General features: G+C 36.8%; 78 protein-coding genes and 3 pseudogenes. 47 read left to right on the top strand and 34 right to left on the bottom strand.

Features of this window, described 5'->3' with window-relative positions; translation table 11 throughout:
• Window positions 1–247: 247 nt before the first annotated feature.
• Window positions 248–496, bottom strand: a complete 249-nt coding sequence (locus tag F6K06_RS16470; protein WP_287287271.1) for a hypothetical protein — start codon at window positions 494–496, stop codon at window positions 248–250.
• A gap of 454 nt (window positions 497–950) precedes the next feature.
• Entirely contained in the window at window positions 951–1,082 is a 132-nt protein-coding gene (locus tag F6K06_RS16465) for a hypothetical protein (RefSeq protein ID WP_275670368.1), read from the bottom strand.
• A 1,120-nt stretch (window positions 1,083–2,202) separates the two neighbouring features.
• Between F6K06_RS16465 and F6K06_RS16460 the strand changes: the two genes are divergently transcribed.
• From F6K06_RS16460 to F6K06_RS33985, 5 genes are all read left to right on the top strand, one after another.
• A complete protein-coding gene (locus F6K06_RS16460; RefSeq protein ID WP_124144884.1) occupies window positions 2,203–2,406 on the top strand; it encodes a hypothetical protein in 204 nt (67 codons plus the stop codon).
• Between the two features lie 931 nt (window positions 2,407–3,337).
• Window positions 3,338–4,198, top strand: coding sequence for a Tab2/Atab2 family RNA-binding protein (locus F6K06_RS16455; RefSeq protein WP_124155560.1), 861 nt, complete (start codon window positions 3,338–3,340; stop codon window positions 4,196–4,198).
• Window positions 4,199–4,278: 80 nt separating this feature from the next.
• Window positions 4,279–5,574, top strand: coding sequence for a TldD/PmbA family protein (locus tag F6K06_RS16450; RefSeq protein ID WP_287244103.1), 1,296 nt, complete (start codon window positions 4,279–4,281; stop codon window positions 5,572–5,574).
• Window positions 5,575–6,183: 609 nt separating this feature from the next.
• Entirely contained in the window at window positions 6,184–6,381 is a 198-nt protein-coding gene (locus tag F6K06_RS33990; RefSeq protein WP_161564513.1) for a hypothetical protein, read from the top strand.
• Between the two features lie 47 nt (window positions 6,382–6,428).
• Window positions 6,429–6,581: a hypothetical protein gene (locus tag F6K06_RS33985; RefSeq protein ID WP_161564511.1), complete on the top strand. Its 153-nt coding sequence runs from the start codon at window positions 6,429–6,431 to the stop codon at window positions 6,579–6,581.
• A gap of 1,148 nt (window positions 6,582–7,729) precedes the next feature.
• On the opposite strand, the gene F6K06_RS16440 is transcribed toward F6K06_RS33985, so the two are convergent.
• Window positions 7,730–9,091, bottom strand: a complete 1,362-nt coding sequence (locus F6K06_RS16440; protein ID WP_287244111.1) for a CCA tRNA nucleotidyltransferase — start codon at window positions 9,089–9,091, stop codon at window positions 7,730–7,732.
• Between the two features lie 436 nt (window positions 9,092–9,527).
• On the opposite strand from F6K06_RS16440, the gene F6K06_RS16435 reads away from it, so the two are divergent.
• From F6K06_RS16435 to tsaB, 3 genes are all read left to right on the top strand, one after another.
• A complete protein-coding gene (locus tag F6K06_RS16435; protein ID WP_124144887.1) occupies window positions 9,528–9,776 on the top strand; it encodes a Ycf34 family protein in 249 nt (82 codons plus the stop codon).
• 690 nt (window positions 9,777–10,466) lie between these two features.
• Window positions 10,467–12,215 (top strand): serine/threonine-protein kinase, encoded by a 1,749-nt coding sequence (locus tag F6K06_RS16430; protein WP_287244098.1) that lies wholly within the window; start codon window positions 10,467–10,469, stop codon window positions 12,213–12,215.
• A gap of 516 nt (window positions 12,216–12,731) precedes the next feature.
• Complete coding sequence (gene tsaB / locus F6K06_RS16425) at window positions 12,732–13,427, top strand: tRNA (adenosine(37)-N6)-threonylcarbamoyltransferase complex dimerization subunit type 1 TsaB (RefSeq protein ID WP_287244096.1); 696 nt, start codon at window positions 12,732–12,734, stop codon at window positions 13,425–13,427.
• Between the two features lie 1,198 nt (window positions 13,428–14,625).
• Here tsaB and F6K06_RS16420 read toward each other — a convergent pair.
• Both F6K06_RS16420 and F6K06_RS16415 read right to left on the bottom strand, forming a co-directional pair.
• On the bottom strand, window positions 14,626–14,802 hold the full coding sequence (locus F6K06_RS16420; protein WP_161564512.1) for a hypothetical protein: 177 nt from the start codon (window positions 14,800–14,802) through the stop codon (window positions 14,626–14,628).
• Window positions 14,803–14,877: 75 nt separating this feature from the next.
• The gene (locus F6K06_RS16415; RefSeq protein ID WP_124144894.1) at window positions 14,878–15,291 is read right to left on the bottom strand and encodes an MAPEG family protein; all 414 of its coding nucleotides are present in this window, start codon (window positions 15,289–15,291) and stop codon (window positions 14,878–14,880) included.
• Between the two features lie 459 nt (window positions 15,292–15,750).
• Between F6K06_RS16415 and F6K06_RS34560 the strand changes: the two genes are divergently transcribed.
• From F6K06_RS34560 to F6K06_RS16375, 9 genes and pseudogenes are all read left to right on the top strand, one after another.
• Window positions 15,751–16,131 (top strand): hypothetical protein, encoded by a 381-nt coding sequence (locus F6K06_RS34560; RefSeq protein ID WP_375339413.1) that lies wholly within the window; start codon window positions 15,751–15,753, stop codon window positions 16,129–16,131.
• A 228-nt stretch (window positions 16,132–16,359) separates the two neighbouring features.
• A complete protein-coding gene (locus F6K06_RS33980) occupies window positions 16,360–16,548 on the top strand; it encodes a transposase (protein WP_353734858.1) in 189 nt (62 codons plus the stop codon).
• A 654-nt stretch (window positions 16,549–17,202) separates the two neighbouring features.
• Window positions 17,203–17,583, top strand: a pseudogene (locus tag F6K06_RS16405) (reverse transcriptase domain-containing protein); the annotation flags it as partial.
• Window positions 17,560–17,964: a group II intron maturase-specific domain-containing protein gene (locus tag F6K06_RS16400; protein WP_282433667.1), complete on the top strand. Its 405-nt coding sequence runs from the start codon at window positions 17,560–17,562 to the stop codon at window positions 17,962–17,964. The pseudogene F6K06_RS16405 and the gene F6K06_RS16400, both read left to right, overlap by 24 nt.
• A gap of 692 nt (window positions 17,965–18,656) precedes the next feature.
• On the top strand, window positions 18,657–18,944 hold the full coding sequence (locus tag F6K06_RS16395) for an HU family DNA-binding protein (protein WP_094671573.1): 288 nt from the start codon (window positions 18,657–18,659) through the stop codon (window positions 18,942–18,944).
• 12 nt (window positions 18,945–18,956) lie between these two features.
• On the top strand, window positions 18,957–20,018 hold the full coding sequence (gene cobD / locus F6K06_RS16390) for a threonine-phosphate decarboxylase CobD (RefSeq protein ID WP_124144891.1): 1,062 nt from the start codon (window positions 18,957–18,959) through the stop codon (window positions 20,016–20,018).
• 886 nt (window positions 20,019–20,904) lie between these two features.
• Complete coding sequence (locus tag F6K06_RS16385) at window positions 20,905–22,347, top strand: NAD(P)/FAD-dependent oxidoreductase (RefSeq protein WP_124144892.1); 1,443 nt, start codon at window positions 20,905–20,907, stop codon at window positions 22,345–22,347.
• 969 nt (window positions 22,348–23,316) lie between these two features.
• Window positions 23,317–23,754: a DoxX family protein gene (locus F6K06_RS16380; RefSeq protein WP_124143926.1), complete on the top strand. Its 438-nt coding sequence runs from the start codon at window positions 23,317–23,319 to the stop codon at window positions 23,752–23,754.
• Window positions 23,755–24,706: 952 nt separating this feature from the next.
• A complete protein-coding gene (locus F6K06_RS16375) occupies window positions 24,707–25,537 on the top strand; it encodes a metallophosphoesterase (protein WP_124143927.1) in 831 nt (276 codons plus the stop codon).
• Between the two features lie 349 nt (window positions 25,538–25,886).
• Here F6K06_RS16375 and F6K06_RS16370 read toward each other — a convergent pair whose 3' ends face one another.
• The 4 genes from F6K06_RS16370 to msrP all read right to left on the bottom strand — a co-directional run bounded on the left by F6K06_RS16370 (window position 25,887) and on the right by msrP (window position 28,777).
• Window positions 25,887–26,048 (bottom strand): hypothetical protein, encoded by a 162-nt coding sequence (locus F6K06_RS16370; protein ID WP_161564391.1) that lies wholly within the window; start codon window positions 26,046–26,048, stop codon window positions 25,887–25,889.
• Window positions 26,049–26,585: 537 nt separating this feature from the next.
• Window positions 26,586–27,044, bottom strand: coding sequence for a hypothetical protein (locus tag F6K06_RS16365; RefSeq protein ID WP_124143928.1), 459 nt, complete (start codon window positions 27,042–27,044; stop codon window positions 26,586–26,588).
• A gap of 129 nt (window positions 27,045–27,173) precedes the next feature.
• Complete coding sequence (locus F6K06_RS16360) at window positions 27,174–27,368, bottom strand: heavy-metal-associated domain-containing protein (RefSeq protein ID WP_124143929.1); 195 nt, start codon at window positions 27,366–27,368, stop codon at window positions 27,174–27,176.
• Between the two features lie 422 nt (window positions 27,369–27,790).
• Entirely contained in the window at window positions 27,791–28,777 is a 987-nt protein-coding gene (gene msrP / locus F6K06_RS16355; protein WP_124143930.1) for a protein-methionine-sulfoxide reductase catalytic subunit MsrP, read from the bottom strand.
• A 1,076-nt stretch (window positions 28,778–29,853) separates the two neighbouring features.
• On the opposite strand from msrP, the gene F6K06_RS16350 reads away from it, so the two are divergent.
• The 5 genes from F6K06_RS16350 to F6K06_RS16330 all read left to right on the top strand — a co-directional run bounded on the left by F6K06_RS16350 (window position 29,854) and on the right by F6K06_RS16330 (window position 34,023).
• Window positions 29,854–30,396, top strand: coding sequence for a transposase (locus F6K06_RS16350; RefSeq protein ID WP_240041657.1), 543 nt, complete (start codon window positions 29,854–29,856; stop codon window positions 30,394–30,396).
• 165 nt (window positions 30,397–30,561) lie between these two features.
• On the top strand, window positions 30,562–31,110 hold the full coding sequence (locus F6K06_RS16345) for a transposase (RefSeq protein ID WP_353734943.1): 549 nt from the start codon (window positions 30,562–30,564) through the stop codon (window positions 31,108–31,110).
• 88 nt (window positions 31,111–31,198) lie between these two features.
• The gene (locus F6K06_RS16340) at window positions 31,199–33,268 is read left to right on the top strand and encodes a serine/threonine-protein kinase (protein WP_124143931.1); all 2,070 of its coding nucleotides are present in this window, start codon (window positions 31,199–31,201) and stop codon (window positions 33,266–33,268) included.
• Window positions 33,269–33,297: 29 nt separating this feature from the next.
• A complete protein-coding gene (locus F6K06_RS16335; RefSeq protein ID WP_275670309.1) occupies window positions 33,298–33,426 on the top strand; it encodes a hypothetical protein in 129 nt (42 codons plus the stop codon).
• Between the two features lie 399 nt (window positions 33,427–33,825).
• A complete protein-coding gene (locus F6K06_RS16330; RefSeq protein ID WP_124143932.1) occupies window positions 33,826–34,023 on the top strand; it encodes a hypothetical protein in 198 nt (65 codons plus the stop codon).
• A gap of 90 nt (window positions 34,024–34,113) precedes the next feature.
• Here the strand turns inward: F6K06_RS16330 and F6K06_RS16325 are convergent, their stop codons facing one another.
• The 9 genes from F6K06_RS16325 to F6K06_RS16285 form a co-directional block, all read right to left on the bottom strand.
• A complete protein-coding gene (locus F6K06_RS16325) occupies window positions 34,114–34,242 on the bottom strand; it encodes a hypothetical protein (protein WP_275670310.1) in 129 nt (42 codons plus the stop codon).
• A gap of 419 nt (window positions 34,243–34,661) precedes the next feature.
• The gene (locus tag F6K06_RS16320; RefSeq protein WP_205127283.1) at window positions 34,662–35,420 is read right to left on the bottom strand and encodes a hypothetical protein; all 759 of its coding nucleotides are present in this window, start codon (window positions 35,418–35,420) and stop codon (window positions 34,662–34,664) included.
• Window positions 35,421–35,827: 407 nt separating this feature from the next.
• Window positions 35,828–36,865: an ATP-binding protein gene (locus tag F6K06_RS16315; RefSeq protein WP_124143933.1), complete on the bottom strand. Its 1,038-nt coding sequence runs from the start codon at window positions 36,863–36,865 to the stop codon at window positions 35,828–35,830.
• A gap of 6 nt (window positions 36,866–36,871) precedes the next feature.
• On the bottom strand, window positions 36,872–37,129 hold the full coding sequence (locus F6K06_RS16310) for a hypothetical protein (RefSeq protein WP_124143934.1): 258 nt from the start codon (window positions 37,127–37,129) through the stop codon (window positions 36,872–36,874).
• 45 nt (window positions 37,130–37,174) lie between these two features.
• The gene (locus F6K06_RS16305) at window positions 37,175–37,459 is read right to left on the bottom strand and encodes a hypothetical protein (RefSeq protein WP_124143935.1); all 285 of its coding nucleotides are present in this window, start codon (window positions 37,457–37,459) and stop codon (window positions 37,175–37,177) included.
• 332 nt (window positions 37,460–37,791) lie between these two features.
• Window positions 37,792–38,073: a hypothetical protein gene (locus tag F6K06_RS16300; protein ID WP_124143936.1), complete on the bottom strand. Its 282-nt coding sequence runs from the start codon at window positions 38,071–38,073 to the stop codon at window positions 37,792–37,794.
• Window positions 38,074–38,140: 67 nt separating this feature from the next.
• Window positions 38,141–38,263 carry a hypothetical protein gene (locus tag F6K06_RS16295; protein ID WP_275670311.1) on the bottom strand — a complete coding sequence of 41 codons (123 nt, stop codon included), beginning with the start codon at window positions 38,261–38,263 and terminating at the stop codon, window positions 38,141–38,143.
• A gap of 85 nt (window positions 38,264–38,348) precedes the next feature.
• A complete protein-coding gene (locus tag F6K06_RS16290) occupies window positions 38,349–39,107 on the bottom strand; it encodes a DUF4336 domain-containing protein (RefSeq protein ID WP_124143937.1) in 759 nt (252 codons plus the stop codon).
• A gap of 304 nt (window positions 39,108–39,411) precedes the next feature.
• Window positions 39,412–40,212: a phycobilisome protein gene (locus tag F6K06_RS16285; protein WP_240038838.1), complete on the bottom strand. Its 801-nt coding sequence runs from the start codon at window positions 40,210–40,212 to the stop codon at window positions 39,412–39,414.
• A gap of 110 nt (window positions 40,213–40,322) precedes the next feature.
• On the opposite strand from F6K06_RS16285, the gene F6K06_RS16280 reads away from it, so the two are divergent.
• The 4 genes from F6K06_RS16280 to F6K06_RS16265 all read left to right on the top strand — a co-directional run bounded on the left by F6K06_RS16280 (window position 40,323) and on the right by F6K06_RS16265 (window position 42,891).
• Entirely contained in the window at window positions 40,323–40,982 is a 660-nt protein-coding gene (locus F6K06_RS16280) for a HEAT repeat domain-containing protein (RefSeq protein WP_124143938.1), read from the top strand.
• 347 nt (window positions 40,983–41,329) lie between these two features.
• Window positions 41,330–41,971, top strand: a complete 642-nt coding sequence (locus F6K06_RS16275) for a Uma2 family endonuclease (RefSeq protein ID WP_124143939.1) — start codon at window positions 41,330–41,332, stop codon at window positions 41,969–41,971.
• Between the two features lie 142 nt (window positions 41,972–42,113).
• Window positions 42,114–42,389 (top strand): hypothetical protein, encoded by a 276-nt coding sequence (locus F6K06_RS16270; protein ID WP_205127284.1) that lies wholly within the window; start codon window positions 42,114–42,116, stop codon window positions 42,387–42,389.
• 196 nt (window positions 42,390–42,585) lie between these two features.
• A complete protein-coding gene (locus tag F6K06_RS16265) occupies window positions 42,586–42,891 on the top strand; it encodes a hypothetical protein (RefSeq protein ID WP_124143940.1) in 306 nt (101 codons plus the stop codon).
• A 261-nt stretch (window positions 42,892–43,152) separates the two neighbouring features.
• On the opposite strand, the gene F6K06_RS16260 is transcribed toward F6K06_RS16265, so the two are convergent.
• From F6K06_RS16260 to F6K06_RS16235, 6 genes are all read right to left on the bottom strand, one after another.
• Window positions 43,153–43,290, bottom strand: coding sequence for a hypothetical protein (locus F6K06_RS16260; protein WP_161565194.1), 138 nt, complete (start codon window positions 43,288–43,290; stop codon window positions 43,153–43,155).
• Window positions 43,287–44,855 carry a lysine--tRNA ligase gene (gene lysS / locus F6K06_RS16255; RefSeq protein ID WP_124143941.1) on the bottom strand — a complete coding sequence of 523 codons (1,569 nt, stop codon included), beginning with the start codon at window positions 44,853–44,855 and terminating at the stop codon, window positions 43,287–43,289. The genes F6K06_RS16260 and lysS overlap by 4 nt, the downstream gene beginning before the upstream one ends.
• A gap of 1,105 nt (window positions 44,856–45,960) precedes the next feature.
• The gene (locus F6K06_RS16250) at window positions 45,961–46,869 is read right to left on the bottom strand and encodes an ABC transporter permease (protein ID WP_124143942.1); all 909 of its coding nucleotides are present in this window, start codon (window positions 46,867–46,869) and stop codon (window positions 45,961–45,963) included.
• On the bottom strand, window positions 46,866–47,006 hold the full coding sequence (locus F6K06_RS16245; protein WP_161564392.1) for a hypothetical protein: 141 nt from the start codon (window positions 47,004–47,006) through the stop codon (window positions 46,866–46,868). Before F6K06_RS16245 ends, F6K06_RS16250 begins: the two co-directional genes overlap by 4 nt.
• A gap of 250 nt (window positions 47,007–47,256) precedes the next feature.
• Window positions 47,257–48,276 (bottom strand): ABC transporter permease, encoded by a 1,020-nt coding sequence (locus tag F6K06_RS16240; protein WP_287308845.1) that lies wholly within the window; start codon window positions 48,274–48,276, stop codon window positions 47,257–47,259.
• A gap of 220 nt (window positions 48,277–48,496) precedes the next feature.
• The gene (locus tag F6K06_RS16235) at window positions 48,497–51,079 is read right to left on the bottom strand and encodes a GUN4 domain-containing protein (protein WP_287242932.1); all 2,583 of its coding nucleotides are present in this window, start codon (window positions 51,077–51,079) and stop codon (window positions 48,497–48,499) included.
• A gap of 37 nt (window positions 51,080–51,116) precedes the next feature.
• On the opposite strand from F6K06_RS16235, the gene F6K06_RS16230 reads away from it, so the two are divergent.
• The 9 genes and pseudogenes from F6K06_RS16230 (at window position 51,117) to F6K06_RS16190 (ending at window position 57,550) form a co-directional block, all read left to right on the top strand.
• Complete coding sequence (locus tag F6K06_RS16230; RefSeq protein WP_240039108.1) at window positions 51,117–51,311, top strand: nucleotidyltransferase family protein; 195 nt, start codon at window positions 51,117–51,119, stop codon at window positions 51,309–51,311.
• A gap of 24 nt (window positions 51,312–51,335) precedes the next feature.
• A complete protein-coding gene (locus F6K06_RS16225) occupies window positions 51,336–51,458 on the top strand; it encodes a hypothetical protein (protein WP_282433640.1) in 123 nt (40 codons plus the stop codon).
• Entirely contained in the window at window positions 51,448–51,600 is a 153-nt protein-coding gene (locus tag F6K06_RS16220) for a hypothetical protein (RefSeq protein WP_287242931.1), read from the top strand. The genes F6K06_RS16225 and F6K06_RS16220 overlap by 11 nt, the downstream gene beginning before the upstream one ends.
• A 45-nt stretch (window positions 51,601–51,645) precedes the next feature.
• Window positions 51,646–51,921 (top strand): annotated as a pseudogene (locus F6K06_RS33975) (DUF86 domain-containing protein).
• A gap of 92 nt (window positions 51,922–52,013) precedes the next feature.
• Window positions 52,014–52,673 carry an SDR family oxidoreductase gene (locus F6K06_RS16210; RefSeq protein WP_124146393.1) on the top strand — a complete coding sequence of 220 codons (660 nt, stop codon included), beginning with the start codon at window positions 52,014–52,016 and terminating at the stop codon, window positions 52,671–52,673.
• A gap of 61 nt (window positions 52,674–52,734) precedes the next feature.
• Window positions 52,735–52,857 carry a hypothetical protein gene (locus tag F6K06_RS16205; RefSeq protein ID WP_275670423.1) on the top strand — a complete coding sequence of 41 codons (123 nt, stop codon included), beginning with the start codon at window positions 52,735–52,737 and terminating at the stop codon, window positions 52,855–52,857.
• A 455-nt stretch (window positions 52,858–53,312) separates the two neighbouring features.
• On the top strand, window positions 53,313–53,972 hold the full coding sequence (locus tag F6K06_RS16200) for an S-layer homology domain-containing protein (RefSeq protein ID WP_124146391.1): 660 nt from the start codon (window positions 53,313–53,315) through the stop codon (window positions 53,970–53,972).
• Between the two features lie 356 nt (window positions 53,973–54,328).
• Window positions 54,329–54,709, top strand: a complete 381-nt coding sequence (locus tag F6K06_RS16195; RefSeq protein ID WP_124146389.1) for a response regulator — start codon at window positions 54,329–54,331, stop codon at window positions 54,707–54,709.
• A gap of 351 nt (window positions 54,710–55,060) precedes the next feature.
• Window positions 55,061–57,550, top strand: coding sequence for a hypothetical protein (locus F6K06_RS16190; protein ID WP_287242927.1), 2,490 nt, complete (start codon window positions 55,061–55,063; stop codon window positions 57,548–57,550).
• Here the strand turns inward: F6K06_RS16190 and F6K06_RS16185 are convergent.
• On the bottom strand, window positions 57,483–58,052 hold the full coding sequence (locus F6K06_RS16185; protein ID WP_287242925.1) for a transcriptional repressor: 570 nt from the start codon (window positions 58,050–58,052) through the stop codon (window positions 57,483–57,485). The two genes, F6K06_RS16190 and F6K06_RS16185, sit on opposite strands and share 68 nt — an antisense overlap.
• Window positions 58,053–59,524: 1,472 nt before the next feature.
• Between F6K06_RS16185 and F6K06_RS16180 the strand changes: the two genes are divergently transcribed.
• The 7 genes from F6K06_RS16180 (at window position 59,525) to F6K06_RS16150 (ending at window position 67,909) form a co-directional block, all read left to right on the top strand.
• Entirely contained in the window at window positions 59,525–59,812 is a 288-nt protein-coding gene (locus F6K06_RS16180; protein ID WP_124146386.1) for a DUF4212 domain-containing protein, read from the top strand.
• Entirely contained in the window at window positions 59,813–61,504 is a 1,692-nt protein-coding gene (locus F6K06_RS16175) for a sodium:solute symporter family protein (protein WP_124154936.1), read from the top strand.
• A 298-nt stretch (window positions 61,505–61,802) separates the two neighbouring features.
• Entirely contained in the window at window positions 61,803–62,894 is a 1,092-nt protein-coding gene (locus F6K06_RS16170; protein ID WP_124154935.1) for a class I SAM-dependent methyltransferase, read from the top strand.
• A gap of 17 nt (window positions 62,895–62,911) precedes the next feature.
• On the top strand, window positions 62,912–63,184 hold the full coding sequence (locus tag F6K06_RS16165; protein WP_240041606.1) for a hypothetical protein: 273 nt from the start codon (window positions 62,912–62,914) through the stop codon (window positions 63,182–63,184).
• A gap of 285 nt (window positions 63,185–63,469) precedes the next feature.
• Window positions 63,470–65,059, top strand: coding sequence for a flavin monoamine oxidase family protein (locus F6K06_RS16160; RefSeq protein WP_124154934.1), 1,590 nt, complete (start codon window positions 63,470–63,472; stop codon window positions 65,057–65,059).
• Window positions 65,060–65,080: 21 nt separating this feature from the next.
• The gene (locus F6K06_RS16155) at window positions 65,081–65,647 is read left to right on the top strand and encodes a RidA family protein (RefSeq protein WP_205127660.1); all 567 of its coding nucleotides are present in this window, start codon (window positions 65,081–65,083) and stop codon (window positions 65,645–65,647) included.
• A 570-nt stretch (window positions 65,648–66,217) separates the two neighbouring features.
• Window positions 66,218–67,909 carry a sodium:solute symporter family protein gene (locus tag F6K06_RS16150; RefSeq protein ID WP_124154933.1) on the top strand — a complete coding sequence of 564 codons (1,692 nt, stop codon included), beginning with the start codon at window positions 66,218–66,220 and terminating at the stop codon, window positions 67,907–67,909.
• 647 nt (window positions 67,910–68,556) lie between these two features.
• On the opposite strand, the pseudogene F6K06_RS16145 reads toward F6K06_RS16150, so the two are convergent.
• The 3 genes and pseudogenes from F6K06_RS16145 to F6K06_RS16135 all read right to left on the bottom strand — a co-directional run bounded on the left by F6K06_RS16145 (window position 68,557) and on the right by F6K06_RS16135 (window position 72,458).
• Window positions 68,557–69,482, bottom strand: a pseudogene (locus tag F6K06_RS16145) (IS1 family transposase).
• A 281-nt stretch (window positions 69,483–69,763) separates the two neighbouring features.
• Window positions 69,764–70,846, bottom strand: a complete 1,083-nt coding sequence (locus F6K06_RS16140; RefSeq protein ID WP_124144636.1) for a bifunctional heptose 7-phosphate kinase/heptose 1-phosphate adenyltransferase — start codon at window positions 70,844–70,846, stop codon at window positions 69,764–69,766.
• Window positions 70,847–71,918: 1,072 nt separating this feature from the next.
• A complete protein-coding gene (locus F6K06_RS16135; RefSeq protein WP_124144635.1) occupies window positions 71,919–72,458 on the bottom strand; it encodes a PleD family two-component system response regulator in 540 nt (179 codons plus the stop codon).
• A 139-nt stretch (window positions 72,459–72,597) separates the two neighbouring features.
• Here F6K06_RS16135 and lipA point away from each other — a divergent pair, with 139 nt between their 5' ends.
• Window positions 72,598–73,557: a lipoyl synthase gene (gene lipA, locus F6K06_RS16130; RefSeq protein ID WP_124144634.1), complete on the top strand. Its 960-nt coding sequence runs from the start codon at window positions 72,598–72,600 to the stop codon at window positions 73,555–73,557.
• 272 nt (window positions 73,558–73,829) lie between these two features.
• Complete coding sequence (psaX, locus tag F6K06_RS16125) at window positions 73,830–73,919, top strand: photosystem I protein PsaX (RefSeq protein ID WP_124144633.1); 90 nt, start codon at window positions 73,830–73,832, stop codon at window positions 73,917–73,919.
• 255 nt (window positions 73,920–74,174) lie between these two features.
• On the opposite strand, the gene F6K06_RS16120 is transcribed toward psaX, so the two are convergent.
• A complete protein-coding gene (locus F6K06_RS16120) occupies window positions 74,175–74,558 on the bottom strand; it encodes a hypothetical protein (RefSeq protein WP_124144632.1) in 384 nt (127 codons plus the stop codon).
• Between the two features lie 1,224 nt (window positions 74,559–75,782).
• Here F6K06_RS16120 and F6K06_RS16115 point away from each other — a divergent pair.
• The gene (locus tag F6K06_RS16115) at window positions 75,783–76,238 is read left to right on the top strand and encodes a hypothetical protein (protein WP_124144631.1); all 456 of its coding nucleotides are present in this window, start codon (window positions 75,783–75,785) and stop codon (window positions 76,236–76,238) included.
• 673 nt (window positions 76,239–76,911) lie between these two features.
• On the opposite strand, the gene F6K06_RS16110 is transcribed toward F6K06_RS16115, so the two are convergent.
• A complete protein-coding gene (locus tag F6K06_RS16110) occupies window positions 76,912–77,070 on the bottom strand; it encodes a hypothetical protein (RefSeq protein WP_161564929.1) in 159 nt (52 codons plus the stop codon).
• Between the two features lie 17 nt (window positions 77,071–77,087).
• On the opposite strand from F6K06_RS16110, the gene gloA reads away from it, so the two are divergent.
• Entirely contained in the window at window positions 77,088–77,516 is a 429-nt protein-coding gene (gene gloA, locus F6K06_RS16105) for a lactoylglutathione lyase (RefSeq protein ID WP_124144630.1), read from the top strand.
• Between the two features lie 534 nt (window positions 77,517–78,050).
• Entirely contained in the window at window positions 78,051–80,768 is a 2,718-nt protein-coding gene (gene clpB / locus F6K06_RS16100) for an ATP-dependent chaperone ClpB (RefSeq protein WP_287242920.1), read from the top strand.
• Window positions 80,769–81,236: 468 nt separating this feature from the next.
• Here clpB and F6K06_RS16095 read toward each other — a convergent pair whose 3' ends face one another.
• The 4 genes from F6K06_RS16095 to surE form a co-directional block, all read right to left on the bottom strand.
• Entirely contained in the window at window positions 81,237–82,157 is a 921-nt protein-coding gene (locus F6K06_RS16095) for a polysaccharide pyruvyl transferase family protein (RefSeq protein ID WP_124144628.1), read from the bottom strand.
• A complete protein-coding gene (locus F6K06_RS16090; RefSeq protein WP_240038916.1) occupies window positions 82,154–83,185 on the bottom strand; it encodes a hypothetical protein in 1,032 nt (343 codons plus the stop codon). The genes F6K06_RS16095 and F6K06_RS16090 overlap by 4 nt, the downstream gene beginning before the upstream one ends.
• 522 nt (window positions 83,186–83,707) lie before the next feature.
• Window positions 83,708–84,763 carry a hormogonium polysaccharide biosynthesis glycosyltransferase HpsE gene (gene hpsE / locus F6K06_RS16085; protein WP_124144626.1) on the bottom strand — a complete coding sequence of 352 codons (1,056 nt, stop codon included), beginning with the start codon at window positions 84,761–84,763 and terminating at the stop codon, window positions 83,708–83,710.
• Between the two features lie 324 nt (window positions 84,764–85,087).
• Complete coding sequence (surE, locus tag F6K06_RS16080) at window positions 85,088–88,822, bottom strand: 5'/3'-nucleotidase SurE (RefSeq protein WP_124144625.1); 3,735 nt, start codon at window positions 88,820–88,822, stop codon at window positions 85,088–85,090.
• Window positions 88,823–89,174: the final 352 nt, after the last annotated feature.

Raw genomic sequence — 89,174 nt, 5'->3', positions numbered from 1 at the left:
GCAATAAATATCAAAAATAGGGCGGTAGGGCATTCCGTCCTTAAAGCTCGTGGAGTCCGACGGGGTACCGGGACTGCGAAACGAGAAGCCCACACTATACCGCAAGGTTAGTGTGGGAGTATGTCACTTGACCTGTATTTCCGATTTGATTATTTATCATTTTCTTTGTGGGTTTAATACCCCACCGTCAACGGGGGTGTTCACGCATTACTTGGGGGAGCGTAGACGCGGAGCGGCAGGTCGTTGACTATCCCCATGTAATTTTCCTCCTGTCTCCTGTCTCCTGTCTCCTGTCTCCTTCTTCAAGAGATGATAAATTTACTCTTTTTCCTCTCTCAGTTAGATATTTTTGAAGATGCTCCTCTGATGTGACCCAAGCCTTTAAGTTTGCATCCCAAAAAAACTTTATTTTATTCCTAATTCTCAGAGTATGAATCCTCTGAAAAGATACTCCTAGAAGTCTAGCTACATTAGTTTGAGTCAATTTATCTTTCATAGTTGATAGGTTAGTTCATATTGCGATGTTTTTGAATAAATCTAAAAGTTACATCTATAAATAATGACCTATTCAGGTATTGTAGATGTTCTAATATCATCATAAATAGTAAAAACCTATGCTTCAACAGAAGTATTACTGAACTTTAATGATTTTTATGTGTATTCAAAAATTATATCTATCCTAGAGAATTTACTCAGATACTACACTAAAATACCCAGTTAAGATTTTTCTGATTTTCTAGTTACTCATGCTAGTATCGGGACTTTGATATTTTTTAGGTTAAAAATAGCTTCAAACTCAACGGTAGCAAGGAAAATACGTTGCTCTAGCTAAAAATGGCTCAAAACTAGATAGGGCTTACTGATTAAATCTAAAAGCATTGACAGATAAAGGTTTTAGCATTTTTTAGTTAGAAAAATTCCAAGCTTTTAGGTCGTAATGGTTCAAAAAATTAGCATTTTCGGCCAGAGTTGGGCAGAAAAATCAAGGGAAAATTCTTACTCCTACTTCCTCGCTCCCGACCCTTTTCTCCTGTCTCCTGTCTCCTGTCTCCTACCCTCACCCATAAGACTTTTGAGCGCAAACCCTAGATATATCAAGGAAGAGGCTATTTTGACGTTAAAGCATTATACAGCAAGGGTTTAAAACTATTTTTAAACCATTTTTTGCTAAAGTCCCGGTATTGAACTAATACCAATTCCTACTTATGAAAGAAAATTATAATTTTTTCCTGCTGTCTTAAAGTAAAAAATAGTATATTTTGCTGCTTGAAATCTTTAATCAGAATAGAAGCTAATCCATGGTTTCAAAGAGTAGATATAGCAGAAGGAAGAAGAAATAAGGAAGGCTTTAGTTATCTAGGAGAGAAAAGAAGGAAAAATTTTCGTTGTCTGAGCTTTAAGCTTTTGATATGTCCTAAGCTTTCCTGAGACTGCTATATTTCGGAAAAATACCTGTATTAAGTCGCAAACTACTGTCAGATGTCCAATAGTCTAATAATATTTGCTATACATCCTTCTTTCCTACTATCAATTAAGGTGTTCCTTTTATTCCATAGATATAAATCTAGATTTAGCATTCCTTGGTACGGTTGTGTAAAAATATCTGGCAAAAAGGGAATAGGCAGGGACTAGAGAAAAAGGCATAGGGAACTAGGGATAAGAGTTTCAGACTTTCGATATATTTTTGATTTTTTACAAACGATTTAGGATTGCTATTATAGTGTCAACTTTTGTGACATTTTTCTCTATCTTCACAAGTTCTTCATATTTATAGATTACCTTAATTGGCAAGGTTAGCAACTTGACCTAAAAGCTGAGATATAAATATCAAATTGGCATTTGGAGATAAGAGAAGTGCAATCAGTTTATATCATTCTATTAACTCTTTCTGCGAGTTCTGCATTAATTTATAAGCACACCTCTGAAGACATATCCATTGATTTTTCAGCTTTTAATAGTGCTTAGTTTATTTTGTTTTTACAAAGTTTACTCACTAGATAGCGAAGATATAAGTTAATTAAAAGAAGCTTATTTCAAGTTTTTTAACACAATTTTTATGATTTTTGTAGCTGAACCTATCTATATAGATACAAGGCTTCAATAATTTATTCATATTTAATTACCCTGATAAAATCATCAGTTATTTGTTAGGGGTTTGTTGTTAAATCTTGTCATATTTTTCAAATAAATTTGAGGTATATTATGCACACTTGTCCTTGTTGCTCTACAACATTACTACGCCATGCACGTCATAATACTATTTACTGGTATTGTCCACGATGTCGAGAAGAAATGCCTGACTTAGAATTAATGCTATTAACTCGTTCTCAAGTATTTCAGACTCGTGGAGACTGGTTAAGTTCTCGTAAACAAAACTCTAGAGTATTAATAAATGTCCCAGCATAGATTATTTCCATCCGCTGAAAAACCTTTTTTGTTTGTAAATACTATTAAGGAAAGGAGTCTTTTTGAGGCTTCTTATTTTTTTTAGTACGAAAATTGAAAATTGATATTTTAATTTTTAAAAAGAATATTATATGAATATAGATTAATACTTCCTACAGATGATTGATTAGGGAGATTGGGAGATTGGGAGATTGGGAGACTGGAAAATTGCATAATTACTTGTATTTCATGTAAAATTGTTGTTTAACTATCTCGTCTTGCTCAACTTTTATTTCAGCTTTTGTGAAATAACTGTAGAATTATTTTTGATGTTTCATATTACAAATAATCAGGCGTTGTATAATTGCGGGATGATAATCACATTTGCACCCATCTGAAAATGTTGATAGATTAAAACAAATTTTTTGACACATATCAAAATCATCCCATGATGATGCAACGCCAATAATCAAATTAAAGTAATATCAATTTGGATAGCGGGACTTTGATATTTTTGACAGTGAAAATGGCTTAAAACTCAACCCTAGCAAGGGGCTAAAAATGGCTCAAACTCTAGATATATCAAGAAATAGGCTATTTTGACGTTAAAGCATTACACAGCAAGGGTTTAAGGCTATTTTTAATTATTTTTTTGCTAAAGTCCCGATAGAACTCCGTTCCGCTGACGCGATGAACGACAAACTTTCTCCTCTTCTTCTGTTTACTCTTGACTTTACTTTGCCTGACCGACGGCAACCCTACCTGATGACTCCCTCGTGATTTACAACTATTCAACCGGAGATAATATAAGAACATATTCTCCTGACTGCTGAATGCTGACTACTGACTGATAGAGGTCCCCTAAGTATTTGTAACAAACATTTATCATGCCTGATATAATACCTTCCTGCCATAGCTTAGAATAACTGTACTATCAATTTAAGAGTAAGGCATGGGAACTATTTGGGAACTAGACTTTTACAGTCGTCCAATACTTGATGAAAGACAAAAAAAACTCTGGGAACTCTTAATATGCGAAAGTCCCCTAGATATTAATCATCCTACAGACTCTTTGTATCGTTACTCTGAGTTTACAAGTAACCAAGAGGTAAACTCAATTTGGCTACGGAGCGCCATTGAAAAAGCGATCGCTGATGCTCCAGAAGCACCTCAAAAAATTCGCTTCTTCCGCCGTCAAATGAACAACATGATTACCAAAGCTTGTGCAGAAATGGCCATACCTGCGGTTCTAAGTCGTCGCACCTACACACTCAACCAGTGGCTACAACAACGAATGGAAGAAGTTTATCCCACTTATTCTAGTTATCAAGCAGGAACAAATCCTTCAATTCAATACATGAGTCCCGCACCACAACCTCTACCAGATGCCTTAATTGGAGAAAAATGGGCATTTGTTAGTTTAGAAGCTGAGGCTTTTGCAGAAATGTCAGAGTGGGACATTGATTTTGAAGAAGCTTTTCCCCTGAGCATGATGGGTCTTGCACCCAATTTACAGATTCCAGGTTTAATTATTTATTCATCTAGGGCAAAACCTTTAGCCGCTTGGATGTCAGGATTAGAATTAGCTTTTGTCAAATTTAATTCAGGTCCCCCAGCTAGATTGCTTCTAGAAACTGGAGGTAATGATTGTTGGATTTTAGCTAATCTAGCTAATTCATCAACTATTGAGGAAGCTAAAAGATTTTCCGAAGCAAAGTCGAAAGTCAAACAAGTTCATTTTCTGGCTGTACAGTCAAATCCAGAATCTGAATCGTTTGCTGGTTTTTGGTTGCTGCAAGAAATTAATATCTAGTTAAGTTTTGGGTACTGGACGTTGGTAAAATCCTACTAACAACTCTATTGTCCAAAATCATAAATCCCAAACAGAATTTTATGACCCAATTAGCAGAACAACTGCTAGAAGTAGCTGCCAAAGCAGGAGCTGAGGCAGCAGAGGTATTTCAAGCCCGATCACACTCCCGGCCCGTATTTTTTGAAAGCAATCGACTCAAACAACTAGAAAGCACTCAGTCAGAGGGTATAGCGCTCCGACTTTGGCGAAATGGATGTCCAGGAATAGCTGTAGCTCATGGGCCAGTGGAACCTAAAGCTTTAGTAGAACTTGCCCTGTCTATAAGTAGTCTTAATCAACCAGAATATATTGAACTATCCTCGAAAGCGAAAAATCGATATTATCCTAACCAAGGAATATCTATATCAGTTGAACAACTTGTAACTTGGGGAAAAGAAGCGATCACATTAATTCGAGAAGTTTATCCAGATGTGATTTGTCATGGAGAATGGGACTGCGAAATTGAATCTACTCGTTTAGTTAATTCCCTAGGACTAGATTGTCATCATATAGATACCACCCTTAGTGGTTATGTAGAAACTGATTGGGTCAGAGGTGACGACTTATTAAATATATCTGATGGCCAAATTCAGCGTAATGGTCTTGACCCCAGGAAAGTAGCAAATAGAATCTTGCAACGATTAGATTGGGCACAAAAAAATGTTATACCTCCTAGAGGTAGAGTACCTATTCTATTTACGGCTAAAGCTGCAGATTTATTATGGGGTACTTTCTCTGCTGCTTTGAATGGCAAACAAGTTTTGGAAGGTGCTTCTCCTTGGAGCGATCGCTTAGGGGAAGTTGTGACTAACAAACATATTACTATTTCTCAAGAACCAGATGAAGGACCGTTTAGTTGTCCTTTTGATGATGAGGGTACTCCTGCTCGTTCTATAGTATTTATTCAAAACGGCATTTTACAATTGTTTTATACAGACCGAACTACTGGCAGATTATTGGGGAGTGGGACTACTGGTAATGGGTTCCGACCAGATTTAGGTAGCTACCCTACACCAGAATTATTTAATTTTATAGTTAAGCCAGGAGAGCGATCGCTAAAGGAATCAACTACTATGTTGGATGATGCAATTATAGTAGACCAAATTCTGGGTGGTGGTGCTGGTATTTCTGGTGACTTTTCGATTAATGTTGAACTTGGCTATCGTGTGAGAAAAGGTGAAGTAGTTGGTAGAGTTAAAAATACAATGGTTGCTGGTAATGTCTATACAGCATTAAAGCAATTAGTCACATTGGGAAATGACGGCGAATGGAACGGTTCTTGTTATACTCCCCATGTAATTGTAGAAGGATTATCTACTATTAGCAGAATAGATTGAGTTACTTACGCAATCATTAATAATTATTATTAGCTCTTAATTTGATTTTGATAGTAATATCATATCCGCTTAGTTAGCGATCAAAAATTTTATCCTGTCCTATACTTTCTGATACTTCTCGATCGAATAATTAAGGCTTAAATCCTGTTATTTTTTAGCATAAATAAATCAAAAAAATTATGTTCGCCAATCCTACCCGTTTTCAGAAGAGGTGATTATTAATTATTAATTGTTGAACTTCTTTCTCCCCTTAGTCACTTATAAGTGGAACTTTAACTTCTTCTCGGATTCGGTATTAATCCTTCTTTTGTTAAATAGAGGATAAATCAACAATTCCTGCATCCTATAATTTTTGTCTAGAAAACGATTTCCCCTTTTTGCCTCTAAAAAAATCTTTAACAAAAATCTTACATACTTTCTTTCCACAAAAGTTACAGAGGAAAGTTCTTTTTGATTATATGTGGGTTGAAAAATCTGATCTTGTATTAGAGCTTAATTATCCCAGATATTAATATATATTTACAAAGTAAAGATTTGATAAATTTTCTGCTTGACTCTTTAATTTTCTTCTAAATAGGCTTTACAATCCTGATCAAATAAAAAACATCTATATTATTCAAAAATGATGAAATAAATGGTTCAGATGAAAAAGAAACTCTTGAAGGTGGTGGCGGTAATGACACAATAGATGGCGGTCTTGGTGATGATGTCATTATTGGTAGCAAGGGAGATGACAAGATAAATGGAGGATGGATAGGTTCCGGTGATATTGGTAAAATTCAAAGACTTTGCTATCACTGTAGATGATTTAATCTCGCTTATTAACGAAGGCTAAATCTAAAACCAAGCAACCCATGAAAAAAGCAGCTAGCGGTAATGACACAATAGATGGCGGTCTTGGTGATGATGTCATTATTGGTGGCAAGGGAGATGACAAGATAAATGGAGGATGGATAGGTTCCGGTGACATTGGTAAAATTCAAAGACTTTGCTATCACTGTAGATGATTTAATCTCGCTTATTAACGAAGGCTAAATCTAAAACCAAGCAACCCATGAAAAAAGCAGTTAATCGAATGAGATTTCTAATTTTAAATCTCATAGATGAAATCCACCATAAAACAGCTTTATTCCTAGTTCAAAACTTTGAAGAGTAATACTAAATCCGGTTGTCAAAACCATTTTATCATCAAGGAAGATAACCTGGATAAATTGAATGGCCAAGAAAGCTTATCTAGCTCCGCATTTGAGTTCATTTGAACTCAGACAAAAGTACCTTAAAAGTCAAGATTCTGTAGAATCCAGAAGATGGCACTTATACCAATTTCATAAAATATTGCTACAGTGGTTTTCTCTGCTGGTCGGAATTTAGAGATTAATACTGTAACGACCTTTTTTGAATTTGGTATTACTTTGGGAACTCTCCTTAGGGTAGACTCTAAAAAATAGTGCGTTCGCGTTCGCGTTGCCGAGCAAATCGCTGTAGGAATCAATTATGATTATGCCAAAGAAATCCTGAAGAAATATAATAAGTTAGGAGAAGAAGGGATAAAAAATATCAAAAATCAGCATTTGAGACGGCGAGGGGGTAAGAAGTCATTGCGACCGGACATGAATTGCTACCGGACATGATATGACTACTGTCGTGATCGGTATAAAATCTTTTGAAGTAGGAGTCAGGAGTCAGGAGTTATATAAAATCTGGTAGCATTGGTGTAATTAGATTCATAGTGTGGGGAGGGTCGGGAGATCAAGAAAGATTTGGCAATGGTGCTCAGATGGAATATTTTTTTATACCGAATTAAGCAAATTTGATATCAGGAGGCGAGAGAATCACAAAGATTTAGTAGTTATGACGATTTGAGCATTTTCAGGACTTACGCAACAGCACTAATTATAGTGGATATATCTGGAATTATCACTGTATATAGCGGTACTGCGTAATATCATGTTCGGTTGAATACTTATAATATCTGTGGACTAAAGGCAGAAGGCAGAAGGGAAAGAGCAAGTTTAGAAGGCAGAAGGTTTATTATAACTGATTATCCGAACATGATATAAGTCCTGATTTTTTTGATGTCCAATCAAACGGATTTGAGATCATTTGTTTTTTTTTCAATATTTATCATTTTCTTTGTGGGTTTAATACCCCACCGTCAACGGGGGTGTTCAAAATTACTTGGGGGAGCGAATCCCCATGTAATTTTCCTCCTGTCTCCTGTCTCCTGTCTCCTGTCTCCTTCTTCAATCCCTCTTCCTTCTTCTTTCTTAATTTGAATTAATTTTTCTGCTAATTTAATTGCTTCAACTTTAGTGGAAATTTTTCCCTCAGCTCGTGCTATTTTAATTTCTGTTAATAGTTGACCAATTATCGGACTTTTGGGTAATTTTAAGACTGTAATTAAATCATTTCCGTTCAATAAAGGAGTGGGGTGAGCAACTTGGTCTTCTGGATTAATATAACGTTTAACTAAACAATCAATTTCTGTTATGGATATTCCTTTTCCTACTCCTACAACTGCTAAAGCAGGAAAATTTTTTCCTATTTCTTGAAATAAGAAAAATTGTTGCCTCACAGACATCTGAGAAATTTCTATTTCTGACAGTTTAGCTAAACCTTTAATAACTGCAATTGTACTCCTAATTTCTGCATTGCTATACTTCAACCCCATCAATTCAACTTCTGCTTTTTCTGGATCGGAATTAACTAATATTGCTAACTTAGCGATCGCCAACAAAGAGGTTTTTACTGTATCGCGTACCCCTCTTGCTAACTCATCTTTTAACTGAGACCAATTTTTTCCTAACTCCTCTGCTACTATGTCTATTTGTTTTGCTATTTCCCAATTTTCTCCCGCAGTAGAAAAATAACTAGAAAGTAAACAATCTTTCCAAGCTTTTTCTATCCAAAACATACCTTGGGGATGGCTCAATAAATAACCTAATTCTGTCTGCACTCTTTCTGCTGCAACATTAGTCAGCAAAGGTGCAAATTCTCGAATAGCTGTTTGAGTTTCTGGTGAAATAACAAAACCTAGCTGTGCTGCTTGACGATATGCGCGTAATAGTCGGAGAGGATCATCTCTGAGATTAGCAGATTTTACCATTCTGATAATACCATCTTGCAAATCCTTCAGAGCATTAAATAAATCTATCACCTCATCATTAAAAGGATTATAAGCGATCGCATTTATTGTAAAATCTCGTCGCCATAAGTCTTCCTCCAGACTATTACCTTCTATTTCAGCAAAATCAACTGTAGTCCCTTGAAATACCACCCTAGCAATTTTTCGTTCGGCATCCAATACCACAAACCCCGCTTGATACTGCTTCGCAATACTTTTGGCAATGTTAACTGCTTGGTCGAGGATAATAAAATCTAAATCCAGATAATCACTTTTGCGCTTCAGCAAAGCATCTCGCACAGATCCACCGACCAAATAAACAGGTTGGGGCAACATTTCTCGGTCAAATGGCCAATTATTGGGAGATAAAGCAGACAGGGAATTTATCAACATTGGTAAAAAAATCAAGTTAACTTCTCTGTAATTAAACTTTCTAAGTAGGAAATCAGCGCTACGCGCAAGTCATAAGTCATAAGTCATAAGTCATAAGTAATCTCTGATCTGAAATCCGGTGATACAGTTATCGCACTTTCTACTTCCATTCAATGCAGATATAAAATGCACCGAATATCTCCAGATAATTCCCACTCTCATCCTTCCTTTCTCCTGACTCCTGACTCGGTCCTCATGACTCCTGACTCCGAGAGCGATACGATAACTAATTACCCTGATTCTATATGACTGGGTTTGAGCATTTAGGAATGTCCTAAGCTTTGCTTCGACTGCTATAAAATTAATTTGGGCTAGAATATAAACTCATCAAATCATTAAAATAGGCAATTATTGCATCAATTAATATTAGAGTTAAGCATCAAAGAGGTACTGACAAATGTGTATTTGTGTTAACTGCCACTATGTAGATCGGTGTGTCACCTATCATGCTGTAGAAACTCAGCACGAACAACTTCATTTAACAGAAAATCCCGACTTTGACCCGGTTGAACCTACAATCAATGTTAATATTCGCCCTCAAAATAATGAAATTGAAATGGAGTGGGATGTTGTTGGTTGTGAAAGTTTTAAAGAAGAAATGGGCAAATGGGCAAAATTAAGACCAGGTGAACTTATCCCTACTTAAAGTAATTCTAATTCTTGATTTCCCCTTCTTTTTATAGATAGAGTGGGAGTAGGAAATAGTACAGAAAAGGAGATTTTATGTTAGCTCAAATTATCTACTATTTATGAATATAGCGAAACGGCTAGATCACAACTCATTTGGGGAATAAAAACCTAATAATATTAGACTTTTAGCTATTGGGTAGTTCCTGGAATTTTTCATCAATTGATAATGGATAATTACCTCTGGTTAAAACCGTTACGGAATTGAATATAAAGAAATCAGATTTATTCTCTTGGTCCATTGGATATGGCTCCGAGACCTCGCCATCCTATCCTACGGACTGCTTCGCAAACGACCGCTTTTTTCTCCTTAAAAGGAGAGGAAATAAAGCTGAATGGATTAATTATCAATTATCAATTATCAATTATCAATTATCAATTATCCATTGTAAATATACCAGCACACCCTGCTATAACTTTATCTCCCACTTCTTTAGGAAAAAGAAGAGTTATTAATTTGTTCTATTTTATAACTGAAAGAAAAATATAGCGTTTATTCCCTGTTTACCGAATTACTACTCTGTAGGGACGTTGCATGCAAAGTCCCTAGCTACTCCCTAAAAATTACGAATTTTGTACCTCATGCTTCTTGGGAATTAAAATATCATCAAATCAATAATAAAAATCTTTATTTATCTTTTCTATTCTCATGAGTTATTGCTACTTTCCCACCTGCAAAAATCCACAAAATCCTACTAAGGCTGAATTTTGTCAGAGTTGCAACTCTCCATTATTACTAATTCCTCCACTAAGTGATGAAAATGAAAAAATAGAAACAAAGAAAATTATTTCTTCGCCAGATAATAATCTCAAAATAGCTAACCAGTCTCGCTACCGTATTCTTAAATTAATTGGGCAAGGTGGTTTTGGTAGAACTTTTTTAGCAGTAGATGAAAAAGATTCTATTCGACAAGTTTGTGTAATTAAACAGTTTTTTCCTCAGAATACAAATTATTACCATTATGACCAAAATTCTCTTCAATCTTCAGAAACAATTTCTGGTAGTGAGTCTCTTCAAGTAAAGACAAAAACTAAAAAAGCTTCAGAATTATTTCAGCAAGAAGCACAACAGTTAAAAACTCTAGGTATTCATTCTCAGATACCCAAACTACTAACTTATTTTCAAAAGGATGGACAACAATATCTAGTTCAAGAATATATTGAAGGCAAAAATCTCGCCCAAGAATTGGCAGAAAAAGGTATCTTTACTGAAGCTAAAATTCGGGAATTTTTAAATAATTTATTGCCAGTATTACAGTTTGTGCATAAATCGAAAGTTATTCATCGAGATATTAAGCCAGAAAATATTATTCGTCGCACTACTGGTCAACTGGTTTTAGTAGATTTTGGTGCTGCTAAGTTAGTGGAGAAAAAAGGTTTACCTCAAACTGGAACTATTATTGGTAGTGCTGCTTATACCGCTCCCGAACAATTGATGGGTAAGGCTATTTTTGCTAGCGATCTTTATAGTTTGGGTGTTACTTGTATTCATCTTTTGACTCAAGTTTCACCTTTTGATTTGTTTGATAGTAGAAATAGTAAGTGGGTATGGCGAGATTATTTAAAAATGCCTGTTAGTAAAGAATTAGGTCTAATTTTAGACAAGATGTTGGAAGGTGCAACAAATCGGCGTTATCATTCTGCCACTGCTATTATTAGACATCTTAAACCTCGGTCTAATTATATGGAAAATGTTTATTTTTCTCCTTCTTCAGCAGTGCCGAAAAGGTTAACTGAGCAAGCAGAAATTAGACGGGAGTTACAGGAAGTTTTGGCTACTGAGTCGGTTAAAGTTCAGGTGAGTCGTGTTAAAAAAACTTTGACTGTTGTGATTAGTAGAAATTCAGGAAAAAAGGCTAATTATGCTCAAATTTTAAGGACTATTTCTGGGAAGTTAACCGATCTAAGATTGCAAAATATAGATAAAGTTAAATTACTAGGTAAGCTTCAGGGTAAAACTGTGCCGGAGTGGCAACAAGTATTGAGAATGGATCGTAAAGCTAGGTGGAAAAATCAAATTTTGAGATTACAAAAAAATGAGCATTTTATGAAGATTTTGCAGTTAGGAACTCAGAATTTTTGGTGGGCTAGATTTAAGGAAAAAGAATTTTGGTTAGATGCTTTGATGTTTGCTTTTGCTTGGTTTATTTTTGGCTATCGGATAATTATTTGGCATCCGATAATGGCTGTTATAATTGCATCAGTTTTTATTACAGTTAAACATCTGGTTATAAAACAGAATAAATTGGCAACTAATAATTTATTTACTACTGTGGCAACAGTATTTTTAATCTTGGGTTTGTTAGGGGGTAAATTATGGATTTCTGATATTTTTGGGTTGCTTTTAGGTTGCTTATTTGTGGCTTTACCAATATTTTATGCTAGAGAGGAAATATAATTAGGGTTTGCTGAAAAAGTCTTATGAGTAAAAGTAGGAGTCAGGAGTCAGGAGAAATGGGAATTATAGAGGAGGTAGTCGGATATATTTGTAAGAGTGATTTTTATGCCCAACTCTTGCCCAAAATGCTAAATTTTTGAGCTTTTTTGACCAAAAAGTTGCACTTTTTTCCCTCCAAAAAGGCTAAAGCTTTTATAGATAAAGCCTTTGAGGATTAATCAGCAAACCCTAATTATTTAGTAGTTTTATCGATATATCCATATAGTTATTTATTGTAGATGCAGGGAATAGGAAACCGAGCTAATTTTGCGAAGTCAAAAGTCAGAAGTTATTTTGATACGTCGCCCTACCAACGACTCTCCTACCTGACTCCTACCGACACCAGAAGTATTTGTAGAAAATATTTATCACGTCTGATATAAAAGTTGATTTTAGCCAAAAATAAAATTAATCTTCCTTCTTGCTTCTCCCTTCTTGCTTCTCCCTTCTTCTTTCTTCCTTCTTCCTTCAATAACAATGACAAATACAGAGAAAAAATACGGTTTAGGAATTCATACAAGTAGTCCAGAATTAGGTTTAGCTATTACTGATTTTGCTGAAGATATTCGCTGGCAAACTTGGAATTTAGGGCGAGATTTATCTACTCATTTACATCAGAAATTGCAGGAGTTTTTATTACCTCAAACTTGGCAGGATTTAAGCTTCATTGCTGTTGCTAAAGGCCCAGGAAGTTTTACTGGTACTCGTATAGGTATAGTAACTGCTAGAACTTTAGCTCAACAGTTAAATATTCCGCTATTTGCAATTTCAACCTTAGCAGCAGTAGCTTGGTCATATAAAAATCAAGACCGGGATTTATCTCTACAAATGCCAGCTCAAAGAAATCAGTTATTCACAGCTATTTATCAACTTGAAGAAATGGGTATCAATCCTCTTTTAGAAGAAACACTAATGACTCCAGAAGCATGGGAAGAAACTTTGAAAAATTGGCAAAACTCCTATGAATTAATTAAGGTTGAAAATGGTTTAGGAGAATCTGTTTTAAGTCTATTAGAATTAGCTCATTTAGAATGGCAAAAAGGAAAGCGATCGCATTGGTCTACAGCATTACCTTTTTATGGACAACATCCCATTATTGAGCGAGGGAGTATGGCAGCGGGTAGGGACGTTACATACAATGTCCTACAGAGAAGTAAACATCAGAATAATTAACAATAACTGGCGTACTAATTATCAAAAAACTTATTTACTTAGGGTGTTAATTACTTAATAGTTGAAGTGTCACTTAAGTTCAGCATTCTTTTTTTTCGCTTGGTATAAAATCAACTGTTTTAAATTTACTAATTCTGCTTTTTGATTCATCAATATATATACAAAAGTTTTCGAGTTGATAAGGTACGAAGTTTTATACTTTTAGGGAAGAGCGGTGCGACCCCGCGTCGGTGACAGACGCATCTGGTAGCGCACCAAGAGAGGGAACATCGGATCTGGGAACAGGGAATGAATAAAAATTGTAGATTATTCTTAAAGTTTACCTTACTATCCTGAAATTTGCTGTAGTATTATGTCTGCTTAGTTACAGCAAATTCCAAGTATATGAAGTACAGATATTAACAATTAAATGTTTGTAGTACGGGAATCTTGCCCGCTATGGGTGTACCTCACAAAGGTGGAATCTTTTGTATATTTGTATATCAAGTTGAATCGTAAACATGGGAAAATTAATGATGTTGAAGCTGAGTTAATAGGTATAGCACAAGGAAGAAGGAAGTTTGAAAAATCTTGCGTTGTCTGAATTTTAAGCTTTTGATATTTCCTAACCTTTGCTTCGACTTCCTATAATACTAAACCCGGTTTATAGAATATCCTTTTATGTAGATGGGGATATAGGATGTAGGAAAAATTAGGAGAGGATTTAATCTTACATTCTATAAAGTATTTTTGAGAACCGGATTTGGTATAATTAAGGAGGAGAAAAAAAGTAAAATAAGAGACAGTAGAGTTTTTTGTTACTAATTTAAGCAGACATAATATTAGGATAAAATTTTTCAATTAGTTTGTCACCCTAAGAGCTGACTTATAAAGTAAATACTAAGAGGCTGAATTTCTGGCAATACAAGGGTTTTGGGAGTTATAGTCCAATAATGCCTAAATCCCTGAGAGTTAGATGAAATCAGGGTTTTAGCTAAGTTTACAAATCAGCTCTAAATTATGATTAGTATCAAATATCAAATATCAAAATTTTTGCTACATCTTATTGAGAGCAGGTAGTTGGTAGCAAAGAGTAGGAATATAAGGAATAATCTATCTTTATTTCATTGCTAATAATTGCTAAAAACATTACTATTCCTGACTTATTTATGAATAACTGAAGTGTTCAAAAAATATATCATTATTTTTAGGAATTGCTCTAATACTCCTTACTGTTTTTCCTTATGCGCATCATTGATTTTTTGCTTTTTGTGATTTGACTAATTTTGGCCTCGATTTCTGCTTTTGTATTTTGTTTCTCTTCCATTTTTTCTTGCCAATCATTTAGTTGGTTGAAAAGTTTTTGATTAATATTAAATACTTGTTTTTTAGACATTATTTTTACCTCATATATCTATGCAAAAAATCAAAATAGATAGAGACTATGTTAACCTCTATCTACTTATTATAGCTATGAAATAATTTTCCATAGGGGTAGTAAAATTCCTACTAAAGCACCTATCAATAAAGTTATAATAGCTAAAGAACTAATACCAAACCCTAAAGTTCGCTTCTCTGCAGCCTGATAATAACCCCAAGCAAATAAAATTCGCCCCACTACCCAAACTGTACCAATACCAGCACCCCATAGTGGGCTAATAAATATAGAAAATAGCCACAAAGACGGTAAAAATAAAATTATTTGTTCTACAGTATTTTGTTGTACTCTTAATACCCGTTCAAAATTTTGCTCTCCAGTCATTTGAGGAGGCATAATGTTGTATTTTGCTCTAGCTCTACCAACATTAATAGTCACAATAAAATACATGAATAAAGAGACAACTGTTATTAAACTCGGCCACAGAATTGCTTGTGTTTTTAGCATAGCGATCGCTTTTGAAAGATTATTTATTAAGGCAACTTTATTCACATAATAGTTTTGATGTTTATTTTTCACAAGTAGGCGATCATTACCATTTTATCGAAACGTAGGGTTTTGTCCACTATAAAACCCCATCTCTTTAGAGCGGAAATAGATGGACTCCCCAAGGTAAAAATAGGTGATTTCCTAACGAATGCTGACTCTTCCAGAGGAGCTTTCTTTCGGAATGCTCCGTAAACGCAAATCGCAAACTATCTTATCTATTTTAACAATTAATTTAACTCAAAACATACACAATTAAATATTTTTATACTACACTTATAAGTATAAAGTTAATTAAAGTAGGTCGATCTAAATGATAATCTATGAGTTCAAAGTTAAAGCTAAACCAGCACAATACAAAGCAATAAATGATGCATTCGTACATCTCAATTCATTCAAAATAAGTGCTTAAGATATTGGATGGATAATGATCAAATAGGTAAGTACGATCTTCATAAATATTGCAAAGTATTAGCTAAAGAGTTTAAATTTGCTTCTGAACTCAATTCAATGGCCAGACAGTCGGCGGCGGAAAGGGCATGGTCTGCGATATCTAGATTTTACGATAACTGTAAAAAAAAGGTTAAAGATAAGAAAGCGGTGCGACCCCGCGACGACGGTAGTCGCAAGCGGTCGGAACCCAGAGAGGTCTACTCGCCATGGGAATGGCGACCAAGAGAGGTAAAGCGCACCAAGAAAGGTTTTTTAAACTTTGGAAAACAGACTCGGTCTATAGAACCCATTTGGTGTCTTTTGAGGAAAAGGCATAAATTTGGCGTTGCACAGCGACGAATGATTTGAGATTTTTGATTGAATTGGATTGTGGATTAATCAATTGCTAGAATGATTAATTAATGGTTATTTTTAGTCAAAGTCTAAACTAATTTTTGGCAATATCATTCCAGAATGTGCAACCCCATAAATTTAAGTAGCTAGTTAAGTAGCGATCGCCAATGCTCATAACCAATAGCTAGGTAAATGCCAGTCTTCAAGTAGTTTAACAGACAAAGAATGGGTTCTGATTGAACCATTGTTGCCAAAAAAAAAAGAAAACTTGTCCTACGATCGGGGAGCAAAAGACAAATATTGGACGGTGTACTCTATCAACTGAAGAATGGTTGTAATTGGTCTGATTTACCACAGTATTTACCTCCTTATTCCATAGTATTTTGGCAGCTACATTCAGTGGCGAGAATCAGGGGTAATGGAGAAGATTAGAGATGTATTATATCAAATCCGTTTAATTGGACATAAAAAAAATCTTCAATCGCCATAACTACGTTTATCTTTGTAATTCTTTCTCCTCCTGAGGACTGAGGACTGAGGACTGAGGACTGAGGACTCCTGACTTAACCATTCTATGGCTGTTTAACCGGATTTGATATTACATTCTCAACTGCCTCAACAGGTAAAAAAACCGCTCCGGGACAACTTTAATTATTACAGGACTTACGCAAAGCTCCGCTAACACTGAAAAATCAAGCGCGATCGCGTCAAGACAATTACCATAGTTAAAACAAAGGTAAAAAACGTCTATCAAATGAAAAATAGCCCTGAATTTTATTGTAGGCTTCTTCAGGTCTTGGAGCAGATAATCTGAGAGTAATTCATGTTTGACTTGAGCAATAGTTTTTCCTATTTTCACTGCTAATCTTTTGACAAAATTCCAGACTAACATTCCACAAGCAATACGATTTATTTGAATTTTTCTCAGACGACATTCACAGAAGCCGATACCTGTTAATTGCTTAATTTATCTGTGACATTCCTCAATTTTCCATCTCGTTTAATATTCAAATTATATATCATCTTTACTGCATTTGCTTAGGCCATTAGTAGCAATATATTCTGTTCTAAGGATTCTTTGATAATGTAAGCCACGAAACCATCCTCAACTTAGTTGGAACACATCCAGCTAGGAAAACAATCAAGCAGTGGTTGAAGGCAGGATACATTGATAAAGGAACATACAATCCAACACATGAAGGAACCCCCCAAGGAGGAGTAATTAGTCCATTAATCGCCAGTATAGGCTTACATGGACTAGAACAACTGATTAACTCAGTCAAGCTACCCAAAAGACGTAAGTTGGGCATAATCAGATACGCAGATGACTTGATTGTGACAGCCAACAACAGAGAAACTTTGGAAAATATCCGAGAAACTTTGAAACAATGGCTATATGAAAGAGGGCTACAAATCAGCGATGAGAAAACAAGGATAGTTCACATCAGGGATGGATTTAACTTTCTAGGGTTCAATCTAGGTAAATATAACGGCAAACTACTGATTAAACCCCAGAAAGAAAAGGTACTAGAATTCTGTCAACAAATTGGTAGAACAATTAAATCATGTGGTTCATGGTCACAAGAAAATCTCATTACCAAGTTAAATCCCAAATTAACAGGTTTTGCTAACTACTATCAAGGGGCAGTAAGTAAAGAAACCTTTAACTATATAAACTACAGGGTATGGAAATACCTTTGGAAGTGGGCTAGACCTAGGCAGCTGACTTTAATTTTAAACGCTAGCAAGAATATAGAACGATGGTTTGAAGGAATATTTCCATCCGACTCTACCAAGTCAAACGGTAAGCTCTACCGGGATTGCCTGCGGAGTGGACAAAGCCTTTAATTACCAAACTAAAGCCACGTTGAAACAAGAAGTTAACGCCAAAACTACCTATGTCCAGTTAAGTCTAGATTTGGGTGGTTTGGGGTCAGTTTAATAGAGCGGTGAAAAACTCAAACGTCTTAGTTTTAATTACTATCTCACAAAACCAGATTCCACTAATCAACCAATGGAAATTTTTGATCCTAGATGAGCAAATAGTTAGAGAAAAAACCTTAACTTTAGAGGGTGCTTCACAAAATAATATTTAACGCGCCACAAAGATCGGACAATCTATTGAAAAAAAGTCCTTTAATCAATCTAGAATAGTTTTTTTAGGCCCCAAATATAATCAAAAACTAAAGAAGTCTAGAAATCTACATAAATTAAAGGTTTCACCACTCCATATCACCCAAGCACAGATTAGAATAAACCAGTGAAAGCTAGATAGTATGGGGTTTTCAGCAAAAAAATCCTGATGTTATCCCAAAAACTCACGCTTATGATAGGCAAGAGGATATGGGAAACCATTATCAGTCAAAGGGTCTGAGGTTTTGGTAGGAAAAAGAAAAGGTTGAAGTTAATCACAAAAAGCCTATATAGTTGAAAACCTATCAATAGATATCCCAAGACTTTGCTTACCTGAACTTTAGATTTAATTGCTGCAAACTAAACCCTGCTAGAACATTCTGTCCAAATTCAAAAGGAGTATCTCAATGAACAAAGGCGAATTAGTTGACGAAATTGCAAAAAAAGCAGATGTCACTAAAAAGCAAGCAGATGCTGTACTTAGTGCAGCCCTAGAAGCTATTATGGAGGCTGTGGCCAGTGGAGATAAAGTGACCCTCGTGGGCTTTGGTTCATTTGAATCAAGAGAACGCAAAGCCAGGGAAGGTCGTAATCCCAAAACAGGTGACAAAATGGAAATACCTGAAACTACAGTGCCTGCTTTTTCTGCGGGTAAATCTTTCAAAGAGTTAGTTGCAGACAAAAACGGTAAATAACAATATCCAGCTTTGACTAAACCAGTACACGGAGGAAATTTAGCTTGGGCAGCCACAATAGCAGGTTGTCCAGTATCTGCTATTCTTGATTTTTCTGCCAGTATTAATCCTCTAGGGCCACCAGATTCGGCTATCCATGCCATTCAAACTCAGATTGGCAAACTCAGAGCTTACCCAGACCCTAGTTATCAGGAGTTAAAGAGAGCGCTGAGTATAGTACATCCTCCTCTGACTCCAGAGTGGGTTTTACCTGGCAATGGTGCGGCCGAATTATTAACTTGGGCTGCCCTAGATTTGTCAAAGCTGGAGAAAACTTATTTGGTAACGCCAGCTTTTGGTGATTATCGACGTGCCCTGCAAACTTTTACGACTAATGTAGTTGAATGTCCCTTAATCGTCGGGCGATCGCAATTACCTCAGTTGGAAATAGGAGCTGATATTAATAAAGGACTACTTCTAAATAATCCTCATAATCCTACGGGAATGTTGATGAAGCGTGAAGCAATTGTCCCTTATTTAGAAAAATTCAGTTTGGTAGTGGTAGATGAAGCATTTATGGACTTCTTACCACCGCCTCAACTAGAAAGCTTGGTTCCATTGGTGACAGAATTTGAGAATTTGGTCATTTTACGTTCTTTGACTAAATTCTATAGTTTACCTGGACTACGTTTGGGTTATGCAATTTCTCATCCTGAACGCCTTCGGAAATGGCAACAGTGGCGAGACCCCTGGCCTGTAAATACTTTAGCTATTGCTGCGGCTCAAGCAGTTTTACAAGACCAAGCATTTCAACGGCTAACTTGGGATTGGTTGGCAGATGCTCGTCCCCAGTTATTCCAAGGGTTGGCGGAGTTACCGGGGTTACAACCATATCCCGGTGCAGCCAATTTTTTATTAGTTTATTCACAAAAGTCCGTTGACTGGCTACAGACAATATTACTGAAACAGCATAAAATTTTAATTAGAGATTGTCTGAGTTTTCCAGAATTGGGTGATCGCTATTTTCGAGTTGCTGTCCGTACTAAAGAAGAGAATCAAATGTTACTTGATGCTTTAACAGAAATTTTGAAGTAAATTAGTGTGTGGTATTAATCTTAATTACTTAGGAGTAAACCCACCCCTAACCCCTCCCAGGAGGGGAACAGGAGTCAGCTATTAGCTATTAGCTATTAATTTTTGGGGAAGGTAAAAGCAACCTTTGAAATTGAAAAAGAATAAAAAGTTACTGCCAAAGTCCCAGGACCAAACCTTAGAAGTAATTATTCATTACCGAATAATTAATAATTAAATAATTAAATAATTAAACAATTCAGCTTTATTAGGCTGCCTTTTCAGGGAAAAAATAAACTTTTTCCTTATTGGTAAATCCTCTCCCTTTTAGAGCTATCCATTTTGTGACAAAATAGACAAGTTATGTGTGAGTGCTTGAGAGGCTTTTTCTTCAAAAATCATGTATTGGAAAGTAGATTTTTTTGAGAACTTAAGTAGTTTTGCCTAGCTAAATTGACTCTTTCTTCCTACCCCCCTACTCTCTACTCACCTTCTCCCCACAAGGTTTGCAGAAGTTGCTGATCAGGGATAGCTTTTAGAGAGAGGTAATTATCCATTATCCATTAATGAATAATTGCTGTTTGTGTATCATCCCGCAGGGAAGCGCTGACTGCTGAAACGTTGAATGCTTACCTTAGGAGTCAGGAGTCAGGAGAGAAGAAAGGAGAAGAAACAGGAGTAGAAGGAGAAAGTTTTTTGGTCGCCAAAACGGAACGGAGTTCTATCGCGCTCTTATCCGGTAATGATATAGCAATGTGCGCTGGCATATTTACAAATTACAAGAACTGTCCAATAGCTAAAAGTCTTGTATTATCGGTCTTTTATTCCCCCAGATGAGCTGTTGCCTGTTGCCTGTTGCCTGCGCACAGCGCTATATTATACCTCAAATCACCAACACCGAAAAATAAATATGCTTGACTACGATGTAGTAATCATAGGTGGGACAATAACAGGGATTTATGCAGCTATTACCGCAACACAACTGCAAGGTCGTGTGGCACTGGTACAACCTTCTTTTTCAGATTTTAGCAGCACCCAAGGATTTCATCACAACAAAATTATTGGTCAAATAGGAAATTTTGTTGAGCAGATAGACCACAAACAACAGTTTGGTATTTATCAAGGTAATGATGATTCTGGTGATATTTGGGTTAAGTTTGAAGAAGCAAAAAAGTATGCTGACTATGTGGTTTCTAATCAATTATCAAAATATGAACCTGCAATTTTAGGAGCATTAGGGATAGATGTAATTTTTGGTGAGGGTAAGTTTGTTGATCGCCCTAATTTAGCTTTTGTGATGAAAGGACGACATCTGCGCTCTCGCACATATCTTTTAGCCATAGCATCCCAGCCTATAATACCACCTATTCCAGGATTAACAACTACCAAATTTATTACTCCTCAAGAAATTAAACAACTCTCAAAACTTCCTCAAAGTTTGGTAGTTATTGGTGGAGACCCTAGTGGAGTAGAAATAGCGCAGAGTTTTTCTCGGTTAGGAACTAAGGTTACTATGGTAGTGAAAAGTTCTCATATTTTAGGTAAGGAAGATTCGGAAGCAGCATTTTTAGTTCAAGCTCAGTTAGAAGCAGAAGGTATTAGAATTATCACTAAAACTGAAGTATCCCAAGGGAGAGAAATTGATGATAAAAAATGGATTTTAGTCGGAAATGAAGGTATAGAAACAGATGAAATTATATTAGCAGCAGGTAATAAACCAGAATTTGAAAGTTTGAATTTAGAAGCGGTAGGTGTGAGGTTTAATAATCATAATTTATTGTTAAATCAAAAGTTACAAACTACTAATTCTCGGATTTATGCTTGTGGAGATTTAGTAGGTGGTTATTCATTTTCTCACATTGCTAATTATGAGGCTAAAATTGCCTTGAAAAATATTCTTTATTTCCCGATTTTTAAGGTCGATTATCATGGTATTCCTTGGGCAATATTTTCAGAACCACAATTAGCAAGAGTTGGTTTAACCGAAGCTCAAGCTAGACGACGTTATGGAGAAAATATATTAGTTTGTCGGCAATATTTTAAAAGTATTGACCGGACTCAAATTTTAGATAAAACAACAGGATTTTGTAAATTTATTGGTCATCGCAATGGCAAAATTTTAGGTGTTTCTGTGGTAGGAATTGAAGCAAGTGAGATAGTTCATATTATGGCATTAGCTATTCGTCAAGAGATAAAAATGGAAGCGATCGCTGATTTACCTCATATTTGGCCTACTGTATCAGAAATTAATGCTCAAACAGCAGCAGCATGGTTAAGGCAGAAAAGAGAGGGTCATCAAATAGTTAAAGATTGGCTAGAAAATTTATTTCATTGGCGACGTTCTTTTTTTTAAAGGGTAAGGAAATCATAAGTCAAGAGTCAAAAGTCAAAAGTCAGAACTCAGGAAAAAGGAGAAAGGAGTCGAGAGAGTGGGAATTATCTAGAAATATTCCGGCATTTTATGTCTGCTTTGAGTGGAAGTATAGAGTGCGACAATTGTATAACCGGATTTGATATAACTACCTTTTTTGAATTTGGTATGAGAAGTAAATTAGAAGGGAGAGAGATTTTTTTCAAAGATAAATTCAAAGTTAGGAATAATACAAAAGAGGCGATCGAACAATGAGGTAATTAGGGCTTGCTGATTAAATCTAAAAGTATTTACAGATAAAGGTTTTAGCCTTTTTTTGTTCAAAAAAAGTGCCTGTTTTTCAGCTCTTCACGCTCAAAAAGGAGTGTATTTTAGGCGCATAGTTGGGCAGAAAAATCATTCTTACAATTCTTACTCCTACCTCCTCTAAGTACCCATTTATCCTGTCTTCCCCTCCTGGGAGGGGTTAGGGGTGGGTTGTCTCCTACCCTCACCAATAAGACTTTTTCAGCAAACCCTAATTATTAATTATTAAGGGGTAATAGGAAATAGAGAATTGGGGGTATAAAAAACAAAAAATGAGGATTATATAGCAATCATAAATCATTTGTAAAAAATCTAATGATATATAAAAACTCTGAAAATTTTACCTCTATTCCTTGTTCCTTCTTAAGGGTTCTCTAAATTCAAAAATATTTTTACCCGCAACTGAAATAGGATTTCTATATCATATCCGTTTAATAGCGCGATAAAAAACTTCCTTCTTCTTCCCTCCTGACTCCTGACCCCTGACTCCATCGTTATTTATTAAGTATTCAACCGGACATGATATTAGCAAGAGAAAGTTTTTAGAACGCGAATTAAGCGGAGATAGTATTATGATAAATTTAGAGTTATATCTGAGAACCTAGTGCCAATATTTGTAGAGACAAATCTCACAGGAATGACAGAATGAATAACATTGAAACTCCAATTTTTCTCAAACGCAAAGATGTAACTTTAGCCTATACATTATTAAGAATAGTATTTGGAATCAACTTTTTTGTACATGGTCTAGTCCGAATTGGAAATATGGGAGGATTTATCCAATCAATGGTAGATAGATTTCAAGAACTAGCACCAAGTTTTGTGATTATACCATTTGCTGCTTTAACTACTCCTGTAGAATTAATTTCTGGGTTTCTAATGATAATTGGGCTGCAAACACGGAACGCAATTATTACAGGTTTTCTATTAATGATGCCGTTAATGTTTGGAGTTTGTTTATTACAACAGTGGGATATAGCATCTTCTCAACTTATTTATTGCCTAGTTTTTTTCATACTTTTAGCTGGTTGTAGTCTAAATACAATTTCTATCGATCGACTTATTCACAATAGAAATTCCTAAAAAAATAGAAATAAATAATCTGAGGAAAGAGAAGGTAAGGAGATTTTATAGAATGTTCCTAGAAGGGAAAAAAGGTTTGTTCATTTGCTATAAATGTCTAATATAGCAGAAGAAGGAAGGAGATTTTAGTTATCTAGGAAAGAAGGAAGAAGCGAAGGAAAAAAAATATTGCGTTGTTTGAGTTTTAAGCTTTTGATATGTTCTAAACTTTACTTCGACTGCTATATTATTTGATTTAATTAGGGTTTGCTGAAAAAGTCTTATGGGTGAGGGTAGGAGGACCGAGTCAGGAGACAACCCACCCCTAACCCCTTCCAGGAGGGGAAGTCAGGAGAAATGGGAATTATAGAGGAGGTAGGAGGAAGAATAGTCCATTGATTTTTCTGCGCAACTATGCGCCTAAAATGCTAATTTTTTGAACCTAAGCGATCTCAAAGCTGGGACTTTTTTCAACTAAAAAATGCTAAAACCTTTATATGTCAATGCTTTTAGATTTAATCAGCAAACCCTAATTAAACCTAAAATTTTGCTAAAAAATCTCTATTTTTCTACCCCTAGACTTAGATAATTAATCTTGTCAAAATGCCATATTCCTAAACCTGCGAACCTATAGAAGCCATTTGGTATCTATTTAAGAAGTTACAAGTTCAATACCCATCTGGGTTTTATGATTCTGGCAGTCATTTTTCATAATTTTTCGGTTTCCTGAACCCTTATAGTTGTTAGGCTCCTTAAAACGGCTTTCCTGAAGCCTTTGTATTTCAATAAAAGATACGCTTAGGGGTTCTATCAGCTGTTATGCATATAAACGACTTATTATTGTGTGCCTCGTTAAAGGTAAAACTCTTATTACTTCTAACTTTTGACTTGCTAATACGCATTTTAAATGCATATTAACTTATTCTGGTTTGCTATGCTATAAGCGCCTTAGTGTAGTAATAGTTTATGTACCATGCACAGGATATTGACAGGCCAATTGCAGGTAGATTACTTGACCCTGAAAATTACTGGGTTGCCTAATCATTTACAAGGGACAAAACTCGTACACTTGACCGACTTCCATTATGACGGACTGCGACTATCCGAACGGTTGCTTTCTGAAGCGATCGCTATTACCAATGAAGTCGAACCAGATTTAATTTTACTTACAGGTGACTTTATCACAGATGAACCTGCACCTATATATGATTTAGTGTTGCGATTGAAATATCTCGAAAGTCGTGCTGGTGTCTATGCTGTACTCGGTAACCACGATGAAGAATATCCAGGTGCCAGGGATAAAGTCATTGACGCTTTTACTCGTATAGACATTCCTATTCTGCTGAATCAAGTCGTCTATCCTCTGGGTTCAGGTTTAGCTTTAGTAGGGTTAGAGGACTATTGGTCTAGTAACTTCAAACCAACTGCAGTCATCGAATCTATAGATGAAACGGTTCCTCGGATCGTCTTATCCCACAATCCCGATACCGCTAAAGTATTACAAAAATGGCGTATTGACCTACAACTGTCTGGTCATACTCACGGGGGTCAGATTAGGTTACCATTTATCGGACCTCTACCTCAATATCGAGAACCTGTTCGCAGACTCATACCTAAATTTTTACGACCTTTTGTACCATTCATGGATAAGTGTCACAGAATAGTTGAGTATTGGGAATGGTCTCAGGGGTTGCATCAAATTGGAAATAACTATTTATATGTGAATCGTGGTTTAGGAACTTATTTTCCAGGTAGGTTATTTTGCCCACCAGAAGTTACAGTAATTACCTTGGAAACTAATTAGAGTATTTAATATACTCTATTTTTTTTAGGGTATTAATTTTGACTGACAAATTTGCCGAGATGGGTTTAATACTTATGTTTAAATCCACCTCAATTTTTTTTGTCGCATTGTTTTATATCATGTCCGTTTAATAGCATTCAGAAAAAACTTTCTTCTCCTCTTATACCAATTATTAAAAGTAATGCTATACTTAGGCAACACTTCAGTTATTAAGTTATTAACACTAACTTTATCATTTATTGCTAATTAGGGCTTGCTGATTAAATCTAAAAACATTGACATATAAAGACAAGTGCCTTTTTTTTTGTCAAAAAAAGTGCGCCTGTTTCAGCTCTTCATGCTCAAAAAGTTAGTATTTTAGGGAAGAGCTGGGCAGAACAATCTTGAGACAATTCTTACTCCTACCTTCTCTAACTTCCCATTTCTCCTGTCTTCCCCTCCTGGGAGGGGTTAGGGGTGGGTTGTCTCCTGTCTCCTGTCTCCTACCCCTGCTAAAAGACTTTTTCAGCAAACCCTAATTAGCAGTCCAGTTAATGTTAATTATTCTTATGTTTACTTCTCCCTCACTTCCCTACTCCCCTACTCTACTACTCAATAAAATGTAGAAAAGTTTTTGAGAAATGGTATTATTTCTTCTTCCCTCTTCACTCCTGACTACTCCGTTGTTATTTATAAGTATTCAACTGGAAATGATATTATTCATCAGAAAATTCTAATAATTTATCTAAAAATTTTTGACCAAAAAATAAGGTCAATAGCCTCCCCTTTCAAGGGGATGAAAAAAAATCAAGTTCAATATTTCAAGTCTCTGACTTTAACTAGAGGTACTGATAAATGATAAATGATAACTGATAACTGAAATGACCTGCTTTTTCTAAGCTTTCATCAAGAGAAAATATGAGAGTACCCAAGCACACTTTACTTTTAATAACAAATTGATTTATGGGATGAATTAATTTGTGAGGATAAACCAAGACTGCTGAATAACAGTTTTTATAAGTTGCATAAGCTACTACTTGATTAATATCAATTGTAGATGGTTTGTCATCTAACTTATATTTAGTATCAAGAATATAAACAACTTTACCAGTAATCGATAAAAACGTTGGTTTGGATGACTACGCAGTTGTGAAAGTAGCTCAAATATCTCATGATAAAAAGGATATTTAATAACGTCATTTTTTTCTAAATTACTGGTTTTTGTCTGAATATATTTTTGTGCTATTTGTGCAACTATTTTTTGGATATTTATGGATGAACATTGCTGATTCAACCAAGATAATGATTGCTTTTTTTTGATGTTTATATCATTGGATATTTCTTCATCAGTTTCATCTTGGTCATCTTCATCTAAATCAGACTCATAGTCATCTTGACTAAACTCTTTATATTCATCATCTTCTTCATTTACATAAATACTATGCCAAAGAGAATCAAACAGAATAGACTCACTTTTAAACCCAAATAGCAAAGCAGCAATTACTTCTGGATGACTCTCACTTGTCAAATAAAAAGCTTAAAACTCAGACAACGCAAGACTTTTCCTTCTTTGTTCTTCCTTCTGCTATAAAAAATCCTGGGAGTCTGTCCAAAGAAAGTCCCCCAGGTTACCAGCTTAGTTATAGCAAAATTTATTCTATTCAACTGTATGGCCAGCATCAACGATCGCTTGCTTAATGGACTCCTCAGATGCTTTGGTTTCCACAGTCACAATTTTTTGCTCCACATCCACTTGGACATCAGCTTCCGATTCCTGAGCTTTGATTGCTTTCGTAATAGTATCTGCACATCCACCACAAGCAATAGATGGTACTTTTAGTTGTATTGCCATATTAAAAATTAGTTAGGTTGTTACAAATTTTTAATAAGTATATAGCATTTCGATAGAGAATTAAGTACCCCTACAGTAGGGAACAGGGAACAGGGAACAGGGAACAGGGAACAGTGGGAAAAGCTTTTCTCTCTCTCAAATTCATAATCAATCTATGTTCTAACCAACTCGTTCCTTGCTATAGAGCTTCCAGATTTCAGATGAACAATAAAATTATATTTTTATCAACTATGTTTTCATCTTTTCTCCTACAAAAAATTCAGCTATGGCGTTTCTCAAGTTACTGAGGTACAGTTTTTTTTCTTCTTTTCTATTCCCTATTCCCTATTCCCTGCTATAGATATGCCAAATTTTAGATGAGGGATAAAACTATATTTTTCTCAACTAAACTTTCATCTTTTCCCCTACAAAAAATTCTGCTATTAACTATAAAGACTAGCAACATATTCTCCATAACCGTTATAAGGTAAAGTTGGGATTTTTTCCCAAGACCAACTCGCACCTTCACTTAATACTTTTTCAGTTGCTTGTGACCATCGAGGGTGAGGCACATTAGGATTAACATTTGCTTCAAAAGCATATTCATTTGGTACCAAAGTATTCCAAAATGTTGCTGGTCTTGACTCTATAAATTCAATTTTTACAATTGATTTTGCGCCTTTAAAACCATACTTCCAAGGAATAACTTGCCTTAATGGCGCTCCATTCTGTTTAGGTAATGATTTACCATACATTCCTACTGCAAAAAAAGCTAATTCATTAGCCATTTCATCTATTCTTAAACCTTCTGTATAAGGCCAGGGATAACCATTAGCCCAAAAACCAGGACCTTTAGTAATTTCTGCATCGTAAAAAGAGGTAAAACGAACATATTTAGCTTTTGATGTTGGTTCCACATCTGCCATTAATAATTTCATGGGAAAACCTAACCAAGGTATTACCATTGCCCATGCTTCAACACACCGAAATCGATATATTCTTTCTTCTAGAGGAAACTTTTTTTGTAGTTCATCTATGTCATAAATACGAGGATTTTTTACTAATCCTTTAACTTCAACTTTCCAATTTTCAGTGGGTAAAGCTTGAGCAGCTTGCCAAATAGATTTATTACCACCAAATTCATAGAAATTATTATATTTTGTGGCAAGAGCTTCGTCTGTTATAGGTCGGTCAACTTCAGAAAAGTTAGGATTAATTGTGAATTTACCAGTCATTGGTAATGTTACTGCTTCTGAAGTTAAAGATGTTTTGGAGTTTCGTCCACAACTGGTAAGAGTAGATAATGCAGTAGCACTTAAACCAACACCGATTAGACTTTTCATAAACCGACGACGGTTTAAATAAGTAGTTTCTGGAGTTATTTTTGTTTCAGGAATTTCCCAAGACTTTTTGATTCGGATTAGAGGCATGGTTAATTGTTAGTTATTATGAGGTTTTAACTTTAATACTAAAGATTGATGATTTTTTCATCCCTAGTTTATAATATATAGCAGGTTTATTTAATTTGCAGACTTCGCCATAAGAAGTTTGACCAAAAATCTTTTGTTTTAGGGAGTAGGGAATAGGTAGAGACATTGCATGCAACCTCTGTACAGAATAGAAAAGAATAAAAACAACTTTCATTAATGGATAATTGATAATTGATAATTACCTCTGGTTAAAACCTTTCTTGATTGAATATAAGGAGATATTATTTCTTTTTTTTCCCTTAAAAGGGGAGGCTTTAAACCATAATTATTTAATAATTAATAATTTGGTAACTCAGTAAACACTATATTTTTAGACTTAAAAATCTGTGGAGGAACTACGTTAAAAGTAATTAATAATGAATAATTACTTCTAAAATTTAGTCCGGGGACTTTGGCAATAGCTTTTATTTTTTCTCAATTTCTCAATTGCTTTTATTTTCCCCAAAATTAATGGCTGATAGCTAATAACTGATGGCTTAATGTTTAAAGCACTTCTGTTTTGTTTATGTAGAAAATATCTGGGAATTTGAAACCAGTAACTTTTACTTTTGTCGAACAAAAATTCACCAAATAATGGGCGTTAAAAGAAAGAATAATATATCTCTTGCAAAACTTTTAATTGAATCAATTCAAGAGATGAAACCAACAATTTTATCCCCCTATTCCCTATTCCCTGACTTCTGCAAGAAGTCTAATGATAATAATTTTATACTTTATCTTTTCTTTCGCGGGTTTATTAATTAATATAGAATCCGGTTATATAGTATATGTTTATAACTCTATAATTACTTCAATCACCCCCACTCCCCTACTCCACTACTCCCCTACTCCCTCCTGCCTTCTTCAAGTTTGTAGCTAAAATCTAAGAAATACTATCATCACTAACTTTCGGTAAGCAGGAAAAGTTCCAGTTTTAACAGATTGATGGAAACTACCCGACAGGTTTTAACCCGTAATTACCTTGGCAGTTTGATATTGTTTTGCTAGTATAAATGTTATAGCGTAAAAACTATATTATGTACCTAACCCAAAGAAACAAAATCAGAAATTTGTCTAGCCAGGAATTTAAAGCTTTAAAACAATTGTGCAGATTATCGAAAAATATGTACAATGTAGGGCTTTATTCAGTAAGACAATTTTATTTTGCTGAAGGCGGGTATTTACGATATGAATCAAATTACCATCACTGCAAAAATAATGAAAATTACCAATTACTCCAAACCGATATTGCACAGCAAACTTTAAAGGTTGTAGACAGGTCTTTTAAATCTTTCTTTGGGTTAATACAAAAAGCAAAAGAAGGGCTATATAGATTTGAAAAAATACGAATACCTAGATATCTAAATCAAGAAGGGTATTTTCCTTTAATAATACCTCGAATAATAATAAAAAACGGGTATTTTAATATCCCGATGTCTAGAAAATTCAAGGCTGAATATGGTGCGGTAAAAATACCCTTTCCTCAAGGATTAGTTTTAGTTAATAAAAATCTAAAAGAAGTCCGTATAATTCCAAGATTTAATGCTAGTTTTTTTGAGGTTGAATTTATCACAGAATAAATCCCAAAATCAGGAGTAAAATCTAATAATGCACTAGCTATTGACCTTGGTTTAGACAATCTAGCTACTTGTATATCAAATACTGGGTAATCGTTTATTCTAGACGGTAGAAAGCTGAAATCAATCAACCAGTGGTACAACAAAGAAAATGCTAGATGACAATCTATAAAAGACAAGCAAAGCATTAAAAAATTAACCCAAAAACAAATAAGTATTACAGTTAATCGAAACAACAAAGTTAGAGATTACTTAAACAAAGCAGCTAGATATTTAATTAACTGGTGCAGAGATAACAATATATCCCATATTGTTGTAGGCGTTAACCCAGGTATGAAACAAAATATCAATCTAGGCAAAAAAACTAATCAAAAGTTTGTACAAATACCACACAATATTTTTAGGTTCAAACTACAATCTATGTGTAATAGATATGGTTTGACTTATCAAGAACAGGAGGAGTCTTATACATCTAAAGCTAGTTTTCTAGATCATGATGAAATACCTGTGTTTAATGCCAATAACCCGGTTAAACAAAGTTTTAGCGGTAGACGGATAAAGCGCGGTTTGTACAGAACCAGGCAAGGAAAATTGATAAATGCTGACGTAAATGGCGCTGCAAATATTGGAGTCAAAAGTAACCTGAATGGGTTTAACCCAGACAGACTAGAGGCATCTTTGGCTATGCCGTTAAGGGTAAAATTTGATGTGAGGTAAAGTCCGTCAAATTTATGACCCTTAAGAATCCACACAACTTTTAGTCCGTGGAGTGTCAAAGAAAAAATATGCTAGTTGATTGCTGATTATGAATCCTCGCATCAATTCTCACAGCCAAAATCCAGAAGACCCTGACAAGAAAATTGTCATAAAAAATGAGACAATAGGGGGAATATCCAACTGCCCCCCTATACTCAAAGAACGCTACCAAGTCATCAAACCCTTAGGCGAAAGCGTCTGGAGCCATACATTTCTAGCCATTGACCAAGACAAACCTTCCAAACCGCCGTGTATAATTAAAGAGTTTGTCAGTCTGGACGACAGAAAAGACCTAGTTTTTCAGGGTCAAGAAGTTATTCCGACCTTTAGTTGTAACCCAGTACAACTAGACAAAATCGGTAAACATCCCCAGATTCCAGAACTATTAGCCTCTGTCGAACATGATGGCCACCGTTATCTCGTACAAGAGTATATCGAAGGCCGTGATTTGGCCACAGAACTCATAGAAGATGGTGTCTTTAGCGAACATAAAATTTGGCAAATATTAAATCAGTTGTTGCCAGTCTTGGAGTTTATCCACGACCATCACCTGATTCATGGAGATATTAAACCAGAAAATATTATTTGTCGGACAAAACCAGGGACAAATACTCAAGAATTTGTATTAGTCGATTTTGGTGTGACAATTTCCGCTACTGGAGATTTATTATCAATAGGGAGTATTAATGGTTCTGCTGAATATGCCGCCCCAGAACAAACAAAAGGGAAAGTCTACCCCAACAGTGATATTTATAGTTTGGGAGTAACTTGTCTCTACCTATTGACAATGGTTTCACCCTTTGAACTATTTGATATTAAAGCAGATAAGTGGGCGTGGCGAGACTATTTAAAACATCCCATTAGTCGCCATCTCGGTCGGATATTAGACAAAATGGTACAGCGAGACCATCGTCAACGGTATCAGTCTGTAGCAGAAGTTATTAAAGATATCAAATATGGACCAACACCAGTAGATGTTATCCTACAGAAACCACGGTGGACTGTAACTGCTTGGGGAGCAGCAGCGATCGCTCTATTATCTTTAGTTATTAGTTCTCGCTTACCATCTCCCCAAACTCAGCCATTATCTTCATCCACTAATATTCCTAAGTTAGAACCAAGGTCTCCTCAACTAAAAGTAGATGATTTTGACTCTAGTATTAGTACCCTCCCTCCCATATCTCCATCTACGGGAATCATAGACCGACTTTCTCCACTACAAACTTTAGCGACCACTTCGGGCCCAGTTTGGTCAATCGCAGCTAGTCCTAATGGTCGTATTATTGCCAGTGGTAGTACGAATGGAAATATTCAACTGTTACATCTGCGTAGTGGTAAGAAGCTGGGTAAATTATCAGGACATGATGGACCTGTGTGGTCTGTTGCTGTTAGTCCCGACGGTCGTACTTTAGTCAGCTCTAGTAGTGATAGCACGATTAAAATTTGGAATATCTACAGTGGTACTTTGAAAAATACATTGTATGGTCATCTTAAGGATGTGTTCTCTGTAGCTATTAGTCCAGATGGAAATACTATTGCCAGTGTGAGTAAAGATAAAACTATTAAATTGTGGGATTTGAATAGTGGTCTACTTTTATATACTCTTTATGGACATTTAGACGAGGTTCAGTCTGTTGCTTTCAGTACTGATGGTCAGACTCTGGCTAGTGGTAGTAATGATGGTACTGTTAAGCTATGGGATTGGCGTTATGGTAGATTGTTACGCACACTCAGAGGACATGATGGGCCTGTATGGTCTGTTGCTATTAGCCCAGATGGTAAGACTTTAGCTAGTGGTAGTTGGGATAATACGATTAAACTTTGGGATTTGGACAGTAATCGTCCCCGACGAGTTGTTAGGCGCTCTCAACGTACTTTGATGGGTCATTCAGAGAAAGTACAGTCTCTGGAGTTTAGTCCTGATGGTAAGACTCTAGCTAGTGGAGATTTTGGCGGTACGATCAAACTCTGGAAAATTGATACAGGTGGTTTGGTAGGAACTCTGAAGGGACATTCGGCTTGGGTGAATTTGACTTTTGACCCTCGAGGCAAAACTTTGATTAGTGGTAGTTTTGATGACACGATTAAGGTGTGGCGCTTTTCTCCTTATAGGTTCTAGTTTGTTTTAACCACAGCTATTATAAATATTTGAATCTGAGCGATCGCTACTTTTGTCAGTTTTTCTCTGGGCAAATAAAAGGCGATCGTTTATTATTAGATTTCTCCAGAAGTAAGAAGGAAGAAGGAAGAAGGAAGAAGGAAGGACTGAAGGGCTGAAAAATCTGGCGTTGTCTGAGTTTTAGGCTTTAGTAAGAAGAAAGAAGGAAAATCTGAGGTTATCTGAGTTTTAAGGTTTTGATATATCAAATGCAGTAATGGCGACTGCTATAAAAAGCATTTTTCGTGCTTTTTTTCAGAAAATTTCTTCTCTGTTACCTTTTCCCTACTTCTGTAAAAATTATCTTATTTTTCACCTCTATGTCTATTGATTAAGCAAAATATTTCTCATTATCTACAAATCTGAAATCTGGCGATCGGTTATAGAAAAGTTTTTAAGATTTGGTATTAGCGATCGCTGAATTATTTGTAGATTAATATTTTTGCAGTTGCTAATTTGTTAGTCTTCTTTTTTAGTCTAAAAAATCGTACATATCTGTGGAAGATAGTATTATATGAATGCCTAATTTAATTGAAACGAAACATCAATGGAAAAATCAAGGATTTTGTATTTTTCCCAACTTTATAGATACAAAAAAACTAGAAAAATTACATTTTATCTGTGACGATATTTTCAATCAATGGCTAGCAGCATCTCCCAATATTAAAGAAGCTGCCAATACAACTAATATGGCATATTTAACTGAGCCTATTTAGGGCTTGCTGATTAAATATAAAAGCATTTACAGGTAAAGTTTTTAACCTTTTTAGGATCGAAAAAACTGCGCCTGTTTCAGTCTAAAATGCTCAAAAAGTTAGTATTTTAGGCTCATAGTTGGGCAGAAAAATCATTCTTATAATTCTTACTTCTACCTCCTCGCTTATTCCCATTTCTCCTGTCTCCTGTCTCCTACAAAGAGCAAAAATACTTTCCATACGCAAACCCTATTTAACCCACTGTTCAAATATTTTTGCTCCAATTTTATACTGCTCATCATCAATTTTTTGAATTACTCCTGTACCAGCTAATACCTCAAGAGCGTCTGCTATTTCTCCAATACTTAAGTCAATTTATTGAGCTAGAGATTCAGTTGTTCCCATTCTCTGTTCTATCAGTTTTAAGTAAACCGATCGCTCAATTGCACTAAAGCTATAACTCTTTTTTTGTTATCCCACCAAGCAGAAAAATCTCCATCATATTGACGAATTAAGTTGTTCATTAAACTATCTATTATATAAGATTGATCTGAATTTTTATAATCAAAAATTGTGTTGAGTAATTGTTGAATTAAATAGGGATGACCGCCAGACCATTCAATTATTTGCTCAATTTCTTCATCAGTCAGGAAAATATTTTAAACTTGACGGCGGTAGGCAATTAGCTGTTGTACATCTGCCTCTTTCAAAGCTTCTAACCATTCTACTTCAGCAATATTGAGCAGGGGAGAACCAACTTTTTGTTGATAATCTTTTAAGTCTTGATAACCAGAAAAAATCAAAACGACAAATGGTTTGAGGGCAGTATCAGTATCCTTCAAAGCTCGGAGATAACTCCAAGCATCGTTTGCCCATTCCTGACTCACAATAAATTCTGCACCATCTATCAAATAGCAAACACCGACAAAATTTTTCTTTTGCAAAGATTTCAGTATTCTTAGTAAGTCTTGGCGGAAATCTTCATTTATCAAGCGACGTTCGTAGTCTGGGTTAGTCACTTTTAGAGAAATGCCTGCTTTTTTTATCTCTCCTCCCGAAATTTGTCGCCGTAAACGACGGTAACTTTTACGCCAGTTAGATAACCTGCCTTCTTTATATTCAGCGAAAGCTTCTTGGAGACGGGCAATCATTAAATAGCGCAGATGGTCTAAACTTTCTGGTCGCTCTTGTTGGAGGTTGAATAACACTGGAAATGCTCGATAGTCGAAATTGCTAGAGGTCAGAAACCGATGTTGAATCTCATTTAACAAGCTGGTTTTTCCCAAACGATGACCTCCTAATAAAATGCGTACCGAAAAAGGCGATCGCTCAATAGCTGCCAAAATATCATTTCGCCCAAAAAAGTAACTGGTATCTGATATTGGCAGTTTAAAATCTGGTCTTACCAAAGTTGTCACTCTTAAAGCTCCTATTGTTTAAAAAAGTGGTCAGCAGTCAGGAGTAATCTTATTTCTTTTTCTCCTTAAAAGCAGAGAATTTCAACTTTTGGGGATTAATTATCAATTCCCCATTATCAATTATCAATTATCCATTATCCATTCTTGCACCTCCTCTTGTTTCATTTGCATTCGCAACCATTGAGACAGAAGCGGTAATTTTATTTGATACTCATCTTCTGTTCCTGACTCTTGCCCTAGAATTAAACCAACTGATTCTAATCACAGCAAAGCATCTAAACACTCACTTTCTGTGAATTGATTTTGCAGTTTTTTCAGTATACCAGATGATGGAATTCCTGATTCAAGCTTTTCATTGCAAGCAAGCAACCGAATAATTGCCATTGCTGAGTGAAACTGCCGTTTTTCTATGTCGCTCCAAATATTTTGCAGTAATTTTTTAATACTCCTGAATAAGTGAATGGTTTGCTCAAATAACGTTGGGCATCAGCAAACTGGATATTATTTTCATTCTCTTTTGCTACTTTCTTGCACAATAAACTTGCTAATTGCCGAGATACAAAGGGATGTCCGCCACTTCTAATATGAATTTCACTCTGAGTTTCTTCGTCAAAAGTAATTCCCATTAAGTTTCCAATATCAGTCAACATTCGAGTCGTTTCATCCACAGAAAATGGTACGACAAAAATTTCCTTGAAAAAGTTAAACACAGGATTAGTAGGTACATTAGATTGCTGCCATTGATTGATGCGATTAATATCTGGATGGACATCCGCTACCAGTAAGGAAAGAGAACGTTTTTCTTGACTGACTGCTCGTAAAGCTCCGAAGAAAGCATTGCACTCCTCCGCTCGCTCCTTTGCATCTGTCTCTGTGGGAATGATGCGCTCAATTTCATCTAGAAAAATTAGAATGGGAAGTTGATAACCGAGTTGAGAGAGTTGTTGAGTCAAACTTTGCAACTGTTCAGTAAATTCTGTTGTCAGATGGGCAGCAGGGCGATCGCTCTCAAATAATTTAGGGTGACTCACCATTTTTGCGGAACGGGACTCAATTAGTTGAAACAGTTTTGACAAAATTTGATTAAACAACTCTGCACCATAATGTGGTTTGCTCCCGTAAGTTTGCAAGTCAATATGAACTAAAGGATTTTCTCGCATTGCAAATCCCAATTGCAACAACAAGGAAGTTTTCCCAGACTTGCGCAAACCAAAAATGCCAATACCCTGACCTCGACGTAGATTTTCTTCCAAACGTTGTAGTAGTTCCCCTCTACCAAAAAATGTGAGAGTATCACCGATGGCATTGCGGTCATCAAATATGTCTGCTCCTAGTAAATAGCGTTCTGTGTACTCAGCTAAAAGTCCTGAAGACTCTTTCTCCTCTCGTAGTGATTTTTCCACTGCTGTTAGAGGAATGGGAATGAGGATAAAGCGATCGCGCAATCTTACTTAGGCCATTCGCATTCGGAAGAGAATATCTGGAGGTTCGCGATAGAAAATAATTCCTGCTTGTTGTTGCTTAGATTTTTTCATTTTGGTTGCTTGTTGCACTAACTCAGCTATGTCTTGAGCATCAGGTTGTTCTATTGCTAAGGAGACAGGTATGGGAATGTAGGATTTTAGCTTGCCCGCAGCAGAGGTTATCTGTAGTCCATGTTTGCCATTGTCGCTAGTTGTTGCCCCTGCATTTTGCAGAAATTTTTGCACTTCAACTTTTAATCTATCTGTGACTTAATGAGTTAGTTCTATTTTCTACTTCAGTGGGGTGCGATCGCTATAGGTTAAAGGTAGGTCTGTATCTTTTACCCATTCTGGCTGTTTGTTTAGTGAAATTGTCATTGTGCCATCTTCAGAAACTTGGTAGATGTATAGGCGATTAGGACAGAATTTCGAGTCTAAATTTGGAAATGAATCAGGCCACTTTCCTTGTTGCTTTGCTAGTTCCTTAACTTGCAGAATTTTTTGGGTGAATTCTAGTTCTAGCATATGTGCTGCTGCTATTGTTTCAAATGCAGCAAAACCCTTTTTTTGTGGCAAACACTTTGTGAGAGGCTGCTTAATATTTTGCCTTTTCCTCTTAGTCAAGAGATTGTATATATTTTTTAGCTCATATGTCCTATAAATGCTTGTCCTCTAATTTCTCATTTACCACAGTTAAAAGACAAACCAAATTACTACAACCAAAAAAAGCAATTACCAGAACTGAAAAAAGCTATAGTAGAAGTCAAACACTCAGGCGAGCATCTGGATTTTTCCCAAGTCTATTCAACAGTTTTGCAAGATATCTGTAAAAGAGTAGAAACAACATTTTCTAGATTTGTAGCAGGCGATCGTAAAGGTAATCGTAGCGGCCAACCGAGATATAAAAGTCAATCTAGATATCGTTCATTGAACTTTCCTAATGCTGATGATTCTTGGTTAAAATTTTCATCAATTAATAGTAAATTGTTATATATTTCAATTCCTAAAATAGGTTTGATTAAAGTCAGAAACCACAGAACAATACCTGATGGAAGCAAAATCAAACAAATTTCACTAACAAAAAAACTGATGGAATGACAAAATATATTATTAGTATTAGCTAACTCAATTTTTTTCTGCCAAGCTTGCAATAGTGAAATATCTTCTTTTTTATTATTAGTTTCTGACATTTCTCTTGACGATATTCAAATTAATATATTAGGACTATAAGATAGTAATGGGAAATATAATATCTACTTAATTATCCATCATCAAATGTTGAATAAGTTGATGAGCTGCTCCGATGAGGATATTTGGTAGTGAGTAAGATGATGCTATTTTTTTTGATAGGTCGATATTGACAAAAAAGTCGTTCGTCATCAAAAAAATTTTCCTTTTACGCTAAAGCATACAAAACTTTTGAAAAGTCACATTAATAGCTTCTGACTTCTGACTTCTGACTTCGTTAACTCTTTCCTAACCAAGCAAAAGCTCGATTTAATTCAGCAGTACCATTTTTTTCATACCATTTTCCGTGGGATAAAATAATTTTTTGAGGCTCCCATTTTAACATCTGCTTGAAACAGTCACGAGCTTGATTTTTTCGCCCCCAAAATGTTACTCGCAAATCCAGTGGTGTTTTACCATTTGGAGCTGCACAACCAATCAACTTTATGAGAAAACCAAATTTTTTACTAACTTTATTCAGCTCAAAATTTTCAATCAAATCTGTCAGAATAAGGGTAGAACTTTGGCGATGAAAAAAAACTACTTCATCCATAAATCTACTACCTCGAAAAATTAATTGAGCAATTTCTTCTGACCATTCAACGGGCGCTTCATCTGCTAAAAAAGTATGAAAAGTCACCTCAATTTTCTGTTGTGCTGCTCGTTCTAAAACTCCTGGTGATGCCCATGCAGTAGCTTCTGGATAAGCCTTTGCCCAATTATGAATGTAAGTATAATGAATTTTGTTAGGTGAAATTAAGTGACGCACTAAACCTAATTTATCAATTTCTGCTTTTAATTTTGGGGTTAATTCTATGGGAGAATGACACCATAATTCACCATTTTTTAGTCGCACAATTGTCATGCGTGTAGGAAATGGAATCCTGGTTCCATACATTGCCATTGTGACAATTCCTCCATCAACAATCCAAATATTTTCATCTACTATTTTAGGAATATTAATTGGTTCATATAAATCGATAATATTTTGACTCATAGGAAAACCTATTTTTGAGTTTTATGCTTAAGAAGTAAGAAGCAAGAAGCAAGAAGCAAGAAGCAAGAAGGAAAAATATTGCTCTGAGTTTTAAGCTTTATTTAGTGCATCGAATTTTACTTGTAAATTTTACTTGTAGTAAACTGACACAGCTAAAACTGTGCAATAGATTGTTATTTCTAGGTGTCTTTATCTCCCCTACTCCCCTACTCCTCTACTCCCTAATGCAAAAAATTAGGTGTGTCAGTCCACTACTGGAATTTCTTCCCTCCTGACTCCTGACTCCTGACTCCTGACTCCTTCTTCAACAAGTAGAAAACTGCTGTAATTTACTAACTAAATGGTCAAAATAAGGAGCTAATTCTGCTTGTTTTTCCTCGGAAAATCTTTTTAAGCTAGCCGTTTTAATTGCTTCTAAACCTAACACCATTGCTGATAGTGGTACAAGCAATTCTTGATAAAGTAAATTCATATAATGCAGACCTTCAGCACTGGTAAAATCTGTCCGATCGCCAGCAATTCCATAAGTAATACAACGTAAAAAATGCCAGAAGTCTCGCCAACAAGCTTCGGCTCGTGCTGGTGGATATAAATCGCCTCCTTCTGCTGTAATATTCGGATATTTTGCTAATACTTTTTCCCTAGCTTCATCAACTATTTCTGCTGCACAATCTCGAAGTAAACTAGCAGCTTCAAGAGAAAAAGTTGGCATTTTTGCATAATTTTTGAGTACCTGTAAATCATCATCTGTTAAATAACGACCTTCATCATCAGCCATTTGAAATAGTTGAATTACTTCTGTTGGTAAAACCTCTTCCCAAGTTTTAAAACTAACTATTCTCGCTTTAGGAATTAATTGTTTGGCAGCTTCAGTTAAAGGTGTAGGTTGTTGTAAACGCAGCTCTTTCAGGGTTTTATCAATAAAGGACAATTCTGGATGTTGTTCCAACTTGGCCATTACCTTGGCTTTAGGCATCTTAACTTTTTTCGCTGTTTCTATAGTGTCATTGACAATACGCTCTTTCAATTGCTCTAAACCTGTGATTACTTCTTCTATTTCTTGAACTTTTGGTGTTGAAGTATTGGCTTCTATAGTTTCAGACATAATGACTTTCTCATCAATTTTTGTATTTTTCTGAAATTTATCATCCCAGATTTAGGGATTAGTTGCTAGTATTTGTAAAGAAACGTAAATAAAATTAAGGAAGCCTTAACATGGAAATGAAGCAAATTCAGTTATACTTAAATAGCTCTGATTCTCAAGAGAGACTCAAAGCACTGACCGAGTTGAGAAATTATGAAAGCGAAATAGCAATTCCTTTGCTCATAACTAGACAGCGCGACCCAGAATTTATAGTACGTTCATTTGTAGCAATGGGATTGGGCAATAAACGCAGTCCAGAATCATTTAAAATCTTACTGGAAATGATGAAAAATGACCAAGACTACAATGTGCGAGCTGAAGCTGCAAACTCCCTATCTAAGTTTGGAGAAGAGTCAATTCCTCATTTACTGGAAACATTCCGTCAAGACGATAATTGGTTAGTGCGTCGGAGTATTCTTGCTCCTCTTACAGAAATGCCATTTCCTGAAGCACTCTATGAAGCATGTATTTGTGCGATCGCAGGTGAAGATTTGACTGTCAAGGAAGCTGCCATTCATGCTTTAGGTGCTTTGGCGGGAACAATTAAAGAAACTGAAGCTTTACAAAAACTTTTAGATTTTGTCAGTGCCAAATCTTGGATGACCCGGTTACGAGTTGTTCAGGCGTTAAGGAGATTTGAAAACCCTCAAGCAAAAGCAGCTTTAAGTTATTTGAGCAAAGATGAAGATCATAGGGTAGTAGCTGCAACTTTGGAGAGTTTCCTTAATTAAGACTCTCACTACACTCAAGGGAGTAGGGAGTAGGGAGTAGGGGCGAACGGCCCGATAGATGGTGTATGCAACGTCCGTAGGTCTTAAGGAACAAGGGGAAAGACGTTATATAGCAGTGCGCGCTGGTATATTTATAAATTGCAGGAGGTGCCCAATAGCTAAAAGTCTTATATGATTCCTACGGAATGCTTGCGCAAACGGCTTTTTATTCCCCTCCTGGGAGGGGTTAGGGGTGGGTTGCCTATTGCCTGTTGCCTGTTGCCTGCGCGCAGCGCTATAAAATCTTATTTGAGAATGTACTGGAGAATTAAATCAACATCTTGATTTGGGTTAAAAAAGGAGTTTCTATGAGTACCATCAAAACAAATCTGCCAACAAATACATGGGCGATCGCTACCTGGGATGAATTCATCGAAATGGCAAATAATCCTGCTTATAAAAAAGCTAAATGCTATTACCACAACGAGCAAATCAGAATTGAAACTATGCCAATAGGACCTGACCACTCCAGAAATAATGCAATTATTCTATTTGCAATTAATCTTTTTTGCACTATCAAAGGTCTTGCTTTTAATAGTTTAGATAACTGTAGCTATAGAATGACAGGTATCAGAGAGTGTCAACCAGATATATCTTATTATATTGGGAAACGAGCAGACTTGGCTCCAAAAGGAACAGCCATTACTAACCTCGACACTACGCCACCGCCAGATTTAGTTATAGAAGTTGCTGACTCTACTTTAGCTGATGATATTGGTCACAAAAGGTTACTTTACGAGGAAATACAAGTAGCAGAATACTGGGTGGTAGATGTACAAAAAGCACAAATTATTGCTTTTGCGATTATTGGTAATAATGGTAGCAGGCGTATTCGGGAGTCGGCAGTTTTACCAGGGTTAAGTATTGATATATTGGAAACTGCTTTAAGTCGCAGTCGCACGGAAGACCAAGCACAGATAGGGGGTTGGTTATTAGGGGAGTTTCAGTAATTTTCAAAAGTAATATAGCGCTACGCAAGTAGGGCACGGATTAATAATAATATTGCTGTTACTTTATTAAGTTAGTAGTATTATTTTTAAATAAAGATTATTAGAAATTCATGCTTAATGGCAAAAACACCTATTGATTTATATGGATAACGTCCGCAGTAAAGATATTGCTACTTACGTTATTGATAAAGAAATTTGGGTTAATAGCAGTTTTGAAGGTGGTATCTCCACATTTGCAGTTCCCAGAGGCGGTAAAAACTGGTGGAAATTAGAACGAGATACCGAGATTCCTTCAGCACTAACGCTGATTAATGATTACAATAATCACTGGTTATGGACTCCAAGTTATACTATGCCATTAGAAAAATATAAAGCAGTTCTTAGAGAAATAGGAACATATTTTAAAAAGATAACCTAAGCTATAAAAAGGTAGTAATGATTATTTTAGTAGGCTAACATTTTACCCAATTAGTAAACGAAGGAAATTTAACTATGAAATTATATCATGTCCGGTTGAATAATTAGACTTTGCTGGAAGGAAGGCAGGAGGCAGGAGGCAGAAGGTTTTATCCTATTGTCACCTTAATTTTATACACGCTCCGATGCTACCGGACATGATTTTATCTTATAAAGCAACACAATTTATTGTTGAGGCAATTGAATATCAAATAGCAGCTTATCAAAAACGTTTGGAGGAAATTGAAAATATAGATGAGGATGAGGCATCAGATATTGGCAATGATTGTGGTTTTTTGGAGGCACTTCGTAATGATTTACTAGAGACTTTGGAGGAAGGAAAGTTGCCTCAAGGGATGGGAAATGTTGAGTCGGAGTTGGAGAGTTTATCTTGGCAAGAATTAGTGAAATTTACTAAGGAATTATCTATTAACGATCGCTTGTTGTTAGTGGGATGTAATTAATAAGTCTATTCGAGAGGAAATTAGTAGCGCTAAGGCAGTTACTTCTTCTGTTTAAAGTCAAGGCGATCGCCTCTTAGGGATGAGAATGAGCGATCGGTGAGTTATTATGGTTCTAGCAATTGCCGAGCAGAATGGCGAATATGAAGAACGTAAACAATTTGTTCTGAAACTGTTCTACATTTTTTCTCAGAGATATCTACAGCACTTTGCGACTCTATGAGGTACACCCATAGCGGGCAAGATGCCCGCACCACAATGTTTTCACCATTTACCCGAAATATGCTGTAATATCATGTCCGGATAAGAGCGTGGTAAAAAAACTTTCTCCTTTCTCCTTTTTCCTTTTTCTTCTTTCTTCCCTCCTGACTCCTGACTCCTGACTCCTGACTCCTTCTTCAATCCTTCAAAGTCGATCGCATAGTCGGGAACATAATGGCATCCCGAATACTTTGAGTATTGGTCAATAACATCACGACACGGTCAACTCCAATACCCATTCCACCACAACTAGGCATCCCCAAGGATAACGCCTGAATAAAGTCTTCATCCATTGGATGCGCTTCATCATCTCCTGCATCTCTCTGGGCAATTTGTTCCTCAAAACGTTGGCGTTGGTCTTGAGGATCGTTTAACTCGGAAAAACCATTGGAATATTCTGTACCGTGAATAAATAACTCGAATCTTTCGACAAAACCTGGTTTGCTATGATGTCTTTTTGCTAACGGACTGACTTCAACTGGAAAATCAATTACAAAAGTAGGTTGAATTAAAGTTGACTCTACTTTTTGGTCGAAAACAGCATATAAAAGATAACCTAAACTTTGTGTTTCTAACTTGGATAATTTTAGGTTTAATTTTTCTACAGCTTTAATAGCTTCTGGCAATTCTAAGTTATCAAAATCTAGTCCTGTTTCATCCTTAACTGCTTCTACCATTGTTTTAACTTGCCAATGTTTGCCAGTGAAATTAGGATATTTTTGACTATGGTCATATTGACGTTCTAAATTAATAATTTGTCCTTGATATTCTATCTCTTTTATATCTCCTAAAACATTGTTCATACAATAACAAATAACATCTTCTACAAAACCCAAAATTTCAAAATAATCTGCATAAGCTTGATAAACTTCTAGGGAAGTAAATTCAGGATTATGGGTACTATCTATTCCTTCATTTCTAAATACCCTACCTAATTCAAATACCCGTTCAAAACCACCACAAATTGCCCGTTTTAAAAATAATTCTGTAGCAATTCGCAGATATAAATCTACATCTAAAGCATTATGATGAGTAATAAAAGGTCGAGCAGCAGCACCTCCATAAATTGCTTGTAAAACTGGTGTTTCTATTTCATAAAATCCAGCATCCCAAAGATATGTACGAATACTTTGTAAAATTTTACTCCGCATTCTAAAACGCTGTAAAGATTCGGCATTTCCAGCCAAATCCATTTCTCGATGACGACGACAAATTTCCGGGTCATTTACACCATAATAAGAGTCAGGAAAAGGAATAATAGCTTTGGAAATAATCTCAAGTTTATTTACCTGAATTGATAACTCACCTCGGTTAGTACGACAACCTATTCCTTCCGCACTAATAAAGTCTCCCACATCCAGAAGTTTTTGTATTTGTTTAAAGCTTAAACCAGGATCTCCCTTAACTAATTTTTTCTCAATTTTAAGTTGAATTTTTCCACTTTCATCTGTTAAGTTAATAAAACCAATACTACCACTATCGCGCTTAGTAGTAATACGACCACAAACTTTTAATAATTTTTCATCAGGGTCTGCTTCCCCTGGTTCTAATTCTTTTGCTGGTGGGGAAAATAGGTCGATAACTTGTTGAGCAGTGTGCGATCGCTCTACTGCTTTACTAGGATAGGGGTCTATTCCCAGGGAGCGTAATTCATCAACTCTTTGTGAACGAACTTCTGCTTCGTTCCTGGTTTCGTTTTTAGCCATTGGTAATTGTATTCTATATTTGGTTAATGAGGTTAGTATAATACCATAGTTTTTCTGTTTCTAGGAGGTGAAAAAGATTAAATTATTCCAAAGTTATTTGGAGGTTAAAAGTTTGGGATTGAAGAAGGAAGAAAGAAGAAGGAAGAAGTAAGAAGGAAGAAATAAAAGTAAGCATTTCCTCCGGAATGCTGCGCAAACAGCCGTCAGCGATCAGCTACTACTTTTAGTTTACTATCAAAGCGTTATTAATTGTCTTACTAGAAAAGTAGGCTCCCTTGACCTTAAAGTCTATTTGAATTTAAACACTGTCCTATATGAGAAAGTCTTGTTGCTGTTAACGCAGTTCCTCCGGAGGAGGCTAGCTGAATGCTAATAGCTGTTTGCGCAGCATTCCGCAGGAAATGCTTACAAATAAAAAGGAAAAAGTGGATGGGGATAGTCAACTACCTGCTACTTCGTGTCTGATAACCCCAACTAATTAACTAATTGTAAATATCCTGTAGACGGCGAGGTATTCAAGCAAAAATTAAAATATAAAAATGATGTTATTGAAGGTTATTTTTGTTTTTAATAATATTTAAAATATACAAAAAATTAATGGTAAATATTTTTTTGAGAGATCAATATTTTAATTTATGCAGTGAGAAAAGTTTAAGTTTTGAGGTTTTTATAGTTTCAATACTTTCGTAGTGATAGTCATATTTTCTAGACTTATAGTAATGAGCGCTGGTATATTTACAAATTGCAGGAGATGCCCAATAGCTAAAAGTCTTATATTATAGGCAATTTATCCCCCCTGTTGCCTGTTGCCTGTTGCCTGTTGCCTGCGCACAGCGCTATATTTAGAATACTGCTTCACGCATCTTATATGAAATACAAAAAATCGTGCTACTTACCGAATAATTAAGGTTTAAAACCTCTCCTTTAAAGGAGAAACAATGAATTAATTTTTCTGTTCGTCAATCAATTCCGTTTTCAACAATTAATAATTAATAATTAATAGTTATTAATTGTTGAAGAATCTTCTCATTTCCCCCTACTCCCCCACTTCCTTCCGTATCCGTGTATCCGTGCCATAATCGGTGTGAGCCACTCCCCCGCTCTCCTACTGACGCTTTCCCAAAGCAGCAGGAGGGGTAGATTTTCCTGCTAAACCAATTAAAGCTAACAAAGCAATAACATAAGGTAACATCTCTAAAAATTGATACGGAATATTCAGATTAAAAGCTTGAACTCTTAATTGCAAAGCTTCTGTTGCTCCAAATAATAAACAAGCTAAAACGCTATTCACTGGATGCCATCTACCAAATATTATGGCTGCTAAGGCAATGAAACCTTTTCCACTACTCATTCCTTCGGTGAAAAATTTTACATGAACTAATGCTAAATAAACTCCTCCTAAACTTGCCAAACAACCGCTAAAACCTACGCTTAAATAACGCACTAAACTAACAGATATTCCTGCTGTTGCTGCTGCTTGAGGATATTCACCAACTGCTCTTAATGTTAAACCCCAACTGGTATGAAAAATGATATAAGTAGAAACGGGAATTAATAGCAAAAGTAGATAAAATAATAGGTCTTGATTGAATAATATTCCCAAAATTTGCAAATGTTTTAATCCCAAAAAATTGATATTTTCAATACCTGGTAGAGCAATTGTGCCACTGTCAAATAATACCCTAGCTCCATAAGCAGTTAATCCCGATACTGCTAAATTTATTGCTAAACCTGAAACTAATTGATTGACTTTTAAACTGACACAAAGATAGGCATGAATTAAGCCTAAAATTCCCCCTGCAAAAATTGCTACTAAAGTTCCTATCCAGACATTTTCAGTGGAAATAGAAACAGCCGCACTGATAAAAGCACCTGTTAATAACATTCCTTCTAAAGCAATGTTTAGAATGCCGGAACGTTCGGAAAATATTCCACCTAAAGCAGCAAAAGCTAGAGGAACAGAAAGTCGAATTGTGGCAGATAAATAATCAGAGAAAAAATTGATATTTGTCATTTTAGTCCAGTAGGGTGCGTTAGACCGCTAAAATTTAGACTGTGGGTGGCATTTAACAACCCGTCGTAACGCACCATTTGAGTTGTGTCCACTACAGCAACACCCAAACAATTATAACTTTTTGTTGGGGGTTGCACATTATGGAATGATATTACCAAAAATTAGTTTAGACTTTAACTAAAAAAAACTATTAATTAGTCATTCTAGCAATTATCAAATCCAAAATCCTGTTCATCAAAAATATAAAATCATTCGTCACTGTGCAACGCCTTTTGTTGGGTTTCCTTTGTCAACCCAAACTACAAAATGCTTAAATTGTTACTTAATTCATTCTGACTCCTGACTCCTGTCTCCTGACTCCTTTTTTAAACTTAATTGTTACTTAATTCATTCTGACTCCTGACTCCTGTCTCCTGACTCCTTTTTCAAACTTATTGCTAAAAACAACACTGTTAAACCTTGAATAGCATAAACAATAGTTATCGACACCCCCGCACTCCGCTGCATCACATTTGCCCCACTCCTGAGAACGCCAAAAAATAAGGATGTTAAAATTACTGCTAGGGGGTTGCCCCGACTTAATAATGCAATGGCGATCGCGTCAAAACCATAACCAGGAGAAAAGTTTTCAAACAACCGATATTTTGCTCCTAATACTTCTGCACTTCCTGCTAAACCTGCTAAACCACCTGATAAACCCATGACTGCGAGAATAGTCTGGTTAACAGAAATTCCGGCGTAACGAGCTGCGGTAGGGTTTTGCCCGACAGCATCTACTTGATAACCGAAAGCTGTAAACGACAACACCACGGCTAAAATCATCGCAATAGCTAACCCCAATAAAATTCCAGCGTGAGCTTGAGTTTTCGGCAAAATTATCGGTAAACGCGCTGACTCGGCAATAAGAGGAGTGTACGGACTGGGAGCGTTCGGGGCGATAAGTGGTTCGTTTACCATGTAGTTGACAAAATTTTGAGCGATGTAATTTAGTAGTAAAGTAGTCAGCACCTCATTTAAACCACGGGCGACTTTGAGATAACCAGCGATCGCTCCCCAAATTCCTCCGAGAAGAAAACCTCCTGTCAATGCTAGGGGTAAATGTATCCATATTGGGAAGTTAGGCAAATATAGTCCGACGACAACACTGCCTAAAGCACCCATATAAATTTGCCCTTCCCCACCGAGATTAAATAAACCTGCTCGTAATGCTATTAATATTCCTAAACTTGCGAGTAATAGTGGGGTGGTTTTGCTGAGGGTGTCGCTGAAACCAAAGTAGGTGGTTAGAGATTCTTGGAATAGGGCGGTATAGGCAGTTACGGGGTTGGTTTTTGCTAAGAGCATTAAACCTGCTCCTGTTAATAAGGCGGCGAATACGGCGAATATTGGGAGTAGAATTTTCTGCATCAGTTTGTAGTTGGGTTTTGGCACCTACAAATTTTATCTTAATATTATGTCTGTTTTTGTTCGTCCACAATAAAAACAATAAACCGTAGGTTGGGTTAAGCGGCAGCGCAACCCAACAGAAAACTTCTCAACTTGCTCTACTATTATGGCTGTATTAGCACCGTTGATTTTTGTTGGGTTTCCTGCGTCAACCCAACCTACATAATCATTACTGAAACGCTTATATGTTACACTCTACAAGTCTCTGTACGAGAGAAGAGAGGCTGCGGTTTTGTGGGTTCCATCCACCAAAAAACAGGGCTAGGGCAGGGTCATGTAAATATACTTTCATCAATGTACAAGGGAGATGCCCAGTGTAATGCGTATCCAAGCTGAATACTAGGTCTGAGTAAAATAATAATCTCCCTTCTTGATGCCATCCGACTTTGTTACCAAACTGTTCGTATACTTTCTGATCATACTGTCTTGTACCACCCAAACTCTGATAAATTTTCTTTTGCACAGAAAAACCAAACTTACCATCACTATATGTTACCCAAAGCTGGTCTACTATGCGGAGGTCTTCGCAAGGAAATTTCTCTATGTCTTCCACCCTTAGCCAACCTTCCTTCTCTCGCCCTGCAACTTGCAACATAACACCAGAAGTTTCCATATCCGCCTCTTTCCACTTCTGAGTAGCTAGGAACTCACGCAGTTTTAAATATTTAGAAGGTATTCCTTGTGGTGAAACTTCCAGGAGTTTTTTAATCGTTCCATTTTCAAAAATATACTTTTTGCCAGGTTTTTGCTCATCATCCAATGTCATTTCAGAGCAAAGTAATTGTTGAATTTTGGGGTAATTTTTCAGCCAATAATTTGCATTCCCTGTTTCCTGATTATTGGGTGTATATTCAGAACTAAGTATGATGGAATTAGTTGATGGAAGAGATTTATCAACAGCATCTTTTTCCAACTCAGCAAGTAGTTGATAATTATTCTTGAGTTCCAAAAGAAGACGTGGATATCTGAGGGTAATAGCAGTAAACTTACCTATTTGTTCTGTGGTTATTGTTTCTTTTTCAGCAAAAGTAACTCCAATAGAATAATAGGCAATATAAATCCTGAGTCTCAGTACATTAATATATTGTTTTAAACGCCGGGGATTATAATCAAAAAAAGGAGCAACCATCTCTATAACTTGAGCAATACTTTCCGAATCTAAATCTTTTTCAATAATTGGGAAAATAGGTAAATCTGGAGATGAAGTCTCAACTTCTTTAGATTCTGAGTTTTGTTCTGAAACAGAAGAATCTTCTGCCTCTGTTTTTTCCCCTTCTTTTTCTTTTGATGAAAATATTCTGTCTTTAAATTTTTCTATCCATTCTTTTCCATCATTAAATCTTGCAGGCAAATCAAATACTTTGGCAATTAAACTATGAGGAATCCAAAAAAAACGTTTTTCTTGTTTTTCTGAAGAAGTTTTTATTTCTAATATTTTTTCAACAAAACTATCCAACGTCTTTAGAGAAGGTGCAGGAACTGAAAAAGATAATTGTACAAACTTTTCCAGAAAACTAAAACCATAATCAACCTTTTTACTCAACTTCTGACTTTCATTTTCTTCTGCTTCATTTTCGGCGATCGCTGAAGCTAGAAAAGGAATAACATCTTTTTGTTTAAAACTTATAGCTGCTGCCACCTTTTCCCGATCCATACCCAAAATAAAAATTATCTTTGGGTCGTTAGAAATCATCATATTTAGAGCTTGTAATAAGTCGGCAGATTTATCCAACTCACAACGGTCAATATCATCAATAAAAACATAAATCTTTTCATTTTCACCTACATAAGCATTAACAATTTTAGAAAAATCCTCGTGAAACTTTTCAATAAAAGCTACTTGTTTCTCATAATCAGGATGCTCAAGATATTGAGTCAAATCCATTTTTGGGTCGCCAATTAAATCCTTTATAGTTCCCATAAGTTTTCTTATTGCAGCAAAGGAACCAGTGCCAAAACTAAAGCCAAAAACAAATTTGAACAAATCATTTATCAACGAATTTTGGGTATTTTCCTGGTCTGTTAATTTTGAGTCTTGATTATCATTTTTATCTTTCTCATTATTAGTTTCTTGATTGTCTATTATTTGATTTTCATCCTCTTTCTTGGAATCTTCTGTTTTAACAAGACCTGCCAAAATTTCAGACCATTGAGGAATTCTCTTAACGCCAACATTCCAAGACACAACCGGAATAGCCAAAATAATACCAATAATCAATAAAACTATCATTAAAGTTTGAATAGCTTTCAACGGTTTTCCTTTGAAATTCAAACGATAAAAAAATAGCCTCAAAGCATCCCCACTGTTAATCACAAAATCAGATAAATTACGATTATTAGACAATTGTTCTAAAAAAGATAGAGCAAAAGTTGCCCAAAGAGATTCAGATTTATCATGTCGCCAAGCATTAAACCAAACTGTTTGAGTTTCTTGTTTGAATTTTAATCTGAAAAGTTCATAGATATCTGATACATCGCTGAAAATAATCCGGTCTTTTTTAATTTTCTGCCAAACTTTCTTTGACTCTTCCCGATCTAATTCTTTAGACTTCTTTTTAACTTCAGATTCAAGTTGTTTCATAAAAGAAGATTTACCGCTACCCCATTCACCTTCAATAGAAATAGTTAGTGGTGGTTTAGTATCTTTATGAGTCAAAAATTCAGTCATTGCTATGACATAAGGAGTAAAACCAAGGTAGTCATTTGTCTCTGGTTGGTCTCCTAGCGTATTATTTGGTTTTGAATTTTCTGTAGATTCTGGCATAATTTTAAAAGTCAATAATTAAGGAACTGTAATTCTAATGCTTAGAGAACAAAAAAAGGTTGATTTAAAAGTTATTCTCAAAGAACGTCTGAAAATTTCAGACTCGGAAATTGCCGAATTTTGCCAACGCTGGAATATTATTGAATTAGCCTTATTTGGTTCAGTATTGCGAGAAGATTTTCACCCTAATAGTGATATTCATATTTTAGTAGTTTATGATTCTTCTTGTTAGTTAACATTGTCAAAATTATTAGATATGCAAGAGGAATTAGAAATAAAGTTTGGATGTATAGTTGATTTAGTAGAAAAAGCTATGATTAAAAATCCCTATCGTTTAGCTAATATTTTAAAGACTTATCAAGTAATTTATGCAAAATAATAATAGAAATATTGCTTCAGTTTGGGATATGGTACAGGCAATTCGTCGAATCCAGGAATTTACTACTGATTTGAAGAAGGAGACAGGAGACAGGAGACAGGAGACAGGAGGAAAATTACATGGGGATTCTAACCCCAAGTAATTTTGAACACCGTGTAGACGGTGGGGTATTAAACCCACAAAGAAAATGATAAATTACAGTGAGTATTCAGAGAGCATTTTGATACAAAGTGCAGTAGAGCGTCAATTTGAAATTTTGGGTGAAGCTGCACGTCGAATATCTTTAGAATTTCAACAATTACACCCTCAGATAAATTAGCGCAGTCTTATTGGTTTAAGAAATATTATTGCTCATCACTACGATGAGGTAATATCAGAAATTTTGTGGGGAGTTATTGCATCAGATATTCCTCTTTTATTAGAGCAATTAGAGGTTTTATTGCCTCCTCTTTCTAATGAATGAAAATGTTGGGTTTCGCTACCTCAAAAATTGTGTTACTTATATGATATAATCAACCAGCAAAATTATCAGCAATTCAGGAAAAAAAGTCGATTATGGCAACTTATTTAATCACAGGAACTAATCGTGGTATTGGACAAGAATTATGTAAACAAGTTCATAGTAAAGGTGACAAAGTAATTGCTGTTTGTCGTCAATCTAATCAAGAATTAGAAAATCTAGGAGTGCGTTTAGAAACTGGGGTAGATATTACTTCTGAAAAAGATGTTGCTAACTTAGTTAATCGTCTAAAAGGGATCAAATTAGACGTACTAATTAATAATGCTGGAATAGTCGAAAGAAATTCTCTAGATGATTTAGATTTTGATAGTATTCGCAAACAATTTGAAGTTAATGCTATAGGAACTTTACGCCTAACTCATGCTTTATTACCCTTGATGGAATCAGGCTCAAAAATTGCTATTATTACGAGTAGAATGGGTTCAATTGATGATAATACTTCCGGTGGTACTTATGGTTATCGAATGTCAAAAGTTGCTGTTAGTATGGCAGGTAAATCTTTATCTGTCGATCTAAAACCACAGGGAATTGCTGTAGCAATTTTACATCCTGGTTTAATTAGCACTAGAATGACAAGTTTTACAGGAATATCTCCAGCAGAAGCAGCAGAAAATTTGTTAGCTAGAATTGACGAATTAAACTTAGAAAATACAGGTACTTTTTGGCACGCAAAGGGTGAAGTATTGCCTTGGTAGTATAGCGCTGTGCGCAGGCAACAGGCAACAGGCAACAGGCAACAGGGGGAATAAATTGCCATTGAAGAAGGAGACAGGAGACAGGAGACAGGAGACAGGAGGAAAATTACATGGGGATTCGCTCCCCCAAGTAATTTTGAACACCCCCGTTGACCGTGGGGTATTAAACCCACAAAGAAAATGATAATATAAGACTTTTAGCTATTGGGCACTTCCTGCAATTTGTAAATATACCAGCGCACAGTACTATAATACTATAACCCTACGCACAAGTCAGAAGTCAGAACTCAGCAGAGAAATGAGATTCAAATCCCATCCTATTTATAGTCCAGTAAGGTGTGTTTTGCTGTCGCATAACTCCGTTAACGCTCCGCGACATGTTTGCGGAGCATGACTATCAGAAAAAGCAGTAGCGTAACTGAGTAAAACCCTATATCTATTGTCATTGCGTAACTCTTATTATTATTATTATTATTATGTTTGCTTCTCCCTGTACGGACGTTGCATGGAACGTCCGTAACCACTCCCCCTCCTGGGAGGGGTTAAGGGTGGGTTCCCCGCTTAAGAAAATTCTGTCGATCGCTGGATTTAGTATTACAATGAATATATCAACAAAAACTATGTGATTAAAATTATATTATGCAAAAATTTGTTAGTCTATTTTCCCTCATAGCATTATTACAATTACCAATAATTGTTCAAGCTCAAGAAGAAATAGTAGACCCCATAGAAAGAGTAGTTTCTGCAGGATTAATGACCAAAGATGCAGCCGGAAAATTTAATCGCAATGAAATTATTAGTAGAGCCGAATTAGCGTCAATTTTAGTCAAAACATTTGATTTAGAAAAACGTGAATCTTCCCAGAAACAAAATGTTGAATTAAAAGATGTTTCTTCAGATTATTGGGCTTATAATGATATTCAAATTGTCCTCAAAAATGCTGTAATGAGTGGCTATCGTGAGGGAATGTTTTTTCCAAATTATAAAATTAATCGGGCAGAAGCATTTGCGATTTTTGCTCAAGCTTATGGTGTTTTTCAGTTTCCTGAAGAAAATACTAAAAAGCTATTAAATAATTACCCAGATTCAGATAAAATCCCGAGTTGGGCAAAAAAATCAATAGCAACAGCATTGTATGAAGGTTTTGTGAATACTGAACCAGGTACAAACAACATAAATCCTTTAGAACCGATGACTCGTGGAGATATGGTTTATGTTTTGAATGCTTATTTAGACCGTCAACAACGCCCTGCATCTCTTCCCTGGAATGATGATTTGGTTCCAGGTGCAACCAGGTAATATTCAGAAGGAACAAGGAAGAAGGAAGAAGGAAGAAGGAAGAAGGGAATGGGGATAGTCTTCGACACACCATTTCGTGTCTACAAACCCCAACTAATTGTCAACACCGCGAGTGAAGGCAGGGTATTAAACTCAAAATAAAAAGATAAAAAAAGTGGATATAAACAAGGTGAAATTTAAGTATCAATTCCAAATTGAAAAAATTACAAATTATGGCAGTAACAATTATTTACTCCTTGAGCAAATATTGAAACTTATAACCAACTTCCCAAACTGTTTTTATCTACTCAAAATTATATGTAGTTTCAAAGCACTATTACAAGTTCAATAATGTTAAATTAAATATATTTTATCCGATGGCAAAAAAACGAATTTTACTAATAGATGACGAAGAAGATATTAGAGAAGTAGCCCAACTTAGCCTAGAAATAGTAGGTGGTTGGCAAGTAATTACAGGTAGCTCAGGTAGTGAAGCTGTTGCTAAAGCAGAAGTAGAACAGCCAGATGCTATTCTCTTAGATGTAATGATGCCTGAAATAGATGGATTTTCTACTCTTAAACAACTACGAGCTAATCAGGCCACTCAGCAAATTCCAGTAATTTTCCTGACAGCGAAAGTTTGTTCGGAAGATCGCCATCAATTTTTGCAGTTGGGAATAAATGGAGTAATTAATAAGCCTTTTGATCCTATGTCTCTGGCAACTGAAGTAGAGACAATTTTGGGTTGGGTTCCATAGTAGTAATACCATTTCTCAAAAACTGTTCTACATTTTCTTGAGTGGGGAGTAGGGTAGTAGTGGAGAATTAAACATGAGAATCATTAACATTAACTGGGCTGCTAATTAGCAAAAAAATTATTATACCTGTATTAATTACATAATAACTGAAGTTTTATCGAAAAATAGTATTAATGAGTGGGAATTGGTTTAATTACTTTAAATTGACTACTGACTACTGAATACTGACTACTGACTACTTCTTCAAGTTCAAAAAACTCTAAACATTAGTGTCTAAAAATTACGCAGAAAAAAAAATTTGATATAAACTAAAGTAATATATTATGCAAAGTCACTCTGTAGACTTAATATATGTCAAACTGGGAATTTTTGCTACAGAAAGAAGGCGATAGAACCTGGCTACCTCTAGAATCATCCGATGTGGAGATTCTAGAAGGTCGTTATCGGATTGTGGCTCATACCCATATAGCCAATACAGAAGTCCAAATTCAGATTATTCACGATTCTCTCGAAGAAGTTCCACCCTTAAGGCGAGTTCAGAAACGTTCTAGTCTTACCCACTCTCAAGGTCTAATCTCTATTATCCCTTTTACCCGCCTCAAACCTGGTAAATGGGAATTTCGTTGTCAAAGTAAACCAACTACATCATCTGTCAAAGCAAAACAACATATTGTCCATTTAGAAGTATTGCCCACTGATTATGATGATTCAGATTTCTCACAAACACTAGATGTTCAGAGTCAGGAACTATATCCATTAGTAGATTCAGAAACTCAGGAAAATGAGTTGATTGCTAATGAAAATATATCTGTTTTTTCTAGTAAAATAAGCTCCATAGATCATCCAGAAGAAAATACAGAAAAAAAAGACTTTGAATTAACAACTAAATCAGATGACATAGAATTATTGGATGCTCAGATTGAAGAGAAAAATTCCACTAATTTACTAGATGATGAGGAAGAAGATTCAAGTATTCAAGCTCAAAACCAACTCGAAGAACAAAGTCATCCATCAGACATTAAAGATACAGAGGAAAAATTAAAAGAACTAACTGAAACTCTCAGACATAATTCATCAATACTTGGGCAAGTTGAGCAACAACAAGCAATAGAACAAGCAATAGAATTAGAGGCAAATCAACAGGCAGATACCAACATCACTAATCAGACTAACTCTACTATAAATTATCCTTTACAACTAACCTTAAACCAAGCATCTTATACTGCTCAACCAGGAGAAGCTTTAATTATATCTGGTCAAATAATCTTAGATAATCAAGCTCAAAATATTCAATCTACAGAAGGTTTAAATCACCTTATATCCCAGAATACTTTAACAAAAAATGATTCCTCCATTCCAGAAAATAATACTCCAATAGTTAATGGTAATTTAAAAATTTGTCTGCGTAATCCTCAAACTTCAGAAATTTTAATTGATATACAACAAGCTCTACCAGAACAAGTTACACCTATTATATTTGCTTGTACAGTCAATGTTCCAGAAAATATTAAAACTCGTTTAATATTAGGGAAAATTATCCTCACAAATAATACAGCTACTTTAGCTAATACATCTTTTACAATTACAGCCCCACTACAGAATTGGTTAACAGCAATTGATGATAATTTTACTGAAGATGACTATCAGGAAATGGCTGCAAAAATAACTCAGGCAGCAAGAAAATCAGAGCAAAAATCTCCTTCTTTTCAGGAGTTAGTAGAAAAAATTAATCAAGTTAAACCCCAGAAGGAATCTGATATAGAACAACCCTTACCACCACAGATATATCAACCTGTTGAAGGAGAGGAAGATTCTGGAACACTAGAGTTACCAACCTTTGGAAACCCACCACCGGAAACAATGGCCAAAGATAAGACTCTGATTAATGAGTTGCTGGCCAAGTCAAATGCTCCTCAAGATTCAGATGAATTAGATGATGTCTGGGAAGATTCAAATAAACTTTCAGAGCGGACAAGTTTACAAGCAGAAGAAATAGAAGAGTCAGAGTCGGAGTCGGAGTCGAAAACTACTGAGGAAGAGGAAGTTTATTCTATAAATCAGCAAAACCTTGTTCCCTTTCCGACAAAATTTGCTCCTAGAAAAGAGGCATTTAAGGCTTTGAATTTAGAGGATAGATTTTTTTCTCGGCTGAATTCTTTGGTTAATGATTCTGAGTTGTCCCAATGGATGAAAGCTTCTTCTTTATCTCCAACTGAAGAATTAGAGAATATATCAGAAGATAAACATAAAACTGGAACAGATAAGTTGCAAGATAGTGACTCTATAAATACGATAGTTGATGATGAAGAACTTGCCAGTGACAATTCTGATGAAATTAATTGGGAAGCACAAGAGTTTGTTGTTGAAGATGAACAAATAGAGCAGCAAGAAAAACAATGGAATGATGATTTAGCAAATATTTCTCAACCAGAAGATGAATCAATTTCTAGACAACCTTATGTTTTACCAGACGATCAACCAGTGCCAGTGCCTCATTTAGAAGTACTGGCTAAAGATGTAATTGCTGGAAAAGATGTAAAAGTTAGAGTACAATTACCGGAGGGTTTGCCTGGTATTTATGTTAAGATTTGGGTTTACGACCGCCAAGCTCAAACAATAGTTGCAGGACCACGTTGGTTAACTGACTTTATTCCTAATGGCATGGGGCAAGTAGAGGTAATTACAGAACTGTATATTGCTTATGGTTGTTTAGAAATAAAAATTGAAGCGATCGCAGCCGAAGTACAAACTAACCGCGAAAGTCATAGAGTAGTTATTGAACATTTGGTAGTTCCTCCTCCTCCTCCAATTTTGCCTTTTGATGATTTGAACCTGAGTTAGACATGATTTCTAAGTTAGTTCTGGGGCAAGACCAACTTGTAGGTACTAAGGCAGGCCAACCTTTGCGTAAAGCTTCTATACAGACAGCATGAACTGTTAATTGGCAGTCTAACATTTCGACCCCTTCTTTTTCAGCTTGTTTCTGGCTAATTTTCGTTATAGAATCATCGTTAAATTCAAAAGTTTTATGGCATTGAAGACAGACTATATGATGATGTTTACGATGGTTAGGGGAGTTAATCTCATAATGTTTGTGTCCTTCAGCTAATTCTAGTTCCCGCAAAATACCTACTTTTGTCAAGAGATGTAGGGTTCGGTAGACAGTAGAAAGGCTAATTTTTTCCTGTTGATATAACAACAGATTATATATTTCTTCTGCATTTAAGTGTTTACCTTGAGGTAAGTGTTGAAACATTTGTAAAATAGTCTCCCTTTGGGGAGTCAAACGCCAACCTCTTTGATTTAGTTCAGACTTAAGTGAATCATGCTGATAGAATACCATTTTTATGATTGCCCAGATTTGCTTCTGAATAAATGCATTACTACATATTAGAAAATATATACTTATTGAGAGATTTTTGCAAGAGTTAATTGGCCTCAAGGCTGACACCGTTTCATGGAAGTCAGAAGTCAGAAGTCAGAAGTTAGATTCGATCAGCTAAAAACTTTGACAAGACAATAGCTTTAGGCAATTATTTGATATTTAAAGAAGCGAAACTATTTGTAACATCAGGTGTAATATCATGTTCAGTTGAATACTTATAAATAACTTAGCGAGGAGTCAGGAGTCAGGAGTCAGGAGTCAGGAGGGAAGAAAGGAGAAAAATCAAGATAATTTCAGTATTTCAAGATAATTTCAGTATTTATTTGGTACTGTCAGTTCTGAAATTTTATTTATAACTGACCCGTCCGAACATGATATAAAATCAACCATTATTTCAGAAATAGACATCTGGTAAAAATCAAAAATAAAATTAATTATCGTATAGAAATTATCAATTATTTCCCCCTCCATACCTATTCCCTATTCCCTATTCCCTATTCTCTGGAGATGTCTAATGAGACTTGATATTAGCTGAGAGCTAAATGGAGTGTAGTTGCCAAATTCAAAGATAAAAAAATTTCTACTACTACCTTTTCATATTATGTCTGCTTAATTAATTATAAAAAAATCCTAAAAGCTATACATCCGTAGATTATTTAATTATTTATTAACAACTAAATATGATTTTTCGTATTTCATATTACTTCTGCTGTAATATTATGTCCGGTTGATTACTTATAAAAAAAATTAGGGAGGAGTCAACCCACCCCTCGCCCCTCCCCCTCCCAGGAGGGGAAGTCAGGAGGACCGAGTCAGGAGGGAATAAAGAAGCAAGAAATAAGAGGAGGAAAAGGAGAAAGTTTTTTTGCTCGCTAATTATCCGGACATAATATAAGTTCTCAGCACAATTGTTTATAAAATGTCTAAATAATTAGAGAATAATAAAGTAACTATAAAAGTGCAGAAAAATACAAAAACTGAGGGGGTGCATCTCACTATTTGCAAAAATACTTTTTTCCTATATATTCTCTATTGCCTGTTGCCAGATAAGCTGTTGCCTAAAAGCGATAATTTTTTGGCTTTATTCAAAATTGAGATGCACCCAACTAAGGACTAATTGTTAATTTTTATATGACACTTCCAAGGAGTACTAAATAATGCTTTAATAACATACTTGGGATTAATCTAACTTGCCTAGTTTATAGAAAAAAGGCCATGTTTAGAGAGTGAATGTACAAGCAAAGATTAAGAAAGCATATTGGCTTAATATTCGGAATATTAGGTGGGTTACGGTGGCACCATTTTAGCTGTGTCACGCCACTATGCCTAGATTTAATATTCCTTTTACAAACAGTCTCTTAGAGCTAATTAATCAGATTTTGTCCCGAAAATTCGATCAAAATATCCATAATCAATCAACAACTTAAAAAATGAATGAAGAAAAACGTCAAGCATACTGGCGTGCCAACAAAGCATTAATCAGAAACTTGCTAATAGTTTGGGCTTTAGTGTCAATTGTTTTTAGCATTTTATTAGTCCAACCCTTAAATGCAATTCAATTCTTTGGTGTCCCCTTGGGTTTTTGGATGGCACAACAAGGTTCAATTTATGTCTTTGTCATCTTAATTTTTACTTACGCCATTCAAATGGATAAACTCGATAAAAAATACAACATGGACAAACTCGATCGACAATCTAATACTGACAGGAGAGACTAAATGACTGTAGAAGTCTGGACATTTATACTCGTTATTATTTCCTTCATGGGTTATCTGTACATTGGATGGCGATCGCGAGTTAAAGATAGTAAAGGTTTTTTTGTCGCCGATCAAGGTGTACCTGCTATTGCTAATGGTGCTGCTACTGGCGCTGACTGGATGTCTGCTGCATCATTTATTTCAATGGCAGGGTTAATTTCTTTTTTGGGTTATGATGGTTCCATCTATCTAATGGGATGGACTGGAGGTTTTGTACTATTAGCACTACTACTTGCTCCATATCTGCGGAAGTTTGGTAAATATACAGTACCCGATTTTGTAGGCGATCGCTACTACTCAAATGTTGCCCGCATCGTTGCAGTTATTGCTGCTATCTTTGTCTCTATGACTTATGTTGCTGGGCAAATGCGCGGTGTCGGTATTGTTTTCAGTCGCTTTTTGCAAGTTGATATTGGTACTGGTGTTGTCATTGGGATGATTATTGTTGCCTTTTTTGCCATCTTAGGTGGAATGAAAGGCATCACTTGGACTCAAGTCGCCCAATATACTGTACTCATTGTTGCTTATCTGATTCCAGCTATTGCTATTGCGACAGTTATTACAGGTATTCCCATTCCTCAATTTGCTTTTACTTTCAGCGATATTGTCGAAAAACTAAATCAGGTTCAGGTAGATTTGGGTTTCCAAGAATACAGTGCTGCTTTTACTAACAAAAGTATGCTTGATGTTTTGTTTATCACTATTGCGCTGATGGTGGGAACTGCTGGTTTACCTCATGTTATTGTTCGTTTCTACACAGTTCCTAATGTAAGAGCTGCTCGATATTCTGCTGGTTGGGCATTATTGTTTATTGCTATTTTGTATACAACTGCTCCTGCTTTAGCTACTTTCGCCCGATATAACTTAATTGACAGTTTACACAACAAAACTTTGGAGGAAGTGCAACAGTTAGACTGGGCAACAAAGTGGAAAAATACCGGTTTATTAGAATTTACCGATAAAAATAATGATGGTAGTTTCCAACTAACTCCAGATATAGAGACTAATGAAATTAGGATCGACAGAGATATCATTGTTTTGTCTACTCCAGAAGTAGCTAAACTTGCTCCTTGGGTAATTGCGTTAGTGGCAGCAGGAGGGTTAGCTGCTGCTTTGTCTACTGCATCTGGTTTATTATTGGTGATTTCCAGTTCCATTGCCCATGATGTTTACTATCGAATGATCGATCCAGGGGCGTCTGAGTCGCGACGGTTAATGGTAGGGCGAGTCATGGTAGGGTTTGCTATTGCTATTGCTGGTTACTTTGGAGTTAACCCACCAGGGTTTGTTGCTCAGGTAGTAGCTTTTGCTTTCGGTTTAGCTGCTGCAAGTTTTTTCCCGGTGATTATTTTAGGTGTGTTTGATAAACGTACTAACCGGGAAGGAGCGATCGCTGGTATGGTATCGGGTTTGTTGTTTACTACTGTTTATATTATTGGTGTCAAATTTGCTGGAATGCCGACATGGTTTTTCGGCGTATCTGCTGAAGGTATTGGCACTGTAGGAATGGTGTTAAATTTTATTGTGACTTTGGTAGTCTCTCGAATGACACCTCCACCACCATTGGAAATACAAGAGATGGTAGAGGATTTGCGATCGCCTGTAGCAGCTCCTGTTAGTATTGGGGATATTGGGGAAGAAGAGTTGGATTAATTTCAAGAAGAAGGAAGAGGGAAGAGGGAAGAAGGAAGGCAAAATATGTAGGGGCGAATGGAATTTGCTAACGCAAAGCTCCGCTTTATATGTTGCGGAGCAAAACGCCCTCACTCGACTTAGTGTCCGTGCGTAAGTGCTGACTAAGACAAAATTATGAACAAAAAATTAGCTCATATCATTTCCGGTAGCATTGGAGCGTGTATAAAATTAAGGTGACACTCTTGAGAAAACCTTCTGCCTCCTGCCTCCAGCATAGCTGCCTTCCTTCCACCAAAGTCTAATTATTCAACTGGACATGAATCATACTATGATACCACAAGCAAATCACGATGAGTTAGCACGACAAAACTTTGTTAAAAGTTTCAGAAACTATCTGTTTGGAAAAATGCGAAATGACTTAAAGTTGGTTTACCAAGAGACTGTCAAACCACAATTTGAAAAAGAAAATCAACGTTCCCCTAAAGATCGTTATGAAATTCGGCGGGAAATGCAGCAACAACCATCTTATAAGTGGTACAGTAGCTGCAAACGTATTACCCAAGAAATGATGTGGGAATCAGTAATTACTACTGTCGAACGTCAACTACCAAATTTGGTGGAATGTGCCAAAGATAGGGAAAAACCTCTGGGAACACTTACCCTAAACCCGGAATTAAAAATTCCCACCTACCAAACTGCTGTAGATATCCATTGTATGCCTGGAGGATACAATAGCGAATACACTCAAGATGACGTAGCGGCAGGTGCTATTTATGACTTGGGAGTTTATGTTGCCATGAGAAACCCTAAGTCTCTTCGTGATGTCAGAGGTCAGACGGTTATTCATAAATTCTTGAAGCAGCAATACCCAAATTTTCAACCAGGGAAAATTCTAGATATGGGTTGTACAGTGGGTGCTAATACTTTGCCTTATGTAGATGCTTATCCAAATGCTGAAGTTTATGGTATCGATCTAGCTCCTGCCATATTACGCTATAGTCATGCACGAGCAGAGTCTTTAGGAAAACGGGTGCATTTTAGCCAACAGAATGCTGAGAAGACTAACTTTCCAGATGAATCATTTGATTTGGTGGTAAGTCATATTTTGCTACATGAAATACCTGTGCCAGCAATTCGGAATGTTTTCCGTGAAAGTTATCGTTTATTAGCTCCAGGTGGAATAATGATACATCAAGATGCGCGTTTGTTTCGTCATCTAGATTTATATACTGCGTTCATCTATGATGAAGAAACAACTAATAATAATGAACCTTTCTGGAGTGCCATGCGGGATTTAGATTTAGTAGCTGTAGCAAGGGAAGCAGGTTTTTCGAGAGATAGTCTGATTAACACATTGCTGGAACAAAGTAATGGAATGCAGTCATTCATTATTGTTGGTAGTAAATGATAAAAAGATAAAAAAAGATGATTCCTAAACAAGCAAAAGGTAAGCGACCAGTTTATTTGGATAATACAGATAACGATAAATTACTGGCAATAATAATGGCATTAGCAGGAGAGGTATCAGTATTGCGGGAACGCTTAGACACCATTGAAAAGTTATTAGTAGCTAAAAGTATTATTTTCTCTGAAGACATTGAAAATTATCAACCAGATGCACAAGTAAATGAGGAACGGGAGCAATGGCGAACTGATTATATTACTAGAATACTGAGAGTTATAGATAATCTCAAATAAAAATGTAGTAGTGCTAAGGCAGCAACTTCTTCTTATTTCTTCCCTCCTGACTCGGTCTACCTGAATTATCAAAATAATATGGGTCTAAAACCCCGCCTTTTAAGGCGTAATATTTTTGGAGCGGGGATTTGAGCCCCGTTACAAAAATCACTTCTGACTTCTGACTTCTGACTTCTGACTTCGTTAACCTCCTGGGATGAGTTATAAGTCGCAATGACTTGGGTATAGTAATTATCCTGATTTGATATAATTTACAACATCAAATCCGATTAGCGGAATCAATTAATGAAACGACGGACACTATTTAATTTATTAAGTCGAGCTGGTGGAACGACTGCCGTTCTGATTGCTCTCCATGCCATGGGTTGGAGATTAACCCATGCTCAAACAACTAATCGACCAAGACTTGGAGGCGAAACAGGTGCTGGAATTAAAGTCATCATTTTGGGAGCGGGAATTGCAGGTATGACCGCTGCCTACGAGTTGACAAAAGCTGGATATGAATGTATTTTGTTAGAAGCTCGAAATCGTGCAGGTGGTCGCTGTTGGACTTTGCGCCATAACGATGTAATTAATGAGATTCATCAGCAAGGACAACGCTCAGAAAAATGCCCATTTGACAATGACAATTCTCTCTATTTCAACCCAGGACCAGCTCGTATACCTTACCACCACAAAAATATTTTGAGTTATTGTCAAGAGTTTGGAGTGCCACTAGAGGTGATCGTTAATGAAAATCGGGCAGCCTACTTTCAGGATGATCAAGCTTTCGGTGGTTCTCCTGTGAACAGCCGACGTGTCATAAGTGACAGCAGAGGCTACATTGCTGAATTACTAACTAAAGCTATTGGTATTAATGGATTAGATCGGGATGTATCCCCAGAAGAACAAGAGCGTCTGTTAGAGTTTGTTAAACAATTTGGTGATTTAAATTCAAAGGGGGAATATGTCGGTTCTAGTAGAGCAGGATATGAAACTCCCCCTGGTGCTGGAATAAACACTGGTAGAAAACATGAGCCTTTGCCATTATCTGAATTATTAGATTCTCGGTTCTGGCAATACAAAATGCATTTCGGTGAAGGTTATTGGCAAGCAGCTACGATGCTGCAACCAGTGGGTGGAATGGATGCCATAGCTAAAGCTTTTGAGCAGCAGGTGGGTAGACTTATTCGCTATAATGCTGAAGTAACTAAAATTCGGCAGCATTCTGATGGGGTACAGGTGATATATCGCGATCGCCAAAGCAATCAATATCAGTCTGTTGATGGTAAATTCGCAATTTGTACCATACCCTTATCTGTACTGAAAAATATTAAGGCCGATTTTTCCGTAGAACATCAAGCTGCGATTACAGTAGGAGCATCCTCCTATAGCCACGCTATTAAAGTAGGATTTCAGAGTAGGCGTCGATTTTGGGAAGAAGACTACAATATCTACGGTGGTATTTCATGGACAGAGGGAGACATTACTCAAATTTGGTACCCCTCAACAGGTTTTCATAATTCTCAAGGTATTATTGTTGGTGCTTACATCTGGAGTAATGAGATTTCAAAACGCTGGGAAGCTATGACATCTAAACAGCGACTATCCTTAGCTATTTTAGAAGGGGAAAAGATTCACCCAGGGTATAATCAGGAAGTATCCGTAGCAAATGGCTGCACGGTAGCTTGGGGAAAAGTACCCTACAGCGAGGGAGCTTTGATCAGGTGGGAGCAAGATAGCAGGAAAAAAGCCTATTTAGTTCTAAATCAACCTGACGGAAATGTATATTTTGCCGGAGACCATATGAGTTATTTAACCGGATGGCAGGAAGGGGCTATTTTGTCAGCTCATAAAATTGTTAATGAGATTACTACTAGAGTACAAAATTCTTAATTTATAGGAGAAAGAGTGAAAATGAAAAAAAATAGAATCTTATCAGCACTAAATCGCTTTGCCATTAGCCTGATTAGATATAAAGCTATGATGATTATTGCTTTTTTAGGTGTGATTTTATCACTACTAACTTTGTCTAGCACTCAAGCTGCAGATGATGTAATTATTCGACACCCCATTCCTGGTTCTAGTTTTCCTATTGCCCGAGCTGTAGAAATTCCTCCTAGCGTTCAACAGGTTTACCTAAGTGGTCAAGTTCCTCCCGTTGTGGACGATACAGTCGATAAAAGGACGATAACCGCCTTCGGAGATACTAAAACTCAAACTGTTGGAGTTCTCAAACGCATCCAGAGTATCTTAGAGGATTTAGACTTGACTCTAGGGGATGTGGTGAAAATGCAGGTCTTTTTGGTTGGCGACCCGGAAATGGATAACCGCCTTGATTTTAAAGGGTTTATGGAGGGATACACACAATTTTTTGGAACTCAGGATCAGCCTCGATTACCAGCTCGCTCTGTTATGCAGGTTGCCGGGTTAGCTAATCCTGGTTGGTTAGTAGAAATTGAAGTTACAGCAGTACGACTATAAAATCAGCAAAGCTTGAACAGGATCAGACCTAATTTCCTATCAGATACATTCGCTATAATTATCTAAAAATTGTGGCGTTGGTAAATTAGGGTATGATTTGTATTTTTTGGTAATTCCTAAACTCTAAACTATTGAATAACAAATATTTCAGACTGTTCAATTTTTATTTTCATACCTTTATTCACCAACGCCAAAATTGTTTATAGAACGCATTTGGTATCTCCGCAAAGGTGAGTTTTTTTTGGCAAAGGAGTCAGAAGTTAGGAGATTGAGAAATAAAATAATCAAACTCAAGACTGCATTCGCTGAATAATACCAATAGACCTTTTGCGTGGACTCGTGATGGTATTGATGACATTAGACCATGTACGGATGTTTTTCTCTATAGCAATGAGCGCTGGTATATTTACAAATTGTAGTAGGGGCAAAAGAGCTAGAAGTCTTATATGATCGGCAATTTATTCCCCCTGTTCCCTGTTCCCTGTTCCCTGTTCCCTGCGCACAGCGCTATAATGCTGACTTTAACCCTCTGTTCCCTGTTCCCTGCCTTAATATATTATGAAAAACTCAATGAATACAGAAGTTTGGACATTTATCTTCGTGACAATTTCCTTGATGCTTTACCTGTACATCGGGTGGCGATCGCGAGTCCAAGATAGTAAAGGATTTTTTGTCGCCGATAGAGGTGTACCTGCAATTGCTAATGGTGCTGCCACAGCAGCGGACTTTATGTCGGCAGTTTCATTTATTTCTATAGCAGGAGCAGTATCAATTTTAGGTTATGATGGTTCTTATTATGTAATGGCAGGAACAGGAGGTTATATACTCTTGGGATTGCTGCTTGCTCCATATCTACGAAAGTTTGGTAAATATACTTTACCAGATTTTATAGGCGATCGCTACTATTCTAATATTGCTCGTATCGTTGCGGTTATTGCTGCCCTCATTATATCCATAACTTTTGTTGTCGGGCAAATGCGAGGTGTTGGTATTGTCTTCAGTCGATTTTTGCAAGTACCTATTGAAGTTGGTGTTGTCATCGGTATGGTTATAGTTGCCTTCTTCGCGATATTAGGGGGAATGAAAGGCATTACTTGGACTCAAGTTGCTCAATACTTTATACTTATCGTTGCTTATTTGATACCAGCTATTGCTATTTGTAATGCTCTGACAAATATTCCGATTCCACAATTCGCTTTTACCTTTGGAGATATTGTAGAAAAACTGAATCAAGTTCAGGTTGACTTAGGTTTTCCAGAATATACTGCTGCCTTCAGTCAAAAAACTATGCTAGATGTTCTATTCATAACTATTTCCGGCATGGTGGGTCTTGCTAGTTTACCCCACGTTATTGTTCGTTTCTATACTGTACCTAACGTGACAGCAGCCAGATATTCTGTAGGTTGGGCATTATTATTTATTGCCATTTTTTCTACAACTGTTCCTGCTTTAGCTGCTTCTGCGCGATACAACTTAATTGAGAGTTTACACAACAAAACTATGGAGGAGGTGCAACAGTTAGACTGGGCGACAAAGTGGGAAAATACAGGTTTATTAGAATTCACTGATAAAAATAACGACGGTCGTTTACAGTTGACCCCAGATATAGAAACTAATGAAATTATTCTGGATCCAGATATTATTACTCTCTCCACTCCAGAAGTCGCAAAACTGCCACCTTGGATAATAGCATTAGTCGCAGCAGGAGGATTAGCTGCTGCTTTATCTACTGCATCAGGTTTGTTATTAGTGATTTCTAGTGCCATTGCTCACGATGTTTACTACCGCCTCATTAACCCAGAAGCATCAGAGTCACAAAGATTAATGTTGGGCAGAATAATGGTAGTATTGGCGATCGCCTTTTCCGGTTATTTCGGCATCAACCCCCCTGGTTTTGTGATTGAGATAGCAACTTTAGGAGTTGGTATAGCTGCTGCTACTTTTTTTCCAGCGATTATTTTGGGAGTGTTTGATCAGCGCACCAACCGGGAAGGAGCGATAAGTGGTATGATAGTTGGTCTAGTGTTTACAAGTATCTATATTATTGGTGTAAGATTCTATGGAATGCCAACATGGTTTTTGGGGTTGTCCGATCAGGGTATCGGTACAGTAGGAATGTTATTGAATTTTGTTGTGACTTTTGTAGTGTCTCGGATGACAGTTCCTCCACCATTGGAAATACAAGAGATGGTGGAAGAGTTGCGATCGCCTTTAGCTGCACCTGCTCCAATTAGGGATATTGGGGAGGAAGAGTTGGATTAATATTCTTTTGGGATCATGGTTATCAGTTAAACTTTATTCTATGGATGAGATGACGGAAATGCAAGCTAGAGATGGCATAAAGACCGATCAGCAGTAATATCATGTCCAGATGATTAAGTATAATAAAAATGTTTTCCTCTCAATGTTGAAGAAATATCCCAAATTTCCACTCCTATCAAGTCTTCCCTCTTAAATTTACACCTACCACCTACCACTTAAAAACTGTATTATCACTAGAGTTGTTGGGAAATAACAATTGAACAATGCTCAAAACCTTATAGAATAAGCTTTTCATGATTCTCGGACTGAAAACGCTATAAACCTTGACCAATAAGGGTTTTAGCCATTTTTTTAGCTTAATTCCCAACAACTCTACTAATTAAGCGGACATGATATAAATCAAGCAATAGTAATATTTTGACTCGGGAAAATTTTAACATCACCATAACCCCTAGAGTAAATTAGAACTCTGGGGGTTATGATGATTAATTGGTAGTGCAGAGTGCAAAGTGTGGGATAGGTAATATCAAATCCGGTTAAACAGCCATAGAATGGTTAAGTTAGGAGTCCTCAGGAGTCAGGAGACAGGAGTCAGGAGGAGAAAGAATTACAAAGATGAGGGTAGTTATGACGATTGAAGATTTTTTTTATGTCCAATTAAACGGATTTGATATAAATAGATCATTCCCACTCCAGGGTGCGATCGCCACCCCTGCTCCTTGTGCAGCAGTCTTTTCCTTGCGACTATGAACCAAAATCCAATTGAAATAACTAACCACTAACCTTACCGTTATCTCAGTTTGTTCCCAGACTTTCCCAAATTTATTCTGGGGTGCGATGCCATCGACCTGTTTGCTGGCGGAAAATTCCATTGGTTCTCTCTAACTGCTGCGTTTGCTCCTTGCCTATAATATTATTTACCTCTGGAGGGAGAACTCGCTCATATCCTCCCCAGTCATCCCTATGCCATTGTTTACAGTCTGTTTTACCTTCCGTGTTAACGATAACTTCTTCTATGAACTGGTCTGTATGTTTACCAACTCTTGCTGTGAGAATTAGCCCACTTGATCAGGCTTGGGTCATACCAATCCCACAGTCACCTTCTATCAATTCATTTATCTGACAGTTTTTTTGTGTCTTGAGTGCGTCTTACATTCTGGGGAGACCCCACCAATTAGCACTCGCTTTTTTTGAACAAATCACCAAAACTCATCACTACTAATCTGTGAGGTTTGGATATTTTCTACATTGGCATTATGAATCATCTGTCCTTTTTGAGAGGCTGCTCTCACCACACTGACTACTGTATTATAGGCCAGATTCACGCTCTCGACTAATTCCTCTTAAACTACTACCCTCGACATGAGCTTGCAAAACCATCCGCATTTGTTCAGGCTGAACCTGTCTACGATAGTATAGAGTGTCGAAGGTGTCACTGTTTGCGCAACATTCCGAAGGAAAAGTTTGCAAGCATTCAGGACAATAATATCGTTGACTTCCTTTGCTCGTCTTTCCATGATACCCGAGTTTTGTGATGGCCACATAGAGGATATTCCATAAGAATTAAAAGTATTAAGGGACAATAGTTATATGACCATTCCCACACTTTCGCACAGGCACAACCATTAAATCTTTGTCATAACCAAAACCCTGTAGGGGCGTTAGCGGAATGAAAACCGCTGTAAGTCCCACTAAATATACTACCAGACATGATATGATTACTGATTGTAAGCTGGAAACTTACAAAGTACAATTCTAGTTCATTCCTCTATAGAGGTGATTTGGCGTTGGCGTAGCAAGTGTGGCAGCTATATCGCCACCTTCATCCAAGCCGCACAATAGAGTAACTTGAGCCTAACTAACCAGTGCTTGTAAAGCCTCCCTGAGTTCATTAACCGTCGTAGTTGCAGTGCCAAATATACGCACCACCAGACTAGCAGCCAAATTTCCTAAAACAGAAGCCTCCCAACTAGAAGCACCCATACTCAAAGCCAAAGTCAAAGCAGCAACAACCGTATCACCAGCACCAGTAACATCAAAAACATCTGTCCGGTTAAAAGCTGGAATATGCCAACAATAAATCGGAGTATCACCAGTACCAGAAAGAATAAAAGAAGGTGAGGGATAATTAGAAGTATTTACGCGATCAAACAAACTCATCCCCTCCTCGCCACGAGTAATCAAAACTTGCTCTGCATCTGTTAACCTTAATAAGTCAGATCCTGCCTGATATAGAGTATCAGAATTAGTAATAGCATATCCTACTGCTTTCTCCGCTTCAGGAAGATTAGGAGTAAATATAGTAGCACCCTTGTAACGCTGTAAATCTTTCTGAGTATCTACTATAGTTCTTTGTGGATGAGATATAGCCGCCTCTATAACTGGTGTCGTCAAAACACCATCTCCATAGTCTGAGCAAATTACTGCATCTACCGTAGCAACTTGTCGTTGAATATACTCTGCCAATTGCAATTGCAAATCAACTTCTGGCAGATCGTCAGATTTTCGATCTACCCTAACAATTTGTTGAGTTACAGACTGACGAGCATGACCAGAAATTCTAGTTTTAGTTACCGTCGGGCGATTTGGATCGACTAAAATTCCAGTAGTATCAACTCTAGCTGTTTCAAAAATATGACGCAGTGCTTTACCTTGCTCATCTTTTCCTAACAAACCTACAACCTTAACTTTAGCGCCCAACTTAGCAAAATTATAAACTGCATTAGCTCCCCCACCAGGTACTTGCTCCGTAGTTTCGTGACGCAGAATTAATACTGGTGCTTCACGAGAAACCCGCTCTACCTGACCAGTCATAAATTCATCCAGGGTTAAATCTCCCACCACTAAAACCTCAACTTGAGAAAAACCTGCGAGTAAATCAAGTAGTCTAGGTGTAGCAGCTTTTAGTTGAGTAAGAAATTCTGAATCTAATACCATAATTTGTTTTTCTTTGAGTCAAAGAGTTATACCATTTTTATAAATGTTTGCTACAAATACTTAAGGTGTTTTTAGTAGTCAGTTAGGGGAACCGTCGGATTGGCGACGTACAGTAGCCAGTAGTCAGGAGGAATCAAATCTTTTCTTTTAGTCAATATATATATTAAAATAATTTAGCAGCATAGCGCGTGTTGTATTTATAACATTCTTTTTTCAAACTGGTATTTGGGGAGAAAAAATTAGTCAAATTATTGAAGTACAGACCAATAAATATCTCTAGAAAAGAGAGAGTAGGGAGTAGAGGGAAATAATTGATAATTTCTGTGCATTGAAGAAGGAGACAGGAGACAGGAGACAGGAGACAGGAGGAAAATTACTTATGGATTCGCTCCCCCAAGTAATTTTGAACACCCTGTAGACGGTGGGGTATTAAACCCACAAAGAAAATGATAATTGACTTTATTTTTGATTATCGGATATGTCTAATAGACTTGTCGCTTTATAACTTAAAAAATCCCCAAAAACCTTGTTCTGTAAGGATTCTAGATCTTAGAAATTAAAAATGCTGAGAATTATTGCTCTGTCTAGGTTGGAGCGATTTTTTCCCTCTATTTAGCGATATAGCGCTGTGCGCAGGCAACAGGCAACAGGCAACAGCTCATCTGGGGGAATAAAAGACCGATAATACAAGACTTTTAGCTATTGGACAGTTCTTGTAATTTGTAAATATGCCAGCGCACATTGCTATAACTCTAATGTTAATAAATTATATCAAGTCCGTTTAATTGCACATAGATCAAATTTATACCCATAGAGAATAGGGAATATGGAATAGGGAATAGGGAATAGTAAAATTTCTAGCAATACTAAACGTTTCAGGGTTTAGCATCCTTGTACTGGCCTTAGCGGAAGCTCTGCCCCAGTAAACGGCCGTTTGCCTCTGCTGACTACTGACTACTAAATTGAAGTGAGGTTGTTTAACCGGATTTTATATTATCCCCAGAATATATCAATATTCCAGGGGAAAAAAATATCAGAATAATCAATAACCAATTTTTAATGACTGATTTTACTACTTCAACTTTTGTTTGATAATAGTCACAAGTTGAGCCATTTGTTTTTTCAACGCTGCAATTTCAGCTTGCATTTTCTTAACTTGAGCTTGCAACGCTTGAATATCGCCAGAACTTCCCCCCAAAGCAGCAACTTCCATTTGCTCACTCGGGCGTTTTTTGGCCAAATCAAAGGCAGACTTAATAGCTGCAGTTAGCTCTTTTTTCTCAAAAGGTTTTTCTAAAAAAGCAAAAAAATGTTTCTCAAAAGGTTCAGGAATTTTATCTGTCACCTCTTCTTTACGGCCTGACATTAATACCAATGGAATCTTCTTTAGCTGAGATTGGGATTGAATTTTTTGGAACACTTCCCAACCAGTAACTTTTGGTAGTAGAAAGTCCAACATAATTAAATTCGGACGTTCCTTAATAATAAATTTCAGTCCCTCTTGGCCATCCTTTGCCTCTATAACATTAAAGTTTCCTTGGGGAAGCATTTCTTTGACTCTTACCCTAATAACTTTACTATCATCAATAACTAAAATTTTGTGTCCTGCCACGACTAGCTCCTCCAGTTATCAGTTAGTGTTTCAAATTAATCTTATCTATATTCCTGTAATCAGCCATCAAGATTGCTAAATCATGGCTTCTACATTGATCTGTTCTAATATAAAAGCGCACAAAAATTTTTAATTTTTTATGGCTACAAAAAATGGTCGGTCAATATCAACTCAGGTCAACACTGCTGGGATGAAAGGCCAAATTCAGAGTATGCCAAAGTGGCTGCGTCCTTCTTTGGGAAAAGCTAGTGATATTTCTACTGTACAGAAAATTATAAAGCAGCGTCAGCTCCATACCATCTGTGAAGAAGGTCGCTGTCCTAACCGAGGCGAATGTTATGCCCAGAAAACAGCTACTTTTTTATTGATGGGTCCTACTTGTACGCGGTCTTGTGCTTTTTGTCAAGTGGATAAGGGTCATGCTCCGATGCCCTTAGACCCGGAGGAACCACAAAAAGTAGCTGAGGCTGTAGGATTGTTAGGTTTGGAGTATGTGGTATTGACTTCTGTTGCTAGGGATGATTTGCCAGATGGTGGTGCTAGTTGGTTTGTCGCAACAATGACAGCTATTAGACAACGGAACCCAGGGGCGAAAATAGAGGTTTTGACGGCTGATTTTTGGGGTGGTCAAGGTGGACTTGGGGTTGAGAAGTTATCTGTTTCTTTAGCTGAAAAGCAAAAGCAACGGATCAAGATAGTTATAGATGCTGAACCTGCTTGCTATAACCATAATATTGAAACAGTACGACGATTACAAGGCCCTGTGCGTCGTGGGGCAAAATATGAGCGATCGCTTGATGTATTACGGATTGTTAAGGAGTTAAACTCTAATATTCCTACTAAGTCAGGTCTAATGTTGGGACATGGAGAAACGAAAACTGAAATAGTTGAGGCCATGGCAGATTTGAGAAGAGTAGGATGCGATCGCATTACTTTAGGCCAATATATGCGTCCTTCTCTAGCCCATTTGCCCGTACAAAAATATTGGACACCAGAAGAGTTTGAGGAGCTTGGAGCGATCGCCCAACAAATGGGCTTTTCTCATGTGCGTTCTGGCCCTCTAGTGCGTAGTTCTTATCATGCTGGAGAAAGTGTTTAAGTCAAGAAGGGAAAAGAAAACAAATAAATTCCTAATCTTTAAATGTTTGTATGATATTGAATCAATTGTATGATAGGATTTTCTTGATCCCAAAAAAATGCGGTGGGTCTCATCGTCTCTGTCTGCAGAGGGTTAAGTGGTTGCACTCCCTGTGTTCGCGCAGCGTTGCGCCAGCAAAACAGAAAGCCCTATCCATGAGGTTGGGAAGCCCACATCATCATCTTTGATTTGATGTAGGAGAACGTCACTATAAAAATGGAGAATAAATTTAGATGAAATATTCTTTTCGTGCAGGTTGGGCTTTATTATTATTGGCTATCAACTTTGTTGTTGCGGGCTACTATTTCGGCGCTATCCAGTAGTCTTCAGACCTTTCCTTAGCAAATCTGTGCCACTCTTAGGATACTATATTCTTTAAGAGTGGCACTTTAATGAAGTCAGAAGTCAGAAGTTAGAAGTTAGAAGTTAGAAGTTATTTTTGTAACGGGGATTTTGAGTAACTCTCTAAAAATATTTCGCCAGTCAAGGCGGGGTTACGCGACCCAATTATTTTGATAACGATATATTTACCTAATCTATTTCAAGAAGCACATCCTCAAAATCAAAAAATCATAACTCTATCCACAAGATTTATCTCGCCACTCAATCTCTAATAAACTTAATAACCTTTCGTCTCCTTTGATCTTAGCTATTGAACGTTGCCATTGTAATATATCGCATATATTTGTTCTATTTACCTGAGCTATCTTTTTTGGCTCAACCTGTTTCTCTTTTACTATTTGAGCAACATTAATAGTTTGTTTTTCCTTAGCTAACTCATCATCTCTAGCGCAGAACAGCTTTTTAGAAGGATGCTGAGGTATGGGAATATGTTTAACGTAAGGATAAGTCCATCCTTGGTCTCTATGTTGTCCCCTGTATTCCTCCACTGCTTCCCCCATCATCATATTAATAGTAGGAAGTTCTTGTCGATTACGCTGATAGTCATTATTTAGTTTCATCTAATCATACAATTTTATATTTTTTTCTGTATCTATTTTTACATTTTACTCAAAAACTAGAATGTTTTTGACAAAAATTTACCTAAATGTTGCTAGAAAGCCTGGGCTAAAAGAAGTGAATATAGAGTGATGATGAATCAAATACTGGGAAAAATATTTCCCACTGTTGCCTCACAGGACTGCGCGTTTCCTCTCTTGGTGGACATTCCCATGGTGCTCCCTTCAGGACCGTAGTGAACCGACACACTTTAAATGGTGCATTAGACGGGGAGTGTGGGGAGTGTGGGGAGGGTGGGGAGAAAAAGACATCTATAGAATAGAATACAAAAATTTATTGCACAGTTTTAGCTGTGTCAGTCCAGTAGGGACAGGAAACCTTTCCCTATGGGAGACTACAGGTTTTGCCCCACAATATGTTGACCGAATAATTAAGGTTTAAAGCCTCTCTCTCCTTTAAAGGAGAAACAAGCGGTAGAGGAATGGCGAGGAGACCTCGCCAATCGACCAAGAGAGAAAAAATTTTCATTATTACTCAATCCTCTTCTTTTCAAGGAGAGGTAATTGTTAATTATTAATTATTATTGTTGAAGAACTAGACAGTGCAAAGTTCTGGGAATAACTATTGCTAGCTAAGGCTTTCAGGGATTTCAAGGTTAGAAAATCTCAATTCACTAATATAGGTTCTGTAAGCCTTTTCCAATAATACTTTTAGTCTTGAAAGTAAATTGTTTTTCAGAAGAACTTTGTACTCTCCAGATTCCGTATCAAAAAAGTGAAGCTTTGCCTTAGCAAAACTTTGGGTTCCGACAGCTTGCGTCTGTGGTGTCCTTCAGGGTCGCACCGCTGTTCCCTATTTTCTGGAGATGTCTATTCTTAAAAATAGTGACAGAGATAACTGACAAATAACAACAAGTAGTGTTAAAAAACAATTTTTCTGACAAAATTCCTCTTGAATTCTGACTACTGTACCTTGGGAATTTGACGGTTGCCAGACATACTTCATTAGACTCTATATCTTGAGCTTTTCTATTCTCTAATATTGAAAAGATTATTGTCCATAATTTATGCCAATAATGGGCAATTATCATTGATTTGTTTGTGTAAAAAATTAGCTTATTATTATATGTTGACAAAGTAGCCAAGTATTATTTAATATAGAATTACAGACACATAAATAAACAAATACGGCCAGAAAAAAATATATATAAATTTAAGGTAGATTTTATGAAAAGAATCATCAAAAATCAATCTACTTCTGCTCATCCATTGGGTAGATTTGTAACTAGAGACGCATTAGCATTTCATTTGGGAATTAAATCAGATAATATCTACAAAATAAACTGTTGGAAATATGTGATTCATGTTGTAGGCAAAGGTAAAAGTAGGTTTGTAAGTTATGCCGATATGCCACCTATTTTGGGGGTAGAACCACCAAGAAAATCAGATTTCACTAAATGGAGAAAGCGCATAAAGGCTAGAAAGCAAAAGTATGTTCCTAAGTTTTGGGCACAATTTTATGTTGAGAAAATTCAGAAATCTAATTCAATTCAAAGATTACATGGTTGGGAAAATTTAGTTAAACAATGCAAGTCATTAATATCATTAGAAGGAGTAAAAAAAATAGACAGTGCTTTGATTCAAGAAAAGTCTAAATTAGAAAAATTAGCTTATCATAGTTAGTAAAAATAACTACGATTTAATATTGATTACTATCTCACGATAGTCACATTTGAGTAAGATATAAATTGTATTTATTTTAGTAATATGACTTAAAAGTAAGATGGCGATCACACAAATATTAAATTCTATCAAAAATTGTTTTTGTAACGGGGATTTGAGCAAGCCTCCAAAAACATTTCGTTTTAAAAGCCTAACGGCAGTTAGATCCTACTAGATATGGTAGTTCTGCGTAAGTTCTGTGAGTGCTAATAGACATTTGTTCAATAATTGATAATTGATAATTACCTCTCCCTAAAAGCTATCCCTTATAAGGAACTCCTGAAAACCTTGTGGGAAGCAGGGGAGAAAGGAGAAAGAATCATAGTAGATAGGAAAAACTACTTAAGTTATCGAAAAAAATGTACTTTTTAATACACTTTTTCTCTAACAAAAACCTTTGAAAGACTTATACATAACTTGTCTATTTTATCAATTTTTATGTTAAGAAAGATGTTTATAAAGCATAGCCCTAAAAGGAAAAGGAAGAGGATCTAATAAAAAGAAAATATTTTCTCTCTTGGTCGATTGGATATGGCGAGGAGACCCGCTCTTATCAGAGCCGCTTCGCTAACGCCATCCCACCCTACGGGAAGCTGCGCTAACGACCGCTTGTTTCTCCTTCAAAGGAGAGGCTTTAAACCTTAATTATTCGGTAAAAATCAAAAATCAAATCAATTATTTCTCCCTGTTGCCTGTTGCCTCTTTTCTGGAGATGTCTAATAGTTGCCATTAAGGCAACATTGACTCCCAAGATTGACCAAATTGCTTCACAATAAAAAGTACATATAGTCAAGGAATAAGGAGTAGACCATGCGACTACTACACACCATGCTGCGAGTCAACAACCTAGAAGAATCCCTGAAATTCTACTGCGATGTCCTCGGCATGAAACTATTGCGCCAAAAAGACTATCCAGGTGGTGAATTTACTCTAGCTTTTGTTGGTTATGGCGATGAGTCAGACCACACGGTACTCGAATTAACATATAACTGGGGCAAAGACCAATACGACTTGGGCGATGCTTATGGCCATATCGCTTTGGGCGTTGATGATATTTATGGCACTTGCGAACAAATAAAAGCACAGGGAGGTAAAGTGACTAGAGAACCAGGGCAAATGAAACATGGGTCCACAGTTATTGCCTTCATTGAAGACCCAAATGGGTATAAAGTAGAACTAATTCAATTAAGCTCTCGTAGCAGTAATTCAGAAAAAGAAGTTGCAGTTAGCGCTCATTGAAGAAGGCTGAAGGCATAGGGGAGTAGGGGAGTAGGGGAGTAGGGGAGTAGGGAGCAAATTTAAACTTTTTTCCCCTATTCTCTAATTGAATCTCCTGATTTCTGTAAGTCCCCCTACTGAAGGCTTCCCTATCTGAAGACTACAGCCAAAAGCACATACCGCCTTTCAACAATTATTAATTATTAGAGGATTGATCCTTAAGGAAAAAATTTATTCTCTTGGTCGATAGTCGGCCAGCGCAGAAAACCTGCGCCATCCCACCCTAACGGGAAGCTCCGCTAACGACAGCTTTTTTCCCCTTGAAAGGGGAGGCGGAATTAGCTGAATTATTTAATTATTAATTATTCAGTAAAGATACCATAAGGTTTCTATATAGTGTTTCTCAGGTTAGCGAGGTAAAGTTATCTTTTTTCTTTGTATTTCCCTGTTGCCTGTTGCCTTCCGGAGCTGTTGCCTAAAACCCAGAATTGTGTAACCCACAAGTATGAGAATTGCTATATCAAGTTTTATAGGAAAAAATTTAAAATAGTCCAAATGCAGCCAACCGACCCAAGTAAATTTACAGAACAAGCCTGGGATGCCATAGTCAAATCACAGGACGTTGCCCGACGTTACCAAAACCAACAACTAGAAGTAGAACATCTAATCATTGCTCTTTTAGAACAACAGGGTACAGCCAATAAAATTTTAAACCGCGTTGGCATAGAACCAGAAAATCTCCTCCAACAAATAGACTCTTTTGCCAAACGCCAACCCAAAGTGGGTAGTATCGAACATCTCTATCTAGGGCGCAGTCTGGAAATTTTTCTAGACCTCGCTGATGAAGCTAGAGAAAAATGGGAAGACAAATTTATTGCCGTCGAACACCTCCTACTCGCCTTTTACCAAGACAAACGCCTTGGCAATAAACTCCTCAGTGGAGGTACTCCCCAACTACCAACTCGCCCTGGTTTTGAGCGCCCCCAAACCTCACCCAAAGTTGAATTTGAACAACTAGAAGCAGCAATTAAAGCAGTTCGTGGTAGTACCAAAGTCGAAGACCAAAACCCAGAAGCTAGTTATGATGCTTTGGCAAAATATGGGCGCGACCTCACAGAGTTAGCTAAAGCAGGTAAACTTGACCCTGTTATTGGCAGAGATGAAGAAATTCGGCGCGTGGTTAGTTGTTTATCCCGTCGGACAAAAAATAATCCCGTACTTATTGGAGAACCAGGAGTTGGAAAAACAGCGATCGCTGAAGGTTTAGCTCAACGCATTGTTAATGGTGATGTACCGGAGTCTCTTAAAGAACGACAACTCATTGGTCTTGACATGGGAAGTCTCATCGCTGGGGCAAAATTTAGAGGGGAATTTGAAGAAAGACTCAGATCGGTTTTGCGAGAAGTAACCAACTCTGACGGTCAAATTGTTTTATTTATCGACGAACTACATACTGTTGTTGGAGCAGGTTCCAGTGGCGGTACGGGTTCGGGTGTAGATGCAGGTAACCTCCTCAAACCAATGCTTGCTCGTGGAGAACTTCGGTGTATAGGAGCTACAACTATTGATGAATATCGTAAACATATAGAAAAGGATGCTGCTCTGGAACGTCGGTTTCAAAAGGTAGAGGTTGGTCAACCAAGTGTAGAGGATACTATTTCTATTTTACGGGGGTTGAAAGACCGTTACGAAACTCACCATGGTGTAAAAATTACTGATGCTGCTTTGGTTTCTGCTGCAACTCTTTCTAACCGTTATATTTCTGACCGCTTTTTGCCAGATAAGGCGATCGACTTGGTAGATGAAGCTGCTGCTCAACTAAAAATGGAAATTACTTCTAAACCTGAAGAACTGGAAGCTATTGATAGACGTATTATGCAGTTGGAAATGGAGAAACTTTCTATAGAGGGAGAATTGCAAAGCAGCAAAAAAGATCAAAATTCTGAACCTACCCCACCTGTGAAAGTTTCTCCAGCATTGCAACGCATTACAAATGAAATTAATGTCTTGAAGCAAAAGCAGGAAAAATTTTCTTCTAAATGGTCTGGGGAAAAAGAATTGTTAAATACAATTAATTCCCTTAAAGCAGAAGAGGATAAATTAAAAGTACAAATAGAACAGGCAGAACGAGCTTATGACCTGAATACCGCAGCTCAATTAAAATACGGTCAACTCGAAACTGTACATCGCGATCGCGAAGCTAAGGAAGCAGAATTATTAAAGGTTCAAGCTCAAGGTTCGTCTCTCCTCCGAGAACAAGTTACGGATGCAGATATTGCCACTATCGTTGCTAAGTGGACGGGTATTCCGGTAAATCGTTTATTGGAGTCGGAACGCCAGAAGTTACTACAGTTGGAAAAACATTTACATCAACGGGTAATTGGGCAGTCGGAAGCGGTGGAAGCTGTAGCTGCAGCTATTAGACGTGCTAGAGCAGGGATGAAAGACCCAGGGCGGCCTATTGGTTCGTTTATGTTTCTCGGTCCTACTGGAGTTGGTAAAACAGAATTGGCGCGAGCTTTGGCACAGTTTTTGTTTGACCGGGATGATGCTTTAGTCCGCATTGATATGTCGGAATATATGGAAAAACACGCTGTTTCTCGGTTAGTAGGGGCACCGCCTGGATATGTGGGTTATGACCAAGGGGGTCAGTTATCGGAGGCAGTAAGAAGACATCCTTATTCTGTGCTGCTGTTTGATGAAGTTGAGAAGGCTCACCCGGATGTATTTAATATATTGTTGCAGGTATTGGATGATGGTAGGATTACTGATTCTCAGGGGCGGGTAGTTGATTTTAGTAGTACTGTAATTGTAATGACGAGTAATATTGGTGGTGAGTATATTTTGGATGTGGCGGGGGATGACTCTAAGTATGAGGAGATGTATAAACGGGTGATGGGGGGGTTGCGAAAACATTTTCGACCAGAGTTTTTAAACAGGGTGGATGAGATTATATTGTTCCATACTTTAAGGAAGAGTGAATTACGGCAAATTGTGGAGATTCAAGTGAAGAGAATTGAACGATTATTAGGGGAACAAAAGATTAGTTTGAAATTAACTCCTGCGACTTTAGACCACATTGCTGAAGTGGGATATGACCCGGTTTATGGAGCGCGACCTTTGAAACGAGCAATTCAAAAAGAATTAGAAAATCCTCTGGCAAATTTGATTTTAGAGAATAAGTTTGTTGGTGGGGATGTTGTGGTAATTGATTGTGTAGATAGTGGTTTAGTGTTTGGGAAAAAGGATGAGTTAGAATTGGTGAAAAGTTAATAATAAATAACAGTGCGAGCTTCTAGCTCGCTAGTAACAATTATTAGGCAAAAGTGTTAATGAACAGCAGAACAACTTTTAGCAGCAGAACTAAATAATGAAAAAATTGCAAGAGACAATTTACAGAATATGCGGTTAATTAGGTAAAAGGGGTATGGCGATCGCTAGTTTTCCCTCTAGTAATTATGCTAGATGCTAGTAGATAATGTACTTTGTTTCATCACCCCTTTGATCAAAAAAATATAGAATATTGGTTAATGGTACATAGACATTTTCTATATAAAAAAAGGCTAGTTTTTGATATTAATTTAGTCATTTTATTACACTTTTTTTGGTAATTTATATGGCACTCAAACCTCTAACTTCTGTGGGCTTATTATTTATTAAGCAGACCTTAATTACCTGATTGTCAAAAAGCAATTAAAGCGGTCTTACTCAACTCATCTTAGGGAGATATAATACCATGTTTTAATATATGGTATTGTCTTTTCTTAAAATATCAAGCTTTTCTTCCAGTTGAACTGTTAAATGTTCAAGTTGAGTATCTGAACTCAATTGTTGTCGTCCAGTTTGAGCAATTTTCAGCAATTGTGTACCAGAAACTTGTTCTTGTTGTTGCCAAATTTGTCTGAAGTTAGGAAATTGGAGTAAACTATTTTTCCAATGACTAAAAGCATTTAGAGAGGAACGAATTCCGCCTGCATATTGGGGATAAGATTTAACCAAAGGTGAAAGAAAATAAGGATAGTATTCTACACCAATTGAAGAACACCAATCTTGCCATTTAAACAGTAAAATTCTCGGACTGGTAATAATAGGAATCCAAGGCACCCTAAAAGTATCAGCGATAATTGCACCATGCATTGCTTCAGCTAGTAAAACTTCTGTTTGGCTAATAGTAGATAAAATCTCATCTACTGAGGAGCGGGGATCTAAATAATGAAATCCGATTTGTTCACATATATTCTGCCAGATTTCTTCTGCAAAAGTGGCATGATGAATATGTGGCATATAAGTAAAACGATAAATTTTTTGCAGTGAAGGTTGATATAAACGTCTCGTTAAAATTGCCCCATCTGTGATTGCTAAATCAGGAGATAAACCTAACTTTTTAGCAGATAATTTTCCTCGAACACAGTACAATTTCCAATTTTTATCTAAAGTTTTTAATGGCTGTTCATAACCTACACCTGTACTAAAAATAATTAAACGTTGAGCTTGGGGAATTCGTTGAGGTAAGAGTTGATTTAATAGAGTTCCAATACCAATAAAAGTCGTTGTTTCATCTTCATCAAAAAATTCTGGTAGGAGTTGAGGCCATAACCAATTATTTAATTCATCTCCAAAATTACTAAACCCATCTCGACGTTTGTAGTAAAATAGTTTCATAGTTTAAGATTTGATGCAACAGACATAATTTTAGACTTTCCTCGCTCGATCGCCCAAGATAAATAACGAGTTTCGAGAATCATATTTTGAACTAAACTAGATTTAGAACACCAGTCATCAAAAGCAGGAATTGCAATTTCTGTGAGAAAGTAACGCCACTTTTTAGTAGTTTGAGCAGGATTAATTTTTTCTACTTGTAATTGACCATTATTTACTAAAGTCTGACGTAAGTTTATATCTGATTTTAGCTTCTTTAAACTGTCAAGCAACTCCTTCAAAGAAGTAACTTCTAAATAATTGAAGTTAGGTTTTCCTTCTGTACGATATGCAGATTCATAACCTAATATAGCGGGAACACCTGCTAACCAAGCATTATAAAGTTTAGTTGCTGGTTTATTTATATATTTATTCTGTTTGCCAAAACTTCGGATAGCAACTACTGCATCAGCTTGACTATAATCATTCCAACGATTATCAATTTTTTGATAATTCGTTGAGTGATTTTGATTAATAATCGGACGCCAATTTAAATCTAGTTTATTGAGTTCATTTGTCCAATTCAAACTTAAGAGTTCCGGAGCTAAATTATTTTTATGACCAAAAAAAACAATATTTTTAAACTGATTACCCCGTTCAATATTCCGAGTAATTAATCCTGGTTGTGTCCAATGAGGTATATAGTAGTTATAATTATTTATAGGTGTTATTTCTTGAGGATTTTGTACCACATGAATTTGAGCATAGGGATAAAAATTTAATTCTGCTTTAAGACAAATTAGAAGTAAATTTTTTCCTGGTTTAATGCCTTTATGAATATAAAGAGAATTGCGATGAACAATAACAATTCCAGACTGGGGTAAATAATCTACTAATTCACAAGAAAAACCATCTGCTTTTAGACGCAGATAAGTTTGCAATGTCCAAGCATAAATTCCTATACCAAATCCAGCCCAATTCTCATGGGGATTTTCAGGTAACTTTTGGGGAAATAATTTACGAGGGATATAAAAGTAAATAGTCGGTTTCATCAGAGATTTTGTATTTTTAAGCCTTAAACCAAAAATGGGGAAATGACTTTTTTGTTTGTAGTAGGGCTTTAGCCCTATCTATACTTAGGGCTAAAGCCCTACTACGAGCTTTAATTATAACTATTTAACCGGACATGATATTACTTTATTTTTTTCATTTATCTACAGCAATATGTATATTTTTGGAAGTATCCCAATTTTTCACGTTATACCAATTTGAAAAGAGAATGCTATACTTAGGTGAGACTTCAATTATTAAATAATTAAAACTTGCTCTTTAACCTTTTTGACAATTATTAGCTAGTTAGTATTAATTATTCTTGTGTTGACTTCTCCCCCACTCCCCTGCTCCCCTACTCCCCCACTCAAGAAAATGTAGCAAAGATTTATCAAATTGGTATTAGATGTTTTAAGGGGTGCTAAAAACATTGGTAAGTCCTTACTTTAGGTAATGCTTTTACAAAAACTGGATGCTCCCATATTTTTCTTAAAATAGCAGTAGCCAGAATTTTTAGGACATTCTTAAGAACTCAAATTGGGTAACGACAACGATTTTCCTTCTGACTGTACGTCGCCTTTCATGTCAGCGACAGCCGAAATTTGATGGCTCTGTTGCCTGACTTTTAATTCCTGGTATAATTGCACTTTCCATAGATAAAATGGACTAACTAAAATGCTTAATAGTAGTGTCATTTCACAAGCAGCAACTATATCTGTTTTCAGCAAATTATAGTTTTTGATAAAGTAAGATAAAGCTTTCCGAGAATCATTAACTAGATAAGCAAAAAATGCTAGAGGTCTTTGCCAAGGTTTAAGTCTGATCATTCTAATATGATTTCTGTGTAACCCTGAACCACGCGCGAGAGATAGTAAATAATTTCGCTCCAATCTTGAAGAAGATATCATGTGATGGAGATGCATTTCAGGATTGTACCAAATTTCCCATCCTGCATTTTGTATATGAGCAAAAACCTCCATATCTTCTCCTTTAAGTGCCAAAGATTTTCCAGCAGTTCCTGTCAGGAATAAATTTTCAGGAACACTTTCTAGCCATGCTTTTTTAGAAACAACTGTACCAGCTCCAGGAGGCAAAACTTTTTTCTTACGCTTATAGCAAAAAGCTTTTTGACCTCTTTCAATAATTGCCAAATACACAGCTATCTTTTGAAAATTTTGAGGTGGTTCAACTTCAAATTCCCCATGAATTTGTCCTCCATAAGCACCTACTTTAGGATGTGATTTACCAAAAGCATAAGCTTTAGCAACCCAGTCAAGTGCAGGTAAATTATCATCATCAATAAAACCTACTAAAGAACCTTGTGCTTTTTCCATTGCTTTCCTTCTGGCAAAAGCACATCCTTGCCGAGTTTCAGTAAAATATTTGAGAGGAAATTTTTCTCCCCAATTAGATTGGTAATTAGCAACTATTTTGGCTGTATTATCTGTGCTGTTGTTATCAACTATAACAATTTCCCAGTCTATTTCTTCTATTCCCACCTGATTTTTAAGTCTGCCCAAAATTTGAGGCAAATTCTTGGCTGAGTTATATGCTCGAATAGCAACAGTAAAATCAATCATTAGAAAAATCAATATACCTTCCCATTGGCAAAGGGAAGGAATTTGGAATCGGGTTAAAGCCAATTAAAAAATAGATGTAAAGTCTGCCTCTGTCAAGGTAGTGGTATCAATCCCGTTGAGGACAGCGAGTGTCTCGTATATTTCAAAGTTCTGAAAAAAGATCGGATAAAAATATTTATCCGATCTTTAATGTACGGTAAGTTAATCAGTAAATATTGAGGAGATATTGCCTTAATTTTTACTCATTGAACTTGAAAGGAATATTAACTTTATTCCTAAAAATACTGACCCTTAAGAATTGATTGTAGAAGCAGTATTTGAAAGTTATACGGAAGTAAAGTCACTCTCAGTTAAAGCGGTAGTATTAATACCATTGAGAATAGCGAGTGTTTCTTCACCTGAGATAATACTATTTCCAGTAAAGCTCAAGTCAGCAAAAGTTAGACCCTCAGCTAAACCGATGAAGTCAGTTCCAACTTCAAAGTCAACAATAGTATCAGTTCCTTCACCAACAGCTAAGATAAAGGTATCAGAACCTTGACCACCAGAGAAGTTATCTCCAGTGATAACGTCATCACCCAAACCACCGCGGATTAGGTCATCGCCATCATCACCCCAAATTAGGTCATCACCTTCGTCACCGTAAAGTTCGTCGTTACCGCCTTTACCTCCAATGCGGTCATTTCCTACACCACCAGAAATCGTATCATCTCCGCCAGCTTGACCTCCAGAGGAACGACCTCCCTCTCCCCGCAGAACGTCATCACCTGCGTTCCCGATAATTTCATCATCACCGAGAAGACCTGTTAAGGTGTCACTTTCAGCCGAACCGATGAGAACGTTGGGTTGAGGAGTTGGGGTCAGAAGTGGTGAAATCAGGTCTTGAACCTCGTCTCGCAAAGCTTCTGGGGCGTTCCAACTTCCATCCAAAGGGGTAACGGTAATAAACCCAGATAAAAATTCTCCGCCTTCTGAATTGGGTTCAATGTCTGCATCTGGCGGTAATTCAACTGGCGCAAAACCCAGTCCGGCACCGCCACTGGGAAGTTCACCGAAGTCAATATCAAACGGTGTAATGTCGCTAGTTGAAGTAAATTTCACCCCTTGAATTTCCTCAATCCCTTCTGGAAAACGCACCGGAATATTAATGCTTAAACCTGTTCCTTCGGGTAAAATAGTCTCGTCTAATTCCTGAGTTGCTTGCAGTTGGGAAATTAAATTTGTAACAAAATCTGCCCCAATTTCGTAGGCTTCATCAACGACAGTTTCATCCTCAAAATCAATCCCTGCACTAATCGCAATAGCCGGAACATCTCGTAATAAAGCCGTAACCGCCGCACTAACTGTTCCAGAAGAAACGGCACCACCCGGACCGATATTTTCGCCTTCGTTAATACCCGAAATGACTAAGTCAGGTTTATCGTCTAAAACAAAGTCTAAAGCCGCCCAAGTTGTGGTTCGAGGTGCGCCATCAACAAACCATTGATTCTCCTCAAAATTCACGACTTCTGTGGGCTGGAAAATGGCATCAACATCCAGAACTGTTCCTTTTCCACTCTGTTGTTCTTTGGGGGCAACGAGGGTAACATTATGACCTGCGACGGTTAAGGTTTCGTAGAGAACTTTTATTCCTTCTGCTTCAAAACCATCATCATTTGTAATCAGAATATCCAGGGGTTCAGCCGTGACATTTTCGGGGGCAGCTTCAATTCGTTGACTTAAACTGTCTCGAATCTCTTCACTCCCACTCCAGTCCCCATCAATAGGAGTTACGGTAATTGCACCTGCGAGGAACTGTTCTCCTTCTGAGTTAATATTCGTCACTTCATCGGGAGAAATAGGCGAATTAAAGTCAATTAAAACTCCCACACCTTCCCCAAAGGTTTCGGGTAATTCTCCAAAGCGGAGGTCAAGGGTTGAAACCTCATCTAACGCTGTGAATTTAACGCCCTGAATTTCCTCAACGCCTTCCGCAAATTCTGTGGGAATATTGACATTTAAACCCACACCATCGGGTAAGAGTTGTTCTGTGTCATTTTCTTCCAACTGTTGGATCATTTCAACAACAAAATCTGCCCCAATGTCATAGGCTTCTGCTAACTTCTCCTCATCTGAACCAGTTCCCGCACTGACCGCAATCGCTGGAATTCCGCGTTGAATTGCGGTTGAAGCTGCACTAACCGTTCCCGAAGAAATGACAATATTACTGCCAATATTTGCCCCTTCGTTAATCCCAGAAATGACTAAATCGGGTTCGTTTCCATCCAAAATAAAATCGAGTGCCGCCCAAGTTGTCACAACCGGACTGCCATCCACAAACCATTTATTTTCCTCAAAATTAACCACTTCTGTGGGTTGGAAAATCTGGTCAACGTTAATCAGAGTTCCCCGTCCACTCTGTTGTTCTTTGGGGGCGACAAGGGTGACGTTATATCCGGCTTCTGTTAACGCCTCAAACATGACGTTAATCCCGTCTGCTTCAAACCCGTCATCATTAACTAACAAAATTTCTAATGATTCTTCGCCCGGTTCAAGGTCATTTGTTGTCTGAAAATTCCAGGTCGTATCATCAGTAATACCTGCAAACGGATTACCTGAAACTGTCTCACCGCTTCCCTGAACCAAAATATTATCAACCGCCCACCACCAATCGTTTCCAGCTTCAAATACGCCGAAGTTCAAAACCGCACTACTTGCATCTTCGGGATTATTTAACGGAATAGATAATGTCTCATTAGTGGACTCATCTGGTTTGAAATTGGGGTCGTTAGGATCGGAAGTCCAACGCAAGAGTTCAATGGGTTCTCCACCATCAAAGGAAACGGTGAGATTAGCTTTCTGATTATCTTCCGGACGCCAACTGGAATCAAATGTGAGAAACGCTGTATTCGCTTCAATTTCTGTTAAGTCAATGGCTGGTGTTTGAATGAAAGCGTTGTACAAATCGGGATTGATATCAACGTCTGCATCATCATATTCATCAGGATCTGCAACCATCACTGTGCCAACCCCTTTGGTAAATTCATTCCGACGTTGACCTCCCGCTGAGGCTGCCCAAGAGTTTTTATCCAAGAACGTCCAACCAAAGAATTCAATCGGCCCACCTGTAGGGGTTGTGCTATTGTCCTGCGTCCAACCTTCCGGGGGAGTAGTTGTAAAGTCTGTACCATCTCCACCTCCTTCTGTGGGACTAACAAACGGTTCTAAAGTTAATCCTTCAAAATCTTCGGTAAACAGAGTGATGGTGTTTGCAGTGTCACGAAATGCACCCTCATCAACCTGTACGAAGTAATCAGTATTTGCTGTCAGGTTGTTATTAGGGTTGATAGTAACAGTGTCTCCCTCAACTATGACTTGAGAAGAAGTAACATCAATTGTTTCGACGATAGTATCATCAGCAGCGATCGCAATTTCACCAGCCCCTACCTGCACGTCCTCATTAAACTCTATTACAAAGTTAGTATCAACCGCCACATTTGCATCTAGGATCATACCCACTTGATCGTCAGCCGTTATCAGAGAGTCGTTATACTCATCGGAGAAGCCAAACGAATGACCTACTCCATCAACTTCATCAAGTTGTACAAAGGTAAAATCAGGTGCTTCTGCGAGCACTAAATCAGCAACAGTTGCTGCTGCCACATCATCAGGAAGCCCGTTTTGTTCAAAGTCAACTATGCCAGGAATACCCGGAATAAATCCCATTTCCGGGGCAAAATGTCCAGTATTAATCGGAGACCAGTTAACGATTGATGCGATGGTTGCATCGGGAATGTTATTATCAACGTATTCAAAAATACTGTCAATTTCGGCGTTGACTGGCTGGCTATTGTTACTCGGAATTCCATGTTTATCTGCCCAAACTCCTGTTAAAATAGTAGACCAACCAGGGCCACTAGAGGTAGCCTGTTCAGAAGCTGTGCCAACAATGCCTCCGATGAAGGATTCAATAATATCAAGATTGTTAATATTAGGTGCTTCTCCCTGTAAATCCAACAAAAGATATTCCTCTAATTGAGCACCATCAATTCCAATCAATATTGCTTTAGAATCAGCCATTGTTCCTCGTTGTTTTTATATTTTTAGGACTTACGCAGTACAACGTATTTCCGTCCCTATCGACCGACAGGGAAGCAATCTCAAATCCTAGTTTTTCCTACCTCATGGGTAAGTCCTGATTTTCTGGAAAGAGTTTAAATTCTCTCAATTATTTTGGAGAGTTGAAAAAAAGATCTGATAAAAATTTTTCTCAAATATTTATCCTAAATAAATTTAGGGTAAGTTATATCATGTCCGGTAGCATCGGTCTTGTATAGCAAAGGTAAGGAAGAAGGAAGAAGGAAGAAGAAAGAGGGAAGAGGGAAGAAGGCTACCCTCGCAAGAAAAAACCATCATTTCCTGTAGATATTCA

It is taken from the genome of Okeania sp. SIO1H4 (assembly GCF_010672695.1).
In the GTDB taxonomy this organism is placed as follows: domain Bacteria; phylum Cyanobacteriota; class Cyanobacteriia; order Cyanobacteriales; family Microcoleaceae; genus Okeania; species Okeania hirsuta.
The sequence above is the reverse complement of the archived record's forward strand: the minus strand, read 5'-3'. Positions and strand labels throughout refer to the sequence as shown.

Coding starts and splice junctions, on each gene's coding strand:
- F6K06_RS16470 (WP_287287271.1), bottom strand. CDS start 496: ATGAAAGATAAATTGACTCAAACTAATGTAGCTAGACTTCTAGGAGTA.
- F6K06_RS16460 (WP_124144884.1), top strand. CDS start 2,203: ATGCACACTTGTCCTTGTTGCTCTACAACATTACTACGCCATGCACGT.
- F6K06_RS16455 (WP_124155560.1), top strand. CDS start 3,338: ATGGGAACTATTTGGGAACTAGACTTTTACAGTCGTCCAATACTTGAT.
- F6K06_RS16450 (WP_287244103.1), top strand. CDS start 4,279: ATGACCCAATTAGCAGAACAACTGCTAGAAGTAGCTGCCAAAGCAGGA.
- F6K06_RS33985 (WP_161564511.1), top strand. CDS start 6,429: ATGAAAAAAGCAGCTAGCGGTAATGACACAATAGATGGCGGTCTTGGT.
- F6K06_RS16440 (WP_287244111.1), bottom strand. CDS start 9,091: ATGTTGATAAATTCCCTGTCTGCTTTATCTCCCAATAATTGGCCATTT.
- F6K06_RS16435 (WP_124144887.1), top strand. CDS start 9,528: ATGTGTATTTGTGTTAACTGCCACTATGTAGATCGGTGTGTCACCTAT.
- F6K06_RS16430 (WP_287244098.1), top strand. CDS start 10,467: ATGAGTTATTGCTACTTTCCCACCTGCAAAAATCCACAAAATCCTACT.
- tsaB (WP_287244096.1), top strand. CDS start 12,732: ATGACAAATACAGAGAAAAAATACGGTTTAGGAATTCATACAAGTAGT.
- F6K06_RS16420 (WP_161564512.1), bottom strand. CDS start 14,802: ATGTCTAAAAAACAAGTATTTAATATTAATCAAAAACTTTTCAACCAA.
- F6K06_RS16415 (WP_124144894.1), bottom strand. CDS start 15,291: ATGCTAAAAACACAAGCAATTCTGTGGCCGAGTTTAATAACAGTTGTC.
- F6K06_RS34560 (WP_375339413.1), top strand. CDS start 15,751: ATGGATAATGATCAAATAGGTAAGTACGATCTTCATAAATATTGCAAA.
- F6K06_RS16395 (WP_094671573.1), top strand. CDS start 18,657: ATGAACAAAGGCGAATTAGTTGACGAAATTGCAAAAAAAGCAGATGTC.
- F6K06_RS16385 (WP_124144892.1), top strand. CDS start 20,905: ATGCTTGACTACGATGTAGTAATCATAGGTGGGACAATAACAGGGATT.
- F6K06_RS16380 (WP_124143926.1), top strand. CDS start 23,317: ATGAATAACATTGAAACTCCAATTTTTCTCAAACGCAAAGATGTAACT.
- F6K06_RS16375 (WP_124143927.1), top strand. CDS start 24,707: ATGCACAGGATATTGACAGGCCAATTGCAGGTAGATTACTTGACCCTG.
- F6K06_RS16360 (WP_124143929.1), bottom strand. CDS start 27,368: ATGGCAATACAACTAAAAGTACCATCTATTGCTTGTGGTGGATGTGCA.
- msrP (WP_124143930.1), bottom strand. CDS start 28,777: ATGCCTCTAATCCGAATCAAAAAGTCTTGGGAAATTCCTGAAACAAAA.
- F6K06_RS16350 (WP_240041657.1), top strand. CDS start 29,854: ATGTACCTAACCCAAAGAAACAAAATCAGAAATTTGTCTAGCCAGGAA.
- F6K06_RS16340 (WP_124143931.1), top strand. CDS start 31,199: ATGAATCCTCGCATCAATTCTCACAGCCAAAATCCAGAAGACCCTGAC.
- F6K06_RS16330 (WP_124143932.1), top strand. CDS start 33,826: ATGCCTAATTTAATTGAAACGAAACATCAATGGAAAAATCAAGGATTT.
- F6K06_RS16325 (WP_275670310.1), bottom strand. CDS start 34,242: ATGGAAAGTATTTTTGCTCTTTGTAGGAGACAGGAGACAGGAGAAATG.
- F6K06_RS16300 (WP_124143936.1), bottom strand. CDS start 38,073: ATGTCAGAAACTAATAATAAAAAAGAAGATATTTCACTATTGCAAGCT.
- F6K06_RS16295 (WP_275670311.1), bottom strand. CDS start 38,263: ATGACGAACGACTTTTTTGTCAATATCGACCTATCAAAAAAAATAGCA.
- F6K06_RS16290 (WP_124143937.1), bottom strand. CDS start 39,107: ATGAGTCAAAATATTATCGATTTATATGAACCAATTAATATTCCTAAA.
- F6K06_RS16285 (WP_240038838.1), bottom strand. CDS start 40,212: ATGTCTGAAACTATAGAAGCCAATACTTCAACACCAAAAGTTCAAGAA.
- F6K06_RS16280 (WP_124143938.1), top strand. CDS start 40,323: ATGGAAATGAAGCAAATTCAGTTATACTTAAATAGCTCTGATTCTCAA.
- F6K06_RS16275 (WP_124143939.1), top strand. CDS start 41,330: ATGAGTACCATCAAAACAAATCTGCCAACAAATACATGGGCGATCGCT.
- F6K06_RS16270 (WP_205127284.1), top strand. CDS start 42,114: ATGGATAACGTCCGCAGTAAAGATATTGCTACTTACGTTATTGATAAA.
- F6K06_RS16265 (WP_124143940.1), top strand. CDS start 42,586: ATGATTTTATCTTATAAAGCAACACAATTTATTGTTGAGGCAATTGAA.
- lysS (WP_124143941.1), bottom strand. CDS start 44,855: ATGGCTAAAAACGAAACCAGGAACGAAGCAGAAGTTCGTTCACAAAGA.
- F6K06_RS16250 (WP_124143942.1), bottom strand. CDS start 46,869: ATGACAAATATCAATTTTTTCTCTGATTATTTATCTGCCACAATTCGA.
- F6K06_RS16240 (WP_287308845.1), bottom strand. CDS start 48,276: ATGCAGAAAATTCTACTCCCAATATTCGCCGTATTCGCCGCCTTATTA.
- F6K06_RS16235 (WP_287242932.1), bottom strand. CDS start 51,079: ATGCCAGAATCTACAGAAAATTCAAAACCAAATAATACGCTAGGAGAC.
- F6K06_RS16230 (WP_240039108.1), top strand. CDS start 51,117: ATGCTTAGAGAACAAAAAAAGGTTGATTTAAAAGTTATTCTCAAAGAA.
- F6K06_RS16225 (WP_282433640.1), top strand. CDS start 51,336: ATGCAAGAGGAATTAGAAATAAAGTTTGGATGTATAGTTGATTTAGTA.
- F6K06_RS16220 (WP_287242931.1), top strand. CDS start 51,448: ATGCAAAATAATAATAGAAATATTGCTTCAGTTTGGGATATGGTACAG.
- F6K06_RS16210 (WP_124146393.1), top strand. CDS start 52,014: ATGGCAACTTATTTAATCACAGGAACTAATCGTGGTATTGGACAAGAA.
- F6K06_RS16200 (WP_124146391.1), top strand. CDS start 53,313: ATGCAAAAATTTGTTAGTCTATTTTCCCTCATAGCATTATTACAATTA.
- F6K06_RS16195 (WP_124146389.1), top strand. CDS start 54,329: ATGGCAAAAAAACGAATTTTACTAATAGATGACGAAGAAGATATTAGA.
- F6K06_RS16190 (WP_287242927.1), top strand. CDS start 55,061: ATGTCAAACTGGGAATTTTTGCTACAGAAAGAAGGCGATAGAACCTGG.
- F6K06_RS16185 (WP_287242925.1), bottom strand. CDS start 58,052: ATGGTATTCTATCAGCATGATTCACTTAAGTCTGAACTAAATCAAAGA.
- F6K06_RS16180 (WP_124146386.1), top strand. CDS start 59,525: ATGAATGAAGAAAAACGTCAAGCATACTGGCGTGCCAACAAAGCATTA.
- F6K06_RS16175 (WP_124154936.1), top strand. CDS start 59,813: ATGACTGTAGAAGTCTGGACATTTATACTCGTTATTATTTCCTTCATG.
- F6K06_RS16170 (WP_124154935.1), top strand. CDS start 61,803: ATGAATCATACTATGATACCACAAGCAAATCACGATGAGTTAGCACGA.
- F6K06_RS16165 (WP_240041606.1), top strand. CDS start 62,912: ATGATTCCTAAACAAGCAAAAGGTAAGCGACCAGTTTATTTGGATAAT.
- F6K06_RS16160 (WP_124154934.1), top strand. CDS start 63,470: ATGAAACGACGGACACTATTTAATTTATTAAGTCGAGCTGGTGGAACG.
- F6K06_RS16155 (WP_205127660.1), top strand. CDS start 65,081: ATGAAAAAAAATAGAATCTTATCAGCACTAAATCGCTTTGCCATTAGC.
- F6K06_RS16150 (WP_124154933.1), top strand. CDS start 66,218: ATGAATACAGAAGTTTGGACATTTATCTTCGTGACAATTTCCTTGATG.
- F6K06_RS16140 (WP_124144636.1), bottom strand. CDS start 70,846: ATGGTATTAGATTCAGAATTTCTTACTCAACTAAAAGCTGCTACACCT.
- lipA (WP_124144634.1), top strand. CDS start 72,598: ATGGCTACAAAAAATGGTCGGTCAATATCAACTCAGGTCAACACTGCT.
- psaX (WP_124144633.1), top strand. CDS start 73,830: ATGAAATATTCTTTTCGTGCAGGTTGGGCTTTATTATTATTGGCTATC.
- F6K06_RS16120 (WP_124144632.1), bottom strand. CDS start 74,558: ATGAAACTAAATAATGACTATCAGCGTAATCGACAAGAACTTCCTACT.
- F6K06_RS16115 (WP_124144631.1), top strand. CDS start 75,783: ATGAAAAGAATCATCAAAAATCAATCTACTTCTGCTCATCCATTGGGT.
- gloA (WP_124144630.1), top strand. CDS start 77,088: ATGCGACTACTACACACCATGCTGCGAGTCAACAACCTAGAAGAATCC.
- clpB (WP_287242920.1), top strand. CDS start 78,051: ATGCAGCCAACCGACCCAAGTAAATTTACAGAACAAGCCTGGGATGCC.
- F6K06_RS16095 (WP_124144628.1), bottom strand. CDS start 82,157: ATGAAACTATTTTACTACAAACGTCGAGATGGGTTTAGTAATTTTGGA.
- F6K06_RS16090 (WP_240038916.1), bottom strand. CDS start 83,185: ATGAAACCGACTATTTACTTTTATATCCCTCGTAAATTATTTCCCCAA.
- hpsE (WP_124144626.1), bottom strand. CDS start 84,763: ATGATTGATTTTACTGTTGCTATTCGAGCATATAACTCAGCCAAGAAT.
- surE (WP_124144625.1), bottom strand. CDS start 88,822: ATGGCTGATTCTAAAGCAATATTGATTGGAATTGATGGTGCTCAATTA.